A 115,343-nucleotide genomic window follows, 5' to 3' on the forward strand; every position below is an offset into this window, starting at 1 on the left:
ACTGAATGGCGTGGAGTTCCTGAAGAGGGTTTGTTTTCAGATATACCAATATAAAGAACAGTTTGTCCTGAATCAAAGGAAGAACGCTGGTCTTTCTATTGTAAGATATACGCTGACGAACTTTTCCTTCCAAAGTAAAATGACTATAATACTCATCCCAATGGTACTTGAAGGTTATCAGCAATGCGTCAAATTCAACAGGAGTTAATCCTGTTGCTGCAAGTATCTGGCTATGGCGGTGGCGAATCTTGTCGTAATACATCAATTGAACTGTTTAGACCACAAAGATAAGTCAAAGAACGCTTTAATCAATTATTCAATATAAACTCTAATATTAAAAAAAATAATTACTATAAAAAAACGAATCTTCATCCCTTCTCTTTACATATTTAATTCTCCCAAGAAACTGACACTTTGATTGTGTTGCATAGTGACACTGATTTTCGCACTTCCATTAGAATACACCTCAATTTTAAAATTGAAATAATCTACTGCTGTACGTGTTGAAAACTTGATATGGGCATTCCCTTTTTTATCTATATTCACAGCATATTTTTTAATAGGAGCCTGAAAAATAAGTTGATTTCCTCTATCACTATAAGGTATATCGGATGCCTCAAGATAAAGAAGGTTAGAAAATACTGAATCATTTTTAATTTCTATCAAATCTAAGTAATCCAATTGTATAGGATCTCTATATGGAGGTATGTAAGTGTCCACATATATCTTATAGTTCTTTGATCTGATAATATTGCTAACAGCTTCCGCCCTTTGTTCCCTCTTACTTTGGGCAGAAAGAGTGGGAACTCCCACTAACACTACCCAAAGCAATATAAAGATTTTCCTTTTTGTTTTCATATCAATTACAATTTAAAATATAGATATTAATATCACAACATTTAATGATATCCCAAAATAGGACATTTCCCTTTGCTTTGTTTGCAGTTCTCTATTCCGTTTTCCAAATACTCATAGATTGGTTCTGTGCATTCATCAAGTATCACTGCATACCTTTTTCTAATTCTGAAACTTTCTCCGGAGGAGTATCTACAGGGTATTCCAGCTATATTTCGATCATATTGATTAACACAGTCTTCTATTCTCGCCTCTGCCATTTCACTATAGGCTTTAATACAATTTTGAATTGCCTCATCATCTTCTGTGGTACGAGTTATAACAACTTGATGCATTTTACGCTTTTGACGGGCCCTCATTAATTCCAATCTGGCGAAATCTGTCCCTTCGTAAACTTCTCTAACTAAATTGGAAAGCTGATATAAACTGGCGTAATAATCGTATCCAAGCAATTTATTCCATTGAATTTTCGCTTCAGAACGAGTTTCCAGAGTAAGTAATTCTTTTTTAAGTTGCTGATATTGCTCCATTTCTTCTTTCGAAAATTTAGAAATGGCATTCAACATTTTTCTCATGTTCTTTCTGATTTCTTTTTCCAAATTCTGATGCGCTTCCGAAGCAATAAAAAGATCAGCAGCAGTCATATCTTCTGCCTGTTGAGAGTAATCATCAGCATCATTTATCTGACAACTAAGCACAGAAATACTAATTAGAAAAACTAATCCAACCATAATAAAGCCTAAATTCAATTTTTTCATAAGAACTACTTTTAGAGATTAATAATATTGAATATCTTTTTCAAGGCGACACCCAATTATTAGTAGATAATCATTTGGCGCATTTTTCAGTTCTGTCTATATCACATAAGATAAGAAACTGTATTTTTCCATACTATTAGTACGAATAAAAGTTTATTGCTCTTGTTGTTACAAAGGACGATATTTATAAATTTAAATACAAATTTCAACCGTATACAAATGCGTATACACGGCCAATGTATATGCGTTTTTTAAGACCAAGGATTTTACTCATTTTTTATAGTCAATGATGAACTACTTGGAATAGTCTCGATGAAACGAGGTGGATCACCGAGCAAACTATCTAATATTATTCTGGTCTTCTTTTTAAATTCTCGTTCTTTTATAATATAATCCCACCATGACAAAAAAACATCTCGATCCGCTTGAGGCATTGAATCAATAATGCATAGATATTGAGAGAGTTCAGACTCTCTAATCGGATATTTTGTCCTTAAATCACGAGCCAACATGACTCGGATGACATTCGGATATTTTGCATATTTTCTAAGAAAAGTAAACCGACCTTCTGAACGTTGTTCAGTTACTGATATATCTAATAACTTACTATTCTCTGTTTTAGTACTATCTTCCGCCATTTTTCTCCGATCTCTATTCCAATATACAGCACCCCATTGAACTTCTCGCTCAAGAATGTAAGTATTATAATCTTCATTGATGGAAGTGCCCGATACATTAGCGTCAGTATCCCAATCGACCATACGAATATAAATATTCCCCGGTTCCACAAAAAGATTAATATCAGTCGCTTTATGGAACGATGGACCATCATAGGATATTTGTGCAAAAAAAAGGCTTTCGTGTGACAATTCCTTCGTAAAAAAATTCCTTGCCAATCACCTTTATTTTTATGCTGTTGGCGTATGCCTGTTTTTGTCCTTCCCTTTCTTCAAGAAGAGACGATTTGTCTATTAATAACACATATTTACCATCTAGAGTATTATCAGGGAATTCACCCCGAATCGTAAATTTCTCTTGCCCCAAAAGCAATTGAGCAAAGAATGCAAACACAAAAAGAGAAAAAAATTTTTCTTTCATAATTGTATGTTATTTGGAATCTTGATTTTTATCACGTTGTTTTTTTACAGCAGTCTTTTACGCAATCCTCTCTATCTTTATCGACTTGCCTTACACATTCATCTCTACTATTTCTAGCTAGTTGTTTCAAATATTCCAACCTTTCCGGATACATAAGTTTCTCCCAATCAGACATACTATTTTCAGCATTTTGAACTTCCGCATAATATGTATGTTGGCATTCCATATCTGCATTTGTAGCATTCGTATTGCAATCATCAATACAACGTTGTTCTGAATCAGTATCTCGTGTACTAATAGTAATTTGATTCATTTGACGTTTTTGCCGAGCTCTTATTAATTCTAATCGGGTAAAATTTGTTCCTTTGTAAACTTTCCAAACCAAAGAATCAATTCTATCGTAACTGGCTTCTTCATCATATCCGAGTAAGATATTTAATTGAATCTGCGCTTCAGCACGAGTATCCGATTTAGATAACTTTTTTCTAAGCTGTTGATACTGTTTTTTTCTTCTTTAGAAAATTTATCAATTGCGTTTTTCTTCTTCTCAAATTCTTTTTAATCTCTTTTTCTAAATTCTTATACGCCTCCGAGGCAACAAAAAGGTCGGCTTCAGTCAAATTATTTTCTTGAATAACATTATCATAACCACTATCAGTCTGACAACTATGAAGTGACATAACTATAACAACAGTCCATGTAGTCAAAGCTAAAATGAGTCTTTTTGTTTTCATGATTTGATTTTCAATTATTATTTATTTGTCTTTCAATAAAACGAGAAGCATTACGATTAAGACTATCGGTCAACGCTCTTCTCTTTGCCCAATACTCCTCTTTCTTCATTGTATACTCTCGCCACGCTATCAAAATATCTCGATCCGCTTTGGGCATTAAGTCAAGAATACGTAAATATTTAGCATCCACCAATCTTTATTTAATTCCTTAACTTCCAAATAGCGAGATAACATTACTCGGACAACATCCGGATATTTGGCATATTTCTCAAAGAAAGCCAATTCACCTTTTTCAAAATCCTCAAATGCTGAACCAAAAGAATAAGTTCCTTCAGCTTCCGAAGTCTGCCCCTTTAAACGGATAGTTCTAAAAATTCTATTTACCAGATTTCTCCGTTCAATGACACAAGTGTTATAGTCTTTATTGATAAGAGTACCCGATACATTTCCTTCCTCATACCAATCGGTTATATGGATCTGGATATCCCCAGGTTCTATTACAAAAGAAGTCGCACTTGTCTGACCACTGAATGTTGATCTATCGTAATATATTTGCACCAAAAAAGGTTTTCGTGTGGTTGTCCCTTCATAATAGAATTTTTTATCAGTTACCAATATCTTAACTTCATCGTCAGATACTTTCCATTTACGTTTGTACTCATCAGGAAGAAAAGACTTATCTGTCAGTATTATATATTTTCCGTCTAGGCAATAGCAGTTGGCATAGGTAACACGCATCTTGCCCAAATCAAGCAAGGCTGGATAGAAAGCCCTATCCTGTATATGGCATTGATTGGAAGACCGGGAGCAAACAAAAGCCACCCGCTCAGCTTTGCCATGAAACCGTTTCTTGATTATGATTACAAACAGAATCAAGAGTTTGAGAAAGCACTTGCAAAATATGATGAACTGATGAGCATGAGCTGTAAAGAACGTACGGATAGCGGTGAGGAACAGTTTCCACAAGAACCAATTCGTAAACGCTTCTTGATTTCGGATGTAACACCTGAAGGATTGAGCCTTATTCATGCGCAAAACAAACGTGGCTTATGCTTGTGGGCTGATAAATTATCCGCTTGGTTCAAGAACTTCAACCGTTACAATAGTGGTTCGGAAGAACAATTCTGGCTGTCGGTATTCAGTGCCAAAACCACTATATCCGACCGCAAGAATGCCAAGAGTTCCATCTTCATCAAGCGACCGTATATATCGGTTATCGGCACTATCCAAAAGAAAATTCTCAGTGAACTGGCTAAGGGCGAACGCTCCAGTAACGGATTTATTGAACGCATTCTGTTTGTAATGCCCAATCTGTAACAGAAAGCACGTTGGAATGACAAGGAGCTTCCGGAGAATATTGAGCAAGATTAGAATACCATTATTGACAAGCTGATACAACAAGAGTATACCCTCAATGAGTTTGGAGAGATAGAACCGCATATTCTTGTCCTCACTGAGGATGCCAAAAGACGGCTTTACGAATGGCAGCACCATTTCTCTGAGTTGTGCGACCGAGAAACAAACGACACCATTGTGAGTATCTATTGCAAGCTGGAGATATACATCACCCGTTTCTGTCTGATTATCCAATTGGCACGATGGACTTGTGGAGAGTATGATAAAACCTGTATCGACCTGTTGACAGTAGAACAAGCCATTAAACTGACGGAGTATTTCAAAGAATCTGCATTAAGTGTTCAAAATATTCTCAATGAAAATGCGCTCAACAGCCAACAACAGGCGATAGTCAATCTGCTTCCTCCAGCCTTTACAACTGCCCAAGCGATACAGATAGCCGAGCAGAGTGGAATGAAGGAACGAACATTTCAACGCTTTCTCAATGACAACATCGGGACTTTGTTCCGCAAAGAGAAACATGGAGAATATTCAAAGATTAATCCGTGACATTTTTGTCGGTTTTGACACTTTCCAAGCGAAAACGACAACAACGACAAAAGTGACACACCCAAAAAGAGACATACAATGAGTACACATAGATTCATATTAGAACCCTACAAAGGTGTCAGTACTCGGCATACTTGCCCAAACTGCCACCGCCAAAGATGCTTTTCAAAGTACATTGATACGGAGAAACAAATCAAGTTCCCAGAGTACGTGGGGCGTTGTGACCACGAGCAGAAATGCGGTTATCACTTCACACCTCGTGATTACTTTGAGCAGAACCCGTCTGAGAAAAACAAGTTTGCAGAGAAGGAGAATAGTTTCATGAACTATGCCTCTATTAAGGAAGCGCAACCAATAGCCACTTCCTATATTGATTTGGATATAGTCAATCATTGCATGGCTATCCAGCGAACAAGTTGTTTCAATTTCTATCGGCTCAGTTCGGAGAGACGGAAACATTAAAGCTCATGAAGAGATATAAGGTCGGTACATCCAAGTTTTGGGACGGTGCAACTGTATTCTAGCAAACGGACAATCAGAATAAAGTCCATACAGGCAAAATAATGCTTTACAATCCCGAAACGGGTAAGCGGATAAAAGGACCATATAATCATGTCACGTGGGTACACTCCGTGTTGCACAAAGATGATTACAATTTGAGGCAATGTTTCTTCGGTGAACATCTGCTTCCTGAAAACAAAAGCCGTCTTGTTGCACTGGTCGAAAGCGAGAAAACGGCACTCATTGCTTCCTACTATCTGCCGCAATTCCGATGGATAGCATCGGGTGGAAAGAACGGTTGCTTCAATGCCAACAGCCTATCCGTTCTGGCAGGAAGAAGCGTTGTATTATTCCCCGATTTGGGAGCGACCGACTATTGGCAGAGCAAAATCGGTCTGATGAGAAGCTACGGAATTGAGGTACAGATGTTCGATTCCCTGGAAGCCAACGCCACTGAAAACGAGCGAAAAGAGGGGTACGACATAGCCGATTATCTGCTCAAAGTGAAGCCTGATGAAGCTATCCTCCAACAGATGATAAGAAAGAATCCTGTCCTGAAAACACTGATCGAGACATTCGATTTGAAGCTCATCAGTGTACAACAAGACACTCCACAACCGAAGGTTTCACCGCCCAAGAAACGAGGATTCAGACTTTGAAAACATGGAGAGAAATTGAGACTTTTTTACTGTAGCAAGTTAATGTCGGTGTATTACATTTCCCGACCACTTGCTCCTCAAAAAGTCTGAGGAGGCGGCTCCCGATGGTCACAAATTATTCACTAAAAGCAATTCAAAAATGGAAAAGAAATATACGATAACACTCCGCCTGTCATACGACCAATTCGCATGGCTCGGTGCGCTTTGCAGACGGAGCAAGCATACCCAAAACGCAGTCATTCGTTCGCTCATTGAAAATGGAACGGTACGTGAGCGAATCACAAAAGAGCATATCCACATCATCCGTCAGTTGATAGGAGAAAGCACCAACCTTAACCAGTTGGCGAAGCAGGCAAACACCTACGGATTCTTTGCCGTTGCCAAAAGATGTGAAGAGATGGCGCAGCGTATTAACCAACTCATAAAGCAACTAAAAGATGATAGGTAAACAGACCAAAGGAACATCATTCGGTGGTTGTATCCGCTATGTTCTCAAAGAGGAGAAATCCAAATTGCTGGAAGCTGTCGGAGTCGATGGTACACCTGAACAAATGGCAGAGCAATTTGAATTACAGGCGTTGCTCAATGACAAGGTAAAGAATATTGTCGGACACACCTCGCTCAACTTCTCTCCTGAAGATGGCAAACGCTTGAAGTCTGATGATGCGTTGATGTTGCAAATTGCCCATGACTATATGAAACTGATGGGCATCGAAAACACACAATACATCATCGCCCGGCATATCGACCGTGAGCATCCACATTGTCACATCGTTTTCAATCGGGTGGATAATGACGGTAAGACGATTAGCGACAAGAACGACTTCCGCAGAAATGAAAAGGCGTGTAAGATGTTGACGGCAAAATACCGTTTGTACTTTGCCAATGGTAAAGAACATATCAAAGAGGAACGCTTGCGCCCATACGACCGGGCAAAGCATGAGATATACAAAGCGTTGAAAGAGGAACTGCCCAAAGTACAAAATTGGACTGACTTGAAAGATGCCCTTGCCGACCGTGACATTGATATGAAATTCAAAGTCAGCCGGACTACAAGAGAAATACAGGGTGTCAAGTTTGAGTACAACGGTTTTTCTTTCTCCGGCTCAAAAGTCAGCCGGGAGTTCAGCTATTTGAATATCGACAACCGATTGGAACAGAATGCTTGGGAGTCCTCGTTTGAATACCCCAAACAAGGGTTCACGCATAATGATGAAGAAGTACAGCAAAGCGTTTCCCATTCTGAAACTGATTCAAGCATCAGTCTTGGTCTGTTAAACGGCAGCTCTTCCTATGATGCTACTGCCGCAGAAGAAGCAGAGTTCAATCGCCTTATGAAAAAGAAAAAGGCTAAGCGCAAGCGAAGTTTTCATTTATAATTCACTATTTATTAACTTTTTAAATTCAATCATTTATGGTACAAAACGATTTAATTCTCGATTTCAATCTCTACTTGTGTGAGAAATTCGGCTACAAGAACAGTTGTAGCGTGATGCAAAACGCCAATGGCCTTTGTGTGGACATCCGTGAGCGTGATTTAGACTGCTACATCCGCTTCTGGGAGTATAGCTGCGGAAGAGGCAACTTCCCCGACTGGAGCATCATCATTGTGCGCAGTAACTTCAAAAAGAACCAAGCCGAAAGCCTAAAAGACTTGGCTCGTTTCTTCAAGGAGTATATGCCACGCTACGGTTACAAATACCTCTGTAGCGAAGGGGATGACTACAAGTACTATCAGACACTTGGTCTGAAACTTATCCATAACGACCTGTTCGGACAAGAGAACTATGGATTGGCGATGAAGGATTTAAATGTCTGATACTTGGTTTAGGGTTAAGGAGGGGATATTCCTTCTCCTTTACTCAGATATTCCACATTATGAAAATGAGTTATTAGAATATGGCTTTACTTTCCCAACGATTTAAGGACTTTCGCTAAGCTTTTTCTGCGCCATATTTGAATGGACATATAAATCTAAAGCTACAGAAGTATTAATATGCTCCACAAAAAGCAGCTAATGAAACTTAAAATCAATTTGCCGACAGTATTTCTGCTTATAGATATAAAGAATGGACTTGAAAAAAGGGACCAAAAGATAGTCACCATCCCAATCCCCCTGATAAATGAAAATAAATTCCTTAGTTTATGTAGCTACTAAGTCATTAGAAGCGTAAAAGAAACTTTATTGATTATTTGTATCATAAGCCAATTAAATTAGCACAACGGTTGTCAATTTACTACTGGTTTTATAATTGCCAATCAAGTCACCTCGAAAAACTTTTTCAGCCTCCAGTCTTTCACCTTTCTCAATCTTATAAATATGGAGGATGTCATTGGGGTTAAGGCTGCTGTTTGCAGCTTTAATTACCAGCAATGCCTTTTTCTCTTCATGCTCGACTACTTTAAATCTGACAGCTCGATCCATGTACTTTACAAGCACCTCGGAGTCCAAATCTAATTCTTGGACGTACACTGCTGAATCCTGGAATCCCCAAATACTATCTACGGAACGAGCCAAAAGGTAATCATCCCATGTCGAGAAACCCAAGTATAAGGCTATGGTATTAAGTGTATAAGAGTTGGTACGATGGTCGTCATCGATATAACCCATTAATCGTTTGAGAGTAGTTACACCGATGGAACGCTGCGTTACGTCCAATATCAACTTGGCCAGCATATCAAAATCCTTTGCCTGATCAAAGAGCAAGCCAGACTTTTCTTTGAGGTCGCCAATTACTATATTGCTTAATATCATTATACCGTTACTTTTATGAATGAATAATTATCATCCATGTCGGGAGCCATATCATCCAAACACTTCAGATTTATCTTGTCACATGAAGCTGCGTATTCTTCAACAGGGAGCTGCTTATAAAATCCATCAGAACATAAAAGAAACGTATCTCCTTTCGCAACAGATAGGACTTCAATAGGAATCTCTTCCTTGATTTCATCACCCATAATGGCACGAGTTACAATCGCCGCATACTTCTCATAAATAGAAGAAGTAATGGCCATTTTGTTTGAGAGTTGCTGGACAATAGAATGGTCTATTGTCCAGAATTCCATTTTGCTCTTGCTAAATTTATACACTCTACTATCACCAAGCCATGTAATATATGCATAGGCACCTTTAATCAATAGCACCGCAATGACAGTTCCCATTCTTTTACCACTAATTTCCATCCGTTTAATCATAAGGGCATCATTAGCAAACACAATTGAGTCCCTCAAAAGATTCTCAGGCGTATAATTGGTGGTATTCTTCTCCACATACTCCACAATACTTTCAGCCACAGTTTGAGAGGCTATCTCACCATGTGAGTAGCCCCCCATACCGTCAGCTAATACAAATATTGCAGAGTCTGCAGACAGTGAACGATGGATTACATAATCCTGGTTCACTGTTCTACTTCCTCTATTTGAATATTTTATTATGTTCATTCTTATTTTACAGCTTGTATAGTATCTCCACCGTGTTTGGTGACACGAGGACGAATGCTAATCTTTATCGGACGCTGAGTAATCGCTTTATCAGTCGCTTTGTTAGCCCATAGGTAGGCTTCACCTGAACCCAATGCTGCCATTTCTGTAGCTGTTAGCGTTTGAAGGGGTGTTATCGCCTTTTGGACATGCTTCACCCATGCGGGTGAACTAAAGCGGTGCATCACTACCATCGAACTAAGTTCGATGATTTCAGTAGGCAAACTCATTGGATCCTGACTGGCAATCATGATTGAAACGCCCTTATGACGCATTTCACGAATTGCCGTAGTGATAGAATCTACTAAATCCTTGTTGTTCATGTATTTATGAGCTTCATCAAATACGATGAACTTGTTGAATGCCTTACCATCCACAGTCATCACACTTGAGAATATATTGAGCATGACAACAAATAGGCCTAATGCTTCTTCTTTTTCGATAAACTCATCACGCAAGTCAACGATGATAAGTCTACCCGGGCGAAGGTACTGCTGCAGCTTACAACCATCAGTAATATACTCCTCTGCAAAATCCAATTTGGTATTGGCCAATGCTCTTTGAGAAGTAGAGAGGTGGTCACTATTAGCAACGCCAAAACGTATGTTGGCCAGCGACATATTTTGACGACAAGCCTTCATAATCTGTTTCAGTTCTTTGATATAAGCAGAATCATTACCCATTGCAGCTAAGAGGAATAACCAGTCACGAACCGATAATTCGCCTGAATCAAAGCCAATTGAATGAACTTCCAAATCAGGATATTGAGCTTTGCGCAATTCGACCTGAGCTTCAGGTGCAAGAAGTACCACATCTTTTACAGAATTTGGCTCAGCACCGTATTCAGCTTTCAGCTTAGCCAGCTGTCCTGCTTCATCATTAGGATAGACCATTGATGTGAACTCAGGCGCATAATCCATACTTTCACTGAAATGGAATATCACACCTGCCATGGATGCTGGTAACTTGTTTACGTTGGAGAACTGTTTAAGTACCATTTCTATTACCGAACCAATCGTATAGCTCTTTCCTGCGCCTTGAACGCCAAAAAGGCTGATGGTATTACACTCATTGAGGTCCATACCAATAACACGGCCATTTGATACCATCTTGCCCAGTACCCCAAATTGGGGAGATTCGCCATTCTTACCAATGATAACATCCACTACAGGTTCTTTGTAGTTTGGATCAGACTCATGAATGACGACTTCTTCGTCATGAGATGGGTGTGACGGTATATCTTCTGCAGGAGTATCTATCACAGGCACATCTTCTTCCGGCTTTTCTTCCTTAGTCGGTTCCATTTTTGAAGGCTGCTCATCCACTTCTGGAGTAACTGCAGGAGCCGTTTGAGGTTGCTCTACTTCCTCACTGGGCTTATCGAAGACTACAGAATCATTATGATTCTTTTCCTCCGATTCTGCTGATTCAGTTGGAGTGTTTTTCACCTTTTTAGGCACAATAACTTCATAGTCTGAATTATCAGTCGGAGTAACAACTATTACAGGCTTAACTGGCGGTTCTTGAGCTGGGCTAGTTTGTTCTGCAGGAACGAAAGTAGGTTCAAAAAAGTTCACGAACTCATTATCCTGAGCTTCCAACACCTGTGTTTTCAAGTTACTATTCTCATCAAGAATTTGCTCGATAACAGGATTGCCCATCGTATAAATCACCGCATCACCATAGAAATCCTTCTTTTGGCGCTCAGCCTGCATAAAGTCGAAGATTACACCAAGACGCTTAAATCGAATAGTATAGCCTTCGGAGAGCTTACTCAAGAACACCTTGTACTCATGAGCCTTGTCCGGGTTGAGTTGCCCATATCTCAGTGAACGGTTAATATAAAACTCCAAGAGAGACTTCAACTCAAGCACTTTTAGCTCTCGATCAAGTCTATCATTGCCATCCACTGCTATCTCAAAGTGAGAACGCAGGGCGAAGATGGTATTCTCAATCTGATTTACAATTTTTTGGTGAAGTTCGTCTGCTTGGTAATAAGCATTTCTGCATTTAATCTCAACCACATTGAAAAGGATTTCCTTGCGATTGGTATCGATCTTAACCACCAAGTTATCGGCTCGTTCCTGCTTATCGCTATCCAAATCGACAAAGAGTTCCTTATGAAGGTCAATAGGAATCATGAAGGATTCTGTTGTGATGCCCTTCTTCTCCAAGAAACGCTTCGTTAACGTGGTACCAATCACCTCAAAGCCTTTTCTCGACGTAGTATTCACCTGCATGATGAGTGAACTACTAACTGAACGAACATCCTCAAGAATCTGCTTGAAATTCTTCTTATCCTCAATATTGATGCCATACTGCTTGAACAGAGGAACCATCAGTGCTGCGATTTCACTCGTCGGTTTCGTCGTCAAGTAAGATGAGATACCTGTAGCCTCGTCATTAGGCACATAATCCAACAGATATGGAACATCCGAATCGCCAAGACATGGAAGGTCATAGAACTCTGGTCCCATATTTTTGTCAAACGTAACTACCCAGTCACTGCTATCATGAATGAATGACAAGAGCATCATGTCATTCTCCTTCAATCGCAACGTCGTGGCTGGCACAGACTCTTCAATGGTTGAAGACAACATCTTACCAATCACTTCCTGCAAGCGAGCAAACAAGCTAACTTCAAGGTTGGCAGATTCTGAAACAGGATTAGGCAAGCTCTTATTAGAATAGTATCTATTCCATACAAAGGTTTTACCCACAGGTTTTGCTTCTACAATATCTCTGCAGATAGTGCCATTCAAGAAAAAAGAACGGCTTAGTTCGCTTGGACGAGCAGGCTCCGTGTTTACCACAAATGGATTCACCAAGAAAGAAAGATGAGCCTGATAGTTATCATGCTTGTTGATAAAATCGCTCGTCTTATTCAAGGAGAAGCGAAGTTTAGGGAACAAGCGATTAGCAGAAGCTTGTGAGAAAACTTCCGCATCGTTTGCAACTGCAGATTCTGGGTCGAGCAAATCCTTGAATGCTTCACCGGATTGCAGCATATTCTCATCGGTAAACAGTCTGATTTCATAAGTCAATTCATGACCGATACCAATCTTCTCCAGTCTAACCAACGCCTCTGCGAACGTAGCCGCATCACCTGCATTAAACAGGTTAATAACCAACTTATCAGTATAAGGATGAGAAACGCTGTAATTGAAAAGATGGCGTACCACCAAATCTAAGTTCACATCGCTATCAATACGCTTTTCTCTTTCTACATTCAGCAACATCGAAACGTATGATTTCAACTGGCGACTGCCTGAAGAGAATGCCTCCTCCGACTGCGTAGGTTGTGCATAAGCACCCCAACCAAAGGTAAGTTCACCAATGTACTGATATGCTTCCTTTAGAGGGTCATCACTAAGCACTATCGGAGCCACGTTCATTGGAATTTGCCCTTGGAAAAGCTTATCCAGTTTACGATACCAAGCCTTTCTGTACTTAGGTACTTCAATAGTACGGTCTTCCCAATCTTGATAAAGTTCGTACAGATTCACCATCCAAGCTAAACGCAATGGATGTAAAGGGCTTACCAACTTAATTTGGTTTTTGCTGCCGTCAGGCATTTCTACGGATAATAGAACCGTATCAATGTTCTGCAGCTTAACCACATCGTCTGTATTTAAATCCTTATCCAATTCCTCTCTGAGCCAAGTATTGTACTCAGAAAGATAGGCTTTAATCAGGCCCAAATTGGTTGTGAAGTCCAAAGTGCTTGTTAAGCCACTTTCGTCTTCTGCCGATTCTCGAATGATAGCAAAGAGGTCTTCTCTTAAAGCAATTAATTCATTGGGAATATTGACATCTGAGGCAGGCACAAACAGCGGTTCACGAATAGCCGTATCGTTCGGATTCATCAAGTAAGCATCTGTTGGGTTTCCGCCTAACAGTGCCTCGACATGACCAAACTCATTGGCATTCTTCAAGAAAGTAGATTCCAACTGAATTAACTTCTTCGACAGCTGTATTTGATAGGCATAAGCAGCGCCAAAATCAAAGTGATAAGTGTTGTTCAAGTTGCCATCCACCCACAGATTACGATCAACACCATCTGTAGGAATATCCAAATCCTCATTCTTTGCCAAATGGGCCGAACGATAAAGAATAATAGCTTGTGTAAAGCTATTTACCTTAGCTCGTTTATCAATTTGACCTTCGGGCACATCACCATCGTTTACAATGGTGAATACTGCAGATTCGTTACAATATGCCACGTGGTGTTCCAAACGATATTGTTCCATTTGGAGGTTCGGGTTCTTTTCCTTTGCCTCCTCCCAAGCAGCTTGTACCATGTCTTCTTTGAACTCTTTCTTCTGTTCGAGTACAATGCCGTTCTCATCAAGCGCACGAACACGCAGCAAGTAATCACCTTCATCAAACATGCCATCTGCAATGTTCACAGACATCTTACGTGACGCACGTTTGTTCGTGCCAACTTTGGCTTTCTTTATAACACCAACTTCTGAAAAATCGCTGATGTCAACCAGTGCTATTTCAAAAGAAACAATCGCAGGATTGTCCTTTGGTGCAGGGTCAGTAGTAATGGTAAAAGATACCTTCGACTTCTTCTCAGTAATGATGTTTAATACAAAATTGCCTTCATCGTCTCTAACCAATTCTTTCTTTGAATCCTTACCCGTGTTCAAGTCAACCATCACCTTCACTGGGCCAGAAGATCCAGTTTCAAGCCATGGAATATTGGCATAGTTGAACTCTGGATGATTGCGCAGAATAGATTCAAACAAAGAATTTGCGTCTTCTACAGAATCATCAGAAGTAAGGAAGCTCATAAGGGCACGTTGAATAGTTCCTCTCTCGATAGGAAGAGAAGAAATGCGATCAGCAGCGGTCAAAGAAAAATCAGAGATAATAACTGAAGCCTTTTCTTTGTTCAGCATGAAACGTCTGCGCACAGCATTCTCATCCTTGAGAAGCGCCATGTCAGGCCACATGTCAAACACAAATAAGCCATTACCCCATGCTTCATCTGAGAACTGGTTTAGCTCCAAATAAAGTATGTACGAAATGACATCATTCTTGTAGGCATGAACCTCGTCTCTAAGCAGTTCAAATATCTGTGCCCAGCTATATTTCTTTTCCTCAGGAATCTCGTCAATCAGCTTGCGAATGAAGGAGTCCTGTAGGTCTGATGCTGACAAATTTTGGAACGTAGCGTCACCATAAGAGTCTTCTGCTGACGTTCTGCTATTGGTCGGTACCAAGATGAGCACAGCCTTTGTGGGGTCATTTCTCAATTCAATAAGCTTGGTTGCATGGATAAACTCCTCTCCCTTTTTTTCTTCAGAGAGAATGAACACCGACAAATCCTTATTGATGGGGCGCAACAAAGGAAGCAGAACACGAAGTTCTTTCAGCGCGAGGCCTGTAATCTTCATACAATGCCCCGGACGAACTTGCTTCAACTTTGGTGCATACGTTTCAACAACATGTTGTATAAAACGCTCGTAATACAGAGTTCTTATTTCTTCCATCGTTTACATTTTATAGCGTGGGCGAATCTTCTGCAGGATGCAAGCGTCACTCATATCGGTGTAGAAACCAATCTGACGAAGTTTATCCTTAAAAGCTTCTACATTAGTACGGAATGCTTCATTCATTTCCACATCCGCATTGGCAAAACGTTTCTCGTTTACACCATTGATGATTAAGCCATACCGGTCACGAATTTCACTAATTAATTCGTCAATCGATAAAGAACGAGTTTCGTAACCGCCAGTAGGCTTTTCCTTTAACACAAGGAGTTGCACCAACGTTTCTAAGAGCTTCGAGCCGAGTGCGCCACGTCGTGGATGGCGGCGTGAGCGACTATCAGCCAAAAGCATAGATGAAGAGTTCTTCATTGCCACAGCATCAAGAAACTCGTGTAAGTAGCGATACTGATAGTTACCCAAGTTTGATTTTTCTAATACATGAACCAACATATCGAAGTAGTCATCTTCAGGAAACAGCTCAAGCATTTCTCTAAAGTCCTCTTTATCAAACTCTTTCTCATCAGAGTTGGGAAGATCCTTCCGGATTCCATTCAAAACGGATTCATAGAAACCATCTGACTTGTTATTATCTTCTTTCAGTATTCTCAGCGCTTCGTCAATAGAGCATGGTTTTCTGTCTTGAATGATGTCGGCCATATAGGTAGAACGAATGTACTTGCCAATGCCATTTTGCATTCTTTCCACATCTTTACAAGCATATGCAGAAACAATGCTATCTAAGTCATCAGTCACATCTACGAGCATCGACCAATCGTCTTCCACTTGACGTGAACCAGCATCCACCATTTTTGGTAGCAGGTAAATCAGTTTCATTGCATATAAAGCCAAATGGAAACCGCAAAGTATTCTCAGATAGTCAATGAATACAGCTCTAGGAAGCTTGTCTTTATAGAGAAGCAACCGACGAATATCGTCATTAAACAAGGTTGCCTGTTCACGGAGGAACGGCTGCGGAATGGCTTCTGCCACCTTATTTAATGTCTTACGTTCACGCAATGGTTTGGTGATATACAGAATACCTGTAGTATCTACATCCAAATCCTCACTTGAAACGATTTCTCCTGTCTGCTTATCCCAGCCCTTACTAAGGTAGCGCACCAATCCATGCATTACTTCCGGATTGCTTCGCAGCATCAGATAAAGTTGGTCTGACGCACGATAGTCACGACAAAATTTGCTGTTCTGAACACGGAAACTTAGCAAATGCAGAGGCTTTAGTGTTGATACATGCTCTTTTACTACGTTACCACGATTCACCAACTCCAACAACGAACTGCGAAGCCAATCTTCCACGCCATCAGGGTTGTCGCTTACGCCATGCATTACACCTTGGCTTTCCAAGGTCGCCACGTTCTCTTTTAGAATGTCAATAGTATATTCTTTACGGAAAGCCATTGATACTGGAGCACCGTCAGCATACATCTTGATAAAAAGATTGGTCAGCACACGGTCCAGCTTTACCGACTTAACATCGACATAGAATATTTCCTTATTCAGGAAGGCTTGTACACCTGTTCCTTTCTTTAGTTTTAATATCATATCATTGCACGTTAAGAGGTTCAATTACTATATGCTTTTGACCGTCCAATCGTATAGCAGTGAACTTGCGATTATTCTTTGTCACAAGTATCTCTGAATACGTTTTTGCCTCCAGCAAATTCTTAAATATCTGAAGCTCGATGAAGCGTCCACGCAAGTCATTCACAGAAGGACTAAAGCCTGCGTGAATGTATTCCAGCATTTCATACAAGTCAAGACTTACCGTCAGTTGGATAAATTTATCCTTTTTATGGCGGAATATCAAGCTGTCGCTTTCATACTCGATGTACTTTGTCAAGTGTTCAGTCTTATTCACATAAAGCTCGAACTCATCCAAAGAGAAACGACGGTAGCTCTTTGAAATGGGGTCTGCCACATTTGAACTTGCCAAAAGAAGATAACCCTTAGTTAGCATTTCATTAGAACAGCCCTCACTGGCAGAAATTGCACTCGCAAGGTCTTGCATAGTCTTGGCCAATTCCTTAGGATCTTCAAGGCGCAACTGCTTTTCAAAAGCACTGGCATATCGATAAGGTAATCTTCTTCTGAAATCAATGGCTCCTTCAAAATACTGATGACGCACGAACGACTTATGTCGGCTTGTTACAGCCATACGAACATCGTCGGACTTCACTTCGTATGCAGGAATAATTTGATTGCAATCATTGAAGTCCTTCAGCAAAGAGCGCGTACGATCGCTGAAGATGATGTAGTCGTTCGGACGTTTCGTGCGATAGTACAAATCACGGTCGAATGCAGGCAAAGCCACACCCGCAACGTCTGTTTCACGAAGTAACTTTACCAAACGGTCGTTTGATTCCAGTGTCGGCAGTTCGAAGTATTCTACCTTGTTGGGGTCCGGGTATGTAACAGGCGCTGTCAGGTTGAAATAGTAATATTGCCAATAGTACTCAGGTACATTGTCAGCATTTACCAATTCAATCAGTGCCTTTACTTCCTCACACGAATAGTCGCGGGTCAACATCCACGCAATCATCGAGCGCAAGTCGCGCATGGTGATATGGAGTTCACGCTTATAAACGATGGTGCGCACCAACCATTCCAAACGGTTGATGACCTCATCACCAGCGCTGGTATCTTGGAAGGTGTCCACATTGTATTTGATAAAGCAACGGTCGGCCACAGGACAGTTTTGACACTTACCCCACAATTCATGGCGTGTCAACTTCTTCATTTGTTGAGCCAACAGGCTTGGCATCTTTGTCTCAGCATCACGTGCAGTTACAGAGCGAAGGTTCAGGTTTATCACCATCAAACCAGGTAATAATTCAGCATGACCTTCCTTGTAAAAATACTCCTCAATGTTGTCCTGCAGCACACGCAATTCGGGACGCATCGATAAGAAGTCGACCAAACGACCTTCGTTGATGGCAATCACACGTCCTTCATGAGCCTGCGTATAATCATTCAGACCATAGAATGGAGAAAGGAACTCAACCAATACATCATCATTTGCCTTGTCGTCTTCATCCTGTGAGCCATCATAATTCGACTCAAATCGAACGCCAGAGATATAGAATTGGGAACCATTGTTCGTGTCAAATTGCTGCTTATCCACGCCCTTATCTTCTATGCGATGAATAAAGGCAGTCTTACCATCACCTGCATTACCAGTAATGATAATCAATTTGTACTTCAAAGCTTCAATATCGGCAATTAACTCTCTGTCCAAGCGAGTTTCAGAGTAAGTTAACGTATCAAATTCATGTTGAGCTACGCCAGCACGTGTACCTCCATTGCCATGGCGACTTTGGCTATATAGTGAGTTGATGTAGTCCACAGGATTCCCAACATCTTCTCCATTGTGGGTGATAGAAATTACAGATGAATCCTTTTGCATACCATCCAAACCGATAGCGTTCAGTGCATCCAGCATCTCTTGTGCTGTCTTGAAACGCTTATTCTTATCGGTAATGATAGACTTCATCACAAAGTCAGCCATCTCATTGGATAGTTTATCATTATAGTTGCGAATATCAGTAGGCAACTTGTGAATGTTTGGACGCAAGTTACCACCAGGCCATGGATAAGCATGGGCGAGCAGTTCGTAAAGCGTGATACCGAGCGCGAAGGTATCGGCAGAGCAATCCCAGTCAATCTTATTACCTGAAACTATAAGGTCTGGAGCCATATAAGGGAAGGTTCCTCCAAACGACTTATCATCCGTCGTAGCCGAAATATTGAAATCAATCAACTTGTACAGCTGGCGCTTGTGCCACATAATGTTGCTGGGCTTGATGTCGCGGTGGTACACAGGAGGCTCTTTGCTTTGCATATAGACCAAAGCACTAAGAATCTGTGTCGCCATCTTGAAAATTTCATCAGCTGGAAGGCGCAAATCACCCTTTGTGTATTCTTGAAGGTTTTCGCCATCAAGCAATTCCATCAAAGTAAAGAACAAACCACCGGGAACGGTTCTGTCGTTATGCTTGAACTCTACAATATTGGGATGATGTAATTCTTTGAGTGCATTAAACTCATTGATGGCATTATCAATAGAGGCATCCTTCTCGAATATCTTGATGGCTAAGAACTGCTTCTGCATATCGTGCCACACTTTGAAAACACGTCCAAAACCACCTCGGCCCAATATTTCATGAAGCGTCATGCTTGGAGAAACCTTCATACCAGGCTTCATATCCTTCAAGTATAGTGTCTTCTCTGCGTGCTCAGGCGAAGTAGTATGAGAATTAGCAATCGTTTTATGCACCTCTTCATCAATCGCAGCATTGAGGAAGTCAAGCACTTCTTCTGCTGTTTGCCAACGCTTGTCCGCATCAACCACCATTGTCTTCTGCACAAATTCATCCATCCATGCAGGTAGCTCTTTCAGCACATGGCTGGGTAGATGGTCTTCAGGAAGTTCACCGCCCAAAGCCGTTACGAAAGTCAACACGCTGTCAAAAGGCAATCGGCCTACCATCAGTTGATAGAATACCACGCCTAATGAGTAGATGTCACTAGCAGACGTTACATCGCCATCCAAAAGCTCAGGAGCTGTGTAAGGCGAGGACTGATCGCCAACTGAATTTACAGAAAAACTCAAGTCGATGTGCTCTACAAACCATGACATTCTAAAGTTTGCCAAGGCTGCTCTTCCGCCTTCAAACACATAGATATTCTCAGGACAGACATTGCGATGATACACCTGCACCTTATGGGCTGCCTTCAAAGCGTTAGCCACATCCATGATAATGCTAAGCTTATCGGTTTGTTTGAAAGTCTTTTGATTGAGTTTAGCACGCAGAGAACTCTCATCTTGATAGCGACTTATCTCATAGTAGTAAGTCTGCTCTTCGTTCATCTGGCACTTTGTATTGACGATATAAGGAGAGTCGCCAATTTTTTCTTGTGCCATATAAGCGTTTTGCACTGACAAGTTTAGTTGTTGCAGTTCTTTCGGGCTCTTGTCCGCGACATCCAAAGGATATTCGCGCACACGATAACGAGCCGTAGCGATAAACTGTGGCACACAGAGGTACTCAGTAAATTCTTCGGTTTCTTGAAGCTTCTCTTCGATAGTGTAGTTGAAGATGGTGGTGCGTTCAGCGCGTCTTCTTTCCACCGATTCTCCAGTAAGAAAATCGGTAAGTTGCGCCATCAATGGTTGAATACCATTTTCTGAACGTGCTACCACTTCATGGTTACTGATAAATTCTACGAGAGCTTCACCGAGCGTGAAAGTCTGCTTGTAAGTGTCACAAGTTGGATCCAAACCAAACTTCGATTGCTGAGGATGGCTCAACGTAACCAAAGTGATGATCTGGCCAAAGTTCCAGTCGGGATGTTGGTTCTTGATTTTAGAAGCAAGAATACGGCTCTTTAGTCCGGCAGTCTTGTGTGGGTTTACCACTTCCTGACCGTTACGGAACCAAGCATAGTCGTCGCCTTCGAGGTTTCCAGCCCAATCCTTATTTTCAATATGGTAGAGGGCATGAGGAGTCACCACAATACAGTCATATTCCCAATACTTCATGATACAGTTAGGTCCCGTAATGGCTATGTTACAGTTGGGAATGATAAAATAATTGTTGGGTAACTTCACAGACAGATAATCGAGTAAACGCTTTTCGCCGGCGTTTACAGGTCCATCATCATGAGGAGGTCTTTTGATTATTGCCATAATTATGCTGCTTTTTATTTGTTATTATCAAGTATATTCTTTAGTCTGTCAATGAAACGAGCAGTGTGGTTTCCTTAAACAGTCAAACTCACCTTTATGGTGCAGTGCGGACACTTTATTTGTTCTTTATGATACTTTGACATGGGCTACATGTTTTATATTAGGTGGAGGCAACAACTGCCGCTTTATCTCTGTAATTTATAACCGAATTATAGCCGAATTATAACCGAACTTCAATGCAATATGCTTGATAATGAACTACTTTACAAACTTATCTATGGATTATAGCCGAATTATAACCGCAGTTTAGTCAATCCTATTTCGGTTATTCTCCATGTTCTTCCTTCTATTTGAAGTAAGTCTGATGACCCCATCTTAGAGAGCAAACGACCTAAATACCTTTTCTTTGAAGTAGCATTCATTGAAGCAGGAAGGTTCTTGTGTAAGGCTTCGTAAACATCTGCCAACTTAAACCCTTCATTACCAGCATCCCTTGCTAATTGCAGAATGGTTTGCTCAAGCAGTTTTTCTTCAAGTCCCTTTTCCTTGATGTTATGTCCAATTTGATGAGTCAGCTTAGCTACTGTGAGCGAAATAATGTAATTCGGCGATCTTCCTTCAATGAGCCCTTTCTCCTTCAGGTGCTTGACTGCATCTTTCGTAACAGGACGATGCTTCTGAATAGCATCCAACCAGACACATTCTTTCAGCGTCAAGTCTGTGTTTGTTTTCAGCAGCGAACTATACTTTTCATCAAGCATCTTACCATAGATGGTCACGCCAACGCTACGCTTATTATTATCGATGTCGTAGTCAGGCATTGGGAAAAAACGATTGCGTTGCTCGGCAAAAATCTTTTTGATGCCACGGCCGACGGTATCAATCATATTGAAGTTTACCATGCCCGTGCAAAGACATTCATTGCGATAGTGGCGTTGTGGACCTTTATGCTCCAGTGCATTTTCGATTGTACCGGGAATAAAGCTGCCACCATTGCCATAGTACAGTTTATCGTTACCTTCCACAAACGAAATACGCTGTTGAAGGGTATAATCTTGATGGGCAATACAGTTATGGAGAGCTTCGCGTATGGTGTAGTCATCATACTGCTTCATGGTATCAGGGAAGAGTGTACCACCAGGCAATTCTCGCATCGTCTTGTTGCGTATCTTGGCCAGAACTTTATCCACGGTCAAAATAAAGGGAATAGTGAAATGCTCATAGTCAATCACAGTCTCATCTTTATCCTCCCACGTCCATGTAATCTGCGCCACAGTAGGATGTATTTTTTGAAGTGAGAGTGGTTTGCCTAATAGCAAGATAGCAGCTCGCGTGAGTTGACCATCACGCATTACACCACTATTTGAGAGAAACTCTTCCGCAGTCCAACCCTCAATTTCTTCTGCTGGAATTGATGATTTGTGCACCTTCTTGTACATAATACGAGCAGTTGCTATAGCCAATTCATCAAGGTCACCAATCGTAGCGTTAGGCACCAATTGTGCAGTCCAATCAGGAATAGGTGGTTGCTGGCGTATCTCGTCTTGCTTGGCTTGGTTGAGAGGTTTCAAACTCTCACCATCACGTCCGTATGCAATGCCCTTCCACTTCATTACGATGTTTCGAGGAGTAGCAGGAACTTTAAACAAGAGCACACGTTTGCCTTCCACTTCCAACGGAATAATCTCTCGAAAGATTAATCCGTCAGTGGTATGTTGCGACATGTCTTGCTTTAATTTGTTGAGCGCCACTTCACCATCTTTGAATGAGGTACCAACAATCTCATGTTTCTTATCCCACACACCAAATACAATCCAGCCAAATTCGCGTTCACGCAAGTTAGCTTCATTGCTGAGGGCAGAGAAGTACTTACCCAACTCATCTACATCAAAGTTGGTTTCAGCCTTCTTAAATTCTACCACTTCATTTTCGGCATGTTCCCACAGGCGGGTGAATATTTCTATGTTTTCGTCCATACGCTAATTCTTTTTTGAGGTAGTCCAACTTTCGATTTCTTCTTCAACCATCGAGATGGCTTTGCGTTCATTTTCTTTTGCCAATTCATTACAAGATACATATTGCATGCACAATGCATCTATACGGTTCATAGTCTCATTATCCAGCATTGGAACTGGAACCAATTCAAGATGATGTGCTTCAACTTGAGGAATAACTGAGCCAAAAGCAAATAGATTAATCAGTTTTTTACCTATATCAGAAGACAAAAACGCATATAAATAGCCATTAGGAACTGCTCCATTAAGAACAAGCCTCATAACATGCTGTGATACGGCACATGTGGATAATTGATTATCTACGTATACAATATTACCAATTGTACCACCACAAGTTACTAAAATAGTTCCTTGTTCCGGCATCAATTCAGGCATTCTCTTGACCTGTGGCTTTGATAGCTGCTTATAACTAGATGGAATCGCATTGAGAATATCTGCACCTCCTAAAAAGGTTATTCCGCCTTCTGAGACATATTGTCTCTTAAAGATACCAGGTCTAAAAATTCTTGAGCACAAATCCTTGAGACGCATGAACTCAAACTGTTCGATAATAGAGTCATAAATGCTTCGATTATTACTAGAGTAATAAGTCGCTTCAAATCTTTGATTATGTGCTGCATAAATTTTTCGGATGGAAACAGATTTTAAATTAGCATCTTTGTTATTAAAAGCAGAATGCAGTAATGCATGGGCTTTATCTAATGCATCCGTCGCTTCTTCTCGTAGTCTAGCAGACTCTTGAATCAAGTTGTCTACTTCTTGTTGAAACGCTTCAGGAAGCACAGGAATAGGCAGAGATGCCACAAACGCAGGTTCAATATGTTGAATAACAGCGCCAAAAGTACCTTGTGTCAGCAACGAATAACCGGGTTTTGATGCAAGGTATGCGTAAATATACCCCTGTCTGAGGATGTTATTCGGTACTAACCGAATAACATCCTCAGAAGCGAGCTTCTGAGCATGTTTCGCGTTAGCGAACGCGCAATTGCCAATTGTTCCAGATCTAGTAATCAAAGTCCACCCTTTTTGGAGTGTCATTTCCTCAATATTAGGGGTATACTTCTTGGATGCTAATTTAACATTCTCTAAATCAGCTTGTAATATATCAGAACTACTCAAAAAGGGGATACCATGTTTTCTGTCCTTAACATATACACGTCTAGCTCTACCTCCAATAAAAATACGCTCTGCAGCCTTTCCTATAAGCATAAATGGGTACGGTGAAGCTGCAATGTTCCGCTTCACTGTAACACCATCACTTAGGTGATAGCTTGAGTCAAATCTGAGTCCGCAAGGGTTCATCGACATTCTATGTATGTGACCAATTTTCATTGCTGATGCTCCTCCACAAATTTAGCATAAGCCGCAGCCACTTCGGGCAGATCGTCTGCCAAGTGTTTGATGCGTTCACGACGACTGCGTACGATTTCACGTCCATTATCGGTATAAGCTAACCATTTCTTTTCGTGGGCAAAGAGAATCTCTGCACCGTCTTCGTCCTTCTTGTAGATGGGCACACCACGACGGTCTTTACCTACTTGCTCTACAATAGCCATAAACACATCGTAGTCTTCTTTGTCCAGTGGAATGAGTAGTTCTTCGGCTGTCTTCTTCTGAAGGAAGAGCAACGAAGCCTGTACACCTACCTGCGGCAAGAAGGTTTCAACGGGAAGATCTACGGATGCCAAAAGTTTGAAGTGCCCTAAAATCCATTTGCGTACACTCTCGGTGTTGGGGTTGCCCAAAATACCATCAGGCAACACGATACCCATTTTACCACCAGGCTTCAAGAAGTTATAGCAAGCCTCAATGAAAAGTATTTCAGGAGCATTACTGTTGAGTTTATATCGACGAGCAATCTCCACATCCACTTCCACCTTAGCGCCAAATGGCGGGTTGGTAAAAATCATGTCAAACTTGCCTTGTGCATTGTCCTCAGACGTACCAAACGGGAAGTCCTTATCGTTACTGTGTTTGATGCTCTCATTCACGGCTTCGGCAATAAGGGAGCGGTCGGGCTTATCACCTTGCGGGTAATCCAAAGAGTTGATGTTAAAGATATTGCTATGGCCGTCGCCTGCCATCACCATATTCATGCGAGCAGCCTTCTTCAAGTCGGGATCGAAGTCGAAACCGAAAATCATCTTCTCGGCATAATTACGCACCAGTTCGTCTACTTCGGGGGTGTTTACACGTGCAGCCAAGCGCACCTCGTCCAATTCGGGATAAAGGTTGCGTGTAATCTTATGGCGAACATGGTCGAGCACCGTCACCAAGAAACCGCCCGAACCACAAGCGGGGTCGAGTACACGGGTATTCTGGTCAGGATCGAGCATCTCTACCATGCACTTGATAATGTTACGAGGGGTGAAGAACTGGCCTGCCTCTTGTTTCAAGGTGTTACTTACAATGGTTTCGTAAGCTGTGCCCTTCACATCGACAGTGGCATCGAGGAAAGAATATTTTGCCAGCTCTGCTGCCACAAAAGCAAGGCCACGGTCGGAAAGCATATCTGCTCCGAACCGTCAAACACATCACGGAACACTTGGCTTTCTTTAAGTTCTTCAAAAAGACCTCGAATACGGTCGGCCACAGCCTTGCGACCTTCTTCTGTAAACTGCTCCTTAACACCCACCCAGAAACGACGACGGTAACTGATGCCTTCCTTGGCATCCATGTTACGACGCTTCTCGTCGTAGAGTTTGCAAAAAATAAGGTTCAGCAATTCCCAAAAGGCCGTCTTCTTCATGCCCTCATTGCCATAGATGTAGTCATGACAGCGCTTGAAAGTCTTGATGAGTGACTCATTGGCAGGTTTACGAGGCATGGCACGGTCGCCCTGGGCCTCAAGGTCGGCAAGTGTTTGTCCATTGGCAGGAAAGTCGGAAATATCTTGGGTCTCAGACTGACCAAAATCATCCTCTGTATAGTAACGATAGTGTAAGTCCTCACCATTGGTCCAACAACCAAACTCACAATCGGTGAAAGTAAGAATGTTATCGAGCATGGCATCCACCCCCTTCTTTGCATCGGTAGGTTTCACCTTTGCATCCTTAGCCACCACCACAAAACGAATCAAATTATCTACCACATGAGCCATACCAGCATCAAAGATAGCTAAATCAACCGCTTGAGCCCGACACTTGTCTGAATCAGGCTCTTTGTAAGTCACCCTAAAGTCACGTTCCATGTCTTCAGGAGCAAATCCATATTCTTCAGCCATCATATCAATCATTGACTGAAGCGTGAGTTCTTTATCCGTCGCTTTCACGACCTTATTGGTGAGCGCACAAACCAGCTGATTGTCTTCCAATACCAGCTCGTCTTTTTCTTGTGCGTCATCTACCATAGTTGTCTTTTCTGCCATAATCTACAAAATTACTGTCTTTGTTCCACATAACCATATCCAAGTTAGTCCATCCTCTGATTTGCAAAAGATTAGTCAGGATTGGTATTTATCTCACTTTTCGCAAGATGGAGTGCTCGCTGAGCTACACTGTCTGACTCATCCTTTGTGACATTTATGATTTTATCTGCCGTCCACAAGGAGCGTAGTTCATCCTTATCAATCTTGAGTATCTTCGCCATAGGCGCAATATACTCATCTCGGAAAGGTCGAATACCTCTCTCTATCCTACTATACATCGGTGCATCCACACCAATTGCGTCTGCCATTTGACGCTGCTGTATATTCAGCTCTTCTCGGAGCTGCTTAATACGTGCGAGTAACATGTTTGAGTTTACTATAGACCAATTTATATCGTTAGTACCCTGCAAAGATAATACACAATTGTCAAAATCGGACAAGTATTCTACAAAATCTTCATTCTCAGATTCATTTTCAGAAAACTGAACCTATGTAATGAATACACAGATTCAGTTTCTGTTCATTTAGGCTACTCCATTGATTCCTGAATAATCTGTAGAGTATCTTTCTTATACTCTTTACGGTCATATTCCATACCTCTGCACATCCAACAACTACACGGTGTCCCGGTAGTCTTGTAAACTTGCGCCCATTTCTCTTTAGCCAACTCAAACCAATGAGGATGTTCATAACGACTTCCATCCTCACGGATGATACAATGCCCGTAAGCTGCATAAAGAATCATGCGAGCCTTAAACACACGTGCCATTTGTTGGCGTCTCCAAAATTTGTTTCTTTTGTCCATCGTCTCTTTCTATTAAAGTTAGGATGAACAATGATGTTACTTTTGAAAGACCTAATGTATCCATAATATTGTATATTTATCGTTTTGTAGCATTTGTGGAAAGCCTCGCTATTCGCCCTCTTAACAATTCGAAATACTTTTCCTTTAATTCAACACTTAGAAATGAGTTTTGAATGACAGTCTCAAACTTGGGCAACAGCTTGACATACTTATTTATCAGTCGTTCTACAATCACATTCTCTATGCTCAAAGTGGCTGCTGCCTTGATAAAGTCTTCCTTTTGAAGCTTTTTCTTCCGCCCGTTCAAGGTCAATGCCAGTTCTTCATCATCCTTTGGATTGATGATAACCGCATTCAGCAAATCGTAAGCAGGGGTCAAACGTATTTTATCCGCTGCTTCATACAAAGAGAAGTTTTTCAAGTGCATATCGTTATTTCCTGTCAGCCAAGAAAAAAGCACCAACTCCAAAAAATTGGTAACATCCATTTTGGGCAAAGAAGAATATTTCAAAACCGCCTTGCCGATACGCTCATAACTGCTCTTGTACTTATGCTCTGTCTGTCTTTCCGTCAATTGGCACATATCTTCCATTGCTATTTTCTCTCCGGCAGGAGTCCTGTCGATTCGACGGGTAAGATAGCATAGTGTATCATCTGCCATCCGCATCAGCGTGTGAGGAACTACCTCGATACGTGCCACCTCCGCAAGGTGCATGGTCAAATCCTCCACCTCAGGCATCATTTCATATTGCGAGGTCTGTGGCTTACAGATATAACCACCCCACAGCCCGACAATGGTCAATCGTTTGCTGCCCTCATGCTCATTCAGATGCAAGGACAATTTAGGCTGGACACCAGTCAAAGAGGTTTGGTCTTGAATGATTTGCAGAGCAAGCTGGTCAAGTTGCTCCGTCGTATAATCAAGTACGGGCAACGTTGTTGTTCCAAAGAACTTCTTTATGCAAGCCTGATGCATATCCTTTTCCCCCTTTAGAAGTGGACGATAACAATACAAACAATTACACATAGTTCACCTCCTTTTCTTCCATAGGAACAACACTTACCGCTCCGATACAATCCTTGCAGCAGGTCATGAGCAACGACATCCGGTCAAGAATGCTGATGTCAGTATTCCGCAGTGCAACATCCAGCAGCCATCCTTCAGGTATCAAACCGTCAAAGAACGGAAACAGCACAGGACTTGTGTATGCATCTGCTTGTAAAGGCAATGTCAGGCTGACGGCTCTTGCCGTCTCCAATGATAGATATTCCGGCAAATAATGAAACTCATATCCTGCATCATTTTCTGTCAGAATCCCTGCCGATTGGTCTTTATAAAATATATGGGCTTGTCTCATTGATTATTGGATTTAATAGTAGCAACCATTTCATAATTAAAGAAATCAAGAAGCTGATTCACCTTATCTAGACGCAACGTTTCTTTTCCCTGCTCAAGGTCTCGCACAAAGCGCAATCCCACCCCTGACTTCAAGGAAAGTTCTTCTTGCGTCAGGTTATACTGCTTTCGCAACATCTTGACCGTAGTAGAGAGATTATTCATAAGCATTCAACATTTAAAATCCAAGATTTTACAATAAAGGCAGCACCTCGAAATAAATCAAACAAGTTTGATTCTTCACTCAGCTTACACTCCATTTATACCTTTTCAGGTGCAAAATTAATACAAATATCCCACATTATACCATAAAAGGTATAATTTATTTCATCACAAGCATCATTATATCAGATAAGGTATAATATAGTAAGATTCAAAACCACAAATTAAAGAACACAAGCACTGCTCTACACTTTTTCAAGCGAATAATTCAGTTTCGCTACACTTTTTCAAGCGAATCAAATATTCCATTGCAGCAGACTAATAAAATTCCCACTGCAACCCACAGAAATTCCAAGAAAACCACTACCTTTGTATTCAACAAGCGTTCTGTAACATACCTGCAAAAATGCCCTATCAGTCAACACCTTGTATCTGATAGCGGACATTCCACAAAAGGACTGAAAAGAGGCGGTACAACACGTATATGCAAAGCGATGAAATACAACTATTTGCATTTGTCCCTACATTCTGTGTACTTGTAAAAACAGAGGTTGTACCTATTAAAATGAATAGTCACTGATAATCAGTGATGTAAATATGCTGCATCGCGAATTATCTGGAAATTCACCTTGAATAGCATATTTTTCTTGTCCGTAAAATAACTGGGCTATAGATACAAACATTAATATGAATAGATATTTTCTCATGATAATAATTAAGTGTTACAGAGATTCCGTTTCTTCTCTTCGCATATTTAATTCTCCCCAAAAACTTACACTTTGATAGTGTTGCATAAAAACATTGACAATCGCCCTTCCATCAACATACACAATAATCTTAAAGTTGAATTTGTCTACTTTTGTCCGTGCTGAAAATTTAATATAGACATTCCCTTTCCTATCTATATCCATGGTATATTTTTTGAGGGGTACCTGAAAACGAAGTTCATTTCCTCTGCCGCTATAAGGTATATCAGATTCCTCAATAAAGAAAAGATCGGAAAAGACCGAATCATTTTTAATTGCTATCGAGCTTTCGGGATAATCCAATTCTATGTACTCCCTATACGAAAGTATATAAGTATCCACACCGATCTTATAGTCTCTTGATGTAATGATCTTGTTGACAACTTCTGAGTTATATTCTTTCTTATTTTGAGCAGAAAGAGTAGAAGCCCATACCAACATTACTAAAAGCCATATAAAAATTTGTTCATTTGTTCTCATAATAATTACAAATTAGAATATAGATATTATTTCACTTTTTAATGATATGCTAAGATAGTGCACTTACCCTTGCTTTGCTCACAATCTTCTATCCCACTCTCCAATAAGAACTACTTTTAGAGATTAATAATATTGAATATCTTTTTCAAGGCGATACCCAATTATTAGTAGATAATCGTTTGGCTCATTTTCCAGTTCTGTCTATATCACATAAGATAAGGAGCTGTATTTTTCCATAATATTAGTACGAATAAAAGTTTATCGTTCTTGTTGTTACAAAGGACGACATTTATAAATTTAAATACAAATTTCAAGAGGTTGTGTCAAAACGCTGACACAACCTCTTTTTTTATGCGCAAAGCCCAGACTTTCTCAAGCCCGGGCTTTGTTATTCCCCAAAGTTTTCGTATCTTTAGGTATAAAGTTTTTCGTTATGGCAAAGTTACATTTTCGTCCTTACATTCCCAACCAAACCGTTCTTTTTCCACAAAGAATTGATGAAAACATAGCTGCAAACGACCCGGTCCGCATCGTGAATGCTGTTATAGACAATCTCAATCTTGAGAGTTTCAAGAAGCTTTATAAGGAAACGGGCCGTTGTCCTTATCATTCTAAAATGATGCTTAAGGTGATAATCTACGCCTACATGAATAATATCTATTCTTGCCGTAAAATAGAGAAGCACCTCCTTCGTGACATTCATTATATTTGGCTTGCCGGTAATGAGCATCTGGATTTTATAACGATCAACCGTTTTCGTAACCGTGTAAAGGAGGAAATAAATAATGTATTTACCCAGTTGGTTCTTGTCCTTGCCGATAAAGGTTTCATCAGCCTTGATGTGGAGTATATCGACGGCACCAAGATTGGATCCAAAGCCAACAAATATACTTTTGTCTGGCGCAAGACAGTCGAACGGAACCGTACGAGACTAATGGATAAAATCCGTATTCTCTTGGAGCAGGTGGATGAAGCCATTGCACAGGAGAACTCTATAAAAGACACATCCGTGGAGTTTACTCCCTGCAGGCTCTCTGACATAGTGGATGAACTTAAAGAAGCCCTGGAACGCCAGTCTGCAACAAAGGATAAGGAAGAAAAGAAAGCCCTACGCAAAAAGAAGAAGCAGGTCATGGAACTTGAAGGGTATCGTGACAAGCTGATAGAATACGACAATCACCTTGATACCCTTGGAGAACGTAACTCCTATTCCAAGACCGATCCTGATGCCACATTCATGCGCATGAAAGAAGATGCCATGAAGAACGGGCAGACCAAACCCGGATATAATCTGCAAATAGGTACTGAAAACCAATTCATCACAGACTTCCGTCTGTTTCCCAACCCTACCGATACACTGACCCTCATATCTTTTTTCCACTCTTTCCAGTACCGCTATAACCGTTTACCGAATATCTGTGTGGCAGACTCCGGTTACGGTTCGGAAGAAAATTACCGGTTCATGCAGGGAATGGGATAGAAGCCTTCATCAAGTACAATTACTTCCATAAAGAACAGCGTCCCCGTTATACTCCCAACCCGTTCCATGCCGAAAGTCTCCATTACAATGCCCAAGAGGATTATTACGTTTGTCCTATGGGACAGCACACGAACCGTATAGGAACCAAACGTGACAAGACAGCGAGCGGATACATCACCGAAAGTGCCCGGTATAAAGCAGAAAGATGCGAAGGTTGCCCTTTGCGTGGCAGTTGTTTTAAAGCCCGGGGGAACCGTATTATAGAAGTCAACCACCAATTAAATCAATACAAACGGCAGACACGGGAAAGGTTGCTCTCAGAAGAAGGGATCAAGCATAGAGGCAGGAGGTGTATAGAACCAGAGGCTGTGTTTGGACAAATAAAATACAACATGGCATACAGAAGATTCCGGCATATGGGAGAAGACAAGGTTACAATGGACTTTGCTTTCTTTGCTATAGCCTTTAATATCAAAAAAATGTGTGCTAAACTGATAAAAGAAGGAAAGGGGCTCATTACAGTTGCCAAATATATGTTTATGGGACTATTTATAACCCGATATAATTGGAATATAGCAACTTGTTGCCAAATGCATGAGGAAAAAGCAGCATAGCCAAAAGAAAATATAAAAGAACTGTAAAATATAAAAGAGGTTGTGTCAAAACGCTGACACAACCTCTTTTCACAAGAAAGATCATTCTAAACGTAATGATTTAATAAAATCGGTAATAGATTCACAAGAAACATTCATTTTCTTTTTCAATCTACTACGGCGTATTCGAAAAGAACTTCCTAGAATATGGAACAACTCTGAAATCTGCGCATTACTAAAATCGATACGTAACAAAAGAATGATATGTATATCATCTTCTGAAAGTATAGGATAATAATGCCTCAATTTATAGATAAAACCATCCTGATGAAGATTTATCCAGAATTCTAACTTATTCCAATTACAATCACTTATTGCTGATAAAGATGTAACATAAATTTGTACGTCACAGACAGTCTTCCATTCTTCTTCATTCATAGCTGGATTTTTATCTATTACAATTATGCCCTATTTCACCAATTCACCATTGATATAAAGGTTTTTGAAAGTAACATCTTTCGCCCCTTTAATATCATTTGCTCCTTTGGCTACATTATTAAAATGAGAATCCTCTACACTGATATTATATACATGTTTATCATCCTCCAATCCGATAATAAGCACACCTAATTTACTCTTCTCACAAGTTACATTCTTCAAATGCACATTACGGACAATCGGGTCAAACCCTCTCTTACATTTCTCCCGATTCTCATATTGCAGATTGATGCGAAGTACAGCTTCACGACATTGTCCTACCGTCACATTGCGTACATATACATTTTCTATAAGTCCTCCGCGACAAGTGCTCGTCTTAATACGAATGACACGATCCAGATTCGGGCTATCCATTCGGCAGTCTTCTACAAACAAGTTACGGTAACCACCGGAAATCTCACTGCCAATCACTACTCCTCCATGTCCATTCCTCATCATGCAACCACGTACGATAATGTTCTCACTGGGAATATTCCATTTACGCCCGTCTTCATTACGTCCTGATTTAATGGCAATACAATCATCACCCGTGTCAAATGTACAATTCTCTATCAACACATTCTTACAAGATTCAGGATCACATCCGTCTCCGTTAGGTCCACGATTGAAAACAGTCACTCCGCTAACAATCAAGCTCTCGCAGAAAAGAGGATGAATCACCCAAAACGGAGAATTCAACAAAGTAACACCTTCAATCAAGATGGTGTGGCAGGAATGTAAGTTCAATAGCTGCGGACGCATACCATCTTCCGGTTTCATCAGACGTTTGTAAACGGGAGTCGATGTTTCACCATACATCAACAGACGTTCACGACCTCCATTGCGCTGAGCCACCATGCCTTCTTTCCAGCCATATTTTACCGCTCCACACATCGGCCACCAAGTTTCCATGCTACCTTGTCCATCGATAATACCTTTTCCGGTTATGGCAATATTACTTTCACCGTAAGCATAAATCAAGGGGTGAGCATTATAGCAATCAATTCCTTCCCAACGAGTTAAAACAGCAGGAAAATAAAGGCTTTGATCTGTAGAGAATTTCAAAACAGCTCCCTCTTCGAGATGGAAATTCACATTGCTCTTTAAAGTAATAGGTCCGGTATAAAAAGTGCCTTTAGGAACAATTACTGTGCCACCTCCTGACAGACTGCACTGTAGAATAGCCTGATTAATGGCTTCATGGCAAGGATTAGCCTCATCATCCGTTTTTGCTCCAAAATCAGTTATAAGGAATGTTCGTTTCGGAAAAGAGGTCCGTTTAATCTGTTTTTCGATACGGGCGCTTTCTTTAAATGCTTTATCAAAATCAACAGTATTCGCAGATGTTACCTCTGCCACAAAAAGCAACATCAGTAGTAAATTAATAGTTCTTCTCATCATAATTCTTATCCTTTTATTAATATGTTATTTTTATTTTATTGCAATGTAACTCCCATCAAACCGATAACAACATCGTTTGAAAGTGTTTCCAACGTCAGATGACTTAACTCTTTGGAAGGATTCAAAGGCATGTCCAAAAGTACACCTGCTCCTCCCTCGATGGAACGTCCATAAACACCCTTTATACCTAAGTCCTTTCCCAAGTCATTGCTAACCAAACCCGTCTTAAAATGAATGCGATAAGGACGGGGAGAAACAACAGTGAATGCCTGACCATCAACATAGAAATCTTGCTCAATAGGACACCAGTTATCCGGATTCACTAATTCCAATACATCAGAAGTTCCATCTGTATAGTATACACGAACAATACCATTAGCAATGCGACACTGCATGTGGTTGGTACTGCCTGCCATCATTAAATAGGCATGAGAAGCCCGACCGGAAAGCGGAATACTCAAACTGTCGGGATAATTATCCCACAACGAAGTAAAAGCAATATTGCTTCCTTGAGCCAATGTTCGGAACGGCACACCCAGTTTGGTAGTCAGCATCTCATCACGTACCAAGGCACGCAAACCTGCATCATCAATATCAGCAGTTAATTTCGGATGACACCACTCGCCAATGCCCTGAACAGGAAGTTGCAAAGTGGTATAAGGCGAACGGGGTGTCAGATACTCATTCCGGAAAATATCAGTCACATTCGCATTGAACAAAGAATCCATATTCATCACCCGGCACTCTGACGTATTCACCTGTGAGAAAGGAAGAATGACCGGTGATTTTTCCGATTTTGTAATCTGTACGTTTACAGGCTGCCACCATTCCATCTGTCCTTGTTTCATGCGAACAAAGAATGTATGATGCCCCAAATGATCATTAACCTTACTTCTTATAGACGTATCACTAACATTCGGTTGTATCAGCACTCCCTGCGGATCATATATTTCACCGAATACCGCCCCTAAAATGGATGGAATACGGATCTCCGCTAAAGCCTCCGCCTGTATTTCAGGCAGAACCGGATTCAGTCTGTTTCCTTCCCACACAATTTCGACAATTGATTTTTTGGTAGAAGAAGCAGGAATAACAACCACCGGATAACCGGAAGCAGCTTCCGCAAAGCTCCAGTCAACTTCTTTCCCATTTACTTTCACAGAATGAATCCTTTCTCTTCCGACATTCACTTGTAATGTCAAAGCCAAAGGTGCCTTAAAACGTTGCTCTATCCGGTAAATATCTGTATCTTTCTCCCTGACAAAGTGATAGGTTATGTCAGGCAAAGAAATAGAAGCTTTTGACCATCCTGCGGGAAATCCCGGACGAATCACCATCTTCCCGTTCAATACATCGGGTAAAATGCCATACAATCCTTGTACCAGTAATCGGGAAGCTACCCCTATCGGATCTCCAAAGTCACGATAACACTCTCCACGGGCAGCATCATAAAAGCTGACTTGCCCCAAATTGCCGGGACTGTTACCTAAGTACATACCATCCAGAAATGAACTTTTCATCAATCGATATGCTTCCTCCGGACGTCCTGCCTGGAAATAGGCCAAAGCTGTATGCATTACCTCTGCGAAAGCCACATTATTGATACTCCAGGAATAAGGTAACCAATTGGTAGTGGCAATCGTTGCATACCCCTCTTCCAGTCCATCGGCATACACGGGAATATGTGGTATTTCCGTATCAACATACCGTGTAGCCTGATAAGCTTGAAAAGGATCAGCAACGTCGCTATCGAGTGCATGGTATATAGTCCATAATCCCGGACTTTCGTGAAGCCGGCGATGTCCCATAAAATCCTGATATTCCGCCCAACAACCTTTGCTCTGCATCCAAAGACGCTTATTCATCGCTTTCAATATTTGCTTGGCTTCGTTCTGATAAGGTGAAGGATCTTCGCCTATCAAAGAAGCAAGAAAAGCAGCCATTTTATTGGCACGGTAGTTATAAGCCGACGAATGGGTGACTGCGCCACTGTTGTAGTAAAGCGCATCACTTGCCCAAATACAAGCGTATGCATCATATAAACCATCATTGTCCGGATCATAATTTAATTTTTCCCAAGCTAGATGGCGGGTAATCACAAACCACATTTTGCGGACATACGCAGTATCTCCCGTCCAGTTGAAGTGCCATAACAATTCATCCATGTAACAAAGATTCATGTCATAGTGGTGCATCTGATTGTTACGTCCAGGATTCCGGCAAATATACCCATTACTATATTGAGGAGTTCCCCAACGTTTTTCCGAACGCGCCAGATTCATTGTAGAATCTTGTGCCGGATGAGGTATTGTATTCGGGACATCAGTCACCTGACTGGCTGCATAAGCATCAAAATGAGTCCGTGCCCGGTCATGCCAACCTAAGGCATCACCAGTATATCCGGCCCTCCATCCACTTAACGGCATACGCCAGCCAATAGCACCGTGCAACCAAACCTGTCCGCCCCAAATTCCATCGGCAGCTGCGACCAATGCACCACCCAACGTGTTCAAATAAGGGTCCGGCGTTTCTATCTTCAAATGAGAAGCCAACGCCAAAGAGGCTGCCTCCGCTTGTTGATAGAGTTTACGGACATTATAGCCTTCGGGAACCTCCCCACGTACCAAGTATACTTCTTTCTGCAAAGCAAGTTCACCTGTGACAAGGTCAGTCGCTTCGGCAGGAAGTTCGAAGCAATCAGCCGGATCTACCCCCATATCTCCATTACGACTCAAACGTTTTCCGGTAGCTCCCCCATGTTGCCAACGAAGTATAGCTCCTTTAGGCATATTCGAAGGAGAAAAACGCCAAATAGCTCCATCCATATCGGCTAATGCCAATACAGAAATACGCAGTTCTCCTTTTCCCCAAGACGGGTCTGTCAAATAATAGGTACGTTTTCCAGCCGAATAACGGGATTCACAATGCCCGGTGCAGTCAAGCGCCAATTCTGTTCCGTCACGAAGAATGACTTTGAAACTTATATTTCCTCCGCGTCCGTTATTATAAAAAGCAAAAACCGGTCGGTCACTTGTTTCTACCCGAAAGGGACTGTGACTACCGTACAAAGCACGGGTATACCGATTCTTACCATTGACACAAACAAACTCATCACCATCGGGACGATATTGCAACGTCCTTTTTGTACCTCGCAGATGTTCATTCAAGGAGATGGATTCTTTAAAGTCACCGATCTGCTTTGCCTCTCTTTGAGCATTTAATGGCATCGCCGACAACATCAAGAGGCAACAAACAGTCAGCTTTCCTTTTAAAATAAGATTCAGATGAAAATAACTCATATTTTTTGTGTTTGATTATGGTAATGGCTTCAATCCTTCCCAACGGACATTCCAAGTTCCATCTTTCGGAAATCCCGGATTAGTCTCCGTACATCCGTCCCAACCGGCACACATCATCGCAATAGCAGTCAGTAAGCCGCCATTACCCGGTAAATAAATACGTAAACGACCGTCCTGATAATTATGACCATTCGGCAAGTATGTGTTTGTGCGTTTATCCATCAGTAAAGCTCCGACGGCCTTTTCCGGTTCACCCAAACGGGCAGCATTCATAGCCGTCATCGGATAATCCCATCCCCAGGTTTTACCCCAATTCCAGTTATCCCAAATCCAGTGCAATGTATTTTTCATATAATCTTCCCGGATAAGTTTATTCATCGGAAGAATACCGACTGCCCCTAATACTGCCATGTGGTCGGAAGTATAACGAATATCTTTATAAGTATCTATGGCTGTTTCAGCAGCCAGATAAAGTCCTTCATTATTAGATGCTAAAGGGGAAAGTTTGTCGATCATTTCATCCCATTCCAGACTACGTTGCTGTCCCATACGTTCACGCCATTGTTGAGCGGTCTGCATGGCAAAATGCCAGTAAGAAAGTTCAAAAGGAGGATTAATTGTTTCTGCAGCACGCAACGTTTCTTGTGCAGGAATGGCACCTTTCAATACGTAACGTCCTTCCAGTTCATCGTATGTAGCAAAAGAGTACATAAATTCTGCAGTCTCCTGTACCAAACGATTATATTTCTCCAACACTTCTTTAGTCGGATCAGCACGATAAAGTAATTCTGCCAAATAAATTAGATGAGGTTGTTGCCAAATCAGAAAACTTCCTACTTTGGAAGGGGCTTCCGTTCCTGAAGGATCGGTCATTTTCATCCAGCGAACACCATCAAACCCTTGTCTTTGGGCTATTTGACGCGCTATCGGTTCAACCTTTTCATACCAACCTAATGTACGGTCAAGTAAGTTGCTACGATTCCAAAGAGCAAATTGAGCTTCGTGCCACCAGATCATTTCAAGATGGAATTTGCCAAACCACGAATTATAGGTAAGCCCCGTCTCTTGCGGAGGAGTAGTACCTGCGCTCTGAATTGCAAGCAAATATTGGCTAAGTACCACACGTCGTTCCAGTTCTTTGGCCCGTGGGTCCGTACATGCCGAAAAGTCAACAGCTGCGCCTTCCTTCCAAAACGAGTTCCAATAGTTTTTTGCTTCTTCTTGAGTTTGTGCTACAGTAACAGGCTGCGTTGAAGGAGCTGTACTAGTAAAAGCACATGTAAAAGCTAAATGATCGTCCATCGGAGTCAGGACAAAATAATGTTTTGCTTTCTCATTTAAAGTAGCCTTCCCTTCCCAACACAAAGTTACGAAATACTCTGTGCTATCTAAAGTATGTTTCAAAACTGCGGAAGATTCATTTTGAGTAACAATAGTCGTTATATGTTTATCAACGGCTTCCCAATTACATGCATCATCACAATGAGCGCCCGTAGGATACGGAAAGCGAAAACAAATCCCGGTATGCGCCTTAGAGGTAATATTTGCAGCAATCATATCATTAGAAGGATGGCAGACTGTCTCCACTTGATAATCTTCACCGTTTAATTTAAACCGACTTTCGATTTTTCCATCCCACAAGCAAAGTTTCTGATGAACGTCAGTTACCTGTTCAATATCCGTACCTTCTTCCACGTCAAAACCGACAATTCCTAAATGAAGACGATGCGGATTGACACGAAACCAATTAGCGGCATCCTGTTGTCTGCCTTCTTCTTTGAATTGAGTAGCGTAAAGTTCTTTCTTTCCCCTGCCAAAATCATATTCTTTCAGAGTTTCTTCCGAAGTAAACCGGTCCGGATTGGCGAAGCTATGCCAGCCCCACTGGCTCTGCGTTCCCAATGGAACTCCTTTTTTATAATTGTCCGGAAACGTCTGTAATCCTGTTATGTCTACCGTATAAGCAAACTCTCCATTTCCTACAGAAAGTGAAGCCAATGAATCGAATGCCGTCACAACAGGACTATTCCTTTCTACTAATGCCTCACGGTCAATTATCGGCTGATTTCCATCTCCGCAAGCTGTCCAAATAAAAAGTGCTGCAATAGATACTGCGAATGTTTTCATGATTCTTTATTATTGTTATTTACAAAAGTATTTATTTTTGAAACAAATGACGCGGATTCTCATTCAAAAACCCGCGTCACTCCACCCTAATAATCCAATCCAAAGGATGATTTGAGGATCTTTATTTTAAATTCCAATGAACGAAATAACCTGCTTTTCCACCAACTTCTGCATTAATCTTAGCACGAATGGCTTCCGGATCAGCATATTTCGGACAAACACGATCAGCTATGATACTTGGATCATTGTAACGACGTGCCATACGAACCATAGTAGGATAAATCTTTCCTTCTGCCGGAAATTCAAGCATCATTTCATCAAGAATCGCTTCATCATTGGCTCTAGCATCCCCACGTGTAAACTCACGATTACCCAAATTAAATGCCCCACGAATACCCAGGTCCGGATAACGACGAGTACCTAACGTACTAGCTCCGGTCCAGTCATCTGTAAAACCATCCCATGTCACTCCACCATTCGGAAAACTTCCGTTCACTCCCTGATTAATCAATGCCGATGCTTCCGTTACACGTCCCAAATTATTGAGAGCCTCCGCCAACATGAAATACAGCTCACTGCCACGATAAATATAAATATGCACATCATCTTGATAAGCATAGGTACGCGCTGTGCTATTTGACGGACGATACTTCTGGATAACATAATTACCACTTTTATCTTTCGCAAAATAATAAGTGGAACGCTTATCCGAAGTAGCACCTCCAAGCGGATTAAAATCCGGATCAGTATAACGATCCATTCCTACCTGTGACGGAGCCAACAGATACTCATTGGGTGATTCTGTCCCAAAATGTTTCAACAAACTATTAGTCTGGTTTCCTTGATAATTATAGATAATAGCAGAAACAGTCTCTTGTGGTTGAGGATTAGTATTATCCCAAATCTTACTATATGTACCTGTCAACTTCACATTATGCATATACTGTGTTGCATCATTCACCGTACTGGCAAACTTTGCATTCATTGTATTCAAAATAACATTCACTGTTTTCTGGTAGTCACCATGCCACAAACATAACTCTCCATATAATGCAAAGAATTCCGGTGTCATATAGTCCCAATAACGATATGTACTTTCTGCTGTTTCCGTATTAGGATCGAGCCATTCTTTCCATGACATTGTATTCGTGCCATCTATTCCATCAAACCCTTTAGTTAACAAATCAAGACAGCCTTCCACTATCTCATCCAAATTCTTCACAGGAAAGTCATTCAAATCTTTCATCTCACGAACCGGATCATTAAACCAGACAGCCTCTCCATAAATCTTACCTAATGTAAGATATATCCACGCTTTCACACGAAGTGTACAACTAACCAAAGCTTTATAATGATCCAGATTAATAGCTGCCGGATTTTCTGTTTTATAATCATACAACTTTGACAAGTAGTCATTGCATGCTATAATTACATCGTAATAAGCAGCCGGATCGGCATACGAATTTCCTGTCAAGTCTGTATCATAATTGTAGATACTATACAACTCACTGGGAGCGTTCTTTGTTGGTTCCAGCAATTCACCACGTGTATCTGTCAAATAGATCACTTTGTCTCCAATGGCTTGTACTTTGGTCATAATACCTATATACCCCGAATACATCTCACTTTCTTCGGTGATGTATCCGTCATGATCTAATACATTCTTCGTCTCGACATTGAAGAAATCGTTGCATGCGCCCAAGAAGAATGTCATACTTAGTAACACATATTTCAATATATTCTTTTTCATCATCCTTAAAAGTTCAAATTAACACCAAATTTAATTGATTTAGGCTGCATCATTTTCGCATAGTCAAATCCTTGCATAGCATCACTATAAGAATAAGAGAATTCAGGATCCAACCCTAAATATTTTGTAGCTGTCAACAGATTCTCACCTGTTACATACAATGTACCGGAACGGAAGAAATTCAGGAATTTCTTGTCAAAACTATAACTAAATGTAACATTCTTCATACGCAAGAAAGAAGCATCTTCTATCCAACGGTCCGAAAAATCATTGTTACCCATCGGGTCGTTCCATTGAGCACGAGGAATATTAGTTTGTTGTCCTTCCAACGACCAGCGGTTTACAACTGCCGCACTTTGATTGCCAAAAGTAGAAAGTGATTCCAAACTACGTCTCACACCATTATAAGCCTGATTCCCCTTTGAATAAGAGAATTCTGCAGACAATGCAAAAGATTTATAACTGATTCGTGTAAAAAAGCCACCGAAATACTTCGGTGCGGCACTGCCTAAAGAGACACGATCTTTACTATCGATACGCCCATCACCGTTCTGATCTACAAAATGGATGTCTCCTGCCTGATAAGCCTGTCCTTTTTGATTGACCAGATTAGCAGCATCTGCTTCAGCCTGTGTAGAGAATACCCCAAGCGTCTGATAACCATAGAACTGATAAGGAGACTCTCCTACACGGGAAACCAACTGCGCACCATCACTATAGCTATTAATCAATTGTGATGTGTTTCCTAATGACTTCACCTCCGATTCATTGCGGGCAATATTACCACCTATAATCCATTCGAAATCACGTGTACGAACCAAAGAAGCTTGCACTGCCAATTCTACACCTTTATTTTTTATTTCTCCACAATTTGCATAATAGTTTAGAGAACCAAGTGCCGATGTATGAGGTACTGCAAAAATAACATCTTTGGACAGATTATTATAATAATCCAATGTCACTTCCAAACGATTACGCAACAGACTCATATCCAATCCAAGATTAAATTGTATGTTCTTCTCCGGTTTCAAAGTGGTGTTTGATATATTGGCACGAACAATACCGGAAGTAGTCATATAAGGCAAACTTGTATAATAATATTTTCCAAGATTGGAAGAGAAACGGCTATTACCGGACAAACCATATTCCGCACGCAAGTTTAAGCGATTTACTAATGTAGAGTTAGTCAATGGCAACCAACCTTTTCCGAGCAAAGTCACACCACCGGAAGGATATATATAAAAGTGGTTTCCATAAGTACCGGCAGAGGACGCACCATCAGCCGCCACATTCAAAGAAGCTGCTACCATATCACGATAGGTATAATCAGCATGAGCATAAAAATTCGCCCAGTTCCATTTTTCCTGATAACCGTAAAAGTAGCGTCCGATTGTTTTTGTATCTCCCAATGTTTGATAAAAATCATTCGGAGTGTTACGGCCTGCACCACCTTCATACTTATTTTGAGTAATCAACATTTGAGCACCAGCAAGAATATTCAAATGGTGGATACCCTGAAAAAGTCTCTGATAACGTACATTACCATTTGCGAAAATGTTCAAAGTTTCACCTACACCTTCCTTCACGGTATTTTCTGCATTACCATACTGATCAACAATCGGCAAAATACTCTTATCTGATAGTCCGGGAATAAATAGGTGTTCTTTATTATAATTATAAAACATTCCAAATGTACCATTGAACGATAATCCATTGAAAGGCTTGTAAACCAATCCAAGTCTGAAATTTACATCATACTGTCGGTTACGACCATCAAGTGTATTGACGATAGCCAATGGATTGCTTACCGCAAAATCCATATTCGTTGAATTACCATAGTAATAAGTAGAGTAAGTATCCAAAATATTACCATCAATATCTTTCTTATAAGGACTTAACAATGGAGCACGCGAATAAGCTGCTAAGATCGGATTGCTAACATTATCCATTCCCTGTTGCTGATAATTGCCTGTCAGATAAGCTAAACCGACCGTTGCTGTCATCTCCACCCATTTACTAATCAAAACATTTGTATTCAATTGTGTATGGTAACGCTGGCTTTTAGTGTAATCCATCAGTCCATTTTCCATCGCATATCCTAATGAAAGGTCATATTTGGCAATAGCATCACCACCTTCTACACGAAACAGATTGTCTGTTACAAAACCATTTTTATAAATTTCATCTTGCCAATCTGTGGTATTGTTATACAAGTAATTGTATTTACTATTGGGATCACTCAAAAAAGGAAATTCCGAGAAAAATCCTTCCATATTACCGAAATAAGTCATACCAATATCCGAAAGGTAAGATTTGTAATCATTACCTGTAAGTAATGGCATACGTTTATTATTCCAATTCACCCCATACTGTCCATAAAAGCTGACTCGCGTATCCAAATTATCGGAAGTTGCACCATCCGTTTCAATTAGAATAACACCGTTCGACCCCATCGAACCATACATAGAAGCCTCCGCTCCTTTCAGTACAGTGATATTTTGAATATCTTGAATATTATATGCCTGAAATATATCTCTCGAAAATCCATTTATCAATTGTGATTCACGAGAATCAGGTAAATAGGGGACACCATTAATTACCACAAGCGGAGCGTTTGAACCTACAAAAGAACGAATACCACGCAGGTTCATATAACTTCCCTCACCTGGCATACCACCTGCACGGGTTGTCTTCAAGCCTGCTACCTGTCCTGCCAAAGCCCGATCTATCTTCATACTTCCCTGCGTGAAATCTTTTTTATTGATATTCACCGCAGAAGTCAGTTCCGGACGGGAACTTTCGATTCTCATAGGTAATATAGCCGATTCATTATATTTATATGTGCTCTCCGGCATCATCAGAATAACCACTTGTGAATTATCATCTACCAAGCGAGTTTCCGGATAATAACCAGCTGCCCACACTGAAATTTGAGTCGTATTCTCTTTCAACTCCATTTTGAAAGTTCCGTCAACTCCAGTTTTCGCATCTTTACTTCCTACAGCCGAAATGATAGCCCCTTCAATCGGTTTATTTAGCGGTGAAAGTATTTTACCGCTAATTTTACGTCCTTGCGCATATACACTGGCTACCGACAGTAATAACAGCAAAGTTGTAAATATGATTTTTATTGTCTTCATATTGATTCCTTATCAAAATTAATAACAGTTCTTTGTTGGTTTCAGACACCAGTGGTGGAAGCAACATTTGCTTGCGTTTATTCCATGGAATTTAATAACCACATTTACCGGTTCCGTACCTTCAATGGTAATTACACCGACTTTTCCTCCATCACGATCATAATTCGTTTTCTTTTTATCTGTCGCTTTATTTACATCATATCCTTCAGGATAACCTTGTCCGCCACGATCATAGTGAAAATCAGTCTTTGTCAATTGAGAGGCTGTTACAGTCCCTACGTACTCCCCATTAAAAGAAACCTCTACATCATGTCCCATTTTTTGTTCAAAGCCCAAACACAAATCATATTCACCGGGAGGTATTTTATATGGAGTGGTTACTTTGTTTTTTTCATCATAGCTAAAAGCCGTAAAATTTAACGTATACTCTTTAATTGCAGCATCTGTTGTTTTAAAGCGTACAACGCGATTGATTATATTAGGGAAAACTCCAGGCCAACCAGACCATTCGCTCACCTTCGTTTCCATTTTATCAAAAGTCAAATTTTCATTATCAAAATAAAGAGCCTTTTCTTCTTCTGACAAATACTCATACCATCTCATGTAATCTTTAACACGATAAATCAATACATTGGTAGGAATCTTCATGTCTGTCACATAATAAGCAACACCATTACTAAGAGAAACTGGATTCTCCAGATCAACTTGCTGCACAGTTGTTCTCCACTGTTTACTAAATATAGAATTCAAATCTATATTGGCCTCAAAATCCGATTTAGATAGTTTCTTATCAAAGAACACTGACTGGAAAGTCCAATTTTCCAATATAGAATCCTCCCGTAGCATTCCCCATTCCTGTAGATTTTGACGGGCTACAGTCAACGCACGATTAACTACTTCATTAGAAGGAATCAGTACAGTCGCTGATAATGACTCTGACATCATATTAAAACCTTGAGCTTCAAAATAAGGATTAGTAACTATAAAAATTGAATCATAGACGTTACTTCCAGTCTCATCAACACCTATTATTTTACTAGCCTCTTTATCAAATGTCAACTGATTACGCTCCATAATCATCTCTCTAAAAATAGAATAATCATCTCCTAATCCTTCAATCAACTCATATAATGATTTAGGAGTTTCCACATAATCCTCTATTTCATAAACATAACCATTGTTCACCTTCGTTATCTTTTTCACAGCTATACCATTGAACGAGATAGAAGTAGCATTATCTTCATTTTCGACTTTCGACACATTGATATATTTTCCATTCCACATCAACACACGTTGTCCATCAGAAAGATTAGACGGAGAAAGAGAGATGTCCGAAATGTGTGATTTAGCCAAAAAAGTTCTATCATCCGTAACAACTGCACGAGACAAAGCATTATCATCATTAACCACTAGAATAGTGAACAACAGATCCTTCTCAATCATTTCATCCAGTACTCCTGTTTCGCTGAACAATTGATACATAGTACTCAATTCCGGTTGCGACTGTAAATAATCAACTGCCGATTTATTGACTACTGTAATGTTTACGTTATTCACCACCTGTTCTTCTTGGGAATAATGAGAATCCCAGTCGTCATTACATGCATATATACCACTTATTAGTAATATGGATGATAATATGTATTTTATAGTTTTCATAAGTAAGTGTTTATTCATCTTCAATTATCGGTTCGAAAGTCATATAATCTAATTGGATACGAAACTTGCTATTGGAAGTAGCAGCTGGATCAGCAATCACCATTTTCATAGAATGAGTGCCAGTTTTTGAAAACTCAATCTCATCATAAATGACTGTATCATAAAGCCCCAATGTATTAGCTGTAATACTTGCGTAAATTGGTATTTCAGTAGTTGTTTCGCTATCACCATCAAATGTAAAACGAATCTTACCACCATTACTTCCACTAGTCATTGTGCGCATAAAGTTCATAGAAGTTGCATAAGTAACTTTTAATATTACCTTATATTTACCAGCTATCAGAATCGGTGTCTTCATGATTATGGAACCATTATATCCTAAATTCAAATAGATATGATCTTTATTCTTACAATTCGTCCATGCAGAACCTGTTTTCGGAGTCGCGTAACCCACTGGATAATATCCGCCATTACTACCATCTGTAGATGTAGCACTACTTTTGGCGTCTATGGTATAGCAAGCGAGTGAAGAAACGTCTGACTGATGCTCACCTTCATCTACAGTCTGATACTTTTGATCTGGGTCACCATATCCACCATTAACCCAAGCAGCTACCTCTTCATAATCAGCAAAATCCCATTCTACCAGAACCGGAATCTCTGATTCCCACAAAGGTAGCCAACTATCTATCTCATGTAAAATACCATTCTTAGCCTGTACATCAGAACCATCCTCCACAAACATCGCTTTCACCGATTGACCATCAATTTCTCCTTCATAATTAAAATAAAGTTTATTACCACTCTGCAAAGACGCTTCTAATACGGCGTCCGCTTTAGTAGTCCATAATTTTGTTGTCGTACCTCCAGAGAAATTATTAAAATCAAAAACAGAGTAACTTCCTCCAATCACATGATATGCTACATAGCGAAATAGTTCATTTGTCTCATCTTTATAGTCTGTTCCTACTGCACCTGTTTTAACAGCAAGATCAGCAACAGAAGTAACCCCTTCAGAACGATAGGTGTCATCTGACACAGCCAATAGTGTATAATTCCGCTTTTGTTGAATAACTGTGTTATCTTCCTGTCTTATTTCATCGTAAATAATACTTAAACTATCTTTCCAACTTGTCTGATTCAACGCCTCGATAAAAATGGAGTATTTATCACTGTTTTCACTGATACGCTCATATAGATTTTCCACCAAAGGAGACATCACATCATTCAGTACATACACGTACCCATTGGACACCTGAATAGCCAATTCCTTCACATGTGCTTCTTTATTCACATAAATAGAATTGAATCCTCCTGTCTCTGAACTTTCATCAAAAGAGACGGAAAGATAATCATCTGAAAGTGTTTTAGCCTCCAGTTTACCTCCTTGAACAAAAGTGTTCAAATTGATGGAGTCATTCACTATATGATACTCTGCAAGACTACGGGCATAATCCTTCCCTAATTCTTGAATAGAAGATACATTCTTTTTCAAATAGAAACTGCGCACGGCCTCGTTAGTAGGAACCAATACAGTAAAATAAGACGAAGCTTGATTTACAGCATTAAACAAATCCGCATACTTCAATACGGTAATCCACTCGGAAAACTCATCAGAGCGTGTTTCCAAATAAGACGATATCGGATTCATGTCATAAACCTGATAGGTAGAATCTTCGTACGGATCATTGCATGCACTGAAAAATGCAACCAATAATAATAAATATATATTTCCAAAAGTCTTCATAATAAATGGCTGTTTATTAATTATTACCTGTTATTCCATAATATGGATTCTGTACCAGTAAGTTGTTATTTTCAATTTCGTCTGCATGAATAGGTAAATACCATGCATATTCATTCTGGAGAACTGAACGTATCCAACTAGCATTTGCTGTCATATTGTATTGCTGAACCAAAGTAATAAAAGCTGATTTATGAGCATAATTCTTACTTTTGGCGTAACGGATCATGTCATACCAACGCTTACCTTCAGCTGCCAATTCAATATTACGTTCCGGCAATAAATAATTTTCCATCATTGAACTTTCATCTTCCTCATCTAAGACTAATGTTTTCTCCGGCAAATTAGCGCGGGTTCGAATCTGATTCATTATATCAACAGCCTCCTGCCAATTTTCCTTTCCTTTCCAAATTAATGCTTCCGCCTTCATCAACATGATGTCCGCCATTCTATAAATAATCCAGTTTGCGTCATCCTTCAAACGCATTGCTTCCAAATTCGTAGGATCCGTATCCCCCATCTTATATTTCCAAATACAATAAACTGGGTTCTCTCCATCATTATATATTATAGAAGCACCATACCAACTGCGGACTGCATCTTTACCTGTTATTACTTCCATATAATCATTTTCCAAATCCTCGCTCATTTTAGTAGAATATTGGTAATTAGGATTTGTACCAGTTGTATACATAGCACTTGGTCCTCCTGTTTGATTATAGGTGTTGCCATCCCAGTTCACCTCAAAGATGGATTCATTACTATTACCTGGATTAAAAATTGTATACCAATTCTCTGGAATCGTAATAAAAGCCGGACGACGTGATGCAGTAGCATTGATTAATAGATCTGCATATTTAATACAAGTGTCATAATCTTCCGTCCACAAGGAAACTTCTGACATCAATGCATACAAAGCCCATTTAGTAACACGTCCTTTGGAAGCATTCCAATTATCATTATCATAAAACTCTTTTGCTCCTCCAGAATCAAGAGCTGTTTGCACATCTGCCTTAACTTGTTTCAATATTTCTTCTTCCGAAGATTTGGCAATGGAGAATGGAGTAGAGTCATCCTCATAAGGAGTTGTAACCAAAGGCACCTCCTTAAAATTCCGTACCAGATAGAAGTACATTAATGCTCGCATAAAATAAGCTTCAGAAAGGTGAGCATTCATTGCACCCTCTGTATAAGTATCATCTATTTCATGTACTCCCGGAGCATGAGCAATCACTACATTTGCCATGTTTATAACCTGATATATATTTTCCCATTTACAAATAGACTCCGTCCCATCCAACTGGAAATTCTGCAATTTCATCCCATCCTTATCACCTGTTAAAGTACAAATAGATGCCCCACGCAACTCTCCCCATTTCAATAATGACTGGCAAGAGGAGCGCATATAATAATAACCGGAAGCTATGACCGCTTCTACATCTTCTTTCGATTTCCAGTAAGCATCAGTCACTTGTTCATTCTTGGGAAGCAAGTCCAACCAATCACTACAGCTACTATTCAGCAGCAGGCTACCTGCCATTATCCCTATATAAATTAGTTTCTTCATATCTGCAAATATTATTAAAAATTCAAGTTTAAACCACAGGAAAAACGGCGGGAGCAAGGTGTGTTTGCACTATCTTTCGAAAGTTTTGAAGCCGAAGTAGGAAGGGATACTTCCGGATCCTGCCCTGTATAACCAGTCCAAGTAAACAAGTCATAACCAGTAACAAAGAAATTAAGCATGTTGATACCTAAATAATTACATACCTTTTTAGGTAGAGAATAGCTCAATGACAAAGTCTTCAAACGTACATAAGAAGCATCTTCTACAAAACGGTCAGACCCTAAATAGTTATATCCCTCATTATATAAAGCACGCGGTATGTCTGTATTATCTCCTTCATTCCTCCAACGTCGTAAAACAGCTTTACTTTGGTTGTTAGCATTATACATAGACTCATTATTCATACGAGTCTCATTTATGATTTTCTGTCCGAAACGACCATAAAACGATGCATTTAAACTTAGGCGTTTATATTTAATTGTAAAGCCAAAACCACCAGTAAGAATTGGGTTACAATTGCCCAGATAAACGATATCGTATTCATTTATCACACCATCATGATTAACATCTTCATAAATAGCATCACCCGGACATACCTGTTTAGCACCATTCTTCATAACGATTGGCTTGCCGCTTACATCATTCATAACATTTCCCTCTTTATCCCGTGCATAAGTAGACTCCTGATTCTGATAAACTCCTTTGTAGCGATAACCATAGAAGGAACCAAACGGGCGTCCTTCTTCTATACGAATAGCATATTCACCATTTTTGAAAGTGTAAGGCTCCGGATTCATCGTTTCAGGTAATTCGGTAATTTCGTTAGTGTTACGACTCAAGTTAACATAGGCGCTAACACGCCAATCTTTCTTTTCATACAATACACCATCGATACGAGCTTCCCATCCTTTGTTCTCCATTCTTCCAGAGTTATACCATTTATTTTTAGAGAACCCTGTAGTAGTCGGCATTTTCGGCTCTTTCTGCAGCAAATCTTTAATATATTTATTATACCACTCAAAAGTTAACCTTAATCTACCACGGAAAAAACTAAAATCCCCTCCCAAATTGTACTCTGTTGAAGTTTCCCATTTCAAATTATTCAACTGCATTCTGCTAGGATAAATAGCGGACATATCCATATATTCTCCTCGTGAACTATAAGCTCCATAATAAGCACCCGTTCCCTTCGGAGCATTACCGCTTTGCCCAATACTGAAACGAAGTTTGATTTCATCCATCCAGTCTTCTGCATTTTTCATAAATGGTTCATTTTGCATATTCCAAGAAATTCCCACGGTAGGAAAGATACCCAAACGCTCTGACTTACCCATTGCAGAATTAGCGTCCATCGTTGCAGAAGTATGAAATACATAACGATCCAATAAAGTATAGTTAATCAAACCAGTTCCGGAAATACTACGCGCTTCTGACTCTCCTGAACCTAGACTATAAACAGAGCTACCTGTAATCGGATCTGCAAGACCAGAAGAAGCATTACCATAAGACGTACTTGTCGTACTGGAACTTGTAGCCTGTGTAGTACGAAATACAGCTGTTGCAATCAAATTATGTTTATCCTTCCAATTTTTATTGAATATCAATTTATTTTCTGTTTGCAACGTTAGACTCTCGGAAGAGGCAGCAGTACTCTGATTAGCATATTCACTCGTCCAAGCCACTCCCGTAGCAACCTGTGGAAGGAATTTATCAGTAGTAGTAGTCGACATTTTAAGAGAAACATAAGCCGAATATGTTAAATACGGAAGAATTCTATAGTCAATACGAAAATTAGCACGACTATCACGTGACATTGTATTTTTATAACTTTCGTTTGCCATAGCTACCGGATTAAAATTGGAGGCACTACTGTTACTCGCCTTAAATTCACCCTCCCAGTCTTTCGTCTGATAAGAAAAATACTGTGAAGAGCGATTTCCATTTTCATCCATATAATAAGGAGACTTATTTGGCATCTTTTTAAATGCTTCCGAACGTACATTACTATCTTTTGGTGCCCAATTATCATCTTTATCCGACTGTGTAAAGTAGAAATCTGCTCCAAATCTTAACTTATCCGAGAAATTATAGTCTACACGTAAAGATGAGTTGAAACGTTTCAATCCTGTACCGATGGTTGTACCTCCTTCACTTAAATATCCCAGTGCCAGACGATAAGTAGCTTTCTCACCACCACCACTCATAGAAAACGAATTATCTGTTGTAAACGCATTCTGACGTACCTCATCCAACCAGTTCGTATCTACATTATATTCATTAAAATAGTTCCAATTAGGTGAATAGTTAATTTCAGGGGTATCATATAAATATTTTAAATAGGTATCAGCATTCAGCCCTGTGTAGTTAGCACTATTCCACAAAGCCTCCTGCACCATAGCAATATACTCTGATCCATTTAACATTGGAATACTATTCGGTTCGAATTTTGCAGTGAACTTAGAAGAAAAATTAAATGTAGTCTTTCCAGTTTTACCTTTTTTGGTCGTAATTGACAACACGCCATTAGCACCTTTCGTTCCCCAAATAGCTGTAGCAGCCGCATCTTTCAAAACCTCGACCGACTCTATATCAGTAGGAGCAATATTCAATAAAGCACCTAAATCTTCTTCATTGGCAGTAGAAAAATCGAAATCATCATCCAACTCTTGTGTATAAGGAACTCCGTCAATCACAATTAAGGGTTCGACAGAACCATTCAGTGTACTAGTACCACGAATACGGATAGAACTCCTTGCTCCCGGGTCAGCACTCAATGCAATATCTACACCACTCAACTGACCTTGTAAAGCTTCTTCTACCGTTGCTATTGGAGCAGCAGCAATCAAATCTTCCATCATTACCTTCTGGGTCGCAGATACATTCTCTTTATGTCCGATACCCATATTATTACGTTCGATACGTTTGGCAGTGATAGCAACCTCATCCAACGTTTCCACATTGGACTCCAGTTTTATATTTAATACCTTCTGACCAGTATATTTGATTCGTTTCGTTTTCATACCAATGTATGAATATACCAATGTCAGATTGTTTTCTTGTGCAGGAATTTGTAAACGGTAGTCACCATCCAAATTAGTCACCGCACCTCCTACTGAACGGTTTTGAACGTTCACAATATTCACATTCGCACCGACTATCGGTTCGATCTGATTTCCCAGCATTTCGGTAACCTTACCGGACACGACTTGTACCTGTGCGGCTACTTCCCCTGTCCCCAGAACAAGTATCGCTATCAGCATGTATTTTACTAATTTCATATTCATATTAAATTCGGTTATATCAAAGGACTGTATCAATCAACTGAAAACATCCGTCGTCAAACGCAAACGGGAAGAAATTATAATCAGATATCACGTTTGCCACTTTTCCATCTACCATTATGCTTAATGAACTTCCGGTATCTGTATACACCAAAGACTTTCCACTAGCAGTAACATATGTAGAATTCTTCATAGCCGACCCCGGATAAGGATAAGAAATAAGTGCATTTTCCATATCACGTATAAAATATGAAAGCAGGTATTGACGAAGTTTCGAACTGCTAGTTACCGCTCCAGTCACATCCATGCCTGGAATTTGCCCTGCAGCTATTGCTGTACTAATGGCTTCATTTGTCGGAATAAAACCTATAACATGAGAAGCTCCTGCTAGTCCGAATATATAGTTGCTAGACATTACCATACCAGCTTTCTGCAACAGCTGCGCAAACTGATAATAAACATAACGGACATCATTACAAACGCTCAATTTGTGTTGTAACCCGTCACCTTCTTGTGCTTTAAAGAGAGCAGTTCCATCATACATATAAGTTTTCCCGTTATTCCAACTGTCATTTCCATTCTTCACTTCTGTAAATTCAACGAAAGGTTCTGCATTATTATCCGGTTCCAAAATCTGATTATAGGCAGCACTACTTGCTATCTTCCCATCTTTCACATACCAATAATTAAAACCGGTTTGTGTTGTAAGAACCTGTGTTCCAGTTGCTTTCAGCTCATCTACGCCAGTAGCTGTATGTATATTGACAATAGTTCTCATGATAGAAGAAGAAACATCTACCAATCCATCCTCTGTTTCTTGTTGTAATTTACTTCCATCTGCATAAGTTCTCAAGTAAATATCTTCTGACTCTATTTGTTCATTAGTAGGTACCAACAAGACATATTTCGTATCTTGTGAAGAATAAGCCGTTACCAACCCTGCTCCATCCAACATATAGAGATAGTAGTTACAATCTTTGTTACGAAAAGCCGGTCCAACAGCAGAAGCAAACAGAATAGGTGTATCAATTGTACTTAGTCCATAAAACACACCATTTACACACATCGACTTATCTTTCACCTTTGAAGGATCGAAATTAAAGACCATGTCATACATATTCTTAACTTTTCCACTTGTAATTTCATCAGGGAATGCAATTCCATCCTTATAAATAAACTGATTCAACATATATTTCATTGCTAAATCATCTACATCATCCAAGGATTCATATCCACCCTTTTCCCAATAATTATCAAAGAAATTATTCATTGCCACATCTGACGGTGCAAATACACTATATGCTTTTGAGGCATTATTGGCTACATCCGAGTATTTCGTTGAATACCATTCCACTGCTATAGCAGGCAAAGAAGTACCATGTGTATGAATAAAAAGTGAGTCGGTCCCCAAGGCTGCTCCAAAATCTTTAGATAAGGTAGCGTCATACGTATATGTGGTATTATCATTGTACAAATCGAAAAAAATCGAATAATTCTCATTCGACTCTAATTGAGTATAAATGGTTTCCAAAGGTTCAATAACCTGGTCAACAGTATAAATGTAACCATTGTCTGCCAAAATCTCATATTCATTGACAGCCGCATTGGAAACATTAAATCCTCCTGCCCCTTTCCATATGGAATTAGGATAAAAATAAGAGTAATTAGATGCTGCGTCCAACTTTTTGGTATCCCAAAAACGGTAAGAGAAAACCGGAATAAAACGGTCCAGATGATATACCATACGTCGTTTACCCGTAGAAGCCTCTACTTCTATAGTAGGTACATTGCTACTGCGTGTACGAAACTTATAATACAGACCCGCATTTTTATTCATTTCCTCATCAGTTATTAAATCACCTTCCGGACGAAAATTCACCAACTTATTTTTATTGTAAGAATAATAAAGCAGATGAAAACCAATCACTTTTTTCAATTCATCCAAATTTATTTCACTGATGTCGGAATAGCCGTGCTTCTCCAAATAGACCGAAAAAGCCGTATCATCCGGAGCCATCACAGTCAGGATACTTTTTCCCTCCATAATAGGCTTAAAACCTGCCAACTCTACTGCCTGCAAAAATAGCGAGTAGTTCCCTCTATCTTCCAGGACTTCCCAAGCACTACCTTTCAACCATTCAGGTTCTTCATAATGTTCATCTATCTTATCTGTACATGAGGAGATAAAGAAAGGCATGAACAGCATACAAAGTAGTACTGTTGTAAATGTCATGTTTTTCATATTACACAAATTGATTATTGTTTATTCTTATTAAGTTCATACTCATATTCATCAGGATATTCCAACGAAAGGGCATAATTTTCTATATTCAAATAGCCATTTTTAGCCTCTTTTACCGCATCTGTCGAATCATATTTATCCAGTCCCCATGCATCCTCGAAAGCATCTGGCATCCCATCATTATCTGAATCCAGAGGTTTCTGTGCAGCATTTATTGTACCAGGACCTCCCAACGGAAATTGTTCTGCTTTACGTTCATCTTGAATAATCGTTCCTTTTCTCCCCAACGAAATAAGTTCATCCATCAAGTATTTATCTACTTCATCACGTACCGGAAGATAAGCACCCACTTTTTCAACTACCCATTCATAAGCTTCCTGTGCACTTTTCTGACTGCGTATAATTGGATGTAGATCAGAACGAGCTTCAAGAAAAACAGGAGAACCACTACAGTATTGTGACCAATTTGTCTCCGTTATCTCTACTCCGTCCAATGCCCCATCCTTATTATTATCATAATAATTACCTTTGCAATAAGTATTAAAATTACCATTACCACCTGTAAATGGTCTTGCGGGATTCATTGGAACATATTCTGTCTTAATTGATCCATCAGGTTGTGCCACATTCTGCCAATTATGACAAGGACCAACTATAAAATAATTGTTTTCAATAGTTGTTTCTGATTTACCTTGAGAATCACCGCTCATATTATAAGCAGCTCCACTTCCCCAATTGTACACCACATTGTTAACAAACTGGTTTAGTCCTTTAACTTTCGGATTTCGAGTTTTATTGTCAATATATAAATTACGGAAGATTGTACACCCATTCGATATATCAGTTTGCATTAAGCCACCACATGAGTGATTCTGCAAGCCCTGCCCGATTATAGAATTTTGTATCGTTATATTCTTTGGGGCAGTTCCTTTACCATCAGGATTGATAGAAAAACATTCGTCTTTTCCCCAAGTCATAGAACAGTGATCGAATATCATATTTGCTCCATTAGCTATTCCGCAAGCATCCAGTTCCGAAGGATATGCAGCTCCCATACGTATACGCAAGTAACGAACAATCAAGTTCTGTGCACCTGAAGCAGAAACACGCCCATTATAAAGAACGATTCCATCACCCGGTGCAGTATGTCCTAAAATTGTCTGATTACTTTTCAAAACAATAGGATTGCTACTCAATTTTATAACACCAGATACATCAAAGACAATAATGCGCCAAGGTTTGCTTACTGCATCACGAAAAGATCCAGGACCCGCATCATTCAAATTAGTCACATGATAAATTTCCCGTCCCTCACCTGCACGAGCACCTGTTACATTTTTCCCATATCCTTCCGCACCAGGAAAAGCAAGTACTCCATCATCAAAAACCGGGAAATTAAGCCCCTGCTCCGAGCCTCCCCCTTGATCACCAAAATCCCCATTTTGCGCTTGGTCTGTTGGCAAATTGGGGTTCAAATCACTTCTAGCATCCTTATCAACACATGCAAACAAAGCTGTGATTGAAAGGCAGGAAACTGCCAATATTCCTACTTTTGCTTTTAATAATGTAATGTTTTTCATATATAATTAAATTAAATAATTAGACTATTTGTAGATATATTTAAATACGTATAAAATCTCGTTATTTCACAATTTTTATTTTCATACTATTTGTTCAGTTCAATACATCCCATAATGAAAGGTCCTGTCGCTTTCGCATCATTATCTCTCATTTTCTCTCCTATATAATACTCGAAACTGCCGTCACGGTAAGGCTTACCACCTAATCCACCCACTTGGCAACATTTTGTCAATGTCAATGTTCCGTCCGAATTTGAGATTAGTAGTTTATCACACAGACCTTTAAAGGCCTTTTCTGCAATGGCACGATACTGACTATCAATATATCCTTTATTCACAGCTTTCATATAGGCATACATACATTGTGTCGTAACAGAAGCTTCTGGAAAATTACCGATACGTGAAAGTTGGTCAATTACCTGATACCACAAACCATTTTTATCTTGGTATTTTGAAAGGGTTTCTGCTAATTCCTTCGTCCATTTAATCATATCAGCATAGCCTGAATGATCTTGGGGAATATATTCCAAAGCATCTACCAAAGCCATAAACCACCAACCAATACTACGTCCCCAGAAATTAGGAGAATGGCCAGTTTCCGGATCAGCCCAGCGCTGACTCCGGTCCTCATTCCATGCATGATAATAAAGTCCCGTCTTGGTATCGTATGTATGCTGATGGCAGAGAGTGAACTGTTTAACAGCCTCATCAATCCATTCCGGACAATTAAATTCAGCTCCATATCGAGCCATAAAAGGAGAAGCCATATACAATCCATCCAACCACATCTGATAGGGATATATTTTTTTATGCCAAAAACCTCCATCTGTTGTACGAGGTTGCTTTTTCAGCTGATCTATCAAATTCTCGATAGCCAATTTATATTTCTCCTTTTTGGTTTCATTGTATAAATCAAAAAGAACTTTTCCGGAATTGATATAATCCAAATTATAGGTTTCTTTCTTATATAAATGAATCTCTCCTTTGTCGTCTACCAAAGAATCAGCCCATGCCTCTACATAATCAAAGTACCTACGGTCTCCTGTTTTCTTCCAAACTTGTAACATCGCACAACAACCTACTCCTTGCGCATAACCAAAATACAGGCGTTTTCCATGATCCAGTTGCCACGCTTCCGGGAAACGACGAATTTCCGAATCGGCAAACAGACGATAATAAGTGTCGGGAGCAAAAGTATCCGTACGGAAAGGAACTGCTGGAAGTCCGGCTTTATTAAACAGATTCACTCTAAAGAAAGTCCCATAACCGTAGCGTACAGCTACAGGTGCAGAGACATAAGTTGAAGAAAGTGTTATCGAACTTCCATTAATCACAGCATCAGCCGGATAAAACCGCACATCATTGCCGGCAATAAAAAATCCTTTTACCGGTTCATTGCCGGGTGTCTGCAGGCCACCTTCCGCAAATTCAAAATCTAATGTAATTTCTCTCCCATTCACTTTCATTGATTTGTAGAGAGGTCCTGAATAAACAATCTTTTTACCATATTGCTTTGCTAATGCCCAAGCTGCCAGCCGTTCGCCCGGTGCAACTTTATTTCGTGGATGTATGTCGGTAGAATCGGCTGCATCCGTCACTACTGCCATACCAATATTTTCAAGTCCACTTAACCATGTTTTTAATTGTGCTTCACGAATACCTGCCGGTTGCTTGTAATGTGGTGCAATCTGTACGAAATAGAAAGGCATATCCGGCTGATTCCATTCTTTCCGCCAACTATTAATCAGGTTAGTAAATACTTCCTGATATTTCTCATAACGAACAGAGTTGGATTCTCCCTGATACCAGATATTTCCTTTTACAGTGTACCCTACCATAGGAGCAATCATGCCATTCCACAAAGTAGCCGGAACCTTACACTTATCTTTTTCCCTACTCACCCTTTCTTTTGAATATTGTTTTAAGACATCAGCATACAGCGGATTGTTTTCCATCACTTTCATACTTGTCCAAGATTCAGCATGTGTTCCTCCCCAAGTAGACTGAATTAATCCAACCGGTGTACTCAATTCTTTATACAATTTACGTCCAAAGACAAATCCTACAGCAGAAAAGTCTTTCAGATTCTCCGGATTACAAACCACCCACTTTCCAACGCAATCTTCTTTCTCACCATCAGGTGCCAGTTGATGCTCTACATGAAACAGGCGGATTTCCGGAAAATCAGCATCTTTCATTTCTTCCGCTTCATTCAACATTCCTGTTTTCCATTTCACTTGCGGATTACGGGCTACGGGAAATTCCATATTTGACTGTCCCGTACAAAGCCAAACTTCACCTATTAATATATTATTGATCCGGATCTTATTATCACCTTTCAACATTACAGATTGTCCGAAAGTAGCAGCCGGTGTTTGTATCATCAGTTCCCAATGACCGTTTGCTAAAGCAGTCACCTTGTATTTCTTATGATCCCATGAAGTCTTTACCAAAATCTTTTCTCCGGGACGTGCTTTTCCCCAAAAACGTACTTTCGCATTTTGCTGAAGTACCATATTATCTGATAATATAGAAGGAAGTTGTATATCTGCATGAATACCTATTGGAAAGAAACAGACCAATAACCACAGACAAAAAATAATTCTACAGAATTTCATTGTATTTTATAGTTTTAGATTCAATATTTTACTGAATAAGCACATGTCAAAGATACCGCATTACATGGTAGAGTTAAAGAAAAGGAATATGGAGAATTCGACTTTCTTATGTAAATTCATATGTATACAGCCCATCACACGCCTATTTTGTACGATTTTACAGGCTATGTACGATTTTCCAGTCTTTCTACCATTCTTTTTTAATTCACTTTATTTATCTCAACCTTTCTCATAACCAATGCATCAATAATATCTTCATCTATCTTCACATCTTTTTTAGCCGTAATAGTCAAATTGTCAAAACAGAAATTGGATAATTTATATTGTTTTGATTTCTCTACAGCAAAAAAGGAATCACAATCCAGATGAATATTACGCATTGTAATATAGCTAGAATACGAGACTGGCATATCCTTGCGATCTTTCAAATCATAAAACTGTGTCCAAGGAGCAATAAAGATACAATTGCGGACATTTCCTTTTATATCTTCAACGAGGATGTATTTATATTGTTGGGGAGTATCCGGACGCATTTTCAACCACAACAGACGTTTAGCCTGATCCAGATTACAGCGTCGAAGAATTATATTATGATTATATATCGATTCGCTACCGCAAGTCAGCACTCCGTGACAGAATCCAAACATACAGTCTTCAATGATAATATCACAATTGCCACCATTATCGGGATCTTGATCTGCCCATGGTCCCTTGCCGCCTTTTAATGCAATTGCGTCATCATTAACCGACATATAGCATCCCTTGACAAGTACATTTTTACATGCATCAATATCGATTGCATCCGTACTTGGAGCCTTTACGGGAGAAGAAGGTGAAAAGATATGCAAATCCAAAAGTTTTACACTATCACACTTATAAATGTGAGTTGTCCAAAACGGAGAATTAACAAGTCGCACATCTGAAACTTGTACATTATTGCTATGAGATATATGAAGTAGACGAGGACGCAATTCATCCATATTAGTACATTTAGGAATAACACGCCTCCGCAACCAGAATGACTTCCAATATCGTTCACCGTTTCCATCAACTTTTCCTTTTCCGGAAAGGGTGAAACCATCTACCTTATCAACATTAATCAAAGCTGAAAAGTACTTTAGGTTCTGTCCCTCCATCCGTGTTTCTATTACAGGAAAGTTGCTAATATCGTCACTACCTTTTAATATAGCTTTCTCTTCCAAATGCAAGTGTGTTCCCGGCTTAAAGAACAGCGCACCACTAAGATAAGTACCTTCAGGTATAACAATGACTCCGCCTCCATTATTAGACGCCAAATCTATAACAGCCTGAATTTTCTCTGTCTGTAACAGTGTACTATCATTCACTACTCCATAGTCGGTAATCAAGAAACTCTTTCCTAATCCATTTATATCAGTTTTTTCATTTTTGTAAAACCAATCCGGTATAATTTTACCATCGGGAAATTTTTCCTGACTAAACAGTTGCAGACTGCAACATGTCACTACTATTAAAAATGCTGACTTTATCATTTTCTATATCTCGTTACTTTTTTTGCAAAAGTACCGCATTTTTCCATTTGCCCCAAAGCAAAGGATATGGAGATATTGATTTTCTCATGGAGTTCTATGCAAAAGATTCAAATACTACTTATCTATATACAATATTCCATATTCAGACTTATTTTTGTACATACATCAAATTAAAATACGCTCTTCACAGTATCCCCCAAAAAGCGCATCCTCTTTATAAAAGAAGACACGCTACGAATAGAGTTAAATTTTTCTTATATCATTTATTCCGTGATCAACAATCCGGTAGAATATTATTTTGTAAACACAATCTCTCCTTTACGTCCGCCACCACGAAGAAAGATTTCATAAGTATTATTTCCTGATTCTTTTATTTTCAGCAGATCCAAATCCGTATTCTTTGTTTGTTCCCCGCGTATAACCGTTTTTAATACCCCTCCTGTTGTCCGGTCCAGTTCCACTCTTTGACATTTTAAACACCCGGCTCCAAGTAGTACTTCCCGCAGTATAATGTTCCATTATCTCTGCTTCCGTCACTCGATATGTACCTTGCCGGATATATACAGTATCTCCTGCCATCACTTTTGATTGTGCTTTACCCAACGTGGCAAAAGGCTTATCAATCGTCCCACTGTTTGAATCGCTTCCATTAGTAGCCACAAAATAATTCGTAGCCGAAAGAGAAAAGAGGAAACATCCTATAAAAAAAAGAAAAAGGCTAATGCGTTTCATGGTATATTAAGTATTATGTAGCAGCAAAGCTACTGTTTTTTATACCATAAGAGCTGTAATATCGTACGCAAAGAATAGAGAATTGTCTATAACAACATACTAAAAAACCTAGAGTGTGGCATTCAAGCACACTCTAGGTATCTCACTATTGCATAGTTACTTCAAAATTAATTCACCTCCACTATTTAATCTATACCGTTTACCATCTTTCTTAAGATAATTTTCCGAACCACCGTCGTAAACAGGAGAAATAATAACTGTTCCTTTTCTATCAATAGCTCCCCATTTCCCTTTTAACACGAGATGTTCATTATCCAATTTAGTCCAGATTCCATTCTCACAAAATATCGCATATCCATTTTTCTGAAACGGGTATACAAATTTATATCGAGGTTTAATTACAATCTGTCCATCCATATTAGCAAACCCCATTTTATCATTTTCTATAATTCGAAATAATCCATTAGTTATTTTATCCGGAAATACCTCACAATTATAAACTTGAAATAAAATCTGTTCATTTCTATCTATTGCATATATTCCTTGCCTACCTCTAATAGCCACAAATGCTATTTTATCAAATTCATCAGTAAAGATATCAGCATATTTCCCCGCAGGTATAACTATTTTTCCATTCACATCCATAAAACCCGATAATGATTCGTCTTTTATGAAGTCAGGATAATACTTATACAACTTAGAATCTTGAGCATATATTGTCAGACAAGACAATAAAAGTACGATACATATTATATAATTTTTCATATTCGGCAATAAGTTCTAATAGAACAAAAAAACTAGCTTGTTCGCAAAAATATATTAGCTAAAACAAGCCACTCTATACTTTCCAGTTATTTCACTTCATGTAACCATCCTACAAGGATATAGTTCCGCCTTTTTCCCTGCTGTGTTGGAACAAACCAAATATTTTTCTTCAATTCAACTTCTATTTGACGAAAAACAGAAACTGGAATAAAACCATAAGGAGTATTGGAGAAAAATTGAAAACCGACTTCTGAAACTTTACCTGTGTCAGGATCGACATATAACATCACTGTAAACTCCCAATCTTTTATACGTTGTTTCTCAGTACTAGAAAATGCGCCATTGATAATCGAATAACATTTCTGTTTTGTCCAAGAATCATCTTCCAGTTGTTTTTCTTGCATATTTTCTTTAATAGAAATCATGTCCTTCGTATTTTTATCAATCTGCTCCACATAAGTGAATTTGTTTTCCTTATTGTAAAGTCTTACAAATTTAGCTCCCTTAAGCACATCACACTGATAAGTGTAACCATTTTCCACAAAGGTTCTATCAACATTATAATAATTAGTTTGAGCAGTAATTGTCAAACAGGACAACAAAAGTCCAATACATATTACATAAATTTTCATTTTTAGCAATCCTTAGTTATTTTATTTAAGTTCGAAAAATTAGATAGAGAGCTACGACTTTTATCATAGACAAACTTCTTATAATTAATATCTTGTTTAAAACTTGGCACTACATTAAACTCTAAATAGATATCCAATTGTTCTATTATCATCCCATCTCTCAGATTCCCCTTGGCATCTAATAATCCTTTTAAATTTGCAGTTGACAATATCCGAGGATCTCCTCCCTTAATACCTTTTTCCCAGTCACTTCCTCCATATTCACTACTTCCTTTTATATAAAGATAATGAGCATAATGTGTTTCTATTTCCATATTCATTATAGCATTCCTCCAAGAATCAAGAGACTTTTCATTTTGATACTGATAAGCATGCATCAATTCATGAAAAAGTTGATTACTTTCCATATTTCTATTCCATTGAAGGGTATTGGTCTGAGGATTAAATGAGGCTTGTTCTTCTGTAAAAAATTGAAAAGAAATATGTTCTCCTTTTAATGAATCCACCAAACTATTATATAATCCTTTTCCCATACAATCTTTCATTATTGAATCCAGTTTTTCTTCTATAAATTTCCAATCCCGTACTAGCATATCTTTATTTTGAAATAATTTTTTAGCATTGGGAGCTACTTCATTTTCAGAAGGATCAACATCACCACCAATGCCATCACCATCACCTATACCACCATCACCACTATCTCCATCTTCTTCCCACACATCATAACATACTTGATACTCAATAGGAGTCCAAACTTCATCACATACATGTTCAACTACCCATGCATCTCCAAATTCTTCGTCTGGTTCAATAGAAACCTCATCATGGCATTCTTCAGTTAATTCATAATCTGTTTCAGTATAACATTCTTCTACCCAACCACGAGTAATAATAAACTTAGCATCTTCACTCAATGGCATTATTTTAGCAACAATCTTACCATTACGATATTTCCAACCATTAATCAATCCACCATTAGGTTCAAAGAACAATACTTTACCATCAAAATTTGTTTCTCTATACAAATATGAGTTGCGTCCCATCCTCTTACTCTTCTTCATATACTCCAAAGAACCGACAAAAACAGTAATAAAACTTCTAATCTCCCCAGTCTTCAAGTCTTTCCGAATTACCATTCGAGCAGCGTTACGAAGATATTTCTGTCCGCGTATTTTTTCAAACTCACTTTGAGTTTCCGCATCAACAAACATTCTCCTACCACGTGTTAGAATAGGAGTCTGTACAACTTCATACTTTCCCCGATTAGCCTCATAAGCATCTTCCCATTTAGGTTTCACCATAGCAGCTTGTACATCTTTAGCTTCAGATGAACGCATAGTAACAACCGGAGTCATATTAGCCTCAAACCATTGACGAGCTATCGCTGTAGTCAGTTCCTTGTTTTTCTTTTTTGATTTACCCGAACGACTTGATTTACCACTTGGGAAATCCACACCATCATAGCAGGCATAAATGCATAAGCACAACACCGCTAAGATAATAAACATGAGACGGTTTCCTTTAATTTTTCTCATAAGCTTTACTTTTTTTTAATTAAACTTTTAGTTAACTGTTCACTAAATATTTCTTTCAGTTTAAGATGCAAATCATGTGTTGCAAAACCATAGACTTTAACCTTTTCTGTTAATAATTCATTTGCTAATAAAAGTGCCTCTTGCTTTCTTCCTGTTTCTTGATATAAAAAAGCAAGCTTTCCTCTGGGAGTTTGAAGTGTAGGCATCATCCAATGAGCCATTTTATATGATTCTTCTGCTTCGATAAATTCTTTTAATCGTTTGTGTACATCTCCTTTCAACATAAATACTGTCGGTGAAGGAAAGCGGGATGTCAGAAAAGTCAATTTTTCTTTTTGAAGTTCATCCTTTCTATATCTATTTAAAGTCAAACAATAGTGATAGTAAAAACCTATTTTGTCTGTCATCCGATGTTCCAATTTATTGTATTCACCAAGTACTTTTTCAGACATCGTATTCGGAGAAGAATGAGTTAAAAGATACAGTTGATGATAATCCGGCAACAAATTTGAAATACCATTACCCAATAGTAATACTAAAAATAAAAAGGTAACTTTGATAACTACAAAGCAACGAGAAGTTAAAAGTATTTTTTTCCGCTTTACTTTATCCAACCTGACCAACAATGCCAAAGCCAATACCGTAAACAGAATAATAGGAAATACACGATTAGGATAAGCGAAAAGTCCCCAAATAAGAATAGCCATCAACAACATCTGTGATAACCTAATAATCAAATGATTTCTCCTTGATTGCAAAATATAATATATCAAAACGACATAAATCAACAGCCCTGCAATGCCATATTCAACCAGTAATCTCAATGGTTCATTAAAAGCTAAATGAGTGCTTCCTGCCAAATATTTTTCACGTTCTGTTCCTTTTTCTTTCAAATAACGGGCTTGATAATACATATAATTTGCAGCAAATCCTCCTGCACCAAATCCTGTTAGAGGTTTATTTTTTATCATTTCAAGCCCCACTTTTCCTATTAGCATTCGCCCATCTACTGAATCAGGTCTATATTTATAAAGACCATAAGAAGCCAACAAACCCAATGCAAAAAGAAGAACAAGCATCACTGGAAGATAAGATTTATACAACATCCTTATCTGAAGTCTATATATTCTCAATATGCCCCAACATACACTTACAATCAAAGCTACCCATGCCGCCCTTGAATCGGCACAAATAAAAACCGGAAAACAAAAAACACAAAGGCAATATGATATATTTCGTATTTTCCTATAAAACGAATATCTAAAAGTATAGATAATAAATCCTACTATCACACAAAGAAGTAAAGACATAACACCTGCATAAACAGCCGGATTATGATAATAACCAGTGATAGAGAAATGAGAATTACCGGACGGCAAAATCTTGAAGAGTTGCAAATAGCCTATAGTAGCAAGCGAAAAGGCTGCCAGCATTACTCCTATATAAATCACAACATAATTTATTTTTCTAATCAATCGTAAAATACAATAGAGAATGAGTACACATAAACAACCAAGTTGCCACAAGTCACTATTCCCCAACAAATAATCTACTATCATACAAGTTATTCCCGCTCCTACCATTAAATCAATCCAATGGAGTTGCAAAAAAGGCGCTATACGGTTGAATAGAGCAGAAAAGACCAGAATACCGCCAACCACTAATGTACCCAAAACAGGAAAAACAACAGATGCATTGTAAATTTCTGTAAAACAATTAATAACTAAAGAAATTATTAATATTCCCATTAAAGATGAAAATACCGTATTCCTGTCCAAATTAAACATAGAAAAAGAATATTTTTAATATATGGATTCGTTTATTGTGCCTGTGTGAAGAAAGTACTGTTTACCATTAGAATAGAAGAATGGAAGTTCTTCTTTTCCTGTTGTTAGATTCCGTAACCAATAAAGCGTAGCATACGGTACATCTTTAAAATCCAAATAACTATTTTCTGCATAAAGTATTTTAAACTTCTTCCAACCATTGGCATAATAAAAAAGAGCATAACTATCCCCCGGAACAATCCCATTATTCGCTGTTCGTGGAACAAACCGAATACGATTGATTTGTACAGGAGTTCCAAAATCCATACCTACCGAAGAAGTTGTCACATAGGTATCATAGTTTCCGTCAAAAGCATCCGCAGCATTATGTCCGGTATTAAGAGGAATTCCATTAATCCGATATAAGAATTGATTCTTATCTTCCGGTTGTTCCTTAGAAAAGACAGGTAGAGGTGTCGGAGAAGAGCATTTATGATTTCGTGAATATCTCCCCAAAAACTCCATATGAGCAATATTAACACCTTTTTTATCGGGATTCCGGAAGCGATAATATCGGTACTTCTTGTCATTTTTAAATTCGACTTCTTGGAAATATGGACATGGGACATAATCTAAGATATAAAGTGTGTCAAAATCCCGTTTTTCCTTATTACTTCCCAAGATATAAGAACCCTTAATCCTTTCCTGCAATGCTTTCAGCCTTCGCTTTTCCGGATATTTACGTAAAAGATGCAACGTTTCTTTTTTAGTTGTATCACATTTCAAAGTGATATATTTCATACCCGCAGACTGTTTATTTTCACCTGTAACAAGTAACTTTCCGTTTACCAAAGATATATCGAGCTTCTTTTTTTGCTGTTCATTAACCGTAAGAGGTTCTGGTATATCTTTCCTAAGTCGTGAAGATAATATCATAAACGGTTCATTGATTTCAAGCATTGTTTCTCCATCAAAAATAACGGGAAAGAACAAAGTATTTAAAGGTATCTGTTCAAAAATGATTTCACTTTTTCGATGATCGATTTTGCCCCAGCCTACAGGCGTAAGCCCTTTAGTAGTGAACATGCAGATATAAGCAATATTATTATCAATATTATCCAGTAATGGTAACCGTAAAGTTATGGTTTGATGATAACGGAAAGTCTGATCACTTAACAAAGGAGTACTAAACTGTTCAGGAACAAATTCATCTTCTGCTGCCATAAAATAAGGAGTATTATATTGTACTCCAAAAGTTTTTCTATATACCTTTCCGCAATACTTTATATTACTATCCCAATCTTCACGCAAGTTATTACCTGGCGCTGTATAAGGCTGGATTATTCCCGTCGAATCAGGAGAATTACACCAATAATGTTTGCTATCCCTATCCAACCATTTTGGAGTAAATTCATAAACAGCAGGGATACCACATGCCCGTAAGACATTACAACTCCAGTTCGTCATATTATGGCAATCCATTTTAAATCTAGGAACGAACAAATCATAAATCCCCATGTGCTCTTTAGGCTTTACATATTTATTCAGCCACCTACATTTATCAACATATATCTTATACCATTCCACAGATTCGTGTATAGTACCCAATAAAGAATCCAATAATATCTTTTCATACATTTTCCGGATTTGACTACGTTTCATTAAAGGATATTCATTGGTAGTCCGATATGGTAAAATAAACTCTTTAGAAAAAGTCAAAATCCTTATCTGTTTTATAACCTTTTTCATTCCAGATTCTCAATGCTGATTCTATATTATCAACTAAGAACTCAGAATTTATGATTTGAATATCAGTCTTATCCACATTTAAAATTCTAGGAACAGCAATTTTTTTAAAATTTTCAGCTAATGATATGCATAGTGAATCATGCTTTTTCTTTTTATATGGACGTATTTCTTCAATAGTCATATTGGAAAACAATTGAAAATAAATAGAATCAACCCTCTCAAAATAGGAATTGTATGCAGAATCAAGCAAAATCATCTCTTTTGATTGATGATATGGCATATTCTCTATTAAAAAACAAGCTGACTGATAAGGTATTTTTCCTTGTTTTCTAAAATGTTCCAGCACTTTTTCCAATTCTTTGCGATTGTCGCCAGCCTGTTCTAATGCTTATTCAACAGCATCAGGATACTTATGACAAGACATAAACAGACACATAAAACCTAAAAATAAGAGTGTTCTCATATAGTATATGATTTATTAATTACCATTCTATGAATTCCGAAGCAAAATTAGGCTATTTTAGATGTACAGTCCTTGTACGATTGTACGTAAAGATAGAATTTTGTACATTTACGTCTATATCATTTACTTTTCATAACATATCCAAGATAAAGCATAATTTATCTTGAACCAAAAAAGAAAAAAGATGACTCTTCTTTCATAATCTTCTTCAACGTTCTTAATAAACTATTGAAGAGTTTATTATAAACGGTATCCAAGTTTATTATAAACGATGAATCTCCGGATTAAGGATATAACCGTGATTTTTCGCAACAAAAAAAGGCTGCAAATCCCATAAAGATTCGCAGCCTTTAGCTCATACAGAAACTCTCACAGCTTAACTACTGTAAGGGCTTCCTGATATATTGTCATCATATTGTACTAGTTTCTTTTTCATTCTTTTTAATCAAACCTTTTATCTATTGATATTCACACCTACAAATATACAACATAAAAAAGGCTTTGTCAAGAGCTTCCTGCCTGTAAGGAGAATTACTTGTAATTAATCTCAATCTTACTATCTATATTATCCGTTTGCCGCAATCGGCTTTTATCTTTTACCGTCAAATGAATATCCTGTAACTGGAAATTCTTTCCATAAGTTATCTTTCCGACAGATTCCACCTCCGCATTAATGTTAGACAGATAAAAATTCTCGATGCGATGACTTGCGTTCCATCCCGAAGCGGAAATAAAACGTTTTGCTCCATCTGCTTTTACGTGAGAGAAATACACATTACGAAAATGAGGATACCCCTTTTCCTTCGGCTCTACCGGAGTCAACATAGTAGTCCAGTGTTCAGGAACATCTTTTCCTTCATATTCTTTCGGCAAGGCAGAATAACTATATTTCGGATTCCAGTTCAAATCGACAGACAGAATATGAGTCACACTATCAGCCTCAACACGCGTCATATAGATATTCTCGACCGTTCCGCCACGGTTCATGGATGATTTCAGACGCAATGTCGTTCCTGTGCCATACGCTATCAGATCATGAGCCAGTACATTGCGGATAGAACCGGAAGTCTCACTTCCGCAAGTCAGCAAGCCCGCACCTTTACGGGCAATACAGTTACGAACCACCACATTCTCCGTCGGACGATTCACACGCAGTCCATCCGCGTCACGCCCTGCCTTAATACAAATATTATCATCGTTGCAATCCACATCACAGTTTTCTACCAGAATATTGGTGGATGAATCAATATCAATGCCATCCGTACTTGGTCCGTGACCTCCTACATTATTATTAATAGTAAGTCCGCTCACCGAACAATGATCCGAATACAAAATCTGACAAGCCCAGAATCCCGTACGCACCAACGTAAAGTCTTTCAACGTGATATGCTTGCTGTTGGAAACCAGTACTCCCCTCACCCGCTTGCAATCATAATCCACAATCCAGCGCAGATTCTTCTTCTCATATTCCTCCCGCATCGCCCAATATTTATCCCAGAATACTTTTCCGCGGCAATCGATAAAGCCTTCCCCCGTAAGAGCGGCATTTTCCGCATCCATTATATTGATAACAGCCGAAGGCCATGTCATTTCGATACCGGCAATGCGGGAAGGAAATTCCGGATAGTCCTGAATATTATCACTCGCAAGCAAGGTAGTACCTTTACTAAGATGCAGGTTCACACCACTCTTGATAAACAAAGCACCTATTTTATAATACCCCGGGGCAACAACTACCGTGCCTCCTCCCTGTTGGTGACAAGCATCAATAGCGGCCTGGATAGCAGGAGTACTAAATACGGAAGTGTCATTCCGCAACCCGAACTTTCCGGCATCCCATTCTGTGTTTTCCGGAGTCCTCTGTGCCCCCACCTGATCGGCCCACGATAAATCCGGCTTTGCAGACACACTTCCCCAATCATAAGCGGGAGTTGTCTTTTTCGGAGTTGTAACACCAATCAAGGCCAATAGTACAATAGATAAAAGATACTTCATAATTACTTCTTTTAGTTCATGTTGCAAAATTATCGCATATCATCAAAGAGGTAATGGACGGATGTACGCAAAAGATAGAATATTATATCATACGGACAATTAATTTGAAAGGGTGCACAATTGTATATATTCTTTGTACATTTCTCCATTTCATACATTCAAAAAAGGAGTAATTTTGCGAGTGAATTATAATAAGGTACAAACCGATAAAACAAATATGAGAAGAATTGCAATTTATCTATTGTGCATATTCATGTTACTGCCTGTTGTAACAATGACAGCACAACCTGGTTATAACTATTCAAAGTTACAACGGGAGAAACTAAACCGCGGCGTAGTTGCCATTCGCGAAAACCCTTCAGAAGTAATCGTTTCGTGGAGGTATCTTTCTTCCGATCCGATACAAACCGGTTTCAACGTATACAGAGACGGGAAGAAATTGACAGACACTCCCATCACTGTCAGCACCCTGTTCCGTGATAAGAATAACAGTCAGGAAACGGCTGTTTACGAAGTGCGTCCTGTTCTAAAAGGAAAGGAGACGCATCACATTGACGGTACATACACATTCCCGGAAAACGCGCCTCTCGGCTATCTGGAAATTCCCCTGCAAAAACCGGCAGACGGAATAACTCCGGCAGGTGATACCTACACGTACAGTCCCAATGATGCTTCCATCGGTGACGTAGACGGTGACGGCGAATACGAAATTATCCTCAAATGGGACCCCAGCAATTCACACGACAATTCACATGAAGGCTATACAGGCGAAGTATACATCGATTGTTACCGAATGAACGGAGAACAACTATGGCGTATCAACTTGGGTAAAAACATACGTGCAGGAGCTCATTATACTCAATTCATGGTGTACGATCTGGATGGCGACGGCAAAGCGGAAGTAGTGATGCGGACTGCCGACGGAACAGTGGACGGAAAAGGAAAAGTAATTGGAAATGCCGATGCAGACTATCGCGAAGCCGGTACCTTTGACCAAAGCAGGAATCAAATGATGAAGCAAGGACGTATTCTGAAAGGCAAAGAATACCTGACTGTTTTTTCAGGAGACACCGGTGAAGCCTTACATACCATCGACTACATCCCTGCCCGCGGCAACGTTGCCGACTGGGGAGACGCAAAAGGTAACCGAAGCGACCGCTTCCTGGCTTGTGTAGCCTATCTTGACGGAGTACACCCAAGTGTTGTCATGTGCCGAGGCTACTACACGCGTACTGTTCTGGCTGCCTTCGACTGGAACGGAAAAGAACTGAAGAACCGTTGGGTATTCGACAGCAACCATCCCGGATGTGAGCAGTACGCCGGACAAGGAAACCACAATCTGCGTGTAGGCGATGTGGATGGTGACGGATGCGACGAAATCATTTACGGTTCCTGTGCTATCGACCACAACGGCAAAGGACTTTATTCTACCCGAATGGGACATGGAGACGCCATCCACCTGACACATTTCGACCCTTCCCGTAAAGGTCTGCAAGTATGGGACTGCCACGAAAACAAACGTGACGGAAGTACGTACAGAGATGCCGCCACCGGAGAAGTGTTGTTTCAGCTAAAAAGCAATACCGATGTAGGACGTTGTATGGGCACCGACATTGACCCGACTCATCCGGGTGTGGAAATGTGGTCAGGAGATTCACAAGGAATTCGAAACGTAAAAGGAGAAATCATAGCCCCTAAAATGAGAAATATGCCGACCAATATGGCTGTCTGGTGGGATGGAGACCTATTACGCGAACTATTGGATAGAAACATGATTATTAAATACGACTGGGAAAATAAAAAGTTTGCTCCGCTTGTCAAATTCACAGGAACTCTTTTCAACAATGGAACGAAATCGAATCCTTGTCTGCAAGGTGACATTATAGGCGACTGGCGGGAAGAAGTACTCGTACACTCCGAGGACAACGCTTCTCTCCGGCTCTACGTTTCGACTATCCCGACCGAATACAGATTCCACACCTTCCTTGAAGAACCGATATACAGAATCAGTATCGCTACCCAAAATGTAGGCTATAACCAGCCAACACAACCGGGATTCTATTTCGGACCGGACCTTATAAAGATGAAAGGTACTTTCAGAGGATATCAATTCAAGTAAGTGTTATACTAAAAGTATCAGCGCCAACCACAAATACACATCTCTTGCCCTTGGTATTTTACTATACGAAGGGCAGATTTGTTTAAAATCCAAAGAAATAACTATCTTTGCCTGCATATAACACATATAAATCCACTATGAAGAAGAATACATTCCTTATATTATCGCTTTTATTGCTTTATCTCTATCCACTGTCGGCCTCCGTGGAAATTCGCTCCAATAAGCTGACTACCGGAGATGGATTAGCAAATAATTCGACCCGCTATATGATGCAGGACAGTAAAGGATTTATCTGGCTGGGAACTCTCAACGGATTAAGTTATTATGACGGCAATTCTTTCGCATGGAATGATTTGTATGAAATCGTAGCGCGTGCCAATATGTTCCTCAGCAAAACGGACGGTGTTACTTTCTCCGACGAAAAGATAAAGAATCAGTTTATCGGTGAAGCCAAATTCCTCCGGGCATTGGCTTACTTCGACCTGGTTCGTTACTTCGGACATATCCCCATCGTATTGGAACCTGTATCGGTGAATGAAGCAATGACCATCAAACAGTCAAAACAAGTCGATGTTTACGAGACCGCAATTGTCCCCGATCTGGAAGATGCAGTGAGAAAGCTGGTAGACACTCCCTTGAATTATCAGGGAAACAATGCTTCTGCCGGACGCGCCACCTTAGCCGCTGCCAAATCGTTGCTGGGACGTGTTTATCTGACAATGGCAGGATATCCCGTGCAAGACGAATCCAAGAAAGCATTGGCGGAACAGCTATTCAGTGAGGTGATAGACTATGCCCGCGCCAATAATAAATATTGGGCACAAACGGGTGACGAATGGCAGAAAGTGTGGATCAGCGACAATGATAACAAATACCATATTTTTGAAATTCAATACATAGCTTCCAAAAACTATGGTAATCCGATGGTGTTCAACTCGGTTCCGCAAGTGAATGATTCGTATACAAAACTGGAAATGTCCGGTAATAGAATATGGTGTGAAGCCAGACTGGCAGGACGTTTCAAATTAATGGATACGGAAGGGGTGTCTTTGGATATACGTTGTCCGAGCACGATTTACACGGATGATTTCGTGGATGACGACGGTGTGCCTTATACGGGCGGTCCTTTCTTCCAGAAGTTCTTTGAACATAAGATGAAACGCAAGATGCTAGGTTACGAAGATATTGATGCACAGATTGCAGACCGTACCTATTTCCCTATCAATTATCCGATAATCCGTCTTGAAGATGTAATGTTGATGTATGCCGAAATTGTAGGACCTACCGATAAAGCAAAATCATTGGTCGATGATATTTGCGAACGTGCCGGTGTCCCAACCGTACCCGATCATGTTACTCCCGAAGAATTTGCCGAAATTGTAGACTGGCAACGCCGTCTTGAACTGGCTTCCGAAGGCATCCGCTGGCATGACCTCGTACGCCAAAACCGTTATGTAGAGGTATTGCAGGAAATGTTTAAGTTTAATGGCTCGGACGAGAACGGCGTGATTAGCAAACCGGAAACATACGAACTATATAAATTGGTTACAAAAGACTCATATATCTATCCGATACCCGACTCGCAAATGAAGGTAAAAGAAGGGCTATATGAACAAAATAAAGGATATAATTAGACGATACAATACCGGCATTCATTTATTAAAAGGTTGATAAGAAAAGTCCTCCGGTCTGGTTCTACGGATCGGAGGACTTTTCTTTATTATTATATTTTTCTTTATTATATAAGGTTTACTTGTATCAATTCCCCTTAGCTTTGGAACGTAAAGACCGTATGCTTTATCGGAAACATATAGACGAGGTAAGCACTTCTCCCGCACAAACTAATCATTGCATACCGTAATACTAATAAAGTCTCCTAATAGAATTAAGATATTACACTTGAGCAACCTCAATAATACACAAGTGTAACCATTAAGTCAGACTTGTGCATCATCACGGTTGCCCAACAGCAACAGACTAATCGTAAACAAGCAGAATAATATAGAAGTAACAGGCTGATGAACAGACTGTTATCCAGAAAGTGCAATTTTATTTCCAAAAAGAGCGAAAACGACCTTATGTTTTCTGTAAACTTACTTTAATTTAGGGGCATTTTCATCATTAAGTATCTGATTATAAGCGATGTGACATTTTTGTTTTTCCCCGTATAAAACTTAAAATAAAGACAATTTTGTTGCACTGAAGAAATAAGAATGGGGAAAACTGTCCTTACATACAGCTTTCCCCATTCTTATAAGAAATGAATCTTCTTTTATTTTCCTATGGCACCAGCCCAGTCTTTGGCAAAGCGGAAATTACCGATATTTCCTTTAAACCCATTACGGTTTCTGAGTGCGACAGACTTCAGACCTGCTTTCAAAGCACCTTCTTCACCAGTAACTACTATATCTGCTTTTGGCTCGCTCTGTCCCAATTCCGGATCTACAAATAATGAAACTTCATTCTTCGTATAGTCTACCTTCAAGACCAATAAATGAGTTTTATTATAATCATAAGCCATCGGAGCTTCAGCACGTTCTTTCAACAATCCTACTGCAAATTTGATTTTATCATTTCCTTCGCGTCTCACATATACCTGACCACGATTTCCACCACCTACATAACTGGCACTGGCAGCCAAGAAGTCGGCCAAGTTTGTTCCGACTTTAGAGAAATTCGCCAGACAGGCAATATAATATGTACCTTTAGAATATACTTTTCCGGATTCAACCAATGAATATACGCTGACACGAGAGCCTTTCACACCTTGCGGAAAACCCAAAGTGATAGATGGCCCCGCTTCACTATATCCCTCATAAGTCAACGCCTTTCCTATCGTAGGGCTTACCGATCCTTCAACCGGTTTAGAAGTAAAACCACCACACCAAGTATCTACGTTGATAGGCGCTCTTTTATCATTATAAACTGTTTTCTCCAAAACATCACCTTCTTTATAACCTTTCAATAGGTCATTCTTAACGATTTGAGCCTGACTGCCTAATGCTACAGCAGCTAAAGCTATTGATACAAATACTTTTTTCATCATTTTCTTATATTAATTCATTCAAAAAGCAAAAGTAAAACGAAGATATGCCGTTCTAGTAGACTTATAGGCTCTAGCTTCCTTGATACTTTTTTCTGTTACTTTACTATTGTATGCATACATCATTTGGTTGTTAAATTCAGTACTTGACCAATAACCTAGTTGTTTATCATTAAGTACAAAATCCATTTCCTTTTGCTGCATTATTTCTAGCTTCTGATTCACTATATCCTTATTTTTATAAAGTATAGCCAATTCCTGAATAGAAGGAATAAACCAGTTTGTCGTCATTTCAGGTAGTAAACAATTATCACGATATCCCTGTAAACTTCCAATATTAATATATTCAGATCCAGGTGCTTGTTTTACTATAGTTTCTATTACCTTTATGTTATTATATCCAAGCATTTTTTCAAACTTACTTGAAATTCCATAATCTGCTATTTGCACATTGAAAAAAGAACTCTGCAAAGATAATGTTTCAAACCATTTACCAAACTCTATACTTTTCTTTTCCGTCTCCCAATAAATACGTTCATCTTCTCCATCAGTCAAAGCAACAACAAAAGCATGATTACATGCAGGATAGTCACGTTTCAATGCATCTTTAGTCACATCTCCATATTCACCCTCATATAATTCAGAAGGAAAAGTTTTTCCCACATAATAAACCACACCAATACATCCTTTGACCGGAGGATTTTCATCTGTCACAGAGACAATGTTACCATCTGCATAATAAAAATCACCCACCTGCAAATGATGTTTCTTTTCCTGATGACCACCATCAACAACGAAGCGTTTATATTTGCCTTGTTCCATTTTACCTTCTGTCACTAGTGAACATTTCTTTCCATTATAATACCCTGTAATCGTTTCTGCAGACGACGGTTTTCTCAACAAGCGATACTCATCCTTAGCTGCATCATAATAAGGCAATATTTTCTCCTCTCCTATCTCAAACGAAATACTCGCCGGATTCGGTTTCGCAATATAAGGAGTTTCTTCCGGAAGTACCGTTCCCTCTGCATCCGTAAATAGATAATGTGTAGAAGGCAACTTCACCACAACCAGACTCATACGATGCGATAATTGAAAACTCAATGAATAATTTCCATTTTCACCAATTAGCTCCGTCTTACCCGAAGTCATTAAATCCTGTTTTGCGTACTCTTTCTGGTCACTTTGTGCATTAGTCAAATTCCAACTATCTACAAGAGGAGCAAAGAAATCCTCTCCCTGCAAATCAGTTTTACCCGTCATATCTGCTTGATAAGGATAATACGCATAAAATACTACGCCTTCCAAGCTTTCATCATATAATATCGGCTTACCCGACCAACTAGAACCATTGTAAGTGAGCAGCATATTATTTATTTCATCCATAATCACACCATCCTTCACTGCGAACAGTCCTAATTGATCACCCTGCGTGAAGGTAGTCACAAATCCGTCGTCAACCGTGCGCGTCTGCGATTCACTACTTACCAACCCTGTATCAGCCACATTCAATACAACCAGATTTTGCTGATTTACTTGTGTTTCTTCATCCTGTGAGCAGCTTGCACAACCCAATGCCAACACTGCCAACAACAGCTTTTGTATAAATTTATATTGTTTCATATCCGATTCTTAGTTTTGAATATTACTCTGCATCATCAGTTCCTTCCACTGATTCATCATCACCATCCCATGACGCTGAATTCTTCTCTACTTCCACCACGAGTCCCGGTTTTCCTACTCCTACATTATATGTATACTGGTGTCCGCTTTCCAAAATTCCTTCACCATTGCCCGGTGTATGGGCAAACTTTCTCCCATCTTTCAACTCTACCTGAAAAAACAATTTACCTGACATATCCTGAGGAACCGTCAACATCTGATAAGAAGCGACATAATCTTTTCTAACCTCCGATACAAACGGATGCATCACGGAAGTCTCCACACCCTCTGCAGGGCTGATCTTCCCTTCGGAAACAGTTGCTTTTGTCACAGTTCTTACAGTAAATACCGCACCTTCCAAATCTGTCTCTGATACCGTATCGTCATCTCCTTTTACATTAATAATCAACTTAACCGTTCCATGACGGAAAGTAAGTTTCCGATCGCTACGGAATTTCATCTTTTCATACGCATAAAGGAAATCCGCCTGATTGTACGCCTCTTCAGTAGTCTGATCTTCCGGTACAGTCCATCCGGTCAGCAATGTCTCCGAAGCCGGATACCAGGCAAATAAAGTCTCTTCCTCCGTAGTTGTGTACCAATAAAGAGGATCGTTATTCTTGGCTGTCATTTCCTTGGAAGCCGAAACCTCATATAATTTCTGCGTAACGCCATCATAAAGAGATATTTCCTCTCCACCATTCCAAGAGGTCTTTTCTCCAATAGCACGGGTAAAGGTCATATCCGCCTTTTCCGCCATCAATTCTACCGGATACTTATTATTCTGAAAGTCATCTTCTGCCATATCGGTACACGCTCCGAAGAAACCTGTTACCATCAATAAGCAAGAAAGGGCTAATTTATTTCTTTTCATACCGTTCTTTTTTTGAATCCTTATCATGCTTTATTCACTCTGTCACTGACGCTGTCACATCCTTTTCATCTTCCTCAACCCAATCGGCAATTTCAGCAGTCTTAATAGTCATGGCGGGATTTTCAAATGTCACATTGTAAGGATATGCATGACCGGCCAACAGATTTTGTGCAGGAACATATTCAGTATAAGTCTCATTATTCATTCTGACTTCCAACAACACACTTTCAGTCATTTCTTGCGGGAACAGGATGATGGAAACATTCATTTCCCCTTCCGACGGTTTGGCTACATCCACTGTCAACTCAGAATCAGGAGTAGCTCCTTCTTTAGCAACCGCCTCTCCGGTATTCACATCAAATGTACCTTCCAGTTGCAGACTTTTCAGATGTACAGTCATATCATTCAATGTAGCACCATTCTTTGCTGCGAAACGAAGAATGATTTTAGCCATCCGATGTGTAAAATTAAATGTTACGGGAGAATCCGCATATACTTCGGTAGCCTCTGCGAAAAGGAAGTCAATCTGAGGTTGTTTATCGACAGACTGTTCCGCTCCGCTTATTTTCTTTGTTATCACTCCTTCTTCTCCCGGCAAAGCACCGTTCTCTCCCTGATAAGGATAATACGCCGCCAATGTGTATGCGCCATCACCCTTCAAACGGATATTGTTATCCACAGAACCTTCGTTCACAACACGGAATGCATTGCCATTGTCTTTACGATACTGAATATTGATATAAGTATCGACTGCATTACCACTCGTCGGTCCGTCCACAGTGACTCCGATACGGTCGTCAGCTCCCCAGTTTGAGCCGACAGCACGGGTATTCTGAACATCAGTCGCATCATTGATAGTTCCCAAAATCTCGATTGGATTATAAGCACGGTCCGCTTTTCCCGATTCATCATCACTACAAGCTGTAAAAGCCAATGATACTGCCATAGCGACAGCCAGATACATGTTTTTCATTGATGTCTTCATTTTTAAGTTATTATTTTCCGATTGTTTTTTGCAAATGTAAGCCTACTTATCGAAGTGCACAATGGACGATTGTACGCAAATGACTTGGTAATCATCCATTGCTTCCCCTTTAATTGCCGTCCGGTTTTTCTATCTCCGTAAATGGACATAAATTCCATTTGAAGGTTTCAAATTTATCCGGTTGGGCAGGGTTGAATCCTTTATAATCTGCTCTCAAATAATTGACAATATCCAATTTTGCCTTTTTCATTCCTTCCACCACACACTTCGCAGTCTCATAAGCGCCATACGTGCTGAAATGAGAATTATCCTTGAACTCTCTCGTTTGTCCGGGAAAAGTTCCTGCCGGATAGTGAACATATAATTTCATGGAGCCGTCAACTCCTAAAGCATCACAAAGCATGGTTGTCATCCCATTAAGCTCTATCAAAGGAACATTCTCCTTTTGTGCTACCCAACGAATAGCGTCCGGATATTCCCCATGTGTATTTACAGATTTTCCTTCTTTGTCAAAACGACGGCGACAAGTAGGAGTGACCAGCACCGGATTGGCTCCCTTAGCACGGGCCTCATCAATAAATATTTTCAGATTATAGACAAAAGAAAAGTAAGCCCCTGTTCCCGGTTGCTTCTGCTTTTGATCATTATGACCGAATTCAACGAGAAGATAATCTCCTTTTTTAATCTGGGACATGATTTTTTTCAAACGGTTGCCACTGATAAAAGTATTAGCGGACAAACCGGATTCGGCATGATTGGCTATACACACTTTATCCGTGAAGAAACGGGGAATCATTTGTCCCCAAGCTCCCCAAGGTTCATTGTCGTAGTCTACAACCGTTGAATTGCCACAAAGATAAACGGTCGGAACGTTCTCCACAGGTTCTATTATTAAAGAGTTCAAACGGGGAGATTCTCCGTTAAATTCCAGTGTCAGTTTATCATCCCAATTAAGTTTATTCTTCTCACGGGATTTGATACGTACTCTCTCTTTCCCGGATATTTTAATATTACGCTTATTAATTGTAAACGTCTCTGTTTTCAATTCCCCTTTCTTGGTAGACAGGTTCTCTATAAACAAACGGCGCGACTCACCACGTACCGTAGTGCTGGAGGGTTCATTCTTACTGCCTATGACCACTGTCACTTTATAATTTCCATCAGGAACATTCACCGAAAAGAAGAAAGGTTTGTTACTTTTGCCATCCCATGCGGGTTGCAAATCATACCCATAGCCTTGTTCATTGTTAAACAAAGTCTGAGGCGTAACCTTCAAATACCCCTCCTTTACTTTCTTATCCGAACTAAAATCGAACTTATAGGTCTGCTTTTGGGCAACACATATCGTTGCAACCAGTAAAACATTTAGCAATAATGCAATCTTTTTCATTATATCTGAATTATTTAAAGTTGAACATTTCATCGCGTTCTCTCAATTATCGCAAAGATAGCGGGAATCAAGTAATCGGATAATGGAAAATTATACGTTAATACAGGGAGGATTATCCATTCACGGCTTTTCCTGTCCCCCAAAAGCCTGGTTCTTCTACATATATACAAAAACGGTTGAAAGCCAATGCATCTTTTCCGATGAATTGTTTTCAACCGTTTCAATAAAATACAGTTGGTTTCTTTATTACTTAAAGAATGCTTATTTCAGTTTATACACTTCCGTTCCGGCAAGCAGGAAACAACCTACACCGTAATCTTCAAAATCAGGCACACTCTTATAAGTCACCGGTTGTCCGTCTTTCGGCTCTTTACCCGTCCCTTGAACATAACCCAAGAATCCGTTCGGATGAACAGCGTCTTTTACCATAGCATTCCATGCTTTCAAAAGAATGGGCAGATATTCACTACGGTCCAACAAGCCATTACGCACTCCCCAAGCCATTCCATATACAAAAAGAGCTGTTCCGGAAGTTTCTTTTCCACCGAAGTTGGTAGGATCATGCAGGCTGACATTCCAGAAACCATCTTCACGCTGGCATTTCTTCAATGCCTTACTCATGGTAAGGAAATCATTTATATAATCCTGACGATGCAGCTCGTCTGACGGGATTTCGTTCAGCACACGTACCAAAGCGGCATATACCCATCCGTTGCCACGACTCCAATAGCAGTCTTCACCGTTCGGTTCCTTATAAGGAGGGTTAAAATCCTGATCGCGCCACCACAAGCCATCCTTCTGATTGAACATACCTGTTTCGTCATGCTGGCTGCGTGTATAGTAATACATATCCCACATCTTATCATAATATTTCTGCTCTCCGGTCATTTTTCCGAATTTGGCAAAAATAGGCATTGCCATCTGTACGGCGTCAATCCACCACCAGTCATTGACTTGCGGAGTATTTACCACCATATCAATGGATAGTTTGATATTCTTAATCATCTCCGGTTGGGGACAGATATTATATAAATCGATATAGGTTTGTCCGCAGCAATGGTCATCGGCATTGCGGGTAGTGTTGCCATTACGCATTCCCCATTTATGGAAAGCTGCCCAATCATAAGCATATTCATAATAATCCTCGCGCGGATAGATAGAATGGAGCGACATCAGTCCTTCATAATAAACACCTCGTGTCCAGATATTGCTCGGACGTACACGGCCGTAAAAACTGGGAATCGTGTAATCGGCATACTTTTTCATAAAGTAACCGTTCACTTTTTTCATGACTTCCAGCGTTTCCTTTCGGTCGGGCAAAGATTGGGCACTGACAGAAACCGTCAACGCAAGAAAGAATAAGAGTACTAAATTATTTTTCATGTGTATTCAAAATGATTAATTAAACTTCATGCCGCAAAAGTAGATGGATTAATCGTACGAAACAATGTACATTTGTACATAATTCTATGTATTAGTACAAATATGCATTTTTTTAAGGAAAGAATGCCGTAATTTAGCAACGTGAAAAGAAACAGCCTCACAAAGCTAATGATACATATATAAAAACATGAAGAAAAATACACTATTGATAGGTCTCCTGCTTGTCAGCGGAACCTTAGCGGCACAAGATTGGCCGACAGTCCAAACAGAAGCGCGTCCCGGCAGCAGATGGTGGTGGATGGGAAACACAGTCGATATTCCCAATCTGACTTACAACATCGATGAATATGCTAAAGCCGGGTTGGGAACATTGGAAGTGACTCCAATCTACGGGGTACAAGGAATGGACGACAAAGAACTGAAATTCCTGTCACCCGAATGGACGGCTATGTTAAAGCATACCCAGGCAGAAGCAAATAGAAACGGTATGCAGATTGATATGAATACCGGAACCGGCTGGCCTTTCGGAGGACCGGAAGTTACGTTGGAGGACGCTGCCACCAAAGCCATATTTCAGGAATACAAGATAGAAGGAGGGGAAGAAAACATTCTCAATCTGGAGGTAAAAGACCCTAAACAAGCAAAGGTTGCAAAGTTGAATAAAGTTATGGCCTACAATGCACAGGGACAGAAACTGGATATTACCTCAAAAGTAAAAGATTACCGGCTCACATGGAAAGCTCCCAAAGGAGAATGGCGAATTATTGCATTATATATAGGAAAGACACAGCAAAAAGTAAAGCGTGCCGCTCCCGGAGGAGAAGGTTATGTAATGAACCACTTGGATAAGGGAAGCGTTAAACGTTATCTTGACAAATTCGACAGGGCTTTTCAAAGAGATAAGGTCACTTACCCCAAAACATTCTTCAATGATTCGTATGAAGTGTACCAAGCCGATTGGACACCTGCCCTATTGGAAGAGTTCGCCCGCCGAAGAGGATACAAATTAGAAAATTACTTCCCCGAGTTTCTGGATGAAAAACGACCGGAAATAACGACACGCATCATAACGGATTACCGGGAGACGATCTCCGACTTACTGATTGAGAACTTTACCCGGCAATGGACTGCATGGGCACATAAGCATGGAAGTATCACGCGTAATCAAGGGCATGGTTCACCCGCCAATCTGATTGATGTATATGCCTCCGTAGATATTCCGGAATGTGAAGGTTTCGGACTTTCCCAATTCCATATCAAAGGATTACGCCAGGATTCACTTACCCGCAAGAACGATTCGGACATTTCAATGCTGAAATATGCCTCTTCCGCTGCCCATATCACAGGAAAGCCATATACATCCAGTGAGACGTTTACCTGGTTGACGGAACATTTCCGGACTTCACTGTCTCAATGTAAACCGGATATGGATCTGATGTTTGTCTCCGGAGTGAACCATATGTTTTTTCACGGCACCCCCTATTCTCCCAAAGAGGCGGAATGGCCGGGCTGGTTATTTTACGCCACTATCAATATGTCACCGACCAATAGCATCTGGCGTGACGCCCCGGCTTTTTTCCAATACATCACCCGTTGCCAGAGTTTCCTGCAAATGGGTAAGCCTGATAATGACTTCCTTGTTTATCTTCCGGTATATGATATGTGGGAAGAACAACCGGGACGGCTTCTCTTATTCGACATCCACCAAATGGCCAAGCGTGCTCCGAAGTTTATAAAAACCATCCACCAGATAACCTCCAATGGTTACGATGTAGACTATATTTCGGACAAGTACCTCCAGAATACCCGCTACGAGGGAGGAAATCTCCGTACAGAAGGAGGCAGTAACTATAAAGCAATTATCGTGCCCGCTGTAAAATATATGCCGGAGAAAGTATTGGCACATCTAGTCTCATTGGCAAAACAAGGAGCAACAATTGTATTCATGGAGAATTATCCTAAAGATGTTCCCGGATTCGGTAATCTGGAAAGTCGCAGAAATGCTTTCACAAAAGTTCAAAAACAACTTCCCGACATCAGCGATTTTAACCAAAGCATTAGCAGTTCATTCGGAAAAGGACATATCATAACCGGTACGGATTATGCTGCGACATTAGGTAAATGTAAGGTAATGCCTGAAGAGATGAAGACGAACTTTGGTCTGCAATATATCCGCCGCCAACACAGCACCGGACACCATTATTTCATCTCTTCTTTGCAAGACAAAGGAGTAGATAATTGGATTACTCTCAGTGTTAATGAACCAACAGCCATGCTGTTTGATCCGATGACCGGAGAAAAAGGAAAAGCGCAAACCCGGATAAAGGACGGAAAGTTACAAGTATATCTGCAATTACAGTCCGGCGAAAGTGTGATTATTCAAACATTCGATCATCCGGTTGAGACTCAAGCATGGAAATATATCCAAGAGCAACCTGTCAGCCTCAGCCTCGACCATGACTGGACGTTGCGTTTTGTACAAAGTACCCCCGCTATCGAAGGAACTTTCGCTATCGATAGCCCGACTTCATGGACGGAAATCAACCATCCAAACGCAAAAATCAATATGGGCACAGGGTTATACAGTCTTGAGACAGTTCTGCCTGCGCTGAACGCTGATGATTGGATTCTCGATCTGGGAGATTTGCGGGAAAGTGCTCGCATACGCATTAACGGTAAAGAAGCGGGAACTGTCTGGGCCGCACCTTTCCGGTTAAAGGTCGGCAAATATCTGCAACCGGGCAAGAATCTGATTGAGATTGAGGTGACCAATCTTCCCGCTAACCGTATTGCAGAATTGGACAGACAAAACGTTCCCTGGCGCAAGTTTAAAGAAATCAACTTTGTAGGACTCAACTACAAAAAGAATAAATACGACAGTTGGGAAGTCCTTCCTTCAGGCCTCAATGGAGGTGTGAAACTGATTCCGATAACTACTTTGTAACCAACTTCTTTACTGCATCCTTCAATCCTTTGGAGGATGCAGTTATTACTACCTCGCCACCGGAACGGTCCGAACGTAAGATCGCCATGATGAATCCTTTATGCAACTTCTTCGTATTTCCGGTAAATAACTCATCTGTAAAATGATCCCCATTGTCCACAGCAATCAGCCTTGCAGCCCCCGAAACCTTAAAAGTAACCTCGTCTTTAGTATCAGGTACTACCCTTCCTTTATTATCCACCGCATATACCTTTACATATTGTAAGTCCATCCCATCCGCTTTCCAATCCTCCGGATTCTCTACCACCATTTTCAAAGCAGTCGCCTTACCGGTCGTTTCCAACCTATGACGTGCCACCTCTTTTCCGTTATTCCGGGCAACTGCTATGATATTTCCTCCTTTACCGTATGGTATGTTTTCCCAATAAATGATATTGCGCCGGGTGATATCCGTCCGGTCATTCTTACGTATCCCCATAGATTTGCCATTAACCAGCAATTCCACTTCATCAGCGTTGGTATATGTATATAAGTTCTGCATACTGCCCGTTGCCCAGTTCCAATGAGAAGCCAAAGATAAACTTCCCACCATAATATCATTCCATTCAATGGCTTCCTTACCATTATCCATCACTCCGATATGCACCAAAGGCTCTTCGCAGAAAGCACTCTTTATCAGATAGGCTTGCGGATAAGGTTCCAGACAATGATTGAAGAAAGAAAAGTTCCAGCCTTTCTTCGGCCATCCGTTCGATTCCCCCCAATACTCGATAGCTCCCCAATAGGCGAGTCCCACCATCTTATCATGATCCATGCCAAAGAAAGGAGCAGCAAGCTCATTCGTTGTAGCTTCGCTCTGATATACGGTCATGTGCGGACACTTTTCCAGATATTGGGCATAGTTCAGATAACGATAATTGAAACTTGACACTTCTGTTACAGTTGCCAGCTCGGGAGGATATACTTTGGTGTTAAATTCCGGTTCATTCTTTCCGATAGCTCCGGCACGTGCCGGAAACATAGCCACAGTCGTTTTACGAGTCTTATCATAACGTTTGACAAGCACATCGAAGATACGGTAAGTGGTGACACCCCAATCACCGGTAGGAAATCCGGCTAAGTCTTCCCGCATCTGCAATTCATTTCCCAAACTCCATAATATAACAGACGGATGATTGCGGTCGCGTTTGATCCATTCGGGAATCATCTGATACCATAGTTGTGTGAAAGGCACTCTACCACCCCAATAGCTATTGTCGCTCCATTTATCAATCAGCTCATCCACTACCAAAATACCATATTTATCAGCCAGTTTCAAGAACGACTCGGAATAAGGGTTGTGAGACGAACGAATGTGATTATAACCGAACCGCTTCATTAGCTGAAACTGCCGCTCGATAGCTCTGTCAAAAGCGGCAACTCCTACAGCTCCCAAATCATGATGGTTGGAAATACCTTTTAGGAACAATTTTTTGCCGTTCAGTTTAAATCCGAAATCAGGAGAGAACTCTAACGTACGAATGCCGAATGTCTCCGTCACACAATCAATAACTTTACCATCCTGCACCAAAGAAACTTCAGCAGTATAAAGATTAGGGGTCTCACAAGACCATAACCCGGGACTGTCTACCGTTACTATCGGAAGAGAAACCTCAACTGTTTGTAATTTCGATTTTTGAGGAGCCTTCCCTCTCGTACCGGCAACCGTTTTTCCGTCAGGAGCCAATATTCGGGCATTGATTTCAATATCCAGACTTTTATTGCGAATTCCTTCCAACTCTACTTGTACACTGACTTCCGCCCTTTGCTCCGTGATTTTAGGAGTTGAGACAAATACGCCATGTCTTGCAATGGCAATGGGATTCTTGATGACCAAATGAACATCCCGAAACAAACCACCGCCCGTATACCAACGCGATCCGTCTTTTTTGCCCGTTGAGGCCCAGACAGCCACTACATTATCCTCATCATATTTAAGCAAATCAGTAATATCCGTTTCAAAACCAAGATAACCATAATCGGTACTCCCTACCTTCCTGCCATTTACCCAAACATCTCCAACAAGCATAATGCCTTCAAAGTCAAGCAAGACACGTTTACCCTTCCATGCAGGATTTGCCTTAAAATGTTTACGATACCAACCTGTCCCCATAGCTTTAAAGCCACGTGCCCCTCCGGCGGACTCATCCCACGTTTGCTCTATCTGGAAATCATGAGGCAAATCCAGCACACGCCAATCATCATCATCATCATAAGTTACCAATTGAGCTTCTTTCAAATCACCGGCCCGAAACTTCCAGTCAAAATTAAATAATTGCGATACACGCGGCTGTTCTTGCGCAAAGACTAACACTGCTTGCAGTACTAAAAAGGATAATAGAATAAAATTTTTCATCTTAGATTGTTTTCTTAGTATTATTCTTAAATAATTGTACGGATGATCCATATAATTATCATTCACCCAACAAAGATAAACCGGAAAATCATCTATCCCTATATAAATTCTACCGAATACATATAAAATAATACACTTACAACTTCCTCATGTACTATTTTTCATGAAATCCGCACATATATCCATAGAAATGCTAAATCATATTCCCTACTTTTGCATAGTTAATATAATAAACTCAAATATCATGAAGAAATTTCTTTTTTACCTTTTTACTTTAGGACTCTTTTCAAACTATGCTTTCAGTTCAGATAGCATTTACGTCGCCCGATATAAAGGAGACAAAGCTTGTGCCATCAGTTATACCTTTGATGACGGATTAGCAGAACAATATACATTGGCTGCTCCCCAACTGGAGAAACGGGGATTTCGGGGAACTTTCTGTGTGAATGGCGCCAAAGTCAACAAAGACAACAAACACATCACAGATACCACACGAGTGACCTGGACACAGTTAAAAGAAATGTCCGACAAAGGTCATGAAATCACAAATCACGGATGGGCACATAAGAATTTCTCCCGTTTTCCCTTAGAGGAAATCCGGGAAGATATAGTAAAGAATGATAGTGCCATATTAGCCAATACCGGCGTCATGCCCCGTACTTTCTTTTATCCCAATAATAACAAAAAAGAAGAAGGCAAACGAATTGCCGTACAGAACCGGGTAGGAACAAGGACCAAACAACGTTCCATAGGAAGAAAATCCACTCCACGAGACTTGGAAAAATGGGTGGCGACATTAATTGCCACAAATGATTGGGGAGTGGGTATGACACATGGTTTGACGTATGGTTACGATGCCTTCCCGAATCCACAACGTTTATGGGATCATTGGGACAAAGTAAAAGCTATGGAAGATAAGATCTGGGTAGGTACTTTCCGAGAAGTGGCAGCTTATACCGAAGAACAGAAACATACGCGCCTGGACATTCGCCAACAAAAGAAAGGACTCATCATAACCCCGCAACTGGATCTGGATAAAGAGATTTTCACAGAACCGCTTACAATGGTCATTCAAAAAGAAGGTGTCAGAAAGATGACAGCCAGACAAGGAAAGAAAAAACTGGCAGTTCATAAAATTGGCGATAAATTCATATTCGATTTTAATCCTTTCGGAGAAGCAATCAAAGTTTATTTTAAATAAACAAGAAGGAGGGTGATAAAAAACGCAGGATTAACGCAAATTATCGTATTATTTCAGTTATTAATCAACGACTTATAACATTATTTCTGCGATAATTTGCGTTAATCAGCGTTTTACTTTTGAATTTCCATCCACCCCGTTAGCGTACCTCTTGCGAATTGACCTTTACATTCTTAACTACAAAACGGTCAACAATATCCTTATCAAACTGGCCTTTCTTCGCCCGGATATCCAGATCCTCAAAACAAAAATCGGACAACCGATATTGGTCAGACTTTTTCACATTGAAGAAAGTAGTACAATCCAGATCGATATTACGCATAGTAATATTATTAGAATATGAGATAGGGATATCTTTCCGGTCTCCTAAATTATAGAATTGAGTCCACGGTGCCACATAGATAAAATCTCCGGCATTTCCTTTTATATCTTCCACCAAGATATATTCGTATTTCTGCGGAGTATCGGGACGCATCTTTAAATGCAGAAGAATACGTGCCTGATCCATCGTACTGCGACGGAATATTACATTGCGGTTATGTATTGACTCACTCCCGCAGGTCAAAGCACTGTGACAATAACCATATCGGCAATCTTCAATAACAATATCATAGTTGCCGCCATTATTGACATCTTTGTCCGCCCAAGGACCTTTGCCTCCCTTTAATGCCACCGCATCATCGCACACTGACATATAACAATTCTTTATCAACACATTGTTACAGACATCCAGATCAACAGCGTCCGTACTCGGGGCCTCCATCGGCTTGCGGGGAGATGTTATATGAAGATTCAATAGTTTCACGTAACTGCATTTATAGTAATGAGTAGTCCAAAACGGAGAATTGGCAATACTGATTCCTTCTATCTGAACATTCTTGCAGTTAGACAAATAAATGATACGGGGACGCTGCTCATCCATATTCGTACAGTTCGGATTCCACTCCCTACGCAACCAAAACGCTTTCCAATAACGGAAACCATTGCCATTGAGCATACCTTTTCCAGAGATAGTAAAACCGTCAATGCCGTCTGCATTAATCAAAGCTGTATAATACTTTACCGTTTGTCCTTCCATGCGGGTAAGCTGAATTCGGAAATCACCCGCATCATCACTTCCTTTCAATACGGCATTTTCTTCAAGATACAAATGCGTCTTCGGTTTAAAGAAAAGCGAACCGCTTAGAAAAGTCCCTTTAGGAATTACAATGACTCCCCCACCATTCTTCGCCGCCCGGTCAATCACATTCTGTATCTGTTCGGTTTGTAGTTTTGCACTGTCATTAACTACCCCATAATCTGTTATCCTATACTGCTTACCGAGCGAATTTATATTCACGCTCTCATTATTCCTGAACCAGTCAGGAATCAGTTTACCATCAGGGAACTTATCTTGTCCCAAAACCTGCAAGCAGCAGCAAAGTGTGATAAATGCAACAATCAATTTCATCTTCGATATTACTTTTTTGATTAAACTTGTACATTGCAAAGTTATCACATCCACCGTAAATAGGAATGGACTAAAATAACAGAAGAATGCACTTTTGTACATTCTTCTTTAATAATTCATATAAAATCGTTCATTCCTATTAGTTTTCCGGTCTATTTTCTTCTTGTTCACCGGATTTCTCTTCTGGTAGCTCTTCCTCCGGTACAGCATCTCCGTCTACTCCGCGCTGATACACAGAAGGCGCTACACCAAAATGCTCCTTAAAACATTTACTGAAATAGAACGGACTATTAATCCCTACCCGATAAGCCACTTCCGAAACCGTCAACCGTTCATCCGACGATAATAGCTCGGCAGCTTTCTTCATACGTACTACACGTAGATATTCATTAGGGGAATAACCTGTCAAGCCACGTAATTTTCTATAAAATACCGTCCGCCCCAATTTCATAAATTGCGCAAACTCATCCACAGAGAACTCCGGTCGGGACAGATTACGCTCCATCACAATATCCAACCTTTTGGCAAACTCTTTATCCCGGTCGGTAGCACAAATCGTAGTGCGCACTCCCTTCTCACTGGAGAATTTCTCTTTCAGTTTATCACGCTGTTCTATCAAACGGAATACCCGTGCCAACAATAGTTTGATGCTGAAAGGTTTCGCAATGTATGCATCGGCGCCGGCCTCAATACCTTCCAAGTGTTTTTCCGCAGAATTCAATGCCGTCAACAAAATTATCGGTATATGACTGGTTGCAAAATCCGTTTTCAGCTTCTTTGTCAACTCAAATCCTGTCATTCCCGGCATTAGCACATCACAGATTATCAAGTCCGCATCATACGTAGTCGCTTTTTCGAATCCGGAAATTCCATCGGCAGCCACTTCCACCTCAAAATACACGCCAATCTCTTCCTGTAGGAATTGACGGATATCATTATCATCCTCAATAATCAAGATTTTCCGTTTATTCAAAGGAGTCGTCATTTTATCCTGTCCGGGCAGTTCTTCCGGCAATTGTTCCAAATGGTGATTCCAGCTATCCGCTTCTTGCAACAGCACATTACCGGCAACCAGAAAATCTTTCTCTTCATAAACTGTCTTATCTGTCGGAATACACACCGTAAACACAGAACCGCCACCTTCGTTATCTCTATACTCAATAGTCCCCTTATGTACCTGTACCAGTTCATGGCTCAAATGCAAACCTACTCCAATACTGTCACCGGAGAAATTACTTTGCATAAAACGTTTGAATAACTCATTCTGCTTCTCTTTCGGAATACCGACTCCCGTATCTGAAACCTGAATCTGCAAAATCTTCTTCACCTCATCCACATTTACAGACAGGATAATAATACCCTTAGAAGGAGTATATTTAAATGCGTTGGAAAGCAAATTATAAGTCACCTTATCCAAGTTGCCCTTATCAATAAACATTTTGTAAGAAGGGACGGAAGGCTGGAATCGAAAATCCATCGCTTTTTGTTCCGCCACATCACCGAAACTCAGAAATATCTCGTAGAGGAAAGAAATTACATCCGTCTCTTCAAGGGAAAGAGCCAGTTTATTATTCTGCATTTTCCGGAACTCAAGCAACTGATTAATAAGGCGCAGCATACGTTGAGTACTCTTATCCATTGTCTTTAACGGATGTACCAACTCACGCGGAATATCAGTCACACGCTGTATCTTTTCCAAAGCCCCGTGAATCAATGTCAGAGGGGTACGGAACTCATGAGATATGTTTGTAAAAAACACAAGCTTGTATTCCGTCAGTTGCTTTTCTATATTGATACGGTTGCGTAAGCTATTGAAATTATGGATAATACGGAAGGCAAGATACAGGGCTATAACCAATACCAGAATATAACCGAATACCGCCCAATTAGTCTTCCAAAACGGAGGAACCACAACAATCTTCAAAGTAGTCTCATTTTCATTCCATATTCCCGAGCCATTGCAAGATTTTACATGCAACAGATAGGTTCCCGGATTGAGATACTTAAAAGATGCGAAATTAAGAGAAGACGGAGCACTCCATCCTTTATCATAATTCTCCAGCCAATACATATATTTCGTACGTCCGCTATCCGAATAGTCCAGTGTTGAGAAGTCTATCAGAATGGAGCTTTGATAATATTTCAAAGAAATCTCGTCCGAATAAGCCAGTGACTGTTGCAAAGGCGAATCCTCCATTTCGGGATTCATCTGGATTCCATTCACATACAAATTAGTGAAAACAACCGGAGAAAAAGAATCACTGTTTTGTATCTTCTCCGGATCAATGACAATCATTCCATAGTTTGTTCCAAAAAGCAACTTGCCGTCTTTTCCCACACAAGCACTGTTCTCACTATATACATTTCCTAAAGTATAAGAAGAGAAATAATAATTATCAGAAGAATGAGTAACCGGATTAAACTTCGAAATACCATACTCGGTAGCCACCCATAAGTCACCGTTTTTATCTCCGAGAATGGATTGGATAACATCGTTTACCAACCCTTCGTCTGTTCCGTAATTCTCATATTTCAGCAAATCATAGTTTTCTTGTGGTTCACAAAGATTCAATCCCGACCCCGACGTACCAATCCACATACGCCCCTTATCGTCCCGATAGATACATTTAATCTCATTACTACAGAATTTACCGTTCGTGTAGCTGAACAAATGATAATTATCGGCATCGGCAATCAATGAGTCAGGATGGAAAATGCATATTCCCTCGCTGGTTCCCACCCAAACCATACCGTTCTCGTCTTCTTCTATCACACGAACCATCCGCAGGCCCAACCTTTCCTGAAAAAAGTGCCTGAATTTATATCCCCCGTCCGCAGTCGGTTCAGCCAAATCAAGTCCTCCCCCGAAAGTACCTACCCACATCCGGTCTTTCCGGTCACGATAGATCGAAAAGACATCATTAGCGGATAATGTAGTCGGATTCGAAGGATCATTGACATACCATGAATCCGCTATCTTTAATCCGTTTCCACGAGTCCCCATCCACATTTTCCCTTCTTTATCCTCAGTAATGGCATAAATGTTGGAATGAAAATACTGATTTGTTATCTTCGAATGAAAATCCGAGTCAATGGTATACAGTCCTCCCCTACGCGTACCAAACCAGATATCTCCGTCGGATGTCTTAGTCAGCATACGAATGGTATTCGAACGGTCGAACAAATCGGGAGATTCCGGATAAATACGAGAAGTACCTTCGTTCAAAACAGAGATATGGGATAATCCGGAATACTCCGAACTTACCCAGATTCCACCGGAACGATCCTCCATCACATAAAGCAGGAAATCTGAAGCGATATGACTTTTATCGTTTATATTGGCCAGAAAATGTTCCAATTTATCCTCAGCCGTATCATAGGCAAAGAGACCATTACCATACGTAGATATCCAGATAATGCCACGCGAATCGTGCACAATATGATAACGCTCAAAATCGATATAGCTCAACTTGTCTTGGGGAATCAACCGGAATTCCTTTATTTTTCCACTATCGGCTGTGATATAGGTAAGACACCCTGTGTGATTAAAAATCCAGTAATCACCACGATTGTCCATTGTTAATTTGCCATGTTTGATATTCAGGCGGGAATCCGCAGCTATTTCTCCGGTACTGAAATCATACATATACACTCCGGTAGTAGTAAGGATCACCCATTGGTCCTTCAACAGAAAATTCCCGGTAGGTGATGTTTTTCCCGCAATAGAAGCAATAGAAGCACATTTTTTCATCTTTTGCGTAGTAGCCTGATAGCAATAGACATCTCCCTCTTCCGTCAGAAAATACATATCATTCTTATAGGACTGAGAAAAAGCAAAATGAATCAACCGGTCTTCAATCCTGTACTGACCGTTAGAAACGGATACTAATCCGCTCTGTGTCCCAATCCATATCCGTCCATCCGCACCCTCACTGACAAACCGCACTCTATTGTCCGGCATATTGCCCCGTTCTGTTTTAAACACAGTCGATGTCATCTCTCCGTTATCCTTATGAACGATTCTCCGACAACCATTTCCGGAATGCCATAACCACACATCACCATTGTTCGCTACGAATATAGTCGAATAGTTCTGCCTCAAATCTCCGCAACCTGTATAATCAACGAAACGTGCACGCTGCAGGTCATAGCAACTGATCAATTCCGGTGTCGTAGAAATCCATAGAAAGCCATCCTTGTCTTCTGTAAGGTCAAAAATACGGTTATCAGACAACGATACTTTATCTCCGGCTTGCGGGCGGAATGTCAGAAACGAATTACCATCATAACGGCTCAGTCCATTCAAGGTTGCCAGCCATAAGAATCCTTTAGTATCCTGATATATATAGCGAATAGAATTGTTGGGCAAACCATCACTTGTTCTCATTTGTGTAGAGCGAAGTTCAGTCGCCCCGTAAATGTTCAGCACAAGACCGATAGATAAGATGAAGAATAAGATATGTCTGTTTATCATAATAGATTTTCAGATTAATAATGAATTAGACAGGCAAAAGTACTAAAAAAACAACACACAAAGGTACAGGCCATAGCTTTTTATTAAAATAGAATATTGTACGTAATTATATAGAAATTGTGATATAACCTCATTCAGACTGTACTATGCACAATATTGAATAAATATGAATGAATTTATATTGAAAAGAAGAAGAACACATCGTACTTTTGCACCAATTATCTATAAAAAATAAATCATGAGAAACAAGTTATTTTATTATTTATGTTGGCTGACAGCCGTCACAGGCAGTTTGCAGGCGCAAGCACAAAATAAAGTGGTTGCTCCGATGAAAGATGTCAATCAAGTAATCGACAACACATTGGATAGTCTGAACAAGGCACGTACAGCCAGACCGATAGCCGGTTCCAGCCGGAAAGGCGATAATCCGGTATTATTCCTGGTCGGTAACTCCACCATGCGTACAGGTACATTGGGAAACGGAAACAACGGACAATGGGGATGGGGATTTTATGCGGGCGACTACTTCGATCCGGACAAGATCACAGTAGAGAATCACGCATTGGGAGGAACCAGCAGCCGTACTTTTTATAACCGTCTTTGGCCGGATGTCATCAAAGGGGTACGTCCCGGAGACTGGGTTATCATAGAACTTGGCCATAACGACAATGGTCCTTATGACAGCGGTCGTGCCCGTGCCTCTATTCCGGGAGTAGGCACAGACAGCCTGAACGTGACAATCAAAGAAACCGGAGTGAAAGAAACTGTATATACATACGGAGAATATATGCGTCGTTTCATCCGTGATGTCAAAGCCAAAGGCGGACATCCCATTTTGTTCTCCCTTACTCCACGTTACGCCTATGAAGATAAAGACAGTACTATCATCAAACGTGTCAATAAAACATTCGGTCTATGGGCAAAGCAAATAGCAGAAGAACAGAACGTACCTTTTATTGATCTGAATGACATTTCAGCCCGCAAATTTGAAAAGTTCGGTAAAAACAAAGTGAAGTATATGTTCTATATCGACCGTATTCATACCAGTGCATTCGGAGCAAAGGTCAATGCCGAATCTGCCGCTGACGGTATACGAGCCTACGAGGGACTGGAACTTGCCAATTACCTAAAGCCTGTCTCGCAAGACACAAAGACCGGTTCCAGCCGGAAAAAAGGACGACCGGTATTATTCACCATCGGCGACAGCACGGTGAAAAATAAAGATAACGACAAAAATGGTATGTGGGGATGGGGCAGCGTAATAGCCGATGAGTTCAACCTTGACAAAATATCCGTCGAGAACTGTGCTATGGCAGGACGTAGCGCCCGCACTTTCTTGGATGAAGGACGTTGGGATAAAGTATACGAAGCTTTGCAGCCCGGTGATTTTGTACTCATTCAGTTCGGACACAACGACGCAGGAGCTATCAATACAGGAAAAGCCCGTGCAGAACTACGTGGTTCCGGAGAGGAAAGTAAAGTCTTTCTGATGGAAAAGACCGGCAAATATCAGGTAGTATATACTTTTGGCTGGTATCTTCGCAAATTCATCATGGATGCTCAGGAAAAAGGAGCAATACCTATCGTATTGAGCCACACTCCACGCAACAAATGGAAAGACGGAAAGATAGAACGCAACACCGATTCTTTTGGAAAATGGACACGTGAAGCAGCAGAAGCTACCGGAGCCTATTTTATTGATTTGAATAAAATCAGTGCCGACAAACTGGAAAAAAAAGGTATCGAAAAGACAGCCGCTTATTACAATCACGACCATACGCATACTTCTTTAAAAGGAGCACACATGAATGCCGAAAGTATTGCGGAAGGATTGAAAATGGTTAATTGTCCGTTGAAGGATTATTTGAAGAAATAAAACATAAAAATCCCTCGATATACGTAAGAGCCACATTATATCGAGGGATTTTTTATGTTTTATTTCATTGTTTCTGCACCGACATAATATCCTAGGTTAGTACCTTGATTATATCCCATATTCTGCATAGCTTGAGACATATCATAATTATGATCTGTCATCAGATGGCGAAGTCGGTGAGTAGTCGGATGATTTGTAGAGAAAATATAAATAGAACGATAATCACTAGAGCCTAAGATAACCTCTTCACGATAATCTCCCAAGAAATCTCCGTAATAACAAGGATTATATTTGGTCCCATGATTTCCATCATTACTACCATAATGACCAAAATACACTAAACGGCTCTTATTCGTTTTATTTACATCCGGATTATCTTTATAACTTACAATACAAGCACGATCATACATTTCCCGTGTTCCTTGCCCGCTCCAATAGATAGCAGCATTATACATCACCCCGCTACCGATACCTGTCGGGTAATTGGTAGAAACAACTCCACCACCATTACAACTATACATACCGGACTGTAAAGATGAATAATACTCAAATCCCGGACTGTCCGGATCTACATCGCCAACAATACAACGTCCCACATCACCATTCTTACCCGCTCCGTGCCCGGTTATCAGGCTGCCGTCCCTCGCATCAATTACTTGACAAGCATATCCAAGCCCCTGCACGCTATAAGTATCCTCTTCTTCAAAGCTAGCAACTATTTGTAATCCGCTACGATTTTGAATGAATTTACCCACATACAGACAGTCACCATGTCCGTTTCCGGTACACCATAATTCTTTCCCATTATCATCAATCGCCGCCGAACCATACAGTATCTCATCTTTTCCATCACCATCCAAATCTGCAACACGGAAAGCGTGCGAACACATTGCCAACCATTTTTCGCTATGATCAGCAGTATCAAATTTCCAACGATTCACTAACTGGTTACTTTGCAAATCAAGTGCCCATACTTGCCAGTTTTTATAAATACCTCGAGAAATAATCAGGCTTGGATTGCTTTTTCTTACACCAGTCTTCTCATCAGGTATACCATCCAGATAGGCTGCTCCGATAAAGAAACGGTCCATACGATTTCCATAATCATCTCCCCAATAAGAATCCCAATATTGGGCACGTGCTACTTTTGACTCATCCTCACGGCCACGAGGTATATTGGGAGTTCGGGTAATTTCACAACCGTCAAAGCCACGACAGATAGAAATATACTCAGGACCTTCCAACACTAGTCCGGCAGTAGAATACAAACTTTTTCCGGAATACCATCCCACACCGTTCGTATCTCTTAAACGATAATCATTCACGAACCCATTGGCATCAGTAATAATTCTTCCGTTAGGGAATTTAGTACCTTCGGATGAACGGAATGCAATTTCACACAAACCATCTCCATCGAAATCATATAAAATATAAGAGGTATAATGTGAACCGGAACGAATGTTTAGTCCTAAATCTATACGCCATAAAAAGGTACCATCCATTTTGTAAGCCTCCAAAAGAGTGGTTCCATTGTGCCATCCTCCTTGATTAGCTCCATCATACGGCTCTCTCTTGACTACGATTTCCAATTCTCCATCTCCATCCAATTCACCCAATTGTATATCATCAGGAGCATACGTCAATGCTGCATCAGGTACATCACTTCTTAGTACAATTTCCCGATAAAATTTTGTTGCCATGTCAGAAGTATACGTATAGTCGCACAATGTTTCTTCTTGACCGGCCAATGTCACCCGATAATAATTAGTCTTTGTGGGATCAATATTCTCATCCACCCAACAAGTAGTCTTCGTTATCGCTTCTTCATTCAACTTAACTTCTTCGCTCCCATCCTCCGACTTATAAATATCGAAACCTACATCTTCCGGATCTGTCAATAACATTCTCCAACTAACTAACGCAGAAGATATTCCTGTTGCATTATGTCCATTAGTATCCGACATAGGGTCATAACTCACCCACATTGCACGGCTTCCCGTAATAATCTCCGTAGGCAAGTCTTTCAATGGTTCTTCCACAATATTATTATTGAAATCCGGTTCCTCATCCACTATCGGTTCAGTATCCGAACATGCTCCAAATGTTAATAATCCAAACAGTCCTAGTATATATAATAACTTCTTCATATTCTGCTTTTAATATTAAACAATCATTTTTCAATTCCGGGGTAACCTCTACCACCCCGGATTCTGTGTCAAATTAGGATTCTTTGCTTTCTCACTTTGCGGAATAGGAAAGAAATACATCTTATCATCCCATTGTCTATTCACAGTAACACGCCTATATGAATACGAATCCCCACTCTTATATATTTTCATTTCATCAATACTGCTGAAATGTTTGTCTCCTTCCTTCCAACGGCGCACATCCCAAAAACGATGTCCCTCGAATGCTAACTCTACCATACGCTCATTCTGGTATTTCTCCCACCATAACTTATTATCCAGACCTGCGGGAAATTTAGGCATATTTACCTTTGTACGCCGACGAGTTTTGCTCACCATCTCATTGGCAGGAATAGGGAACTCATTATTGGTAGCATAAGCAGTACCTAAATATTTGAATAACGCTTCTGCGTAATTCAGGTAGAACTCACCCAAACGATATATAATCCATGTATGATTATCCGTCGTAGGTTTCGCTGTCGTAGTATTAATACTTGTTTGGCAATATTTTTTCAAATAATAACCTGTAGGTGTCCCTCCGCTCAGGGGTTCCGCATTTGCACCTCCCTGATAGGTTTCCAACGCAGTTTCATTCCAATTCGGCCATTTTGTATCACCATTCTTAGCAATAGTTTTCTCAAATCGAGGATCACGTCCTTCGTAATAAGGTTTATTTTTATCATAATCCGCTTTTTTATCAGGCCTTTCACCACTGTCCTTCAACTCATAGGCATCCACCAATGTCTGTGTAGGGCAGTTTCCACCTCGACAGTTCTCCAGTCCGACAGGAAAATTATATTTCTCAAAAGAATTGGTAGCACGTATGGCACGACAACCGAAAATGAGTTCATCGATTGCAATACTATAACTTTTTGCATCCCATAAATTCTCGTAGTCATCTATCAGTCTCATACCGGCATCTTCGCAAGTCTCGATCAATTCCTTATTGGCCTTGGCTGCGCGATACCACAACTCCTTGTACCCTTGACTCCCTTCCTGATGAGAATTGAATAACGGACTTGCAGCATACAGAGCCGTACGCGCTTTCAATGCTAGTACAGTACGCTTGTTGGCACGCCCTGTTTCCGCCGATTCACCGGAAGGTACCAAAGCCCCCAGGTTATTATAATCCGGTATTATCAGATCTTTTATCTCGTCACATTCTTTAATAATCCAGTCGAATACCTCTTGGGCAGGTTTACGTGTTAGCGTATTCACCTCAGTGGTTGACAATACATGGTCGGTAAATGGTACATCCCCATATTGTCTTACCAAATTAAAGTAGAAATACGCCCGCAGGAAACGGACTTCATACTGATAGTTATTATAGCGATACATTTCAGCTTCATAGTCAGAAATTTGTTCATACTCCGAGAATGTCAGTCCGGTAAATTCCTCCAGATAATTGTTACAATTAGCAATTGCTTTATAACAGGAAGTCCACATACTGCTTTGTGCATTTACCGGACTCCATGCCCCATTGTAAAAAGTCTCAATAGCATTACCTGTATAGGAATATTGTGATTCATCCGTAGCAGAACCAAGAATAGCACCACTATAATTTCCGAAATCAGAGTCGAGCGACTGGTAAATGTTAGATACCAATCCTCCTACATCATAAAAAGTACGCTTTACATAACCCGCATCATAAGGATTGTATTCCGAATATTCCATCTGGTCCGCACAAGAAGAAAAAGCGAAGATGGTCAGAACACCATATATCAAATTATTCAGTTTCATTCTTTACCTCGTTTTTAATGATTAAAATCCTATCTTAACACCTACTACCACACTCTTGGTCAATGGATTTGTCGCACCGTAAGATTCCGGATCTGCCACGTCGATATGATCAAAACAAAGCAAATCCACTCCCCGTACATACAATTTGGCACTACCTAATATTTTTGTTCGCTTCATCAGACGTTGAGGGAATTTATAATAAACCTCCACATTGCGCAATTTCAAGAATGAACGGTCGGCAAGCCAGATCGTATTAGTCTGATAATTATTGGCATTACTCTGCGAACTCAGACGCGGATATTTTGCATTCAAGTTCTCCGGAGTCCAGCGATTTTCATAATAGTGCGTGGAAAGTGATGTATTGTTAATCAACGGCCAAAACATACTCTTTGTATTCAAGACGGCAGAATAGTTTCCTGTTCCCTGAAACATAGCATCTAATCCAATCCCCTTCCATTCTGCTCCCAAATGGAAAGAATAATAAATTTCCGGAGCAGCCGTACTATATCCAATAGCGGTCACATCGTTTGCATCAATCACTTCATCTCCATTTACATTCTTATATTTGATATCACCGGGAACTACTGTACTGAAGTTCTGTGCCGGGCTACTCGCGATCTCTGCTTCATCTCTGAAAATTCCTTCCGCTACCAAGCCATATACTTGATTCAACCGGTGTCCTGTCCGTTTCAAATTATCATATAAACGCGGTTCTTCTCTCTGTTCCTTAATCTCATTCCGGTTAAAAGCAAAGTTTCCTCCGGCATTAACAGTCCAGTCACCCCATCGCTTCGTATAATCCAAACCGAACTCAGTGCCCCAACTATCCACAATACCAGCATTTTCATAAGGAGAATCCATACCAAGTACTGTTGAGTATTGACCGCTAGGGTCTACCCAAATATCTTTTCGACGTTGATAATATCCTTCTACCGTCAAATTCAATCCTTTGAACAGTGTCGCATCCACCCCCACATTATATTTATAAGCTTTCTCATGTGTCGAATTTATTGTAGCCAACCGATTCATGTAAGTAGTTCCAAAATTGGATCCATAACCGACATCAAACAGATAGCGTGTACCCGTTGTCGTATAGATTTGTTCCCAATAGTTATACACTGAGTTGTCACCGTCTTTCGGTAGATAATCAGCATTAATAACACCAAACGAAGCACGTAACTTTAAAAGATCAACCCAAGAAACCTCTTTCATAAAGTCTTCTTCCGAAAGCACCCAAGCTGCAGAAACAGTTGGTGAGAAAGCCCATTTATGTCCTGGAGCCAATAGATTTGAGGCCGATCCGACCAATGCCAGATCTACATAATAACGCTTATTGAAGCCATAGTGAGTATACCACGATATATTTTGACGATATATACTGGTATTCACTCCATAAGTGTCACGAAATTCATACTCCCATTTCAACTGCGAATAAACATCATGTTTGCCGAACGAACGATTATAATCAAAACCTCCGGAGAAATTGAACTGACGCGCCCAATCGTTTGTATCGGCACCGGTTGCCATCTCACTGGGTTTTCCACCTGTAACAACTGTGTACAACGGACCACCGGCGCTTGAATCCTGCCAGCTAGGTATATATCCCCTATAAGCATACGTCTTGCTATGATCTTCCCAGATGGAAGAGTAGTTGTCATACGCCAAACGAAAACTCACACCTAGCCCCTTCACTAATCCGGACAAATCTTGGGATAAAGTCAAATCTGCCAGCAAGCTACGTGTATGTCCCTTACTATAAGCTGCTCCTTGCGATTGCGCCACCGGATTCATCGTACCTGACCAAGTGGAACTTCCTCCCCACGAACCATCATCTGATAGTATAGGAAAGGCTGCGGAAGGAATCGAATAAACCATATCCCACAAATCCGTACTAGAGGTTCCCGGACGACTTGATTCAGACAATGAGCCGAGAAGATTTAATTTGAGTTTGGTAGTACTCGTCAAGTCAATATCCAAATTTGTGCGTAAGTTAGCACTAGAATATTTGTCTTGTGTAGAATAACCGTCATTCATATTAGCATTGGCAACAAACCCTTTGTCTGTCATCAACCCCAACATAGCATAGTAACGGAATTTACTGCCACCTCCTGTAAACTCAATATTATATTTATTAGAAACTCCCATATCACGGAATGTTTCATCAATCCAATCCACATTCGGATAAAAATAAGGCAATTGCACATTGATACGATCACCTAGTCCCTTCACTCTTCCATAACGGAACGCATGAATTTCGAGAGGAGTATAACGTACGTCTAATCCTTCGTAACCTCGTGCCTCGTTCACAGCTTCGGCATAAGTAGCCGCATTTACAAAATCAGGACGACGTGATTGGAAATTGATTACATGATCGTAAGTAAACTTTATTTCCCTCGAATGATATTTTCCCCGTTTGGTTGTTATCAGAATAGCTCCATTAATACCTTTATAACCATATAACGCCACTGCAGCGGCATCTTTCAATATAGAGACCGATTCTACCTCTTCCGGTGACACAAGGCTCATATCACGTTCCAACCCGTCTACCAAAACTAACGGTGAACTGCTAGATAGGCTTTGTAAACCACGTACGTAAAAAGTAGGTTCCGTACTGGAAAAGTTACCCGCATTCTGTAAGGCTGTTAATCCTAGTCCCTGTCCGAAAAGAGAGTTAGAGATATTCTTTGACGCCCTTTTATCAAATTCTTCATTATAAACGGTAGAGACTGCCGCAGTCGATTCATGACGACTGAACGTCCGGTTAGCCCCTACATCTACAGTGACGGAATCTCCAGACACTCTTCCTTTATTATCCATATTCTGTGCTCCTATCGGCATACCCAAAGATGCCAACAGAGCCAGTACCAGCATTTTATTATTTTTCATATCACTGTTCTAAAATCAATTTTACTCATGTTTCTCATCACCAGCCGGGATTTTGAATCAAACCGTATCCTTTGTTGATTTCATTCTGAGGAAACGGAGACAGATACCATTTCGGATCGAATCCCTGCGTCCACCAAACACGTGCTCTGTTATGCAATTCAAATTTCTGATATTCGAATCTCGTAGGCTGCATGGCATTTTTACCAAACGCATCTGTTCCATCTCTCCAAGGTTTCTCTATACGGTTACCCGCCTCATCCAAGCGATAAATTAATAGCCCATGCAGTTTCTTTTCAAAGCGATCTGCACGTTTGTAACGAATCAAGTCAAAATATCGACTGTCTTCCATACCTAATTCACAGGCACGTTCGCGAAGTATTTCCTCCAATAAAGCATCTTTATCACTCGTCAGATTTTTATTCGGGAGGCAATCTTCCAGTTTACCTAAACCAACGCGCTTACGTACTTCATTCACCCAATAAAGAGCATCTGTGAAATTATTATCGGCTTGTAATAAAGCCTCTGCATACGTCAAAAAGAGATCAGACAAACGAAGATATACCCAATGAATAGGTTGGCGTTCATAATCACTATCGCTCAAATAATATTTCATATTATCATATCCGGTAGCAAAACGCATATTTTCCAATGCAGGAGCCGTCTTTGCATCTGTACCTCCCACCCACAATTCCCATGGGTAATCACTCATTTTAGGAGAAGACCATCCCAAATTTCGAGGTATATTGTTCACAATAACAGATTCGTATAACCGTGGATCACGAGTCAGTATGAGATTGGAAAGAGTATTTTCTCCATTAACAAACTCGCCAGTCAAAAACATATCGTTCAACTTACCTTCTGTATCTGCCTTATTCCAGTCAAAAGGTGTTCCATCCGCCCAAGGAAACATTTCAACATACTCTTGGGTGGGAGTATAAGAGTTACGTCCATTATTACACCAAGTACGCCATATATAAGTAGAGGACCCACCCGGACATTCATAGCCCGCTACACGTACGGAATGCAAGACCTCAGGACTATCCAGAAGGATATATCCCATCCGGTAAGCATACCGATATTCAGTAGGAGTAGGATTGTCACCTGCTGCTTTCCGCAACTCATAGAAGCCATTTGCCTCTATGGCGTTGAAAAACTGCCTGCAATATTCAAGACATTTATTCCACAAATCGGGGCGTTTACTTCCATACCACACCAAATGTTGTTGCTCCGCCTCACTACGTCCACCGGCATATCCTTGAGTATCATTGAACAAAGGAGAAGCAGCAAACTGCCATAGCTTACATCTCAATGCCATAGCCCCTGCTAATGTCCAATGACCACCATCGGAATTAAAATCAGCTCCTTCATACGACCATTTCAGGCCACCGGAGCCAATAGCCTCCTCCAGCATTTTATCCATATAGTTCACGGTTTCTTCCACCGTGGCGCGCGGAAATTGGTAGTTTGTCTCTGTTCCCGTAAACGATGAATAAATGAGCGGTAACCCGCCATAGTGGCGGAACATATCAAAATAGCGAGCAGCAATAAGGCATTTTGCTTCTGCTTTCATCTGCACTTTTTCATCTTCTCCCATACCAGGTACTCTGTCTACGTTCTCCAACAGTAACCAGCACCACCGCACAGTCTGCCAAACACCTTCACGAGTATATCCGAAAATATCCCCACGAACACCGTAATTAGCAGTATGTGTACCACTATAATAACTGTTATAAATTGTAGTTCCCGAATAGTGAAGTTGCCAACAATCAGTCAATGCATCAAACTTTCCTGTATAAGGATTAGAAGAATCCGGAAAGTCGTCAACAGAAGAATTTACGTAAGGTAAACCATAATATTGGCGGCTATAACAGGTGTTCAGAAACTGCCGGGTATAAGTGACACTATTAAATATAGTATCTTGAGTAGCAGATCCACCCGGTGCTTTTTCGAGAAAGCTGTTACCGAATTTAATCTCGTCTACGCAAGAAGTCGCTCCCATACCAAGCACTCCTGCTATCATTGCTCCGATAAACCATTTATATTTTTGTTTCATAATAATCAATCTTTAAATCTGTTTTTAGAATCCCAGTTTCAGCCCCAATGTATATGTCTTTGTCAATGGGTACGAAGGTGCATTACTAGCTCTTGCTTCCGGGTCTCCCCATAAATAAGGTGTAAGAGTCCACAAATTATAACCGCTAAACGATAGCTGACAAGTACTCATCCCCAACTTCTTCATCAGAGGGAACTGAAAATTATAAGCAATAGTAAGGGTCTTGAGACGCAAATATTTGGAATCCTGTTCGTAAAGAGTTGATTCCGCATAGTTGTTATCAGCGTTCTCCCATGTAGCACGTGGATATTTCGCATCTTGCGACGGATTCTCTTTTGTCCATGTATTCGTCAAGTGATAGGCAAGCAAACCACCCGCAACATTACCGGAACTAGATAAAAAAGGCCGACGGAATACATCCGAAATCATTCGACTCACATTCCATGCACCGGTCCATTGCGTATTCACTTCCAGATTCTTCCAAGAAAATCCGAGATTCATACCTACCATGTATTCCGGATCATCCGTAAATCCGTAATCATAGCCCATATCATTTTCATCGATTTTTCGATCACCATTCAAATCGACATACACAGCATCCCCATCTTGCAGAACAACCGAATGAGCAGGAAACGGACGATGGAATGTTTGTTCATACAGTGCCGGTGTCTGTTCATCATAATAACGCCAGAAAGCATATTGCTTACGTGAACCGATACGATGTCCTTTCTGGTACAGATAGTCGTACTCCTGAGGAGCTTCTTTACGCTCGATGATTTCATTTTGATTATAAGAAAGGTTTATACCCGCCCAATAACGGAAATCTTTTCCAATCTTATCGTTCCATTTCAACGAAAGTTCCCATCCCCAGTTATTTACCTCACCTAAATTGGAGAAAGGTTGAGCAAAACCTAACATACTCGGAGCTGTTCCGTCTTGCAGAAGAATGTCCCACCGGTGTTCCTTATAGTATTCTATTGTAGCAGATAAACGATCGTTTAAAAAGTTGATATCAACACCATAGTTCTGTTTAAACGCTTTTTCCCATGTCACATTCGCATTGTTAATCGCCCACTCATGTGCTCCTAAACTCACAGTAGAAGTCTGTCCTCCCTGACCGAAAAGATATCCATAGGCAGCCTGTAATTGAGCAAGATTACCAGTTCCATAACCAGAGTTACTTACATATCCGTTCAAATTAACATGATAAGGATTAGCAGTATACATAAAACGAGAGCCACCGATTTTATCGTTACCTACTAAACCGAAACTGGCGCGTAGTTTCAGAAAGCTTATTACCGGTTTGACAGATTCCCAAAACTTTTCTTCACTCGCTACCCATCCTACGGAAGCTGCCGGAAAGAGAGCAAAACGATTGCCCGCAGCAAAGTTCTCCGAACCATTATAACCCATGTTAGCTTCTACCATATAACGGTTTTTCCAGTCATAAGTTACACGTCCTACCAAACCGACATATCCTCGCGGAACATCTGAATATTCTTTAGGATAATATTCTTTAGACTGATTATAAAGCACCAATGCCCCTATATTATGATCACCAAACGAATGATTATAATTCAATGCGGCTTCCATATACCAGTTACGTGATTTTCCCCGAGTAATTCCATAGCTCACATTAGTATACTTACTACCGTCTATCGGTCGTAGTCCTACACTTCCATCACTCTGCAATACCGGTGTATAAGTCATTTCCGTACCACCCGACAAATTCTTATTAATGGTAAATGAGCTATTGTATGAACCTTTCAATTTGAATGAAAGTCCTTTAGTGATAAAATCCAATTTCTGATTCAAAATAAGGTCGGCGTTCAACGAGTTGTTGATACTATGTGCTGCCCCACCCCCATAATAAGTGAATGGATCTGCATCACCGACAAAAGGCAAGTTCAACCCATCGGACTGTGAGTCAGTAGTAGTATATACCAATTTATCATTTACAAAGCCGGCACTCCTAAACGGAGTAGAATAATAGATATTTTTAACCATTCCGGATGACCCTTGACTAGTGCGTGGCTTCTCAGAAGAATTAACGTTTCCTGCCACATTGAACGAAATAGTAGTGGTTTTCGTTACATCTATATCTAAATTACTTCGGTAATTGAAACGGCGATATTGATAACTGATACCATAAGGCAAACTAAACTCATTGAAAAGTCCGCCTTGCGTATAAGCACCTGCTGAGATAAAATAACGTACCTTATCCGTACCTCCGGAAATATTCAGATTATGCTGGCTCTGCAGAGTAGCGTCTCCCATGATATAATCAATCCAATTGATACTTGGAAAACGGATAGGATCAGAACCATCCCGGAATTTCTGAATAACTCCATCCGAGAATGTCTTGACAGGTTTTTCCCCCGCAGGTGTATCATTGGCCATCATTTGATTATAAAACATTGCATATTCATAAGAGTTGGCAGTTTCCACCATTTTAGTAGGCATTTGTATAGAAGCAGAAGTACTAAAAGAGATGTGTGCCTTTCCTTCTCTACCGCGCTTGGTAGTTATCAAAATAACACCATTAGCTCCGCGTACACCGAACACAGCAGTAGCAGAAGCGTCCTTCAAGATAGATATAGACTCAATTTCATTCGGATCTATATCATTCATGCTACGTTCCACACCATCTACCTGAATTAATGGAGACGCATCTCCCCACGTCGCTTTACCACGAATAAAAACCTCGGCGGCATCTGCACCCGGTTCACCGGATGTTTGAATAGTAGTCAGACCAGCCATCTGACCTCCTAATACATTAGATACAGAACCGATAGAAGTACGTGTCAGGGCTTCGGTCTTAACACTTGCCACAGCACCTGTCATCGTTACTTTCTTCTGCACACCATACGCCACGATTTCCACCTCTTGTAAAGTGGTAGCGTCTTCAGATAAAACCACTCGCATATTATTCTGGGCTACTACCACTTGTTCGGTATACCCGATAAAGGTGATTTTCAGCTTCGCCCCTGCTTTCGCATTGATCTTAAACACACCGTCGATATCAGTAATAGTACCGACAGAAGTACCTACAACAAGGACATTGGCCCCAATCACCGGCTCGCCTTTATCGTCCACCACAGTTCCCTTAATACTGCCTTGTTGCTGAACGATGTCAACAGCAGCTACAGCCTGTCCTTGATTGCCGAAAGTCGGTATCAGGGCGAAAGAGAAAAACAGGGCAACAGGTAAAGTTGTTCCTTTTATTAAGTTTTTCTTATTCATATATTTCTATTTTCATGATAGAGGAGTATGAGGCGGCAAAATACGCCGCCCTTATTTACTTTGAAAAAACATTGTATGGGTTTAAAATGCAAGCATCAAACGGAAATAACCGGCAGCAGTACTTCCATACGAGTTTACTATATTATAACTTCCACCATTCATAGCGTGTACCCATTGTGTATATCCATTTCGCAAAGTACTACTCCAATAAAAACCAAATTTTGCACTTGCTTCGACTGATTCCAATTGTGTAGCGGCCTCTACTTTCCCTAAGCTACTGTTCACTGCACTCAGATTTTTAGCAACCTGTTCCAAACAAGCAATAGATGGAAGATACCATGGAGTAGTATTCGCAGGAACAGATACATTGTCACGATAAGAGGTAATTTGCTTGTAGGCATCATCACACATGGTTGGCTGTCCTTTCCCTTCATAGCACATCGTCAACAACATTGTATTGTTATACCCCATAAAAGCAGGATATTGCTCCACCCATTTATCTTTAGTCGCACTATTATTACCCGTATTACAGTCAACGAACTTACCCATCCATTCTTCATCTTTGCTAAACCAATCACAATATGCTTCACCAACAGTTCTCCAACTACTAAATTTATTCGTATTATCTAATGTATTATTTAACGCCAATACCAACCCATGTTTACAATTCGGATAATCGCGTTTTAGAGCATCATTGTCTTCGGTATTACCACTTTGGGGATGCGTTATAGATGGCTGAGGATTACCTATATAACATACAATACCAATTACATTATTAGGAATATCTTTATCATCTACCCCCTTGCTTACAATTGAACCATCTGCACAATAATAATCTCCTATTGACAACGTATATTCTTTTTTATTCGTATCGCTAACTGTATACACTTTAGCAGTTCCTTCATTTAACTTAGCAGTAGCAGTGCACGTCATTTCCTTTACTCCTGTATAAGAGCCTTCTATTTTAAACTCCTCTCCCGGTTTTACCAAAAAACGATATGCACCTGTACTCTTTTGATAATACGGAGTTACTTCTTTATTATTCAGTTTGAAAGAAGCATTCGTTATCGGTAACTCATAATCATCTATCGTTACATCCGAATTAATAAAGTTATAGACTAGGTTAGGCATCTTCAATACAGCTAAAGCCATACAATGCTGCATCTTAAAGTTGATTTCCCCTTTAAAACGATTGTCTACCACAGCACTGCTTGAACTTGTCATCAAATCATATTTCGTATATTTCTCACCGCTTTGATCATTACCAAGTGTCCACTCACTAATATACTCAGCAAAAGGATCCCCCTCCGTAACATTAAATTTCACATTGACATCGTATGGATAATATGCATAAAACTTCATTTGTTTGAATTCAGCTCCGTTGTATTTGATTTGTTCACCGTCTATTTTCCAATTACCGTCTGCCGTCATCATACATTTCCGATTATTGATATTCTCTACTATTCCATTAGCGTCCACTCCAAAAATACCAATCTCGTCTCCTTCGGTAAACTCGGTAGCATATCCTTTCTCTATAGCACGTGTACCTGGAGTTGTATCAAAATATCCACCATCAGATACACTGATTTGTAAACCACTAGAAGAGTTGTCTCCGTTCATTTCCTTTACATCTTCCTCTTGTGAACAAGAAGAGAAACTTGCAATACCTGCAATTAAAAGTGCTGATATATAACTATATATTTTCATATTCGTATTTCTTTTTTATTGAATAATTAATGTATATATAAATAGGTTTAAAAGATAGACTATTGTTTTTCAGTAGCAGTAATCTCCCCTTCTTCTACATTCCAATTAGGATTCTCTGTCGTAGCTCCTGTATCAGGGGCGGTGGATTCGGCTTCAATATCTTCTTCTTCCGTAGTCCAATCATTTATTTGCGTACCCTCTTTCGTGATACTAAATACATACTCCTTTTGATCCACCGACATATTTGCCGTAATTGTATAATTATAAGAAACGCCCATATCCAACTTCGTTAATTTGGGAAATTCTACTTCATACAAACGACCTTCCATTCGTGCTTGAATACTCACCTTGTTATCTACAGTTTGCGGTAATAAAATAGCCTGCATCTTATATTCATCTACCGCTCCCACATTACCCCAATAAATGTCAGTAGGCTTTGCAGTTTCGTTAACAGTTGTTGCCCCCGTCATTGTATTGAATGTACCTTCGAGTTTCAAACCGATGAGATAGCAATCAATATCCGAAAGCTCAACTCCATCACCAGCTTTAAACTCCACTTTCAGGCGGCTCATCTTGTGATTAAATGACAACTGCACATTTGGCTGAGTAGCACTTGCTTTTGCTGTAGCATAAAGAAAGTCAAGGTATTTCCTCTTTGCTTCCGTAGCTTGATTTTCACTATCAGTCAAAACCTGCACTACCCCTTGACTGATACCGGATGTACCAACAAATGGACAATAGGCAGCCACATCATATTCTTGTGTACCTAACACCCAAATTTCTTCTGCTACTCCACCTTTCGCTACAAACATATTATTTGCATCACCGGTGTATTTGTAGTGAATGTTCTGTTGATTATTTCCACAAGAGATCCCTATAGAATCTCCAACTTCCCATTGGGTATCAGTTGCTCTAGTCGGTGCCAACGTACTTCCTGTTGAGTTATTGATCACTGCACTAAAAGAGACTTTCACCCCCGTCTCTCCCGCAAATTTGATGTCAGATTCCTTAACATCAGTACTACATCCTGCTAAGAATAACAGAATAATAGCAATCATTACATAGTTTTTCTTCATACCATGCATTTTAAAGTTTTTATAAATATGTATTGTTGATTAAATCCATTATAATATGGAATGAAAAGAAGTTGCCGACAAAATTCATTTTGCATCGCAACTAAAGTAGAAAATGCTTGTTTTTCATTGTGTATCATTTTTATTATACTTAAGTTAAACAAAAGTTAGATTAAGTTTTAATCAGGCATCATTATTTATATTATATACCTAAAAACTGATGCAAACTTAGAGAACAATACAGTTATTAACAATACAATATTGTACATAAGCATAAAAAATACTGCCTTTTGTACAAATGAACATGGGATGAATAGGACATATATGGAATAAACAGGCCAAAAGAACATCTCATATCCGTTCTATTACATATTTTGATAAATTCAGAAAACCCGGATCAGAAAAAACAAGTCGAATCTATCCGTAATACAGTCCAAGTTTCATGTCCGACTATTGCTTTTTACTAATTATTTTTGTATCTTAGAAGTTTCCATCTTCTCAAAAACAAATGGTCACCTTATAAAGTGCCATTTGTCATTCTATAAAGTGCCATTTGTCCCGTTATAAGATGACTATTGTCCCATTATAAGGTGACAACTACCCGAATGCATAAACTATACTAGTTTTATGCACTGAAAATCTTTAATCTTCGCACTGAGAACCCTTGAAAACAACGATGAAATGATGGAAACCTTATTGTATCATATCAAGAATAACTGAAGCATCCACCGCAAAGGCCGTTCCATGACGGATTCCTTTCGGAAAAGAGACTTGATCGGAAACGTCTTCCCACGTTTCTCCATGATCGAGGGAACGGACAGCCCCATAACGATGGTCACGATACTTATCAAAATACACATAAAGAGTATCACCTATAAAAAGAGGAGCAGGCCCCTCCGCCCAATAGTTGCCTGTGATGGGAGCCGATACTTTGGTTGGAAATCCTCTCCTTATATTCTCCGTACGTGTCACACGCAGGTTTTTCTCCGGCGGATTAGAGTTCTCATTCTTAACTACCATAATCAGATCGTTCCTCTTTGGATCTTTCACAATAGCAGCATCGATAACGCTGAAATCCGGATTGAAAAACATGGCAGTCTTCGAGAAAGATTTGAAATCCTTAGTCGTTACATAATAGATACGGTGGTTCAGTCCCTTTTCACTTTCACTGGTAGGCACTTCCTTATGACGGCCGGGGATCGTAGTTGCCCAGAAGATATAATAGGTTTGTGACGATTCATCATAAAACAGTTCGGGAGCCCAGCAGTTATGTGCGGCAGGTTCATTCATCATCACAGGAATAGCCTTTTGCTCACTCCAATGAATCAAGTCACGGGAAGAAGCATAACCAATAATCCGGTCCGTCCAGCTAGAAGTCCAGACCATGTGAAAAGTTCCGTCGGGAGCTTGACAAATACTAGGATCGCGCATCAATTTATCTTTGCCCACAGTAGGAGTTAAAAAGGAACGACCACCATTCAAAGCCGTCCAGGTCAGTCCATCATAACTATAAGCCAGATGCAAGCCATCTTTACTGTTATTTATAAAATAGGAAAAGAGATAAACGGTATCTCCGGCGGTAACGTTCATTATAGACCAGACGGTCAAAATCATCCAGACAATTACATTTTTCATGGTTCATTCTAAGATTAATAGATTCAGTTCGCAAAGATACCGTATCTTCCAAAGATACCGAAAAGCAAAGGGATAGATTAATTGGTATATTCATACAATTTTGTACACATACATCTATACATCCCATTTTTGATACGATTGTTTATGTTTCTGTACATCTTTATATTTCAAGAAGTTCGAAAAAGCCCTACTTTAGCACCAGAATTTAAAAGATAACGAAAATATATCAATCTTACGTATCATGATAAAACATTTTCTAGGCAGTATTATTCTTGCATTTCTTTCGATATCGACCGTTACAGGTCAAAGCAATGCTCTTGATCTATCCGGTAAGTGGAATTTCCAAATAGACCGGGAAGATACAGGCGTAAAAGAGCAATGGTTTCGAAAAATATTGGAAGACCACATCAATCTGCCCGGTTCCATGCCCGAGAAGTTAAAAGGCGACGAAGTGACCGTACACACGCAATGGACAGGAAGTTTATACGACAGTTCCTACTATTTTAATCCTTATATGGAGAAATACAGAATGGAAGGGCAAGTAAAACTACCATTCTTCCTGACTCCGGACAAACATTATGTAGGTGTGGCCTGGTATCAGAAAAACGTAACCATACCATCCGATTGGAAAGGTGACAGGATCATTTTATTTTTAGAACGTCCTCATATAGAAACCACCGTTTGGGTAAATAACCGGGAGATAGGAATGCAGAATAGCCTCTGTGTGCCGCACGTTTATGACCTAACTGCCGCCGTTGCTCCGGGAAAATCTTGTCGGATTACCATCCGCATTGATAACCGTATCAAGGATATCAACGTAGGACCGGATTCTCATAGTATTACCGACCAGACTCAGGGCAATTGGAATGGTATCGTAGGACGCATAGAGTTACAGACCACTCCTAAAGTTCATTTTAGCGACATACAGATATATCCGGACTTGAAAGAACGGAAAGCCACAGTGCGAATCAGTCTGTACGCACCAGCCTCTGCCAAAGCAACGTTACAATTATCCGCTGAAAGTTTCAACTCGGATAAAAAACATTCCGTCCCTACTGTACAACAGAATATCTCAGTACGTTCCGGAGATAACAAAATCAAAATGGAACTACCGATGGGAGAAGGTTTTCTGACTTGGGACGAATTTGATCCGGCACTCTATAAACTGACAGCGACACTGACCTGTGGCAAAGAGAGAGAAGTCAAAGAAGTACAATTCGGTATGCGCGAATTTACCATCAAAGGTAAATGGTTCTATGTGAACGGTCGGAAAACAATGCTTCGCGGCACAGTAGAGAATTGTGATTTTCCGCTTACCGGCTACGCTCCTATGGATGTAGCTTCATGGGAACGGGTATTCCGCATTTGCCGCAACTACGGGCTGAATCATATGCGTTTCCACTCTTTCTGTCCGCCGGAAGCCGCATTTATTGCTGCGGACCTTGTCGGTTTTTATTTGCAGCCGGAAGGTCCAAGCTGGCCTAATCACGGTCCGAGACTGGGCAACGGCCAGCCTATCGACAAGTATCTGATGGACGAAACGATTGCCTTGACCAAGCAGTATGGAAACTATGCCTCTTATTGCATGTTGGCGTGTGGAAATGAGCCTTCCGGACGCTGGGTGCCATGGGTAAGCAAATTCGTTGATTATTGGAAAGCAACCGACCCACGCCACGTATATACAGGAGCTTCCGTAGGCAACAGCTGGCAATGGCAGCCCCATAACCAATATCATGTAAAAGCCGGTGCGCGCGGACTCAGCTGGACCGGTGCGCAGCCGGAAAGCACATCGGACTACCGTAACCGAATTGATACGGTAAAACAGCCGTATGTTTCCCATGAAACCGGACAATGGTGTGCATTCCCGAACTTCAACGAGATACGTAAATATACCGGAGTAAACAAAGCCAAGAACTTTGAAATCTTTCGGGATATATTGAATGATAACTACATGGGAGGTATGGGACACGATTTTATGATGGCTTCCGGCAAGCTGCAAGCGATCTGTTACAAGCATGAGATAGAAAAGACATTGCGTACTCCCGACTATGCGGGATTCCAATTATTAGCTCTCAATGATTATTCGGGTCAGGGAACGGCACTGGTAGGATTGCTGGATGTATTCTTTGAAGAGAAAGGATACATTAATGCCGCAGAGTTCCGCCGTTTTTGCAGTCCGACCGTTCTATTGGCACGTATCCCCAAGTTCACATACACCAATAACGAAACGTTCCATGCAGATATCGAAATATCCCACTTCGGAAAAGAAGCTTTGCAAAAAGCAAATACAGTCTATTGCGTAAAAGATAAATACGGCAAGATATATGCTCGCGGAGTGGTTAGTACACGGGATATTCCTATCGGCAATCTATTCTCGTTGGGCAGCATAGACATGAAACTGAACGATATCCGTACTCCCCAAAAACTGAATCTGGAAGTACGTTTGGAAAACAGTGATATTGTCAACGATTGGGACTTTTGGGTATATCCTGACAAAGTGAAACTTACACAAGGAAACGTATACACAACGGACACATTGGACGAGAAAGCGATATCCATCTTGCAGGAAGGTGGAAACGTATTGATAACAGCAGCCGGGAAAATAAAATACGGCAGGGAGGTCAAGCAATATTTCACACCCGTTTTTTGGAATACATCTTGGTTCAAGATGCGCCCGCCACATACGACAGGTATTTTTCTGAATGATTATCACCCGCTTTTCCGTGATTTTCCGACTGAATATCACAGT

At 40.2% G+C, this 115,343-nt stretch carries 69 protein-coding genes and 5 pseudogenes (2 of these 74 running past the window's edge); 12 read left to right on the top strand and 62 right to left on the bottom strand.

Annotated elements, in window-relative coordinates; all coding sequences use genetic code 11:
• The 8 genes from BACFIN_RS13815 to BACFIN_RS0219690 form a co-directional block, all read right to left on the bottom strand.
• On the bottom strand, window positions 1-262 hold the 5' portion of the coding sequence (locus BACFIN_RS13815; protein ID WP_007750840.1) for a helix-turn-helix domain-containing protein. It extends 227 nt beyond the left edge of the window; the window shows 262 of its 489 coding nt (coding positions 1-262); its start codon is at window positions 260-262; its stop codon lies beyond the left edge, outside the window.
• Window positions 263-381: 119 nt separating this feature from the next.
• Window positions 382-858 carry a DUF4251 domain-containing protein gene (locus tag BACFIN_RS13810; protein ID WP_007750843.1) on the bottom strand — a complete coding sequence of 159 codons (477 nt, stop codon included), beginning with the start codon at window positions 856-858 and terminating at the stop codon, window positions 382-384.
• Window positions 859-899: 41 nt separating this feature from the next.
• Window positions 900-1,613 (bottom strand): hypothetical protein, encoded by a 714-nt coding sequence (locus BACFIN_RS13805; protein ID WP_007750846.1) that lies wholly within the window; start codon window positions 1,611-1,613, stop codon window positions 900-902.
• 266 nt (window positions 1,614-1,879) lie between these two features.
• Complete coding sequence (locus BACFIN_RS23225) at window positions 1,880-2,374, bottom strand: hypothetical protein (protein ID WP_007750847.1); 495 nt, start codon at window positions 2,372-2,374, stop codon at window positions 1,880-1,882.
• Between the two features lie 67 nt (window positions 2,375-2,441).
• Window positions 2,442-2,711: a hypothetical protein gene (locus BACFIN_RS23230; RefSeq protein WP_007750849.1), complete on the bottom strand. Its 270-nt coding sequence runs from the start codon at window positions 2,709-2,711 to the stop codon at window positions 2,442-2,444.
• A gap of 31 nt (window positions 2,712-2,742) precedes the next feature.
• Window positions 2,743-3,024, bottom strand: a complete 282-nt coding sequence (locus BACFIN_RS21230; protein WP_007750852.1) for a hypothetical protein — start codon at window positions 3,022-3,024, stop codon at window positions 2,743-2,745.
• Between the two features lie 172 nt (window positions 3,025-3,196).
• Window positions 3,197-3,445, bottom strand: a complete 249-nt coding sequence (locus BACFIN_RS21235; RefSeq protein ID WP_007750860.1) for a hypothetical protein — start codon at window positions 3,443-3,445, stop codon at window positions 3,197-3,199.
• A gap of 156 nt (window positions 3,446-3,601) precedes the next feature.
• Window positions 3,602-4,192, bottom strand: coding sequence for a DUF4369 domain-containing protein (locus BACFIN_RS0219690; RefSeq protein ID WP_157037693.1), 591 nt, complete (start codon window positions 4,190-4,192; stop codon window positions 3,602-3,604).
• Between BACFIN_RS0219690 and BACFIN_RS22595 the strand changes: the two are divergent.
• The 5 genes and pseudogenes from BACFIN_RS22595 to BACFIN_RS13790 all read left to right on the top strand — a co-directional run.
• Window positions 4,154-5,350, top strand: a pseudogene (locus BACFIN_RS22595) (DUF3987 domain-containing protein); the annotation flags it as partial. The gene BACFIN_RS0219690 and the pseudogene BACFIN_RS22595 overlap by 39 nt on opposite strands.
• Window positions 5,351-5,428: 78 nt before the next feature.
• Window positions 5,429-6,510 (top strand): annotated as a pseudogene (locus BACFIN_RS20640) (DUF6371 domain-containing protein).
• A 139-nt stretch (window positions 6,511-6,649) separates the two neighbouring features.
• Window positions 6,650-6,958 carry a MobC family plasmid mobilization relaxosome protein gene (locus BACFIN_RS13800; RefSeq protein WP_032839424.1) on the top strand — a complete coding sequence of 103 codons (309 nt, stop codon included), beginning with the start codon at window positions 6,650-6,652 and terminating at the stop codon, window positions 6,956-6,958.
• A complete protein-coding gene (locus tag BACFIN_RS13795) occupies window positions 6,948-7,889 on the top strand; it encodes a relaxase/mobilization nuclease domain-containing protein (protein ID WP_007750885.1) in 942 nt (313 codons plus the stop codon). Before BACFIN_RS13800 ends, BACFIN_RS13795 begins: the two co-directional genes overlap by 11 nt.
• Window positions 7,890-7,924: 35 nt before the next feature.
• The gene (locus BACFIN_RS13790) at window positions 7,925-8,329 is read left to right on the top strand and encodes a hypothetical protein (RefSeq protein WP_007750887.1); all 405 of its coding nucleotides are present in this window, start codon (window positions 7,925-7,927) and stop codon (window positions 8,327-8,329) included.
• Window positions 8,330-8,719: 390 nt separating this feature from the next.
• Here BACFIN_RS13790 and BACFIN_RS23235 read toward each other — a convergent pair whose 3' ends face one another.
• The 15 genes from BACFIN_RS23235 to BACFIN_RS13725 all read right to left on the bottom strand — a co-directional run bounded on the left by BACFIN_RS23235 (window position 8,720) and on the right by BACFIN_RS13725 (window position 30,169).
• A complete protein-coding gene (locus BACFIN_RS23235) occupies window positions 8,720-9,265 on the bottom strand; it encodes a hypothetical protein (RefSeq protein ID WP_007750893.1) in 546 nt (181 codons plus the stop codon).
• Window positions 9,265-9,954 carry a PP2C family protein-serine/threonine phosphatase gene (locus tag BACFIN_RS13780; RefSeq protein ID WP_007750900.1) on the bottom strand — a complete coding sequence of 230 codons (690 nt, stop codon included), beginning with the start codon at window positions 9,952-9,954 and terminating at the stop codon, window positions 9,265-9,267. Before BACFIN_RS13780 ends, BACFIN_RS23235 begins: the two co-directional genes overlap by 1 nt.
• A 2-nt stretch (window positions 9,955-9,956) precedes the next feature.
• Entirely contained in the window at window positions 9,957-15,494 is a 5,538-nt protein-coding gene (gene mads8, locus BACFIN_RS13775) for a methylation-associated defense system ATP-binding protein MAD8 (RefSeq protein WP_007750902.1), read from the bottom strand.
• 3 nt (window positions 15,495-15,497) lie between these two features.
• Entirely contained in the window at window positions 15,498-17,054 is a 1,557-nt protein-coding gene (gene mads7 / locus BACFIN_RS13770) for a methylation-associated defense system protein MAD7 (RefSeq protein WP_007750905.1), read from the bottom strand.
• Between the two features lies 1 nt (window position 17,055).
• Window positions 17,056-21,198: a methylation-associated defense system protein kinase MAD6 gene (mads6, locus tag BACFIN_RS13765; protein WP_007750907.1), complete on the bottom strand. Its 4,143-nt coding sequence runs from the start codon at window positions 21,196-21,198 to the stop codon at window positions 17,056-17,058.
• A gap of 293 nt (window positions 21,199-21,491) precedes the next feature.
• Window positions 21,492-23,174 carry an RNA-binding domain-containing protein gene (locus BACFIN_RS13760; RefSeq protein ID WP_007750909.1) on the bottom strand — a complete coding sequence of 561 codons (1,683 nt, stop codon included), beginning with the start codon at window positions 23,172-23,174 and terminating at the stop codon, window positions 21,492-21,494.
• A 3-nt stretch (window positions 23,175-23,177) separates the two neighbouring features.
• Entirely contained in the window at window positions 23,178-24,545 is a 1,368-nt protein-coding gene (gene mads5, locus BACFIN_RS13755) for a methylation-associated defense system restriction endonuclease subunit S MAD5 (RefSeq protein WP_007750910.1), read from the bottom strand.
• Window positions 24,542-25,723, bottom strand: a complete 1,182-nt coding sequence (locus BACFIN_RS23240; protein ID WP_081449076.1) for an HsdM family class I SAM-dependent methyltransferase — start codon at window positions 25,721-25,723, stop codon at window positions 24,542-24,544. The genes mads5 and BACFIN_RS23240 overlap by 4 nt, the downstream gene beginning before the upstream one ends.
• On the bottom strand, window positions 25,645-26,580 hold the full coding sequence (locus BACFIN_RS23245; RefSeq protein WP_007750915.1) for a type I restriction enzyme HsdR N-terminal domain-containing protein: 936 nt from the start codon (window positions 26,578-26,580) through the stop codon (window positions 25,645-25,647). Before BACFIN_RS23245 ends, BACFIN_RS23240 begins: the two co-directional genes overlap by 79 nt.
• 71 nt (window positions 26,581-26,651) lie before the next feature.
• Entirely contained in the window at window positions 26,652-26,945 is a 294-nt protein-coding gene (locus tag BACFIN_RS13750; protein ID WP_007750923.1) for a helix-turn-helix domain-containing protein, read from the bottom strand.
• 164 nt (window positions 26,946-27,109) lie between these two features.
• A complete protein-coding gene (locus BACFIN_RS13745; protein WP_007750931.1) occupies window positions 27,110-27,385 on the bottom strand; it encodes a hypothetical protein in 276 nt (91 codons plus the stop codon).
• Between the two features lie 76 nt (window positions 27,386-27,461).
• Window positions 27,462-28,412 (bottom strand): HipA domain-containing protein, encoded by a 951-nt coding sequence (locus BACFIN_RS13740; RefSeq protein WP_007750934.1) that lies wholly within the window; start codon window positions 28,410-28,412, stop codon window positions 27,462-27,464.
• Entirely contained in the window at window positions 28,405-28,743 is a 339-nt protein-coding gene (locus BACFIN_RS13735) for a HipA N-terminal domain-containing protein (RefSeq protein WP_007750936.1), read from the bottom strand. Before BACFIN_RS13735 ends, BACFIN_RS13740 begins: the two co-directional genes overlap by 8 nt.
• Entirely contained in the window at window positions 28,740-28,946 is a 207-nt protein-coding gene (locus tag BACFIN_RS13730) for a helix-turn-helix transcriptional regulator (RefSeq protein WP_032839427.1), read from the bottom strand. Before BACFIN_RS13730 ends, BACFIN_RS13735 begins: the two co-directional genes overlap by 4 nt.
• Before the next feature lie 719 nt (window positions 28,947-29,665).
• Window positions 29,666-30,169, bottom strand: coding sequence for a DUF4251 domain-containing protein (locus tag BACFIN_RS13725; RefSeq protein WP_007750952.1), 504 nt, complete (start codon window positions 30,167-30,169; stop codon window positions 29,666-29,668).
• 433 nt (window positions 30,170-30,602) lie between these two features.
• Between BACFIN_RS13725 and BACFIN_RS20650 the strand changes: the two are divergent.
• A pseudogene (locus BACFIN_RS20650) lies at window positions 30,603-32,263 on the top strand (IS1182 family transposase).
• Between the two features lie 81 nt (window positions 32,264-32,344).
• On the opposite strand, the gene BACFIN_RS13720 reads toward BACFIN_RS20650, so the two are convergent.
• The 22 genes and pseudogenes from BACFIN_RS13720 to BACFIN_RS13620 all read right to left on the bottom strand — a co-directional run bounded on the left by BACFIN_RS13720 (window position 32,345) and on the right by BACFIN_RS13620 (window position 70,275).
• Entirely contained in the window at window positions 32,345-32,680 is a 336-nt protein-coding gene (locus BACFIN_RS13720) for a hypothetical protein (protein ID WP_007750958.1), read from the bottom strand.
• Window positions 32,681-32,710: 30 nt separating this feature from the next.
• Entirely contained in the window at window positions 32,711-34,120 is a 1,410-nt protein-coding gene (locus tag BACFIN_RS13715; protein ID WP_007750959.1) for a glycoside hydrolase family 28 protein, read from the bottom strand.
• Window positions 34,121-34,155: 35 nt separating this feature from the next.
• The gene (locus BACFIN_RS13710; RefSeq protein ID WP_007750960.1) at window positions 34,156-37,419 is read right to left on the bottom strand and encodes a DUF4450 domain-containing protein; all 3,264 of its coding nucleotides are present in this window, start codon (window positions 37,417-37,419) and stop codon (window positions 34,156-34,158) included.
• Between the two features lie 15 nt (window positions 37,420-37,434).
• Window positions 37,435-39,546 (bottom strand): hypothetical protein, encoded by a 2,112-nt coding sequence (locus BACFIN_RS13705; RefSeq protein ID WP_007750961.1) that lies wholly within the window; start codon window positions 39,544-39,546, stop codon window positions 37,435-37,437.
• A 121-nt stretch (window positions 39,547-39,667) separates the two neighbouring features.
• The gene (locus BACFIN_RS13700) at window positions 39,668-41,299 is read right to left on the bottom strand and encodes a RagB/SusD family nutrient uptake outer membrane protein (RefSeq protein WP_007750962.1); all 1,632 of its coding nucleotides are present in this window, start codon (window positions 41,297-41,299) and stop codon (window positions 39,668-39,670) included.
• Between the two features lie 2 nt (window positions 41,300-41,301).
• On the bottom strand, window positions 41,302-44,436 hold the full coding sequence (locus BACFIN_RS13695) for a SusC/RagA family TonB-linked outer membrane protein (protein WP_007750963.1): 3,135 nt from the start codon (window positions 44,434-44,436) through the stop codon (window positions 41,302-41,304).
• Between the two features lie 18 nt (window positions 44,437-44,454).
• Window positions 44,455-46,113, bottom strand: coding sequence for a fasciclin domain-containing protein (locus tag BACFIN_RS13690; protein ID WP_007750966.1), 1,659 nt, complete (start codon window positions 46,111-46,113; stop codon window positions 44,455-44,457).
• Window positions 46,106-47,842, bottom strand: a complete 1,737-nt coding sequence (locus BACFIN_RS13685; protein WP_007750969.1) for a DUF5108 domain-containing protein — start codon at window positions 47,840-47,842, stop codon at window positions 46,106-46,108. The genes BACFIN_RS13690 and BACFIN_RS13685 overlap by 8 nt, the downstream gene beginning before the upstream one ends.
• A 16-nt stretch (window positions 47,843-47,858) precedes the next feature.
• Window positions 47,859-49,406, bottom strand: a complete 1,548-nt coding sequence (locus tag BACFIN_RS13680; protein ID WP_032839393.1) for a RagB/SusD family nutrient uptake outer membrane protein — start codon at window positions 49,404-49,406, stop codon at window positions 47,859-47,861.
• Between the two features lie 14 nt (window positions 49,407-49,420).
• A complete protein-coding gene (locus tag BACFIN_RS13675; RefSeq protein WP_007750973.1) occupies window positions 49,421-52,690 on the bottom strand; it encodes a SusC/RagA family TonB-linked outer membrane protein in 3,270 nt (1,089 codons plus the stop codon).
• Between the two features lie 16 nt (window positions 52,691-52,706).
• Window positions 52,707-54,929, bottom strand: a complete 2,223-nt coding sequence (locus BACFIN_RS13670) for a fasciclin domain-containing protein (RefSeq protein WP_007750974.1) — start codon at window positions 54,927-54,929, stop codon at window positions 52,707-52,709.
• Between the two features lie 14 nt (window positions 54,930-54,943).
• Window positions 54,944-56,509: a pectate lyase family protein gene (locus BACFIN_RS13665; protein WP_007750976.1), complete on the bottom strand. Its 1,566-nt coding sequence runs from the start codon at window positions 56,507-56,509 to the stop codon at window positions 54,944-54,946.
• An 86-nt stretch (window positions 56,510-56,595) separates the two neighbouring features.
• A complete protein-coding gene (locus tag BACFIN_RS13660; RefSeq protein ID WP_007750983.1) occupies window positions 56,596-59,025 on the bottom strand; it encodes a glycoside hydrolase family 88 protein in 2,430 nt (809 codons plus the stop codon).
• A gap of 302 nt (window positions 59,026-59,327) precedes the next feature.
• A complete protein-coding gene (locus BACFIN_RS13655; protein WP_007750986.1) occupies window positions 59,328-60,638 on the bottom strand; it encodes a rhamnogalacturonidase in 1,311 nt (436 codons plus the stop codon).
• A gap of 438 nt (window positions 60,639-61,076) precedes the next feature.
• Window positions 61,077-61,370 (bottom strand): annotated as a pseudogene (locus BACFIN_RS13645) (right-handed parallel beta-helix repeat-containing protein); the annotation flags it as partial.
• Between the two features lie 156 nt (window positions 61,371-61,526).
• On the bottom strand, window positions 61,527-62,135 hold the full coding sequence (locus BACFIN_RS13640) for a WG repeat-containing protein (RefSeq protein ID WP_007750999.1): 609 nt from the start codon (window positions 62,133-62,135) through the stop codon (window positions 61,527-61,529).
• An 86-nt stretch (window positions 62,136-62,221) separates the two neighbouring features.
• Window positions 62,222-62,767, bottom strand: a complete 546-nt coding sequence (locus tag BACFIN_RS13635; protein WP_007751000.1) for a DUF5043 domain-containing protein — start codon at window positions 62,765-62,767, stop codon at window positions 62,222-62,224.
• Between the two features lie 2 nt (window positions 62,768-62,769).
• The gene (locus BACFIN_RS13630) at window positions 62,770-64,302 is read right to left on the bottom strand and encodes a hypothetical protein (protein ID WP_007751010.1); all 1,533 of its coding nucleotides are present in this window, start codon (window positions 64,300-64,302) and stop codon (window positions 62,770-62,772) included.
• A 5-nt stretch (window positions 64,303-64,307) separates the two neighbouring features.
• On the bottom strand, window positions 64,308-66,089 hold the full coding sequence (locus BACFIN_RS13625) for an O-antigen ligase family protein (RefSeq protein ID WP_081449077.1): 1,782 nt from the start codon (window positions 66,087-66,089) through the stop codon (window positions 64,308-64,310).
• Between the two features lie 15 nt (window positions 66,090-66,104).
• Window positions 66,105-67,817 carry a discoidin/SUN/FTP domain-containing protein gene (locus BACFIN_RS20655; RefSeq protein ID WP_007751021.1) on the bottom strand — a complete coding sequence of 571 codons (1,713 nt, stop codon included), beginning with the start codon at window positions 67,815-67,817 and terminating at the stop codon, window positions 66,105-66,107.
• Complete coding sequence (locus BACFIN_RS21240) at window positions 67,774-68,172, bottom strand: hypothetical protein (protein ID WP_007751023.1); 399 nt, start codon at window positions 68,170-68,172, stop codon at window positions 67,774-67,776. Before BACFIN_RS21240 ends, BACFIN_RS20655 begins: the two co-directional genes overlap by 44 nt.
• Window positions 68,173-68,811: 639 nt before the next feature.
• Entirely contained in the window at window positions 68,812-70,275 is a 1,464-nt protein-coding gene (locus BACFIN_RS13620; protein ID WP_007751024.1) for a glycoside hydrolase family 28 protein, read from the bottom strand.
• A 217-nt stretch (window positions 70,276-70,492) separates the two neighbouring features.
• On the opposite strand from BACFIN_RS13620, the gene BACFIN_RS13615 reads away from it, so the two are divergent.
• Window positions 70,493-72,394: a rhamnogalacturonan lyase gene (locus tag BACFIN_RS13615; RefSeq protein WP_032839429.1), complete on the top strand. Its 1,902-nt coding sequence runs from the start codon at window positions 70,493-70,495 to the stop codon at window positions 72,392-72,394.
• A gap of 137 nt (window positions 72,395-72,531) precedes the next feature.
• On the top strand, window positions 72,532-74,028 hold the full coding sequence (locus BACFIN_RS13610) for a RagB/SusD family nutrient uptake outer membrane protein (protein ID WP_007751032.1): 1,497 nt from the start codon (window positions 72,532-72,534) through the stop codon (window positions 74,026-74,028).
• 638 nt (window positions 74,029-74,666) lie between these two features.
• Here the strand turns inward: BACFIN_RS13610 and BACFIN_RS13605 are convergent.
• The 6 genes from BACFIN_RS13605 to BACFIN_RS13580 all read right to left on the bottom strand — a co-directional run bounded on the left by BACFIN_RS13605 (window position 74,667) and on the right by BACFIN_RS13580 (window position 81,731).
• The gene (locus BACFIN_RS13605) at window positions 74,667-75,437 is read right to left on the bottom strand and encodes a hypothetical protein (protein ID WP_022276127.1); all 771 of its coding nucleotides are present in this window, start codon (window positions 75,435-75,437) and stop codon (window positions 74,667-74,669) included.
• A 21-nt stretch (window positions 75,438-75,458) separates the two neighbouring features.
• On the bottom strand, window positions 75,459-77,060 hold the full coding sequence (locus BACFIN_RS13600; protein WP_007751051.1) for a fimbrillin family protein: 1,602 nt from the start codon (window positions 77,058-77,060) through the stop codon (window positions 75,459-75,461).
• Between the two features lie 22 nt (window positions 77,061-77,082).
• Window positions 77,083-77,973, bottom strand: a complete 891-nt coding sequence (locus BACFIN_RS13595) for a fimbrillin family protein (RefSeq protein WP_022276129.1) — start codon at window positions 77,971-77,973, stop codon at window positions 77,083-77,085.
• Between the two features lie 34 nt (window positions 77,974-78,007).
• Entirely contained in the window at window positions 78,008-78,946 is a 939-nt protein-coding gene (locus BACFIN_RS13590; protein WP_032839432.1) for a fimbrillin family protein, read from the bottom strand.
• Between the two features lie 121 nt (window positions 78,947-79,067).
• A complete protein-coding gene (locus tag BACFIN_RS13585) occupies window positions 79,068-80,348 on the bottom strand; it encodes a rhamnogalacturonan acetylesterase (protein ID WP_007751059.1) in 1,281 nt (426 codons plus the stop codon).
• A 261-nt stretch (window positions 80,349-80,609) separates the two neighbouring features.
• Window positions 80,610-81,731 carry a glycoside hydrolase family 88/105 protein gene (locus BACFIN_RS13580; protein ID WP_007751061.1) on the bottom strand — a complete coding sequence of 374 codons (1,122 nt, stop codon included), beginning with the start codon at window positions 81,729-81,731 and terminating at the stop codon, window positions 80,610-80,612.
• A gap of 187 nt (window positions 81,732-81,918) precedes the next feature.
• Between BACFIN_RS13580 and BACFIN_RS13575 the strand changes: the two genes are divergently transcribed.
• Window positions 81,919-84,675 (top strand): alpha-L-rhamnosidase, encoded by a 2,757-nt coding sequence (locus BACFIN_RS13575; protein WP_007751064.1) that lies wholly within the window; start codon window positions 81,919-81,921, stop codon window positions 84,673-84,675.
• Here the strand turns inward: BACFIN_RS13575 and BACFIN_RS13570 are convergent.
• Window positions 84,665-87,070, bottom strand: coding sequence for a glycoside hydrolase family 2 TIM barrel-domain containing protein (locus BACFIN_RS13570; RefSeq protein ID WP_032839396.1), 2,406 nt, complete (start codon window positions 87,068-87,070; stop codon window positions 84,665-84,667). The genes BACFIN_RS13575 and BACFIN_RS13570 overlap by 11 nt on opposite strands.
• Before the next feature lie 244 nt (window positions 87,071-87,314).
• Here BACFIN_RS13570 and BACFIN_RS13565 point away from each other — a divergent pair, with 244 nt between their 5' ends.
• Window positions 87,315-88,271: a polysaccharide deacetylase family protein gene (locus BACFIN_RS13565; RefSeq protein WP_032839397.1), complete on the top strand. Its 957-nt coding sequence runs from the start codon at window positions 87,315-87,317 to the stop codon at window positions 88,269-88,271.
• Between the two features lie 139 nt (window positions 88,272-88,410).
• On the opposite strand, the gene BACFIN_RS13560 is transcribed toward BACFIN_RS13565, so the two are convergent.
• Entirely contained in the window at window positions 88,411-89,721 is a 1,311-nt protein-coding gene (locus BACFIN_RS13560) for a rhamnogalacturonidase (protein ID WP_032839433.1), read from the bottom strand.
• Between the two features lie 139 nt (window positions 89,722-89,860).
• Window positions 89,861-94,195: a hybrid sensor histidine kinase/response regulator transcription factor gene (locus BACFIN_RS13555; RefSeq protein ID WP_007751080.1), complete on the bottom strand. Its 4,335-nt coding sequence runs from the start codon at window positions 94,193-94,195 to the stop codon at window positions 89,861-89,863.
• 238 nt (window positions 94,196-94,433) lie between these two features.
• On the opposite strand from BACFIN_RS13555, the gene BACFIN_RS13550 reads away from it, so the two are divergent.
• On the top strand, window positions 94,434-96,071 hold the full coding sequence (locus tag BACFIN_RS13550; protein ID WP_007751091.1) for a rhamnogalacturonan acetylesterase: 1,638 nt from the start codon (window positions 94,434-94,436) through the stop codon (window positions 96,069-96,071).
• 59 nt (window positions 96,072-96,130) lie between these two features.
• Here the strand turns inward: BACFIN_RS13550 and BACFIN_RS13545 are convergent, their stop codons facing one another.
• The 8 genes and pseudogenes from BACFIN_RS13545 to BACFIN_RS13510 all read right to left on the bottom strand — a co-directional run.
• Window positions 96,131-98,218, bottom strand: a complete 2,088-nt coding sequence (locus BACFIN_RS13545) for a rhamnogalacturonan lyase family protein (RefSeq protein ID WP_007751093.1) — start codon at window positions 98,216-98,218, stop codon at window positions 96,131-96,133.
• A 48-nt stretch (window positions 98,219-98,266) separates the two neighbouring features.
• Entirely contained in the window at window positions 98,267-99,997 is a 1,731-nt protein-coding gene (locus BACFIN_RS13540) for a RagB/SusD family nutrient uptake outer membrane protein (RefSeq protein ID WP_007751094.1), read from the bottom strand.
• Between the two features lie 21 nt (window positions 99,998-100,018).
• On the bottom strand, window positions 100,019-102,883 hold the full coding sequence (locus tag BACFIN_RS13535) for a SusC/RagA family TonB-linked outer membrane protein (RefSeq protein ID WP_007751095.1): 2,865 nt from the start codon (window positions 102,881-102,883) through the stop codon (window positions 100,019-100,021).
• Between the two features lie 37 nt (window positions 102,884-102,920).
• Window positions 102,921-104,936 (bottom strand): RagB/SusD family nutrient uptake outer membrane protein, encoded by a 2,016-nt coding sequence (locus tag BACFIN_RS13530; RefSeq protein ID WP_007751096.1) that lies wholly within the window; start codon window positions 104,934-104,936, stop codon window positions 102,921-102,923.
• A gap of 24 nt (window positions 104,937-104,960) precedes the next feature.
• A complete protein-coding gene (locus BACFIN_RS13525; protein WP_007751097.1) occupies window positions 104,961-108,179 on the bottom strand; it encodes a SusC/RagA family TonB-linked outer membrane protein in 3,219 nt (1,072 codons plus the stop codon).
• 81 nt (window positions 108,180-108,260) lie between these two features.
• Window positions 108,261-109,886: a fimbrillin family protein gene (locus tag BACFIN_RS13520; RefSeq protein ID WP_007751098.1), complete on the bottom strand. Its 1,626-nt coding sequence runs from the start codon at window positions 109,884-109,886 to the stop codon at window positions 108,261-108,263.
• 59 nt (window positions 109,887-109,945) lie between these two features.
• A complete protein-coding gene (locus BACFIN_RS13515) occupies window positions 109,946-110,962 on the bottom strand; it encodes a fimbrillin family protein (RefSeq protein WP_032839435.1) in 1,017 nt (338 codons plus the stop codon).
• Between the two features lie 696 nt (window positions 110,963-111,658).
• Window positions 111,659-112,594 (bottom strand): annotated as a pseudogene (locus BACFIN_RS13510) (glycoside hydrolase family 43 protein); the annotation flags it as partial.
• A 241-nt stretch (window positions 112,595-112,835) separates the two neighbouring features.
• Here BACFIN_RS13510 and BACFIN_RS13505 point away from each other — a divergent pair.
• On the top strand, window positions 112,836-115,343 hold the 5' portion of the coding sequence (locus BACFIN_RS13505) for an exo-beta-1,4-galactosidase (RefSeq protein ID WP_007751114.1). Its footprint extends 372 nt past the window's final position; only the first 2,508 of its 2,880 coding nucleotides appear in the window; its start codon is at window positions 112,836-112,838; its stop codon lies beyond the right edge, outside the window.

Source organism: Bacteroides finegoldii DSM 17565 (genome assembly GCF_000156195.1).
GTDB classification, from domain to species: domain Bacteria; phylum Bacteroidota; class Bacteroidia; order Bacteroidales; family Bacteroidaceae; genus Bacteroides; species Bacteroides finegoldii.

Excerpts from the sequence above, each read along its gene's own strand:
- BACFIN_RS13640 (WP_007750999.1), bottom strand. The coding sequence starts at position 62,135 with ATGAAAAATTATATAATATGTATCGTACTTTTATTGTCTTGTCTGACA.
- BACFIN_RS13585 (WP_007751059.1), bottom strand. The coding sequence starts at position 80,348 with ATGAAAAAGATTGCATTATTGCTAAATGTTTTACTGGTTGCAACGATA.
- BACFIN_RS13630 (WP_007751010.1), bottom strand. The coding sequence starts at position 64,302 with ATGAGAAAAATTAAAGGAAACCGTCTCATGTTTATTATCTTAGCGGTG.
- BACFIN_RS13745 (WP_007750931.1), bottom strand. The coding sequence starts at position 27,385 with ATGGACAAAAGAAACAAATTTTGGAGACGCCAACAAATGGCACGTGTG.
- BACFIN_RS20655 (WP_007751021.1), bottom strand. The coding sequence starts at position 67,817 with ATGAAAAAGGTTATAAAACAGATAAGGATTTTGACTTTTTCTAAAGAG.
- BACFIN_RS13600 (WP_007751051.1), bottom strand. The coding sequence starts at position 77,060 with ATGAAACAATATAAATTTATACAAAAGCTGTTGTTGGCAGTGTTGGCA.
- BACFIN_RS13605 (WP_022276127.1), bottom strand. The coding sequence starts at position 75,437 with ATGAAAAAAGTATTTGTATCAATAGCTTTAGCTGCTGTAGCATTAGGC.
- BACFIN_RS13520 (WP_007751098.1), bottom strand. The coding sequence starts at position 109,886 with ATGAAAATATATAGTTATATATCAGCACTTTTAATTGCAGGTATTGCA.
- BACFIN_RS13565 (WP_032839397.1), top strand. The coding sequence starts at position 87,315 with ATGAAGAAATTTCTTTTTTACCTTTTTACTTTAGGACTCTTTTCAAAC.
- BACFIN_RS13685 (WP_007750969.1), bottom strand. The coding sequence starts at position 47,842 with ATGAAGACTTTTGGAAATATATATTTATTATTATTGGTTGCATTTTTC.
- BACFIN_RS13735 (WP_007750936.1), bottom strand. The coding sequence starts at position 28,743 with ATGAGACAAGCCCATATATTTTATAAAGACCAATCGGCAGGGATTCTG.
- BACFIN_RS13570 (WP_032839396.1), bottom strand. The coding sequence starts at position 87,070 with ATGAAAAATTTTATTCTATTATCCTTTTTAGTACTGCAAGCAGTGTTA.
- BACFIN_RS13550 (WP_007751091.1), top strand. The coding sequence starts at position 94,434 with ATGAGAAACAAGTTATTTTATTATTTATGTTGGCTGACAGCCGTCACA.
- BACFIN_RS13675 (WP_007750973.1), bottom strand. The coding sequence starts at position 52,690 with ATGAATATGAAATTAGTAAAATACATGCTGATAGCGATACTTGTTCTG.
- BACFIN_RS13515 (WP_032839435.1), bottom strand. The coding sequence starts at position 110,962 with ATGAAGAAAAACTATGTAATGATTGCTATTATTCTGTTATTCTTAGCA.
- BACFIN_RS13560 (WP_032839433.1), bottom strand. The coding sequence starts at position 89,721 with ATGAAATTGATTGTTGCATTTATCACACTTTGCTGCTGCTTGCAGGTT.
- BACFIN_RS23245 (WP_007750915.1), bottom strand. The coding sequence starts at position 26,580 with ATGGCAGAAAAGACAACTATGGTAGATGACGCACAAGAAAAAGACGAG.
- BACFIN_RS13545 (WP_007751093.1), bottom strand. The coding sequence starts at position 98,218 with ATGAAGAAGTTATTATATATACTAGGACTGTTTGGATTATTAACATTT.
- BACFIN_RS13620 (WP_007751024.1), bottom strand. The coding sequence starts at position 70,275 with ATGAAGTATCTTTTATCTATTGTACTATTGGCCTTGATTGGTGTTACA.
- BACFIN_RS23240 (WP_081449076.1), bottom strand. The coding sequence starts at position 25,723 with ATGCTTTCCGACCGTGGCCTTGCTTTTGTGGCAGCAGAGCTGGCAAAA.
- BACFIN_RS13705 (WP_007750961.1), bottom strand. The coding sequence starts at position 39,546 with ATGAAAACATTCGCAGTATCTATTGCAGCACTTTTTATTTGGACAGCT.
- BACFIN_RS13790 (WP_007750887.1), top strand. The coding sequence starts at position 7,925 with ATGGTACAAAACGATTTAATTCTCGATTTCAATCTCTACTTGTGTGAG.
- BACFIN_RS13725 (WP_007750952.1), bottom strand. The coding sequence starts at position 30,169 with ATGAGAACAAATGAACAAATTTTTATATGGCTTTTAGTAATGTTGGTA.
- BACFIN_RS13625 (WP_081449077.1), bottom strand. The coding sequence starts at position 66,089 with ATGTTTAATTTGGACAGGAATACGGTATTTTCATCTTTAATGGGAATA.
- BACFIN_RS13715 (WP_007750959.1), bottom strand. The coding sequence starts at position 34,120 with ATGATGAGAAGAACTATTAATTTACTACTGATGTTGCTTTTTGTGGCA.
- BACFIN_RS13800 (WP_032839424.1), top strand. The coding sequence starts at position 6,650 with ATGGAAAAGAAATATACGATAACACTCCGCCTGTCATACGACCAATTC.
- BACFIN_RS13810 (WP_007750843.1), bottom strand. The coding sequence starts at position 858 with ATGAAAACAAAAAGGAAAATCTTTATATTGCTTTGGGTAGTGTTAGTG.
- BACFIN_RS13750 (WP_007750923.1), bottom strand. The coding sequence starts at position 26,945 with ATGTTACTCGCACGTATTAAGCAGCTCCGAGAAGAGCTGAATATACAG.
- BACFIN_RS13525 (WP_007751097.1), bottom strand. The coding sequence starts at position 108,179 with ATGAATAAGAAAAACTTAATAAAAGGAACAACTTTACCTGTTGCCCTG.
- BACFIN_RS13805 (WP_007750846.1), bottom strand. The coding sequence starts at position 1,613 with ATGAAAAAATTGAATTTAGGCTTTATTATGGTTGGATTAGTTTTTCTA.
- BACFIN_RS13760 (WP_007750909.1), bottom strand. The coding sequence starts at position 23,174 with ATGGACGAAAACATAGAAATATTCACCCGCCTGTGGGAACATGCCGAA.
- mads8 (WP_007750902.1), bottom strand. The coding sequence starts at position 15,494 with ATGGAAGAAATAAGAACTCTGTATTACGAGCGTTTTATACAACATGTT.
- BACFIN_RS13660 (WP_007750983.1), bottom strand. The coding sequence starts at position 59,025 with ATGGTACTTCAGCAAAATGCGAAAGTACGTTTTTGGGGAAAAGCACGT.
- BACFIN_RS13590 (WP_032839432.1), bottom strand. The coding sequence starts at position 78,946 with ATGAAAAACATGTATCTGGCTGTCGCTATGGCAGTATCATTGGCTTTT.
- BACFIN_RS13780 (WP_007750900.1), bottom strand. The coding sequence starts at position 9,954 with ATGAACATAATAAAATATTCAAATAGAGGAAGTAGAACAGTGAACCAG.
- BACFIN_RS13740 (WP_007750934.1), bottom strand. The coding sequence starts at position 28,412 with ATGTGTAATTGTTTGTATTGTTATCGTCCACTTCTAAAGGGGGAAAAG.
- BACFIN_RS13795 (WP_007750885.1), top strand. The coding sequence starts at position 6,948 with ATGATAGGTAAACAGACCAAAGGAACATCATTCGGTGGTTGTATCCGC.
- BACFIN_RS23225 (WP_007750847.1), bottom strand. The coding sequence starts at position 2,374 with ATGGTCGATTGGGATACTGACGCTAATGTATCGGGCACTTCCATCAAT.
- BACFIN_RS21230 (WP_007750852.1), bottom strand. The coding sequence starts at position 3,024 with ATGAATCAAATTACTATTAGTACACGAGATACTGATTCAGAACAACGT.
- BACFIN_RS13540 (WP_007751094.1), bottom strand. The coding sequence starts at position 99,997 with ATGAAACTGAATAATTTGATATATGGTGTTCTGACCATCTTCGCTTTT.
- BACFIN_RS13575 (WP_007751064.1), top strand. The coding sequence starts at position 81,919 with ATGAAGAAAAATACACTATTGATAGGTCTCCTGCTTGTCAGCGGAACC.
- BACFIN_RS13595 (WP_022276129.1), bottom strand. The coding sequence starts at position 77,973 with ATGAAAAGAAATAAATTAGCCCTTTCTTGCTTATTGATGGTAACAGGT.
- BACFIN_RS13535 (WP_007751095.1), bottom strand. The coding sequence starts at position 102,883 with ATGAAAAATAATAAAATGCTGGTACTGGCTCTGTTGGCATCTTTGGGT.
- BACFIN_RS23230 (WP_007750849.1), bottom strand. The coding sequence starts at position 2,711 with ATGAAAGAAAAATTTTTTTCTCTTTTTGTGTTTGCATTCTTTGCTCAA.
- BACFIN_RS13680 (WP_032839393.1), bottom strand. The coding sequence starts at position 49,406 with ATGAAGAAACTAATTTATATAGGGATAATGGCAGGTAGCCTGCTGCTG.
- BACFIN_RS13635 (WP_007751000.1), bottom strand. The coding sequence starts at position 62,767 with ATGAAAATTTATGTAATATGTATTGGACTTTTGTTGTCCTGTTTGACA.
- BACFIN_RS21235 (WP_007750860.1), bottom strand. The coding sequence starts at position 3,445 with ATGAAAACAAAAAGACTCATTTTAGCTTTGACTACATGGACTGTTGTT.
- BACFIN_RS13615 (WP_032839429.1), top strand. The coding sequence starts at position 70,493 with ATGAGAAGAATTGCAATTTATCTATTGTGCATATTCATGTTACTGCCT.
- BACFIN_RS23235 (WP_007750893.1), bottom strand. The coding sequence starts at position 9,265 with ATGATATTAAGCAATATAGTAATTGGCGACCTCAAAGAAAAGTCTGGC.
- BACFIN_RS13690 (WP_007750966.1), bottom strand. The coding sequence starts at position 46,113 with ATGAATAAACACTTACTTATGAAAACTATAAAATACATATTATCATCC.
- BACFIN_RS13670 (WP_007750974.1), bottom strand. The coding sequence starts at position 54,929 with ATGAAAAACATGACATTTACAACAGTACTACTTTGTATGCTGTTCATG.
- BACFIN_RS13720 (WP_007750958.1), bottom strand. The coding sequence starts at position 32,680 with ATGAATGAAGAAGAATGGAAGACTGTCTGTGACGTACAAATTTATGTT.
- BACFIN_RS13710 (WP_007750960.1), bottom strand. The coding sequence starts at position 37,419 with ATGAGTTATTTTCATCTGAATCTTATTTTAAAAGGAAAGCTGACTGTT.
- BACFIN_RS13730 (WP_032839427.1), bottom strand. The coding sequence starts at position 28,946 with ATGAATAATCTCTCTACTACGGTCAAGATGTTGCGAAAGCAGTATAAC.
- mads6 (WP_007750907.1), bottom strand. The coding sequence starts at position 21,198 with ATGGCAATAATCAAAAGACCTCCTCATGATGATGGACCTGTAAACGCC.
- BACFIN_RS13530 (WP_007751096.1), bottom strand. The coding sequence starts at position 104,936 with ATGAAACAAAAATATAAATGGTTTATCGGAGCAATGATAGCAGGAGTG.
- BACFIN_RS13695 (WP_007750963.1), bottom strand. The coding sequence starts at position 44,436 with ATGAAGACAATAAAAATCATATTTACAACTTTGCTGTTATTACTGTCG.
- BACFIN_RS13665 (WP_007750976.1), bottom strand. The coding sequence starts at position 56,509 with ATGAAAAACATTACATTATTAAAAGCAAAAGTAGGAATATTGGCAGTT.
- mads5 (WP_007750910.1), bottom strand. The coding sequence starts at position 24,545 with ATGAAAATTGGTCACATACATAGAATGTCGATGAACCCTTGCGGACTC.
- BACFIN_RS13700 (WP_007750962.1), bottom strand. The coding sequence starts at position 41,299 with ATGATGAAAAAGAATATATTGAAATATGTGTTACTAAGTATGACATTC.
- BACFIN_RS13555 (WP_007751080.1), bottom strand. The coding sequence starts at position 94,195 with ATGATAAACAGACATATCTTATTCTTCATCTTATCTATCGGTCTTGTG.
- BACFIN_RS13580 (WP_007751061.1), bottom strand. The coding sequence starts at position 81,731 with ATGAAAAATAATTTAGTACTCTTATTCTTTCTTGCGTTGACGGTTTCT.
- BACFIN_RS13655 (WP_007750986.1), bottom strand. The coding sequence starts at position 60,638 with ATGATAAAGTCAGCATTTTTAATAGTAGTGACATGTTGCAGTCTGCAA.
- BACFIN_RS13610 (WP_007751032.1), top strand. The coding sequence starts at position 72,532 with ATGAAGAAGAATACATTCCTTATATTATCGCTTTTATTGCTTTATCTC.
- mads7 (WP_007750905.1), bottom strand. The coding sequence starts at position 17,054 with ATGATATTAAAACTAAAGAAAGGAACAGGTGTACAAGCCTTCCTGAAT.